This is a genomic window from Hydrobacter penzbergensis, from assembly GCF_900106985.1.
Classification (GTDB): domain Bacteria; phylum Bacteroidota; class Bacteroidia; order Chitinophagales; family Chitinophagaceae; genus Sediminibacterium; species Sediminibacterium magnilacihabitans.
The window spans coordinates 1-115,343 of sequence record NZ_FNNO01000012.1 but is presented as its reverse complement, the minus strand read 5'-3'; the positions used below and the strand labels follow the sequence as shown (position 1 = coordinate 115,343).

Sequence of the window (115,343 nt, the reverse complement as noted above, 5' to 3'; positions counted from 1 at the left end):
GCGCAATTAAATTAGCCAATTCGACAATTTGGCAATTCGACAATGATTATTTTATAAACGCCTGTGAATTAGTTAATTGTCGAATTGGCAAATTGTCTAATTGCCGAATTAATTAATCAGTATGGATACAGCAGTCAAAAAAGTAGTAGTCGTAGGCGGAGGCTTTGCAGGACTCAATTTTGCAAAGCAATTGATGAGTAACAAAGATTTTGCGGTAACACTGGTAGATACCAACAACTATCATTTCTTCCCCCCTTTATTGTACCAGGTTGCATCTGGTTTTATTGAACTTTCCAATATCAGTTATCCTTTCCGGCGCCTGTTCCAGGAGAAGGAGAACATGCGTTTTCATATGGGTTCACTGGTGCGGGTGAACAAAGACAACAATACCATTGACACCACTACAGGCACACTTGCTTATGATTACCTGGTACTGGCATTGGGCACAGAAACCAATTATTTCGGCATAGAAAATGTGAAGCAGCAGGCGTTGCCCATGAAGACCATTGAAGATGCCGTTAACCTGCGCAATCATTTACTGCTGGCCATGGAAAAAGCAGTAATGACCAACGACCCGGCAGAAAAAGAAAAACTGCTCACCATTGTGATTGCTGGCGGCGGACCTACCGGTGTAGAGATAGCCGGTATGCTGGCCGAAATGGGTCATCATATAGGAGCCAAAGAATACCCCGAGTTCACAGGTATACGCAGCCGCATTTACCTGATCGATGCCGGCCCGGTATTGCTCGGACCCATGAGTAAAGTAGCGCAAGCCGAAGCCACAAAAGTGTTGGGAAAACTGGGCGTTCAGATCATAACAGGTGTGGCGGTAAAAGATTATGCAGATGGTAAAGTTATACTGGATAACGGTACTGCTATTCCTACGAAATCATTGATCTGGACCTCTGGTGTTATTGCACGTGAAGTGCCGGGATTACCCGAAGGGAGTACAGGAAGAGGCAGGCGCATACTCGTAGATGCATTCAATAAAGTAAAAGGCACTGCAAACATTTTTGCCATCGGCGATATTTGTTACCAGGATACAGATCCTCAATATCCCAACGGGCATCCACAACTGGCACAGGTTGCCATACAACAGGGTAAATTGCTGGCCCACAACCTGCAACAGTTCATCGCCAAACAACCTATACGGCCCTTCATCTATGTGAACAAAGGCAGCATGGCCATCATCTCCAAATACAAAGCCGTTGCCGACCTTCCCAAATTTTCATTCAAAGGACTCCTGGCCTGGTTTGTATGGCTTTTCATACACATCATTCCATTGGTAGGTTTCCGCAACAAAGCCAAACTGGCTTTCAGTTGGTTCTACTCATTCATCACCAATAACCCTACGCTGCGATTGATCATCAGACCAAAAGAAAGAATTAGTTAATTTATCAATTCGGCAATTTGGCAATTTGACAATTCGACAATTAACTAATTCATAGGCGCTTATAAAACACATTATTGTCGAATTGCGTAATTGTCAAATTGACAAATTGAATTTCTACTTTTTTGTATAAATCACGTCGTATCTTTGCTGTATCACCTTGAAATTGTACGGATATGGATACGATGAATGACATCAACAGTGATATCCAGAAAGCGGTCATGGCCGATTACAAATACGGCTTTGTGACTGATATTGAAGCAGATGCGGCGCCAAAGGGGTTGAATGAAGAGATCATTCGTTTCATCTCTGTCAAGAAAAATGAGCCGGAATGGATGCTGGAATGGCGGTTGAAAGCTTACCGTCATTGGTTGAACATGGAAGAGCCTTCCTGGGCGAATCTCAAACATCCGCCCATCGATTACCAAGACATTATTTATTACTCGGCGCCCAAGCAAAAAGTTGAGCCGGGCAGCCTGGATGAAATTGATCCGGAACTGCGCAGGACTTTTGAAAAGCTGGGTATCTCCCTGGAAGAACAGAAAAGATTATCCGGTGTGGCAGTAGATGCGGTGGTTGACAGTGTATCGATTGGTACTACGTTCAAAGCGCAACTGGCGGAGCTGGGTATTATTTTTTGTTCGATGAGTGAAGCAATACAGGAGCACCCGGAGCTGGTAAGAAAATACCTCGGCTCTGTGGTACCTGCAACCGATAATTATTTTGCCGCACTCAATTCAGCGGTATTCACCGATGGATCGTTTTGCTATATTCCGGAAGGCGTTCGTTGTCCCATGGAGCTTTCCACTTATTTCCGCATCAACGCAGAAAATACAGGACAGTTTGAAAGAACACTGATCGTTGCCGAGCCCGGCAGTTATGTAAGCTATCTGGAAGGTTGCACAGCGCCTATGCGCGATGAAAACCAGTTGCACGCTGCCGTGGTAGAGCTGGTAGCGCAGGAGCGTGGCGAGATCAAATATTCTACGGTACAGAACTGGTACCCCGGCGATAAACAAGGCAATGGCGGTATTTACAATTTTGTTACCAAGAGAGGCATCTGTAAAGGCGACCATGCTAAAATATCCTGGACACAGGTGGAGACCGGTTCTGCTATCACCTGGAAATATCCCAGTGTAATACTCAAAGGAGATCATTCGGTGGGGGAATTTTATTCGGTAGCGCTCACCAATCACTACCAGCAAGCTGATACAGGTACCAAGATGATGCACATCGGGAAAAACACCCGGAGCCGCATTGTGTCGAAAGGTATTTCGGCAGGGTTCAGCAATAACAGTTATCGCGGCTTGGTACAAGTGGGTAAGAATGCGGCGAACGCGCGTAATTTTTCGCAGTGCGATTCATTGCTGCTGGGCGATAAATGCGGTGCACATACTTTTCCTTATATCGAAGTGAAAAACAATACCGGAGTGGTAGAGCACGAAGCTACTACTTCCAAGATAGGAGAAGACCAACTCTTTTATTGCAACCAGCGGGGTATCGATACCGAAACGGCGGTGGCATTGATCATCAACGGCTTTGCCCGTGAGGTGATGAACCAACTACCGATGGAGTTTGCCGTAGAAGCACAAAAATTATTGGCCATCAGCCTGGAAGGAAGTGTAGGCTGATCATCATATTTCAATCAAGCGAATCATGTTAACGATCAAGAATTTACATGCAGGGATAGAAGGGAAGAAGATATTGAAGGGCATCAACCTGGAGATCAAACCGGGCGAGGTACACGCCATCATGGGACCCAACGGTTCGGGCAAGAGTACACTGGCATCTGTATTGGCCGGAAGAAAAGAATACGAAGTGAGCACCGGATCAGTGCAGTTTTTAGGAAAAGACCTGCTGGATCTTTCGCCTGAGGAAAGGGCAGGAGAAGGATTGTTCCTGGGCTTTCAGTACCCGGTAGAGATACCCGGACTGAGCACAACCAATTTCATCAAAACAGCGCTTAATGAAGTGCGCAAATACCGCGGACAAGAACCGCTGGATGCCGTTGCTTTTCTGAAGCTGATGAAAGAAAAGATGGCGTTGATGAATGTAGACCAATCGCTCTTGAGCCGTTCATTGAATGAAGGGTTCTCCGGCGGAGAGAAAAAAAGAAATGAGATTTTCCAGATGGCCATGCTGCAACCCAAACTGGCCATCCTCGATGAAACCGATTCGGGGCTCGACATCGATGCCATCCGCATCGTGGCCAATGGTGTGAACCAGTTACGCAATAAAGATAATGCGGTGCTGGCCATCACACACTACCAGCGTCTGCTCGATTATATCATTCCCGATGTGATCCATGTATTGTACAACGGCAGGATCGTAAAATCAGGCCCCAAGGAACTGGCGTTGGAACTCGAAGAAAGAGGATACGATTTCATCAAAAGTGAAGTAAGTGTAGAAGATTAAAGCGCAGCAGTATGAACACACAGTATTACCAGGATCATTTTACCCGCTTGCAGGCAGCTACCCGGCCCGGGCATTTGCATGCACGCAGGGAGGAAGCATTCCGCGACTTCAGCCGGTTGGGCATACCTACCACCCGGAATGAAGAATGGAAGTATACGCGCATCAGTGGTTTGTTCAATAAAGAATGGCATTTGCCGCTTTTGCAGGAGAAAACAATAACTGAAAATGACCTGCATGCCGTTCGGCTACCCGGTTATGAAACAGCCAGTGAACTGGTGTTTGTGAACGGATTCTTTTCATTTGCACTTTCCAATATCCGTTCAGAGAGCCTGACGGTACTGCCTTTGGAAGAAGCGGCAGCTAACGGATACAATGAGATTGTATCAGCTCATTTCGGACACAGCAGTGGATACATCAAAGACGGTATACATGCGTTGAATACAGCCTTCACGGAAGGTGGCGTATTTATCCATCTTAGAAAAACGAAACATGAAAAGCAGCCGGTATATATTTATCACCTCACTACGGCAGAGCATGAACCGGGTTTCACACAGCCGCGCAGCCTGGTATACCTGGGGGAGCAGGCAGAAATGCAATTGGTGGAAACTTCCATGTGCTTAGGTCAACAAGACAGCCTCAACAGCCAGGTAATAGAGATCGTGTTGGAAGAAGCCGCTGTACTGGAATATTACAAGATACAGCACGACCACGACAATGCCAGCCAGGTAAATACCACGCATATACGCCAGGTGGGCAAGAGTTATTCGCATACGGTAACCCTTTCATTGAATGGCAATATGGTGCGCAATAATTTGAATGTGGTATTGGAAGCATCGCACAGTGAAGCGCATTTATATGGACTTTATTTTCCCAAAGGAAAGAGCCATATCGATAACCATACCATTGTAGACAACCGTGTTCCTCATTGCGAGAGTAATGAGTTGTACAAAGGCATACTGGACGAACAGGGAACCGGTGTTTTCAACGGAAAAATATTTGTAAGACAACCTGCGCAAAAGACCAACGCTTTTCAATCGAATAAAAATGTGTTGTTGTCCGATACGGCTGCCATCAACACAAAACCTCAACTCGAAATATTCGCCGATGATGTGAAATGTTCGCATGGTTGTACAGTTGGCCGCTTGAGTGAGGAAGGATTGTTTTACCTGCAATCGAGGGGCATCCCCGAGAAAACAGCACAGTCGATGTTGCTGCATGGCTTTGCAGAAGATGTGCTGGAGAAGATCAAACTGGAACCGATTCGTCGCTATGCAGACGCACTTGTAGCGGCCAGATTAGAATACGATATTGTATGATAACAATAGCTACCATACCCGTCTTTGATGTGTATGCACTTCGCAAACAGTTCCCCGTGCTGGAAAGAGAAGTGAAGGGGAAACCTTTAATCTACCTGGATAATGCTGCTACTTCCCAGAAACCGGCTGTAGTGATCGATGCGCTGGTACAATATTATACCGGGTACAATGCCAATATACACCGCGGTATTCATACGCTGGCCGAAGAAGCTACTGCCGCTTTTGAAGCCACCCGTGAAACGGCGAAACATTTTATCCATGCTGCCGGCAGGGAAGAGATCATTTTTACACGAGGCACCACAGAAGGCATCAACCTGGTAGCGTATACCTGGGGAAGAGCCAATGTTGGTAAAGGCGATGAGATCATCATCTCTGCTATGGAGCATCATTCCAATATTGTTCCCTGGCAGATCCTGTGCGAAGAAAAAGGCGCGCAACTGAAAGTGATACCGGTAGATGATGCCGGTGAACTGATCATGGAAGCCTATGAGAAATTATTGAGTGATAAAACCAGGCTGGTTGCGATAACACATGTTTCCAATGCACTGGGCACAGTGAACCCGGTAAAACAGATGATCCGTTCGGCGCACAAAGCGGGCGCACTGGTATTGGTAGATGGCGCGCAGTCTACCGTGCACCTCGATATCGATGTACAGGATATGGACTGTGATTTCTTTGTATGCTCTGCACATAAATTATACGGCCCCACCGGCGTAGGTGTTTTGTACGGCAAAAAGCATGTACTCGAAGCCATGCCTGTTTTCCAGGGAGGAGGGGAGATGATCAAAGAAGTAACTTTTGAGAAAACAACATACAATGAACTACCTTATAAATACGAAGCAGGTACACCCAATATAGCCGATACCATTGTATTCAAGACAGCATTGGATTTCATTGAACAAACAGGCAAGGAACAGATCAGGCAACACGAACATGAGTTGCTGCAGTATGCGACCGCCGCGCTGGAAACCGTTCCGGGACTGAAGATCATTGGCAGGGCGAAAGAAAAAACAAGCCTGGTTTCTTTTGTGATCGATAAAGTGCATCCGCAGGATATAGGGATCCTGCTCGATAACAAAGGGATCGCTGTTCGCACAGGCCATCACTGCGCGCAACCGCTGATGCAGCGTTATGGCATTCCCGGTACCATCAGGGCTTCATTCGCAGCATATAATACAAAAGAGGAGATCGACGAACTGTTATTAGGATTGGAGAAATCGATCAAACTACTGGTATAAGTAACATGAAGAACGTGAAGACCATACAGGAAACGGAAGCAGCCATCATCGATTCGTTCTCGCTTTTCGATAGTTGGGATGATAAATACGAATACATCATCGACCTGGGTAAGAAATTGCCGGCCCTTGATGAAAAACATAAAACAGAAGAAAACAAAGTACGGGGTTGTCAATCCACCGTTTGGCTCACGGCCGATTATAAAGACGGAAGGGTTTATTTCAGTGCAGACAGCGATGCAGTGATCGTGAAAGGGCTGATCAGCATGCTGATCAGTGTATTGTCTGGCCATACGCCACAGGAGATCATCGATGCGCCGCTCGATTTCATAAGGGAGATCGGCATGACCACCCACCTGGCGCAAACCCGTTCAAATGGTTTGAGGGCCATGGTAAAACAAATGAAACATTATGCGCTGGCTTTTCAGGCCATGCGTCAACACTCAATCAACGATCATGGAAACAGCCGAACTGAAACAAAAAGTCATTGATTGTTTGCATACGATCTATGACCCTGAAATACCGGTGGATATTTATGAAATGGGACTGATCTATGAGATCGATATCCTGCCGGTCAACAATGTACAGATCGTGATGACGCTGACGGCGCCGAGCTGTCCGGCTGCACAATCGTTGCCGGTGGAAGTGGATCAGAAAGTAAGAGAAATAGAAGGCGTGAATGATGTGCATGTATCAGTAACCTGGACACCACCTTGGAACAGGAGTATGATGTCTGAAGCGGCCCAATTGGAACTGGGCATGTTATAAATTGATAACGATTAATTTGTCATTACATGAAAATCACCGCACAGGAAGAATACGGTTTGAGGATATTGATACGCATTGCCTCTTGCAAAGACGATGAAGGCATGAGTATTCCCCAACTGAGTGAAGCAGAGGGACTGAGCAGCCACTACGTGGCCAAGCTTGCCCGTGTCTTACGCATAGGCGGCTTCATCAACAGCACGCCCGGTCATAAAGGTGGTTATGTATTGGCCCGGCCCTCACAAACAATCGTTGTTAAAGATGTATTGGCAGTACTCGGGGGTGTACTGTTCGATAAAAAATTCTGTGAACAACATTCAGGGACTTTAAAACTGTGCACCAATTCAGTCGATTGTTCTGCACGTTCGCTCTGGCAGATGATACAATTTGCGGTAGACCGGTTGCTCGATAAAATTACCTTGCATGACCTCGTGAATACGGAAAAAGAATCAAAACAAACACTCACCTCTATCCTGGAACAGAGCTACATCATGTAACAGAGCCCTTACTACATCATAAATGTCTTCAAAGCCTTGTATGCGTCATACAAGGTTTTTTTATGCCCAAAATCATTTGTTATCAAAACATGAACTAAAAATTACCAAATGGTTATCCCCGGCTATAATTACATTATTTGACATTCAGTTAACACTGTTCTGCTAATGTTGCCCAACATTTTGTAAAACACCTGAGTCTATGAAATTATCTACCAAAACTTTGTTGGTAACAGTAATGTTGCTGACTGCCTTCTCGCTTAAAAGCTTTTCACAGGAACGGATGGTATCCGGAAGAGTACATACCAAAAACGGTATCGGCATAGCCGGCGCCCTGGTGCAGGTAACGCCTTCCAAAAGATCAGCCATCACAGACAGTATCGGACATTATTCGATCGTTTTGAAAGATGGAGATAAAACGATCTCAATCAACTCTATTGGCTTTATATCACAGTCTTTCCCGTTGACTGCAGTACAGCATTTCGATTTCGCTTTATTGGATGACCCCAAATCACTTACCGAAGTGATTGTAACAGCTTACGGTATCAAAAAAGAAACCAAAAAGATCGGCTATGCCGTACAGGAACTGAAAGGATCAGACCTGATAAAAGCCAGGGATGATAATCCCATCAATTCTCTCGTAGGTAAGATTGCAGGATTATCAGTGGGCGCCAGCCCGGAAATGCTGGGACGTCCCGAACTGGTATTGCGGGGCAGTAAAGACCTGCTTTTTGTAATAGACGGTGTGCCGGTGAATACAGATACCTGGAATATCAGTCCGGATGATATAGAAAGCTATTCGATTTTAAAAGGTGCCAACGCCTCTGCGCTCTATGGTTTCAGGGGTATCAACGGCGCCATCATTATTACTACCAAGCGCGGCACCAAAAGCAAAAAAGGCTGGCAGGTAGATGTGAACAGCAGTACCATGTTAGAGAAAGGTTTTGTAGCCATACCACAAAGCCAGACCGAATACGGAAGGGGAACGGCTTTTGTTTACAGCTATGGAGATCGTTTGTATGATAACAAACAGCGTTTACCTGAATGGGGTCCTCGTTTTGAAGGCCAACTGGTAAAGCAATACGACAGCCCTTACGATCCGGTAACCAATACCAGGACCGCTACACCCTGGACAGCCCGCGGCGCGGACAACTTCAACAAGTTCATGGAGATGGGTGTCATCAATACCAATAACGTGGCCCTCTCTGCTGCTACCGACCGTTCAGATATACGGATATCGCTTTCGAATATGAACCAGAAAGGGATGAACCCCAATACGAAGCTGAATTCTTACACGATGGCCGTGAATGTGGGATACCGCATCACCGATAAGTTGTCTGTAGAAGCCAGCATCAACCTGAATAAACAGTATTCACCCAATATTCCCGATGTGAACTACGGACCCAATTCATATATCTACATGTTTAAAGTATATGGATCTTCCGATTACAATATTGACGACCTCAAGAATATTTATAAAGCGCCGATGGGAGTTCAGGACCTGATTCCTTATGCGCAGGAATATGGCCGCGAAAACAGCGCCTGGTTCATTGCCAAAAAATGGCTCCGTTCGCACGATAAAACAGATGTCAATGGTTATGTAAAAGCAACTTACCAGTTCAGTCCTTCTCTGAATCTCAGCCTGCGTTCCCAGATCACTACCTGGACGCAATTGAGAACAGAGCAAGTACCTGCCGGAACCAACCTGAATACATACACGCCCTGGTATTATTTTGGATGGTATGGCGATTACAGAGAAGACAGGAGGAATCTCTTTGAAAACAATACCGACCTGATCCTGCATTTCGATAAGCGGGTAGGTAAGTTCAATATCAGCGCTCTCGCCGGCGGAAGCGAGCGTTCGTTTACTTATAATTCTTTGTGGGGAACCACCAAGGCGATGGCAGTGCCCAATGTATATGCACTGTCCAATTCCAAAGAACAATATGCCTCTTTTACGTGGGGCTCTAAAATGCAGGTGTACAGCGGGTTTTATTCAGTCGATTTTAGCTACGATAAATACCTTACCCTGTCGCATACCGGCCGTGTAGATAATTTGAGTACGCTGGCCAAAGGATACAATACGTTCTATTATCCATCGGTGTCTTTGAGCACCGTGGTAAGCGATTATGTAAACCTTCCATCGGTCATCTCTTTCTTTAAACTCCGCGCTTCTTATGCTAATGTGAAAGGCGGACTCACTGCCCCCACCATCGCTTCAGCATATTATCAGAATACAGGTATGAGCACCAATTCATTTTTGGGATATGGTACAGACCTGTACAGTTCTTACGATGGACCTACTTACAAAAACCAGAATGCTTACAGCACAGTAACTTATTACAACAATGGTCAGTCTGTAGATTTTACCAGCACCATCGCCAACCAGGCGTTGAAGCCTTATACCGTTTCTTCTTATGAAGCCGGCCTGGATATGAAATTCCTGAAGAACAGGTTGGGCGTTGATGTTACTTATTTCACCAGCTTGAATGGTCCGCAGATCTTCGCATTGCAGGTTCCTTCATCAACCGGTTACACGTCTCAGAATGTGAATGCGATCACTTCCGAGAAGAAAGGATATGAGATCAGCGTATCGGGATCACCCATTAAAAGCGCCAGGGGACTGAGTTGGGATGTAGCGGTAAATTACGCTACCTATAAAGAAACATTGCAGGATATATACGGCGATGAGAGCGTGTTGAGTTTGAATGGCCACAATTACAGGAAAGGGGAAAGACTGGATGCCATTTATGGCGCAGGCTTTGTGCGGGATGGGAACAACAATATCATTTATAATGGCGGATTGCCTTTGAGGGCGCCTTCTGATATCAATAACAATAGTTTCCTGGGATATGCCAACCCTGATTTCACTTTCGGTATCAACAACAAGTTTACTTATCGCAATTTCAGTGTAGGCTTCCAGTTTGATGGAAGGATCGGCGGAAGTATCTATGATGAAGTGTATAAAGACGGTATGAACGGTGGTACTGCTTATGAAAGTGCATCGGGAGATTTTGGTGTTGCCCGTTTGGCAGAATGGCAATCGACCAATAACGGTAGTGTTGCACCTACTGCTAAATATATAGCGCCGGGTGTAAAGATCATTTCAGGTACTCCTGTTTATGCGGGCGGTAAGATCATCAACTTGAAAGACCTCACTTTCGCTCCGAACGACCAGGCCACCACAGTTCAGAAATTCATTTCTTCCGGTATTGGAAACGTAACTGAATACTGGATGACAGATCGCTCCTTTGTTAAGTTACGCGAAGTGAGTATCAGCTATACATTGCCTGCCGGTCTGTTGGCTAAGAGCAGGTTTATCAAGTCGGCCACTTTTTCACTGGTAGGAAGGAACCTGCTGTACTGGGCCAAGAGAAAAGACATTGACCTGGATCAGTTCGCATCGGGTTACAACGATACCGACCGTTCATTGAATAACGGGGGTGTTTTACAAAGTGTTACAGCCAGGAGATTCGGATTCAACATTAACCTTAGTTTCTAATTCCACCTGATCTTTTCACTAACATAAATCATAACAGATGAAAATAAATTTTTTAAATATCCTCATAAGTCTGACAACGATAACGCTGGTAGCAAGCAGCTGTCAGAAAGGCGACCTGCTCTCTAATCCAAACGTTGCAGCAGAAAGCGCTACGGTGCCGGCATCTTTGATTCTCAATCATATTACGGCCAATCTTATGAGAGAGGAAGAGCCCATTATTTCTTCAGTATATCGTTATAACCAAAACATCGTATCAAACTATTCCTACTACTTCGGCGGCAACTCGTATAACTGGTCAAATACCAATCACACGTACGATATGATCAGGTATTGCTCCAAACTGGAAGAGCAGGCGCAGAAACAGTATGGTAATACCACGAACGTGTATTTTGCGTTGAGCAAGTTTTTCAGGGCTTATGCTTTTATCTGGCTCACACAAAGGGTAGGAGATATTCCCATGACCCAGGCCGGTAATCCCGGTAACCTTACACCGGTATACGACAGCCAGCACGATGTATATAAAAACTGCCTGGCATTGTTGGATACGGCCAATACTTTATTGGGAAACCTGACCAATACTACAACTGCGTCGACCAAAGTAGATGCCGGTGGCGATATATTCGGACTGACTTATCTGCAATGGCGTAAGGTGATCAATACCTATAAATTGCGCGTATTGATCAGCCTCAGTCAAAGGGCCGATGACAATGCCGACCTGAACATCAAAAGTCAGTTCGCCAATATCATTGCCAACCCTACCAATTACCCCATCATGACCTCCAATAGCGATAATATGTCGTATCGTTATACTACGGTTACCCTGTATCCGCCAAACCGTTCGGGTTACGCGCCGTACAATAACTGTGAGAACATCAGTCAGACATTCTTTAATGTAACAGCTGCCTACAATGATCCCCGTGTTTTTGCATTGGCCATACCGGCTCCTGCTCAACTGGCGGCGGGCAAACAGGTAAGCGATTTTACCGCTTATGTGGGTGAAGACAATGGTAAGTCGCAAGGGTTGATGTCTAACTTCTCTACCGATGGCAAGTATTCTTCGTTGAGTTATAACCGGTACATGTCTTCTGCATCGGGGGCCAATGCAGAACCTTATATTTTGCTGGGCTATCCGGAGCTTTGTTTCAACATAGCGGAAGCGGCGTACAGGGGCTGGATACCGGGCATTATTGCGGCAGACTGGTACTACAAAGGAATCAATGCTTCCATGAATGTCTATGGTTTGTCGCAAGGGCAAACGGTGACCATTGGTAACGTAGATGGAACCAAGCCAAATATGGGAACAGCCACTATCGATATCAATGGGTTCCTGGCCAATCCAAATGTGGCTTATGATGTTACGAAAGGACTTACACAGATACTCACCCAGAAATATGTGGCCTTCTTCATGAATTCGGGTTATGAGTCGTATTACAACTGGCGCAGAACAGGTGTGCCTGCCTTCAGCCAGGGAGGAGCGGGTATTGGTACGCCCAGCAACCAGATACCGCTTCGCTGGCAGTATCCTCAGGATGAGATCAACTTCAACAATACCAACTATACTAGTTCCATCGGCACGCAATATGGTGGCAAAGACGATGTGACGGCAAAAATGTGGTTGATCAAATAATTTGTTTTTTGTGCAGTAAAAGAACAAGTATGCTAAAATGGATGTGCTCATTGGTGGTTTGCATGGCTGTGCTTGATAGCCATGCACAGGTGGCGGACAGCGCCAAACGTTTTGTTCGATTGGATGGCACAGTCAATTTTCGTGATATTGGAGGATATGCTACAAAAAACGGCATGCATGTAAAATGGGGAAAGATATACCGTTCAGATGCTTTGAACAGGCTGTTTGATAACGATCTGAAAAAACTGCAGGACCTGGACATCAGTTTTGTGGCTGATTTCCGCGGGCCTTTCGAAGCGAAGGCTGCGCCGGACAGGCTTCCGGCCGGAGCAGTACGTATTTCTTTACCTGCGGGTAGCGAGCATATAGGTGACAGCAGCAATAAAACCCTGGGGCTGCAATTGCCTCCGGACTCTTCATTGGTAAGTTTTTATCGTAATACTGCCCCTTTCCGTGAAAGGTACAAACCGGTTTTTGATGCATTGTTGGGTTTGCAGGCCGGCAATGCTTTGCTTTATCATTGTACAGCAGGTAAAGACAGAACAGGCATCGCCACTGCATTGATATTGTATGCACTGGGTGTTGATAAAACTGTTATTGTACAGGATTATATTGCCACTAATGTGTATCGTCGTTCCGCCAATGCAAAAGCCATTCCTGCTATGGTAAAAGGATATGGTATCAGTGAAAAAGTAGCCGGCAATATGATGGCCGCACGCGAAGAATACATAGAGGCTACATTCAGTTCATTAGAAGAACAATATGGCTCTATCGACAATTATCTTAAAAAGGAAATGGGACTGAACAAGGCTAAGCGTAAACAACTGCAAGCGCTTTATTTGACTGAATGATGCACCCTATTATCAGCTTTGAAAACTAAAATCATTGTGTATGCCTGTTCGAAAAGCTGTATCAGCCGATTGTGATGCCATAGAAGACCTACTCGATCAGTTGGATTATCCGCATACCGGCGGGTTTTTGAAAGAGAAAATGGAAATGATCTTTCAAAACCCGCTGGTATCTTTATTGGTATATGAAAAGGATGGGAAAGTAGTGGCATTCATGGTATTGGAATTCCTGGTTCAATTAGGATTGAAAGGAGATATTGCCAGGATCGGATATTTTTCAGTTGATAATAATTTCAGAAGCAAAGGCGTTGGCCGCGAGATGGAACAATACGCCGAAGAATTGGCCAGGGAAAGAAAATGTGATCGCATAGAAGTGCACTGCCATGAAAGGCGGAATGATGCACATCGCTTTTATTACCGACAGGGGTACACGGAATCGCCTAAATACCTGATAAAGCTCCTCGACTAGCTTCGTCCCCTTTTTCCCCTTACTGCTCCGTCCAACCCCTGATTTTTACCTCTCTTCACAAAAGAATGCTGCTTTCTGCGGTTTTTTGAATGTCTGGCCGTTTCTTCGTAAAGATTAAAAATAGCGAAGAAATAGGCCTGTTAGTATGTAATATAGACGCTGTATTGACTTAATATTGTATGTGCGCTTTGGAAGTCATTTTTTAGAATGCGGATTTTTGCACAAAAAAAATGACGGAGAATGCAATATTTTACCTGATTTTTATGTCTATAACAACCTGGCAATATTCAGGAATAACTACTACAATAATTTACCAAAAACCAAAAAGTATACTTATGAGAAAATGGAAGCTCTTTAGTTTGGTCATGCTTGTGCTGATGAGCATGATGACAAACAACCTCGCGGCCCAAGGCGTTCCCATCAGCGGAACCGTACTTGCAGACGATGGTACTCCGCTGGCGGGGGTAACTGTTACTGTGAGCGGCACCAACCGGTCGACTGTAACGGATGATAAGGGCAAATTCACCATCAATGCCAATAAAAACACAACACTGCAATTCAGCTATGTGGGCTACACCACACAAAAGGTAAAAGCTGTAGCGGGCATGCAGGTAAGCCTGGCAAAAGATACCGCCCAGCTGAATGATGTGGTTGTTACAGCGATGGGTATTAAAAAAGAACGGAAGGCATTGGGATATTCGGTCACTGACCTGAATGCGCAGGAACTGATGAAAAATAAAAACACCAATGTTGTTAACTCTTTAGCGGGTAAAGTGCCCGGTGTAAACATTACGCAATTCAGCGGTGCCGCAGGCGCCGGAGCATCTATCACCATCCGTGGTGGTAACTCTACATCTGAGGGCAGGCAGAACCAGCCTTTATTTGTGATCGATGGTGTTATATACGACAACTCAACTACCGTTACCGGTAATACAGGTACCGATGGTTTATCGCGCAGCAACACAACTTTCTCCAACCGTATCATGGATGTTAACCCGGAAGACGTGGAAAGCCTGTCGGTGCTAAAAGGCGCTGCTGCTGCGGCGTTGTACGGATCACGGGCGGCCGACGGTGTTGTCATTATTACTACAAAGAAAGGAGCCGAAGGTGTTGTGAAGGTGAATGCTACCAGTAAGGTAAGTACTTCCTGGGCAAATAAGCTACCCGAAGTTCAAACCCAATTTGGTAACGGTGTTTATTCCAGCAACGGTGTGCTTAACAATATTTCGTATAGCAACTGGGGACAAAAACTTACAGCAGCAGATACGCTATACAATAACATCGGCAACTTCTTTCAGAACGGTATTGTGTATGATAACAACGTAAACGTATCGGGTGGTTCAAAAAACGGTTCTTTCTTTTTATCGGGATCTAATTTTGATCAAACAGGTATTGTTCCCAACACAAAATATGGTAAAACTACTTTTCGTTTTAACGGCGAACAAAAGTATGGAGCTTTAACACTGAATGCGAATGTTGCCTATTCCATTGCCAATATCAACAGAACACTGACTACGGCAGGATTGTATGGAAGCGGCGTTGGAAGTATGCAGTCGTTGTACACTTTCCCGCAAACATTTAATATCAAGAATTACCTCAACCCGGATGGTTCGCAACACCGGATTTTTGCCGGAACGCTTCCTCTGGAAAACGATATCGATAACCCATACTGGATTATCAACAAAGACAACCTGACTTCACAAACCAAGCGCATCACCGGAGGTATCAACGGAACCTATAAGATTGCGAAATGGTGGGATGTGATAGCCCGTTTGGGATACGACCAGTACACAACCAATGATTACACCTATATCGCTCCCGGATCTGCGCTTGCGCCACTGTATCAGAACGGACGCTTGAGCAAAGACCTGTATGACTATCGATATATTACCACCACCGTAATGAGTAATCTCCATAAAACCTTCGGTGATTTTGATACGCACCTGATGTTGGGAACTACTTCTGAAAATACGCTGATAGCAAACCAGAACCATTGGGGATATAATTTTATTACAGCCGGCACCATCAGCTTTAATAATATGGCATCGACCAATAAATTCTTTACGGATGGTACAACGAGAAAGCGTTTGGTAGGTGCTTATGGAGAAGTTGGCGCTTCTTATAAAAACATCGCTTTCATCACTGTAACCAGCCGGAATGACTGGTCTTCTACATTGCCCCTGGAAAATAACTCGTATTTCTATCCTTCCGTTAGTGGATCTTTTGTGTTTACGGAATTGTTGCCCAAAAACAATATCCTTTCTTTCGGTAAGGTGAGGGCAAGTTGGGCGAGGGTTGGTAAAGATGCCAATGCCTATGCAACGAATACTTATGTAAACCCTCCGATCTCCATTGGTGGATATACCGGCATTGGTAACCAGTACTACTCTGGCAATCCTTACCTGATACCAGAGATCCAAAACTCATGGGAAGTAGGTGGCGAGTTCAGGTTCCTGAATGGACGGATAGGTTTGGATTATACTTATTATCACAGCGAAACAGAGAACCAGATCGGCCAGCCGCGCTTAGCGCAATCCGGCGGATTTATTTTCAGCACCCTCAATTCCGGGTCTGTACTTAATACAGGTATGGAGATAGCGCTTACCGGTAAACCCATCTTAACAAAGGATTTTACATGGGATGCGACACTGAATTTTTCTTATAACAAAGGCAGGCTGGGAGCTTTCATTCCGGGTGTAGCTTATTTCTATCCTACAGACGCTCAATTTGGAACCATCAAAGCGGCATCTATTCCCAACGGTGGTTACTTTTTGGGAATGACGGGACAACCATATTTGCGTGAACTGGATGCCAAAGGCGTTGAAATACCCAACGGACGCTACCAGGTAGATCCTTCTACGGGATTCTACAAACTGAACACGACCAACCCGGTGGTAGGTAATCGTGAGCCGAGTTGGATCGGCGGGTTTAACAATACATTCCGCTACAAAAAATTCGCTTTGTCATTTCTGCTCGACATCCGCAGGGGAGGAGATGTGTTCAATGGTACAGAGTATGCGATGGTTACAAACGGGTTAAGCAAATTAACAACACAGAACGATCGCCAATCGGTAACGGTGTCAGGCGTTAACAGCCTTACAGGAGCTGATTTTAATCAAACCTATACTGCGGGACAGTCGTACGTGATCAATGGAACAACCTATTCCGGCAACTACCTCATCCAGCAGTACTGGCAGAATTATGCGGCCAACTCGTACAACTTTATCACTTCTGTGAATTGGGTGAAACTGCGCTCCCTGTCGTTGTCTTATGATTTCTCTGATTATTTCAAGAATAAGAAGATCGTCAAGGGACTTAGCGCAACGGCTGTGGGAACCAATTTATTTACATGGACAAACTACAAAGGAATGGATCCTGAAGTAAGTGCTGCGGGAGGAACAGGAGGTTCAGGTTCTACAGGTATTGATTACCTGGGTGTGCCTGCAACAGCGAGTTTCACTTTCGGGGTAAATATTATGTTTTAACCAATGAAAAAATGAAGATTATGAAAAGCTCAAAATATATATTGGCGATTTCACTGCTTGCACTGGGAGCAACCTCATGTAAGAAGTTCCTGGATGTAAATACGGATCCGGATAACCCGAACAATAAAAACGTATTGGTTCAAAACAGGTTACCCTGGATTGAACATTTTTACCAGTACACATCAGGCGTTACCAATTATCGTACGGCATGCCAGGCAGGCGTTTATTATTCTAACAGCGGCAACCCTAATACATTCAGCACCACATGGCAATGTTCAAGCGGCAATTCAACAACGCCCTATCAAACATGGTTTGTGGAAGTGTCTTCCAATGTGGTTGATTTGTATAACTCCGCCCAGAAGCAAGGGGCCTATCATTATATGGCTGCTGCCGATGTATTCCATGCATTGGGTTATATGCAGATGCTGGACCTGTATGGAGAAATGCCCTATACACAGGCAGGAACGGGAAACCCGAGTCCCAAGCCAGATGATGGCAAAACCATTTATAACGGATGCATGGCAAAACTGAATGAAGCCATCAGCTTGTTCGGTAAAACACAAGATGCCGGGGCGCCCGCATTGGCTACCGGCGATCTGTGGAACGGTGGGGATGTAAGCAAGTGGATAAAAATGTGCTGGGGATTGAAAGCCCGTTATATGCTCAAGCTGTCGAAAAAAGCATCGTTCAATCCGGATTCTGTGCTGTATTGTTTATCGAAGGGGCCTCAGTCTATTGCCGACAATATAGTAGGCCCTGGCTTTAACAACAGCACAGTAACCGATTATTTGTATGGCGACCCGGTAGTAACCAATGGCAACTTTGACTATGCGGCTTACGGAAGTTCCAACCGCATTTCTCAATACTATTATAACCTGCTGACCAATATGCGTGGTTCAGGTGTAACGGATCCCCGCATGAGTAAAATTGTACCTGCTTATATGTCGGGCGTGCAACTGGATGGTAATGGTAAGGTAGCGTCTTATACCTGGACCCGTTCACAGGGTGTGGATTCTTATGGTCCTGCAGCCCGCTTGTTAAAAGGAGGTGCCACTTCTATTCAAACACCTACTTACGCCGCTGCAAATACGAAAATAACATACACTATTGCCGATGCAACGGACCGTGCAAATTTTACTGCCGCACAAATAGCAGCAGGGCGTTATGATGCCAGCAGCAGTGGCAATAACGTAGTGGTGATCTACAAAGCCGGTTCTATTTTTATAAACAGTACCAATTACCTGTATGCAGGCGATACCATTTATGTAAACCTGCGTAGCAGCTCAGTCGCCACATCAGGCATCACTGCACAGGGACAAACGGATGTGAGTTGGTATCCTTCTACTGCCGCATTTAACGCCGGCGTGGTGGCGTCTACCGGGTCGTTCCAGGTTCGGCCTGTTTCTGACCAGGAGATTGTGACTTACCATGAGATGTGTTTTATCAAGGCCGAAGTTTATATGCGTAAAGGTGATGCTGGAAATGCATATACAGCATATAAAGCCGGCATCCAGGCACACATGGATATGATGCAGACTAAGCTGAGCCAATGGAAAGCCGCCGGGTATACTGCCACCAATCCAGATATGGCGCCTATGGATCAAAATGCCATCACTGCTTACATGGCGAGTACTGCCGTTGCCCCCGGTGCGCTGACCATGTCAGATATCATGCTGCAAAAGTATGTGGCCATGGGTTGCAGCATTGAAAACTGGAATGATATGCGACGCTTCAATTTCAGCGCTGGCAACATAGCTGGCTTTGGTGTTGTTTATCCGGGTTATCAGCGAGGACCTTTGTTTACAGGCCAGTCACAGTTAACAGGCGGTTCTCCAACAGATCCCAGGTACTGGATGCGCCGTTGGCAGTTGCCACCCGTATATGAGATCAATTACAACTCTGTAAATACACTTGCCTTAAATGCGCATGCAGCTGATCCCAATATCTGGAGTATGCCGGTTTGGTGGGATTGTGCAACGGATGATGAGTATTATGGGTACCTTAAAAAATAGTGATCCAATATCTTGTGGATGATCTTTAATAAAAAGGGGCTGTCTCAAATCAATAGTCAAAGCGCTGGATGAACTTAAACATTATATCAAGCGAAAAACGACGGAAAAGCAGAACGCGTTAACCCTGCTCAGACATACCAACTTTAATGAACGCCAGATCATCCTTCTACAGGAACTGATGCAGGATACTACGCTGTTTTTTACGGTTCAGCAAGTACAGAATAAGTTTGGAGTCAGTAATCAAACGGCAAGAAATGATTTAAATGGTCTTGCAGAACAGGGGGTATTCGAAGAACGCAGGACCGGCCACAGAATACAATTTTTGCCGCGGCCTGACTTTATGAAAAAGATACAGGGCAAACAGATAATAATGCAAAGCGCGGGTGATTAAAACTGCCGGCAGAATATGCTGGTCGGCTCAATCAGCTACTCGGCTAATATTCTGTGTTGGCGATGGTTTAAGCGAAAATAAAAATGGACAAACCGAAAAAAATCGATTTGTCCATTCGCGTTGCCCTGACTGGACACTTTTCGAATCACTTGCTGGCAGATTTGAGGCTGATTTGTATTGACCTCTTAATTATTGCACCGCGATCTTACGCGAAATGCGCTTAGCCTCTTCCCTTTTAGGAAGCGTGAGCGATAATATTCCGTTTTCATAACGGGCATTCGCTTTTTCTACATCTACCGTACTGTCTACAGTAAAACTGCGGGAAAAGGATGTGGAGCGGTATTCCCGGCGTATCCATTTTCGCTGATCACTTTCCATTTTCTGTTCGTTGTGCTCGAAAGAGACTGTCAGGGTATCGACTGTAAATGCCAGTTGAAAATCCTCTTTCTTCAAGCCCGGCGCGACCACCTGAACCTCATAGGCCGTATCGGTCTCGACGATGTTCACCGGCACGCGGGTATCCGACTGTAAACCGTTGAAACCCCAAGGCCGATCGTCAAAAAAACGATTTAAATTACTTTGGAAGAGTTCATCCACAACACTTCCAAATGTGGTCGGACGATTGTCCGCTCTTTTGATGATGTTGTTCATGATTTTTCGTTTTTAAGGTTAATTTTCGCAGATCAATATGAATGCCAATTGACTTACTGTTGAAAAAATGACAGCTGTTCAGAAAAATACAGGCGAAAATTATCGACATCATATCTTAAAAAGCGATAAGGCGGTATGTCATTTTTGCATAAATGAGAAGATGGCATCGTGATTGCCCGATGGAAAAATTAGCGTGTTATCGACTAATTTTCTGTTTATAACAGCGGTATAAATCGATTGTTATGAGAACTATGTTTTATGTCATACTTCGGTTACGAACAATTGATGGATTCGAGTCCTATGGGTCGTTCAACCTGGGAGACGACCGAGAATTTGCATATAGCACGTTCAGTCAGTTGAAGGGGCGGGAATTGCCGCAAGAAACTGATATGCTGCATATGGATTTGATGGAAACAAAGGAGGGGCTGCCGGTCAACCTCAAGATAGTGAGCTGTACGGCAGAAGAAATTGCAGCAAATGTGAAATGCATTACGCGGGAAATGTTCAAACTGCTAAACATGGGATCAAAATAATACTAAATTTTAGATATATATATTGCAACCTGCCCATTTTCATTGTTCGTCGGGGTGGCCGCTACCAAAGAAAAACGCCCCTCACTATCGCGAGAGGCGCCTGTTGCCCGGAGTGGACGTTTCTCGAACCACTTCCTGGCGGATTTGGAAATGGTCGCCGAACTAAGCGCCTGATTTTCTATTATTTAAGGACGTTATTTTCAGCTGTGCAAGGCACAATTTGTTAAACAAAGATATTGGTGGGCCATTCTTTTAGTGGCGATCACTCTGTTTTGGCAACCGGTAGCTGCTATCCAGCCTCCATGTTTGAAACCGTCTTATGTGTCCTCCTGCTTCTATTTTAATTTAAAAAACTGTTCATATAAGTCAGGATCGTAGTCGTCTGCATCATCAAACTGACATGTCCTTGTGAAGGGACAATAGCCAATTGCGATTTTGGCATTGGCCGTAGATCAGACCCCCCACCTCCTAGCAATTGATATGTTTTTGCCAGCTCAACTTTATCCAGTCCGTCATTGTCACCGGAAATGATCAATACAGGCGAGGATATCTTAGAAACATTGGACTCACCGAGGTCAATTGGAGTCTGGGCGAAAGCAATCATCTGCTCTAAGTACTTTGTCCATTTTGTTTTATCAGGTGCAATCGCGTCGTATGCGGTTTCGAAAGGGCTATTCGAAAAAAATTCAGGCTTGAATGCTTTAAACGCATTGGTTACTTTGGGTAACCAGCCACTGCTTTTATAAGTAGAAGAAATGATCACTAATTTTCTTAACCGCCTGGGGCTTTGTATAGCAAACTGGTAAGCCACAGAGCCGCCCATGCTATATCCTGCTACATCGGCACTGTCAATTTTCAGGTAATCCATTACTTCCTCCACATCACTTGCTAAAGCAGGAAATGATAATTTTCTATCTGAATAGGGTGAATGTCCGTGTCCTTGCAATTCAATGGCAATTACTTTCCTGGTTTTTGACAACTCAGGGATCAATTGGCTCCAGTTCATTTCAATTGTATAAAAAGCGCCATGTAATAAAACTATGGGCCTGCCCTCGCCATATACTTCGTAATATACTTTGATACCATTAACGGGTGCATACCCGCTGTTGGAAGGTTTAATTTGTTGTCCGTTTAAAGTAGATGCTACAAACATAATTGCAACAAATAGGATTGGTTTAAGAAATTGAATTTTTCCCTTTTTCATTTCTCAATTTTTTATATGATGTAATAATTCTTCCAGTTCATTTAATGTCATAGTGAAACCTTCTTTGAAACCCATTTTGATGAGCATTTCAATGTTAGCAAGGGTTTTGTGCTTTATTGCAATGTTCACTTTTGTTATTCCATTTTGTTCGCTAAAATTCAATTCCCAATTTGAAGTTGGAAATTGTGTGTTTATGTTTCCGTCTTTGTCAGCAAACGATGATGCCCACTGCAAATTGGTTTTAGGGTTAATGGCTGTGTATTCCTGAACGCCATAATTCTCTTGCCCTTCGGTACTAACCATTGCGTAAAATCTTTTGCCACCCACTTTAAAGTCCATTGAATATGTTTTTGATGCCAAAGGTTTTGGGGCCCACCATTGGTCAAGTATTTCTTGTTTAGTAAATGCGTCCCAAACCGATGAAAGGTCGGCTGCAAATTCTCTGCTCATTAATACGGTGTTTGTTGTTTTATCAACCCTAAATTCAAATTGTAATTTGTTCATTTTTTATTTCTTTTAATTGATGTTAATAAGTTGTCTAATTGGTTAAATTGGGTTTCCCAAATTTTCCGATATTGATCTAACCATTTGTCGATTTCTTTCATTTTATCAATTTCAAGAGAGTAATAAATTTCTCTACCTTGATATTCTTGTTTTACAAGTTCACACTCTGTCAGAATACGCAAATGTTTTGAAACCGCTTGTCGGGTAGTGTTGAAATTTTCAGCAATGGCGTTTGGTGTCATTGCCTGAAATGCAATTAAAGCAATAATTGCCCTTCTGGTTGGGTCAGCAATTGCTTGAAAAATGTCTCTACGCATTTCGTCTATTTACTTTAATGAAACTGATCGGTTGCAAATATATATGCAACTGTTTGGTTTCGCAAATTTTTTTTCAATTTTTTTAAAACTTCATAAAAAGTCGCTGGAATTGTCGAATTGTTAGGCCGATGAGTAGCTTCGGCCTTTTATCATCGGCCTCCGCCGATCCCCCGCATTGTATTACCCAAGTGACCTCACCGGGCTGGCGCCCGGTGTTATTTTTTTCGTTCATCCGCTCCTGTGAGTAAACTCGCTTCGCTACTGTGCACGAACCATATCTGAAAATCAATGAGCCCACTGAGCCTACTATGAGCCAATTGCTTTTTGTTAAAAGATGCCAACTATCTTTAGCTTTGAACTACCGAGCTTTTTTCGGTAGTTCAAAACTACAAGGTGATTCGAAACTAATAATGTCGACCTTATTAGAATATCGAGCCCTTTTGAAACAAGAGAGTTAATGTATTTGAAAACAAAGAGGTAGTAAAAAAGAAAGTTTAAAACAGATTCAAATCTAAAAAAGCTGTGAAAAGGCTGGGTGGATATAGTTCTTAGAGGACATACATAGTATCAAGCATTTGAATAAAAACAAATAAAAAAGGAAAGGTAAGTGCCTTTCCTGAAATGTTGCCCGACCTGGATTCGAACCAAGACAAACTGAACCAAAATCAGTTGTACTGCCATTATACTATCGGGCAATCCATGCATTCCGTAGTGGAATGGGGTGCAAAAATAGGGGTAGGAGAGAATTGTTCCAAATTTTTTAACCGTTCTGTTCGTATATTGAACCCCTTATTGCAAGCCTTATGTCAAAACTCATCCTTTTTGCCGCGTTTATTGCCTGTATCCTGCTCATGTCATTCAATTATGACAAGAAGAAAAAAGTAATATTTTTTGGTGATTCTATTACCCAGATAGGGGCCCAGCCGGGTGGCTATATCCGCCTCATGGACTCGCTCCTGAAACAGGAAGGAGTAGAAAATAAATATGAACTGATAGGCGCTGGTATCAGCGGTAACAAAGTATATGATCTTTACCTGCGGATGGAAGAAGATGTGATCAGCAAGAGCCCGGACATCGTAGTCATTTACATTGGTGTGAACGATGTGTGGCATAAATCCAGCTTTGGCACCGGTACCGATTACGATAAGTTTGGAAAATTCTATGAAGCCATTGTTAAGAAACTGAGAGCTGCCGGATCTAAAGTGATCCTCTGCACACCCGCTGTAATAGGAGAGAAAAAAGATTTTTCCAACCAGCAGGATGGCGATATGAACCAGTACAGCAGTTGGATCAGACAGTATGCAGCCAAAGAATCTCTGCCACTCGTAGACCTGCGCACCCTTTTCCACGAATACGAACTCCAAAACAATCCCGACAACAAAGAATCAGGCATTTTAACGCGCGACAGGGTACACCTGAATGCAGCCGGTAACCTCCTCGTAGCGGAAGCTATGTGGAAAGCGATCAAATCCCTGTAAAAATTATTGCATACCCGGCTGCTTCAATTGCCAGCCGGTTTTTTGTTTTTCAGCATCTACCATGGCTTTTACATCGGCCAGTAATTGTTTGGCATTGTACACAATGCCATCTTTAATGGTATACAATACGCCACCGGTGCGCACCACTTTGTTTTCTTTGGTAAGGGTAATAGCTCCCGTGCCATACAATACCTGCAGGTTTTGCAAAGGATTGGCATCGATGATCACCATATCGGCCAGCTTGCCCGTTTCCACACTGCCGATCTCTTTATCGGCGCCAAGGGCCTGCGCTCCATATAAAGTGGCCGAACGGATCACTTCCAACGGATGGAAACCTGCTTCACGCAGCAACTCCAGCTCGCGGATATAACCGAATCCATAAGTTTCATAAATGAAGCCGTTATCTGACCCGGCAGTCACACGCCCACCGCGGTTTTTGTATTCGTTCACAAAAGTCATCCACAACCGGTAATTGTTTTTCCATTCCACTTCCTGCTCTGTACCCCAGTGATGCCAATAAGAGCCATGCGACTGCCGGCTGGGCTCGTAAAACTGCCAAAGCGATGGCAACGTATACCACTCATGCCATTCAGCCCTGCGCGCTCTTTGCAGGTCGCGGTTGGCATCGTAAATATTAAACGTAGGATCCAATGTAAAATCGAGCGATAACAATTCATTCATCACTTTGTTCCAATGTTCTGAATAAGGCACTGCTGCCTGCTTCCACAGTTTGCCCGCTTCTTCAAATCGATCCTGCTCATTGTTGTAATTGTAATCGGGTGGGTATTGTTGGATGGTTTTATCGGTAAACAATGCTTCGGGCAAACCATACCAATGCTCCATGCTGGTGAGGCCAGCGCGGGCAGAATTCAACACATTCCAGCGCGCTACGTCGAGCTGCGCATGATGACAACAAGATCGCAATCCCAGTTTTTTATTTTCACGAAGCGCAGCATCCATGACCTCCGGTCGCGCACCAAAGAATTTAATGCCATCGGCTCCTTTGCGCGCATTCTCCTGTACCCAGGCACGTGCCTGGTCGGCAGTATTGATGGGTGTTTTACTGCTTTGTCCGAATACTGTATAAGCAAATATCCTGGGCGCTGTAATGAGATTGGCGGCGCTTTTTTGTTTCTCATCCAGTGTCCATTCCAGTCCGTTGCCGGCCGATGGATCCCTGATGGTGGTGATACCATGTGCCATCCACAGTTTGAAAACGTATTCGGCAGGAGTGCCCTGTTCCTTGCCACCGATATGCCCATGCATGTCTATAAGCCCGGGCAACACATACATGCCCTCACAGTTGAGTTCTTTCCCGCCCTGTTTGAGCGCTGGTCTACGGCCAGGATCAATAGCCGCACCCGGGCTTCCCACCGTTTGTATCTGCACAATGCGGTTTTGCTCCACCACAATATCAACCGGACCAAAAGGCGGCGCACCGGTACCATTGATGAGTGTAACACCCCGGATGATCAGTTGGGTATAAGGGCCATCGCCTTCTTTTTTCTCAGGCGCTTTGAGAATCTGCGCATGAACGGCAGTGAATGCCAAACAGAACAGCAGGGAAAGGAAGTGTAGTTTTTGTCTCATATAACAGGTTGAGTTGATGAATATACGAATTCACGCCCAATACCCGTTGATGAGCTATACGGCTTTTACGAGGTAGTAATTTTTCTTCCCTTTTTGCACCAGCAAATATTTATCCTGCAAAAGGTCAGACTGCTTCAGCAAATTTTCATCGCTGCTGATCTTTCTTTTATTGATGCCTATGCCGCCCGATTGCCACATTTTACGCGCTTCACCTTTGCTGGGGAAGATTTGTGTATCGGCCAGGAAGCTTACAATATCATACCCCGCTTCGAGTTGCGATTTGCTCACTTCTACTGTGGGAACGCCTTCCATCACCTGCAACAATTGTTCTTCATTCAGGCTTTGCAAAGCTTCGGTAGTGGCATTGCCAAACAGTATCTCCGATGCCTTCACAGCAAAATCATAATCGTGCTCACTGTGCACGAATACAGTTAGTTCACGTGCCAGCTTTTTTTGCAGTGCACGTTGGTGCGGGGCTGCTTCGTGCTCAACCAATAATGCATCAATTTCAGTATGGGGCAGCAGGGTAAATATTTTGATCCACTGCTTGGCATCATCATCGCTGGCGTTGAGCCAGAACTGGTAAAATTGGTAGGGTGATGTTTTAGTAGCATCCAACCATACATTGCCTTTCTCCGTTTTGCCGAATTTACCGCCGTCGGCTTTGCGAATGAGCGGACAGGTAAATGCAAACGCTTCACCACCAGCCTTACGGCGGATCAGTTCCGTACCGGTAGTAATATTACCCCACTGGTCGCTGCCACCCATTTGCAGTTTGCAATGCTTGTGTTCGTAGAGCCAGTAAAAATCATAGCCCTGTATCAGTTGATAAGTGAATTCAGTAAAACTCATACCGGTTTCACCTTCCAGTCTTTTCTTCACACTGTCTTTCGCCATCATATAATTGACGGTGATGTGTTTACCGGCGTCGCGGATAAACTCGAGAAAGCCAACGCCTTTGAACCAATCGTAGTTGTTCACCATGACCGCCGCATTGGGTTTGGCGCTGTCGAAATCCAGGAATTTTGACAATTGTTTGCGAACGCCTTCCTGGTTGTGTTGCAGCACTTCTGCACTCAGCAGGTTTCTTTCTTCGCTCTTGCCGCTGGGGTCTCCAATCATGCCGGTGGCGCCCCCTACCAAAGCATAAGGCTTATGACCGGCTCGCTGCAGGTGCACCAGTAAGAGAATGGGAACCAGGCTGCCGATATGCAAACTGTCCGACGTAGGGTCAAAGCCAATATAGCCGGATACCATTTCTTTTTGCAACAATTCTTCCGTGCCAGGCATGATGTCCTGCACCATTCCTCTCCACCTGAGTTCTTCTATGAGCGTCATTTACTTCGAATTTGCGCAAAAATAGGAAATGGAGCGGATTCGCTACTTTCGCGTCATGAATAAAAACATGCGCAAAGTAGGAGATGGCACCCGGGCGCTTAATTTTTTTATCGATACGGCGATCATTTTCATACTCGCTTATGCCGGGTATAAGGTATGGAGCTGGTATGTGATTTACTGGCATTACCCCTATTACAAATTCGGATGGTTCTTCTTTGGCATACTGTTCATCTATTATTGTTTTTTTGAAGGATTGTTCAGCCGCACACCCGGCAAATGGTTCACTTTCTCAAAAGTGATCAATGCCCATCAGCGAAAACCATCTTTCCCGCAGATCATCGTGCGAAGCCTTATACGCATCACCATCATCGACATGTTTTTCATTCCCTTCCTGGGCAAACCTTTACACGATTACCTGAGTAAAACAGATGTAGTAGAAATCTAACATCTCACAACTAACAACGCACAACTCACATGGCTCGAATAGGCATCAACATAGCAACCGGCAGTTTACAACAGGCAGAAATGATCGTGGGCATCGACCTGGGCACCACGAACAGCCTGGTGGCCATCATTCACCCGGAAAGCAAGCAACCGGCCGCTTTAAAAGAACACAATACCAGCAGCCTCGTTCCCAGCATCGTTCATTTCGATGCCATGGGCAACCCCGAAGTGGGTGAAACAGCGAAAGGGTACCTGGAAACAGATCCCCAACACACGATTTTCAGTGTGAAGCGTTTGATGGGGAAGAGCTATAAAGACGTGAAAGACAATGCCGGTTTCTTCACTTATAAAGTGATCGATGATGATACCGATAGCCTGGTGAAAGTGCAGGTGGGCGATCGTTTTTATTCCCCCATTGAATTATCCTCCCTCATACTCAAAGAACTGAAACAACGCGCCGAGCATATTCTCAAAACACCCGTAACCAAAGCGGTGATCACCGTGCCGGCCTACTTCAACGACGCACAACGCCAGGCTACCCGCGACGCAGGTAAACTGGCAGGACTGGATGTGCTGCGCATTGTGAACGAACCAACGGCAGCCAGCCTGGCCTATGGCATGGGATTGAATAAGGAGGAAGAAAAAACAATCGCAGTGTACGACCTGGGCGGCGGCACTTTTGATATTTCGTTGTTGCGCATCAGCAACGGTATTTATGAAGTGCTGAGCACCAATGGCGATACCTATTTGGGAGGCGATGATTTCGACAGAACCATCATGCAATACTGGATGAAAGAAAGGGGCATTGATGCAACTGCATTGCACCAGGATAAACAACTGGCACAATCATTAAGACTGAAAGCCGAAGCTGCCAAGCGCGCATTGAGCACAGATGAATTGTTCAGCGATGAATGGAATGGCGGAAAACTGGAACTGAGCAGAACCGTGTTTGCCTCACTGGTACAACCATTGATCGATACTACCATCGGCTGTTGCAGGAATGCGTTGAAAGACGCGGAACTCACCACAGCCGATATCGATACCGTAGTGATGGTAGGAGGCAGTACCCGCGTACCGGCTGTAAAGCAGGCGGTCAGTGCCTTTTTTGGAAAGCCAGTGAACGATTCGGTGAACCCGGATGAAGTGGTGGCACTCGGCGCCGCAGTACAAGCCGATATCCTCGCCGGCAACAACAAAGATTTTTTACTGCTCGATATCACACCGTTAAGCCTGGGTATTGAAACCATGGGCGGATTGATGGACGTGCTCATCCCCCGTAATTCAAAAATTCCCACCAAAGTGGGGCGACAATATACCACGCAGAAAGACGGACAAAGCGGTATGCGCATTTCGGTATTCCAGGGCGAGCGCGATCTGGTAAAAGACAATCGCAAGCTGGCCGAATTCAACCTCACCGGCATCCCGGCCATGCCCGCGGGCTTACCCAAAGTAGAAGTAAGTTTTCTCATCAATGCCGATGGGATATTGGTAGTGAAAGCAAAAGAACTGCGGAGTGGAGTGGAACAAAGTATTGAAGTAAAACCGCAATACGGACTCACCGATACAGAAGTTGAAAAAATGCTGCTGGAAAGCATCACCCATGCCGGAGACGATATGCAGGCAAGGGCGTTGGTAGAAGCCAAAACCGAAGGAGAACAATTACTGGGCCTCACAGAAAAATTCATCTCCAAAAATCCCGGCCTGCTTTCAGCAGAAGAACTGCAAACCACCGCACATGCCATGCAGGCCCTGCAACTGGCGCTGACGATGGACGACAAGAACCTCATCCAGAAAAAAACAGAAGAACTCAACGATATAACGCGGCCTTTTGCCGAGCGGGCCATGGACCAGGCCGTGAGCCAAGCGATGAAAGGAAAGCAGATAGGTTAACGGCTCAGGCTCATCCAGCGCTGCACATATTTACCCAGTATATCGAATTCAAGGTTGACTGCCGTGCCTGCCTGCACGTGCTTAATACTGGTATGTTCGAATGTATAGGGAATGATGGCCACCGTGAAATGGTCGCGGTTCACATTGAAGCAGGTAAGACTAGTCCCGTTAACGGCAATAGATCCTTTCTCAATGACCAGGTGGGCAAACTCCGAAGGAAATTGAAAGATGAACTCCCAACTGCCGTCCAGTTCCTTTCTTTCCTGGCAGATAGCGGTACAATCGGCATGCCCCTGTACAATATGGCCATCGAGCCGGCCGTTCATCACCATACATCTTTCCAGGTTGATCTTCTCGCCGGTGGCCCAGCTACCCAGGTTGGTCTTTTTCAGGGTTTCCTCAATAGCCGTTACCCGGTGCATGCCGTCTTTCAGCTCATCCACCGTTAAGCAAACGCCATCGTGGCTCACGCTCTGGTCTATTTTCAGTTCGCCCGAGAGGGGAGAACTGACCCAGAAACTGGCGTTGGAGCCCTTTTTTTCAATAGAAACGATTTTTCCGGTCGATTCGATGATTCCTGTAAACATGATCGCAAAGTAATGAGGAATGTCTGATTTTTTGCCATTTTACTCGTCACCCTGAGCGAACGAAGTGAGTCGAGGAACCTGCTGAACACTTTACGAGGCCCCTCGGCTACGCTCGGGGTGACGATCATAAAGGAGACGGATAAATTTTTCTAATGAGCTTGTTTATATGACTGACGCGCTGTATCTTTGCAGTCCTAAAAAACGCCCGAGGAGGTATCAACATTATGCTCATCATTGATTCAAAAGATTGCGAAAACATCGACAAAGCGCTCAAAAAATACAAGAAGAAATTTGAGAAAAGCAAGGTTTTATTGCAATTGAGGTCGCGTCAGGCATTTACCAAGCCGTCTGTAAGGCGTCGCGGTGAGGTGCTGAAGGCCATCTACAAGCAGCAGATAGCAAGTGGAAAGATAGAAGGATAATCTCCTTTTATCCACCTGAATATAGTAAGTAGCTGAGGTTGTTTAACTTTAAGCTACTTTTTTTATGCCCATACCCGAATCCCCATCCTTGCAGTCCTTCCTGGACCACCTCAAATACGAGCGGCGCTATTCGCAGCATACTATTATTGGGTACCGGACCGACCTGGAGCAGTTCTTCGCCTACCTGGCCAGCCAGTTCGAATCGCCAGGCCTGTCCGCCATCAGTTCCATGATGATCAGGAGCTGGCTGGCAGAACTGAAAGAAGACGAGATAGCGGCGCGGTCCATCAACCGGAAAATATCTTCACTTAAATCTTTTTTCAAATACCAGTTGAAAATAGGGGCGTTGGAGCAGACGCCCATGACCACCATCGTATCGCCCAAACAAGGTAAAAGGCTGCCGGTTTTTGTGGAAGAAAAAAGCATGGAGCAGTTATTTAGCCCCGAACTCTACGAAGAGGGTTGGCAGGGCCGGACCGAGCGCCTGGTACTCATGCTGTTTTATCATACGGGTATGCGTTTGAGCGAGTTGGTCAATCTTAAATACAGTCAGCTCGATGGGGCACAGTCGCAACTGAAAGTGCTGGGAAAAGGAAATAAGGAGCGCATCATACCGGTTTCCAGGGAACTGGCGGCGGAACTGCAACAGTATCAAAGCGATAAAACCGGCGAACTGGCTATGGCCGACCGGTTATTTGTAACGGAAAAGGGCAAGCCGCTGCAGCCCCGCTCAGTGTATGCGTTTGTAAAAGCCAAACTGGGAGCCGTAACCACGGTTCAAAAGAAGAGTCCGCACGTGCTGCGCCATAGTTTTGCCACCCACCTGATGAACAACGGGGCCGACCTGAACGCGGTGAAAGAGCTGCTGGGCCACAGCAGCCTGGCGGCCACCCAGGTGTACACCCACAACACAATCGAGAAGCTGAAAGAAGTGTTCAAAAAAGCACATCCGAAGGCTTGAGAAATTCTCTTAAAATTGTCAAAAAATCCGCTCACATTTTTTCGTTTTTCTCCCCATTTGACGTACATTGTTAGTCCGTTGAAAACGGATCTAAAAGTTCTTTCAAATATTATTTTTTAACCGATAAAACGTGAGTTGCTATGAACGTTAACATTCAAACTGTGCATTTTAATGCTGATGACAAACTGGTAGATTATGTGTCACGTAAGCTCAGCAAGCTGAGCACTTTCCACGACAGGATATTGAAAGTAGATGTGTTCCTGAAGCTGGATAACGTGGTGCATACGATCAAGGACAAAGTAGCTGAGATCCGTATTCATGTACCAAGGCACGAGTTTTTTGTGAAGTCGTCGTCGAAGTCGTTCGAAGAATCATTTGATTGTGCAATGGAGTCGATTGTTACACAGATAAAAAGGAAAAAACAGAAACTACTGGCGGCATAAAAAGGAATTGAAAAAATTGGTTGTAAGGCTCCCTTTCGGGGGCCTTTTTTATTGGGCCCGGCCGGGGCTTCCGGACCGTTTTCTCCGGAGCCGGCGCAAACTGTTGAAAACTAGCCGAAAAAAATCATGGCAAAATTTTGCTGAATGAAGTTTTCCGTTACCTTTGCCATCCCAAAAAATAGGAGCGTTCTTTTACATTTTGCCGAAGTAGCTCAGTTGGTAGAGCAACTGATTTGTAATCAGTAGGTCGCGGGTTCGAGTCCCATCTTCGGCTCTAAATAAATCAAGGGCAGGTTCCAGAGCGGCCAAATGGGGCGGACTGTAAATCCGCTGTCTTTCGACTTCAGTGGTTCGAATCCACTCCTGCCCACGGAAAAAATGAGAGAATGAGACAATTCGGTAATTCGACAATGTTTCTTTCTCTTTTATGATGTTCTTATTAATAGTGAGAATTTGTGAATCACTGGCATTGTCGAATTGCCAAATTGACGAATTGTCAAATTGATATGCGGAAGTAGCTCAATTGGTAGAGCGATAGCCTTCCAAGCTATAGGTTGCGGGTTCGATCCTCGTCTTCCGCTCAACGCTAAAAAGCCGTTGTAGCTCAGTGGTAGAGCACTTCCTTGGTAGGGAAGAGGTCGTGAGTTCGATTCTCACTAACGGCTCGGATTTGTGAAAGAGGAAAAGTAGTTTGGTATAAATTTTTAAAATACAACTAAAATCGATAAAAATGTCTAAAGAGACCTTTAAGAGGGAAAAACCTCACGTAAACGTTGGTACAATTGGTCACGTTGACCATGGTAAGACCACTTTGACTGCTGCCATTACGGACATCTTATCTAAGAAAGGTCTGGCGCAGGCTAAGAAATATGATGAGATCGACGGCGCTCCTGAAGAAAAAGAGCGTGGTATCACCATCAACACTGCACACGTAGAATATCAAACTGCAAACCGTCACTATGCGCACGTTGACTGTCCTGGTCACGCTGACTATGTGAAGAATATGATCACCGGTGCTGCCCAGATGGACGGTGCTATCCTGGTAGTAGCTTCTACCGATGGTCCGATGCCCCAGACTAAGGAGCACATCCTGCTGGCCCGCCAGGTAGGTGTACCCCGTATCGTGGTATTCATGAACAAAGTTGACCTGGTAGACGATCCTGAACTGCTGGAACTGGTTGAAATGGAGATCCGCGAACTGCTGACTTCTTACGGTTTCGACGGTGACAATACCCCCATCATCAAAGGTTCTGCTACAGGCGCCCTGGCTGGTGAAGAAAAATGGGTTAAATGCATCGATGAACTGATGGAAGCTGTAGATACTTACATCCCGCTGCCTCCCCGTCCGGTTGATATGCCGTTCCTGATGTCAGTAGAAGACGTGTTCTCTATTACAGGTCGTGGTACAGTTGCTACCGGCCGTATCGAGCGCGGTATCATCAAAGTAGGTGAAGCTGTTGAGATCGTAGGTCTGCAGGAAGCTGCGCAGAGCTCTACTGTAACTGGTGTCGAAATGTTCAAAAAACTGTTGGATGAAGGTCAGGCTGGTGATAACGCAGGTCTGCTGCTCCGCGGTATTGAGAAAAAAGATATCCGTCGCGGTATGGTAATCTGTAAGCCCGGTTCTATCACTCCTCACACAGATTTCAAAGGAGAAGTATACGTACTGAGCAAGGAAGAAGGTGGACGTCACACTCCGTTCTTCAACAAATACCGTCCCCAGTTCTATTTCCGTACTACAGACGTAACTGGTGAAGTTACCCTGCCTGAAGGAACAGAAATGGTAATGCCTGGCGATAACATCAACCTCTCTGTAAAACTGATCCAGCCCATCGCGATGGAGAAAGGTCTGAAATTCGCTATCCGCGAAGGTGGACGTACAGTAGGTGCCGGTCAGGTTACTGAAATCGTTAAATAAGCTAAGCCCACCGGCTTTTAGCTTCATGGCAAATGGAAATTTTTGGTACATTTGCTGACATAATAAACTAAAAGCTGTTTCGGAACCCCCGGAATAGCTTTTAGCTTTCTACGGGCATAGTACAACGGTTAGTATAGAGGTCTCCAAAACCTTTGATCTGGGTTCGAATCCTAGTGCCCGTGCGGAGAAAATTTGACAATTCGACAATTCAATAATTCGACAATGGGAGACGGAAACAATTTGGCTACCCAATTATGATCGAAAAATGATGACCAGTTATTGAATTGTCAAATTGTCGAATTGCCAAATTGCCAAATTAATCTGATGAATAAAATCACGACATATTTCAAAGAGAGCTACCAGGAACTGATGGAAAAAGTAACCTGGCCAACCTGGACGCAGTTGCAGCAGAGCACAGTGATTGTGCTGGTAGCTACCATCATCATTACCGCCATGGTATGGGCGATGGATTTTGCCAGCAACCAGGTGCTGAAACTGATTTATTCATTGTTTAAGTAAGAAAAGATGGAAGCATCTGTAAATACCACCCCCACTACAGCTACACCGCAGCAGGAAACCAAATGGTATGTATTGCGCGTGGTAAGCGGTAAGGAGCGGAAAGTAAAAGAATACCTGGATAAGGACATCATTCGCAGCGGATGGCAGGAGATCATCAAGCAGGTATTCCTTCCTATGGAAAAAGTATATAAAGTGCAGAACGGTAAAAAAGTAATGCGCGAGAAAAACTATTTCCCGGGATATGTGATGATGGAAGTGCTGGATGGTAAGCTGAACGATGATATGGTACAACATATCAGCAACATCAGCAACGTGATGCATTTTCTCACCGACGGAAAAGGATCCAAAGGCAATATCATCTCCCTGCGCAAGAGCGAAGTGAACAAGATGCTGGGTAAGGTAGATGAAATGAACGACCAGGGCGTAATGCTCAGCGAGCCGTTCATCGTAGGAGAGACCATCAAGATCATCGAAGGGCCTTTCAACGACTTCAACGGCGTGATCGAAGAAGTGAACGACGAGAAGAAGAAACTGAAAGTGACCGTGAAGATCTTCGGTCGTTCTACCCCTGTAGAACTCAACTACATGCAGGTAGAGAAACTGAGTTAAGCAGCGGTTGGCTTATCATATTCGAAAGGTTGTCCTCCAGGACAGCCTTTTTTATTACTGGAAACGACCGGAAGTCCTGACCAGCTCTTGCAGATCGTCCCAGTCAGGAGTAGGATTCCTGATCCCCCAACTACCTTCCGCCAACTCCGCTTCCAGGTTGCCACCATCCCATCCTGCATAGCCGATGAATAAAAGCAGATCGTTGGGGACCACAATCCCGGCCGATAAATACCGGAGGGCCTGCTCAAAATCACCACCGAAGCAAATGCCCTGGGCCACCGCTTGACCGCCGGGGATCATATCGGGACGGCGGTGCAGGAAGAACAGGTGTTCCTGGTCAACCGGTCCGCCCTGGTATAAGGTCAGAGCGGGCATGTGCCGGTAAGCTTCCAGCTCATTAAACCACCTGGGGAATACCCGGTTGATCACAAAACCCATGGCGCCTTTGTTATTGTGTTCGGCAATGAAAACCAGGGTATTGCTGAAATGAGGGTCGGTCAAAGCCGTGCTGCTGGCCAGGAGGGAACCGCAAAATGTTGTCATACGGCCAAATATATCATGAAAAATGCTTTGTTTTCTGATATTTTACCTACCTTTGCCGCCCCAAAAGTTCTTTTTGAAAGAATGATTGACTTTGGGAGTTCCGGTAAAAGCCGGGACGCTATAACCAATTAAATCAAAGAAAATGGCAAAAGAAATCTCAGGCTTTGTGAAGCTGCAGGTGAAAGGTGGCCAAGCCAATCCCGCGCCTCCCGTAGGCCCCGCCCTCGGTTCGAAGGGTGTTAACATTATGGAGTTCTGCAAGCAGTTTAATGCCAGGACCCAGGACAAAATGGGAAAAGTAGTTCCTGTTTTGATCACCGTTTATTCTGACAAGTCTTTCGACTTCATCATCAAAACAGCCCCCGCTGCTGTACAGTTGATGGAAGCCGCAAAAATCCAGAAAGGTTCTAAAGAAAGCAACCGCGAAAAAGTAGGTAAAGTAACCTGGGCACAGGTAGAAGCCATTGCCAAGGATAAAATGTCCGACCTGAACGCATTTACTTTAAACAGCGCCATGAGCATGGTAGCCGGTACTGCACGCAGTATGGGTATCACCGTTGATGGTAAAGCCCCCTGGGAAAACTAATTTATTCACCTTTAAACTTTTAGAAAATGGCACTTAGCAAAAAAAGAAAAGTAGCAGTTACTAAGGTGGATAAAAACAAAGCTTATTCCCTGAAGGAAGCTTCTACCCTGGTAAAAGAAATCAATTGTACAAAATTCGATAGTTCTGTTGACCTGCATATCCGTTTGGGCGTTGACCCCAAGAAAGCAGACCAGCAGGTACGTGGTACCGTATCATTACCTCATGGTACCGGTAAAACCAAAAAAGTACTGGTGCTTTGCACGCCCGATAAAGAAGCGGCTGCTAAAGAAGCCGGCGCTGACTTTGTAGGACTGGATGAATTCATCAGCAAGATCGAAGGCGGATGGGTAGATGTGGACGTGATCATCGCTACACCTTCTGTAATGCCCAAGATCGGTAAGCTGGGTAAAGTACTCGGTCCACGTAACCTGATGCCCAACCCCAAAACAGGTACTGTTACCAATGACGTGGCAGCAGCTGTGAACGAGGTAAAAGGCGGTAAGATCGCGTTCAAGGTAGACAAAGCGGGTATCGTACACGCTTCTATCGGCCGTGTATCTTTCACGTCTGACAAGATCGCCGAGAACAGCGCTGAGCTGATCAACGCCATCATCAAACTGAAACCTTCTTCTGCCAAAGGTATCTACCTCAAAGGCGTAAGCATGGCCAGTTCGATGAGTCCGGGTATCGCATTGGACACTAAATCATTAATGAACTAATTCCTGGTGATCTTATTCCGCGCAGGCGGGATGGGAAATGACCCGGGTTTATAAAACAGATCAGTTATGACTAAAGATCAAAAAAACGAGGTGATAGAACTGCTGAAAGGCAAGTTCTCCCAATATAATAACTTCTACATCACCGATACAGAATCGTTGAGCGTAGAACAGGTATCTGCACTGCGTCGCACTTGCTTCGACAAGCAGGTGGAGATGAAAGTGGCCAAGAATACCCTTATCCGCAAAGCGCTGGAATCATTGGATGCTGAGAAATACGCAAGCGTTTATCCCGCATTGAACAATGTAACCGCCCTGATGTTCTCTGAGAACCCCAAGGAACCCGCTTTGATCATCAGCTCATTTCGCAAGGCGAGCAACGGTGAAAAACCGGTATTGAAAGCTGCATTCATCAATGGTGATGTATACACCGGCGACAACAACCTGAAAACACTGACCCAGATCAAGACGAAGAACGAACTGATCGGCGAAGTGATCGGATTGCTGCAATCTCCTGCCAAGCGTGTACTGGCTGCGTTGTTGCACCACCACGAGAAGCAGGCGGGAACTGCGACTGCAGAATAATTTTGGATGTATTAGCATTAAATAAAACAAATTTTTTTAAACCCTCCGCCGGAGTTCAAAAGACCTTGAAGGCGGAAAAAATTTAAACACATGGCAGACGTTAAATCATTAGCCGAAACATTAGTAGGCTTGACAGTAAAAGAAGTTCAGGAACTGGCAGATGTACTGAAAGCTGATTACGGTATCGAACCCGCTGCAGCTGCAGTAGTAGTAGCTGGTGGCGACGGTGGCGGAGCTGCTGCTGTTGAAGAGAAAACATCTTTCGATGTGATCCTCGTTAGCGGCGGCGCAAGCAAACTGGGCGTAGTGAAGATCGTTAAAGAACTGACCGGCCTTGGACTGAAAGAAGCAAAAGACCTGGTTGACGGCGCTCCCAAGCCTATCAAAGAAGGCGTTTCTAAAGCTGAAGCCGATGAACTGGCTGCTAAGCTGAAAGACGCAGGAGCTGAAGTAGAAATCAAGTAAGCTTACTGTCTCAGACATAATCTAAAGGCCGTCCCGGTGTAATACTGGGACGGCCTTTTTTGCGCCATTTCGGCAGGATTTTAATTTTTCTTTGCCTCTATACCTGTTTTGGTCTAAAATTTGTTTTTTCGAATCCCGAATTATCATTACTTTTGCCATCCTTATTTTGGGAAAATTAGCGGGTGGACATCTTTATCATTGACGTTTGAATGGTGGATGCGCCGATTGTACGCTAAGGGCATTTCGGTTCTTACAGATTTTTTTCGCATAAAACCGGTTTTACACATATATGTCTACTACAACATTGAACAACAGGGTCGGCTTCGGAAAAACTAAACATTTGGCTGAGGCTCCTGACCTGCTCGACATTCAGTTAGAATCATTCAGAGAATTTTTCCAGTTAGAAACAACGCCCGACAAACGTAATGTGGAAGGGCTGTTCCGTGTGTTCAAGGAAAACTTTCCTATCACCGATACACGCAACATTTTCGTGCTGGAATTCCTGGATTACTTCATCGATCCGCCGCGTTACACCATTGATGAGTGTATGGAGCGCGGACTCACTTACGCAGTTCCCCTGAAAGCGAAACTGCGCCTGAGTTGTAATGATGAAGAGCACGTAGATTTCCAGACCATCGTTCAGGATGTGTTCCTGGGTAATATCCCCTACATGACTCCCCGTGGCACTTTCGTAATTAACGGAGCAGAGCGTGTAGTGGTATCACAATTGCACCGCTCACCCGGTGTATTCTTCGGCCAGTCCGTTCACCCCAACGGAACCAAGATATATTCTGCCCGCGTGATCCCCTTCAAAGGCGCGTGGATGGAATTCGCTACAGACATCAACAACGTGATGTACGCGTATATCGACCGTAAGAAAAAATTCCCCGTAACCACTTTGCTGCGTTCTATCGGTTTCGAAACCGATAAAGACATCCTGGAACTCTTCGGCATGGCCGATGAAGTGAAGGCTGACAAGAAAACGCTGTCACACCACATAGGTAAGAAACTGGCTGCCCGCGTTTTGAGAACATGGGTGGAAGATTTCGTGGATGAAGATACCGGTGAAGTTGTGAGTATCGAGCGTAACGAGATCGTAATGGAGCGCGACACTGTTCTGGACGAAGAAGGTATCAATACCATCATCGAAATGGAAGTGAAGAGCGTATTCATCCAGAAAGAAGATGTGGGTGGTGATTATGCGATCATCTATAACACACTAAATAAAGATACTTCGAACAGTGAACTCGAAGCGGTTCAGCACATCTACCGCCAACTGCGTGGTGCTGATGCGCCGGATAATGAAACTGCCCGTGGTATCATCGATAAATTATTCTTCTCCGATAAGCGTTATGACCTGGGTGAAGTTGGCCGTTACAAGATCAACCGCAAACTGAACCTCGATTATCCGCTGGAGAAAAAAGTACTCACCAAGCAGGACATCATCGAGATCATCAAATACCTCGTACGCCTCACCAATGGTAAAGCCGAGATCGATGACATCGATCACCTGAGCAACCGTCGTGTACGTACCGTAGGAGAGCAGCTCTATGCACAATTCGGCGTAGGTCTGGCCCGTATGGCCCGTACCATCCGTGAAAGGATGAACGTTCGCGATAATGAAGTGTTCACACCGGTTGACCTCATCAACGCGAGAACACTGTCATCCGTGATCAACTCATTCTTCGGAACCTCACAGTTGTCACAGTTCCTCGACCAAACCAACCCGCTGTCGGAGATCACGCACAAGCGTCGTATTTCTGCACTCGGACCAGGAGGTTTGAGTCGTGAGCGTGCCGGCTTCGAGGTGCGTGACGTACACTATTCACACTATGGTCGTTTGTGTACCATTGAAACACCGGAAGGACCGAACATCGGTCTGATCTCTACACTGTGTGTGCACGCTGCCATCAACGATATGGGCTTCATTGAAACGCCGTATCGCAAGGTAGACAACGGTAAAGTGAACATGAAAGAACTCACTTTCCTGAGCGCTGAAGAAGAAGATACCGCCAAGATCGCCCAGAGTAACTCTCCTTTGAATGAAAAAGGACAGTTCGTGGAAGACAAAGTGGTTTCCCGCCAGACTGGTGATTTTCCCATATTGGACAAAGAAGAAGTAGAATATATGGACGTAGCGCCCAACCAGATCGTTGGTTTGAGTGCTTCGCTGATCCCCTTCCTCGAGCACGATGACGCCAACCGTGCGCTGATGGGATCGAACATGCAACGCCAGGCTGTACCGCTGATCCGCCCCGAGGCGCCGATCGTAGGTACCGGACTGGAAGGCAAAGCTGCCCGCGATGCACGTATCCAGATACACGCAGAAGGTAATGGTGTGGTTGAATTTGTAGACGCCAACGAGATCCATGTTCGTTACGACAGGAACGATATGGACCGCCTGATCAGCTTCAATGATGACCTGCAGGTGTACAAGCTCACCAAGTTCATCAAAACCAACCAGGCCACTTGTATCAACCTGCGCCCGGCTGTGAGGAAAGGACAGAAAGTGAAGAAAGGTGATTTCCTTACCGAAGGTTATGCAACCAAAGACGGAGAACTCGCACTGGGTCGTAACCTGCAAGTGGCTTTCATGCCCTGGAAAGGTTACAACTTCGAGGATGCCATCGTGATCAGTGAGAAAGTAGTGCGTGAAGACCTGTTTACTTCTGTACACATTGAAGAATATGAACTGGAAGTACGCGATACCAAACTGGGTGAAGAAGAACTCACGCCCGATATCCCGAACGTTTCAGAAGAAGCTACCAAGGACCTCGACGAAAATGGTATCATCCGTATCGGTGCTACTATCAAAGAAGGCGATATCCTCATTGGTAAGATCACTCCAAAAGGTGAATCAGATCCTACACCGGAAGAAAAACTGCTTCGCGCCATCTTTGGTGATAAAGCAGGTGATGCCAAAGATGCTTCACTGAAAGCGCCGAACGGTACCGAAGGTGTGGTGATCGATAAAAAGCTGTTCCAGCGTGCGAAGAAAGACAAGAATGGCAAGATCCGTGAGAAAGCACAACTGGAGAAAGTAGAAAAAGTACACCAGCAGAACGAAGAAAGCATCAAAGAATTGCTGCTCGATAAATTACAGACCCTGTTGAAAGACAAAGCTTCTACAGGTGTGAGCAACAATTTCGGCGAAATGCTCATTGGTAAAGGCGCTAAGTTCAACCAAAAGAACCTGGCAGCCATCGACTACCAGAACGTGAATCCGCTGGGCTGGACTGGTGACGCTAAAACAGATGACCAGATCAATACATTGTTGCACAACTACAGCATCCGTTTCAACGAAGAACTCGGACGTTACAAGCGTGAGAAATTCAACATCTCTATTGGTGATGAATTACCCGCAGGTGTATTGAAACTGGCTAAAGTTTACCTGGCTGTGAAGCGTAAGCTGAAAGTGGGAGATAAGATGGCGGGCCGTCACGGTAACAAAGGTATCGTTGCCAAGATCGTTCGTGCAGAAGATATGCCGTTCATGGAAGACGGTACACCGGTGGATATTGTACTGAACCCGCTGGGGGTACCTTCCCGTATGAACCTCGGACAGATTTATGAAACCATTCTGGGCTGGACAGGCAAGCGCCTGGGCGTGAAATTCGCTACGCCGATCTTCGATGGCGCTTCTACAGATGAAATCGAAGAATACTGCAAGCAAGCAAGTATACCCAGGAACGGACATACTTACCTGTACGATGGTGAGACCGGAGAGCGTTTCCACCAGAAAGCCACTGTGGGTGTGATCTACATGATCAAACTGCACCACATGGTAGATGATAAGATGCACGCCCGTTCAATCGGACCATACAGCTTGATCACACAACAGCCGTTGGGTGGTAAGGCGCAGTTCGGCGGACAGCGTTTCGGTGAGATGGAGGTATGGGCACTGGAAGCTTATGGTGCATCCAACATCCTGCAGGAATTGCTGACACTGAAATCAGATGATATCATCGGAAGGGCCAAGACCTACGAAGCCATCGTGAAAGGTGAAAACATTCCACGTGCCGGTGTTCCAGAATCATTCAACGTATTGGTTCATGAACTGAGAGGTTTGGGTCTGGATCTGAAATTTGAATAATCTTTTTGATATACGATGTGTGTTGAACGCACATCGTATATCACTTGAATCAAATCAGCAGATCAATCAACTAACAAAAAATTTCAACAAGCTTAGATATGGCCATCAAAAAAGACAATCGCCCCAGATCAACTTTTTCACAGATCACGATCAGTCTGGCATCGCCCGACAGCATCCTGGAAAGAAGTTTTGGCGAAGTGCTGAAGCCTGAAACCATTAACTATCGTACCTATAAACCGGAGCGCGACGGTTTGTTCTGCGAAAGGATATTCGGACCCGTAAAGGATTACGAATGTGCCTGCGGAAAATATAAGCGTATTCGTTACAAAGGCATCGTGTGCGACCGCTGCGGTGTGGAAGTAACAGAAAAGAAAGTACGCCGTGAGCGCATGGGCCACATCAAACTGGTGGTGCCCGTAGTGCACATCTGGTACTTCAAGAGTCTGCCCAACAAGATCGGTTACCTGCTGGGTATGAGCTCCAAGAAATTAGAGACCATCATTTATTATGAGCGTTACGTAGTGATCCAGGGTGGTGTGAAAGAAAGCCTGAACTCCGGCGACCTGCTCACGGAAGAAGAATACCTGGATATCCTGGACAATTTGCCCAAGGACAACCAGTACCTGCCCGATGAAGATCCGCAGAAATTCATTGCCAAAATGGGCGCTGAAGCAGTGCACGCACTGTTGGAAAGGATCGACCTCGACGGCCTGAGCTTCTCGCTCCGTAATGCCGCTGCTACCGAAACTTCACAGCAGCGTAAAGCAGATGCACTGAAGCGCCTGAGCGTAGTGGAATCTTTCCGCGACGCAGGCACACGCATTACCAACCGCCCCGAGTGGATGGTGATGCAATACATCCCCGTAATTCCTCCGGAACTGCGTCCGCTGGTTCCATTGGACGGCGGCCGTTTCGCTTCATCAGACCTGAACGACCTTTACCGTCGTGTGATCATCCGTAACAACCGTTTGAAGCGTTTGTTGGAGATCAAAGCGCCTGAAGTGATCCTGCGTAACGAAAAACGTATGCTACAGGAAGCGATCGATTCACTGTTCGACAACAGCCGTAAATCCAATGCGGTGAAAGCCGAAGGTGGCCGTGCACTGAAATCACTTTCCGATGTACTGAAAGGTAAGCAGGGACGTTTCCGTCAGAACCTGTTGGGTAAACGTGTGGACTACTCAGGTCGTTCTGTGATCGTGGTAGGTCCTGAAATGAAAATACACGAGTGCGGTCTGCCTAAAGACATGGCAGCCGAGCTGTTCAAGCCATTCGTGATCCGTAAACTGATTGAAAGAGGTATCGTGAAAACGGTGAAGTCGGCCAAGAAACTGGTAGACCGCAAAGAAGCCGTGATCTGGGATATCCTCGAAAATATATTGAAAGGGCACCCTGTAATGCTGAACCGTGCCCCGACACTGCACCGTTTGTCAATCCAGGCTTTCCAGCCCAAACTGGTAGAAGGTAAAGCTATCCAGCTGCACCCGCTGGTTACTTCTTCCTTCAACGCCGACTTCGACGGTGACCAGATGGCGGTACACGTGCCTTTGAGCAATGCAGCCATCCTGGAAGCGCAATTGCTGATGCTGTCTTCACACAACATCCTCAACCCGCAGAACGGTACGCCCATCACCCTGCCCTCACAGGACATGGTACTGGGACTGTACTACATCACCAAAGGTAAGAAGACCATGGGCGATGAAGTGATCAGGGGAGAAGGCAAGGCTTTCTACAGCATGGATGAAGTGCTCATTGCTTACAACGAAGGTGCGGTTGACCTGCATGCCCATATCAAAGTGAAAACGAATGTGCGTGTGAACGGACAACTGGTGAAAAAACTGATCGATACTACTGTAGGTCGCGTACTGTTCAACCAGCACGTACCGCATGAAGTAGGATTCGTGAATGCACTGCTCACCAAGAAAAGTCTTCGTGAGATCATCGGCGACATCATCAAGATCACCGATGTTCCTAAGACAGCGAAATTCCTCGACGATATCAAGACCCTCGGTTTCCGTATGGCCTTCCGTGGTGGATTGTCGTTCAACGTGAACGACCTGATCGTGCCCGACCAGCGTAATGAACTGCTGGAGAATGCCAAGACAGAAGTGGAAGAAGTGTGGGAGAACTATAACATGGGTCTGATCACCAATAACGAGCGATACAACCAGGTAATCGATATCTGGAGCCGTGTGGATACCCGTATCACTGAAACGCTGATCCGTGAAATGCAGAACGATAAGCAGGGCTTCAACTCTGTTTACATGATGCTGGATTCCGGAGCGCGTGGTAGTAAAACGCAGGTAAAACAGCTGGTGGGCATCCGCGGTCTGATGGCCAAGCCCCGTAAGAGCGGCAGCACAGGCAGCGAGGTAATTGAAAACCCCATCTTGTCGAACTTCAAGAACGGACTGAACGTATTGGATTACTTCATCTCTACACACGGTGCCCGTAAAGGTCTTGCCGATACGGCCCTGAAAACAGCCGATGCCGGCTACCTGACCCGTCGTCTCGTAGACGTGGCCCAGGATGTGGTGATCGGCGAAGAGGATTGCGGTACCCTGCGCGGAAACGCTACCACAGCGCTGAAAGACAATGAAGACATCATTGAACCGCTGGCAGACAGGATCGAAGGCCGTACCTCATTACACAATATCTATCATCCCGTTACCGATGAACTGATCATCGCTGCGGGTGAAGAAATATCTTCAGACATCGCGAAAGCAATTGAAGAAGCAGGCATTGAAACCGTAGAAATACGTTCTGTGCTCACCTGCGAAAGCAAGCGCGGTGTGTGCGTAAAATGTTACGGACGTAATCTGGCAACAGGCTACCTGACACAGCAAGGAGATGCCGTAGGCATCATCGCTGCACAGTCAATCGGTGAGCCTGGTACACAGCTGACACTGCGTACGTTCCACGTGGGTGGTGTTGCGGGATCTGCTTCGGTTGAATCGAGCCTGAACGCGAAATTCGACGGTACCATCCAGTTCGATGGTCTGAGAACAGTAGATGCACTGAACAATGAAGGTGATAAAGTGAAGATCGTTATCGGCCGTACCGGTGAGGTAAGGATCATGGATGTGAAGAACGACAGGCTGATGATTACCAACAACGTTCCTTATGGTGCTACCTTGGCTGTGAAAGACGGGCAGCAGGTGAAGAAAGGAGATGTGATCTGTACCTGGGATCCGTTCAACAACGTAATCGTAGCAGAGCAGAACGGTAAGATCAAATTTGAAAATGTACTCGATGGTATCACATACCGCGATGAGGCCGATGAACAAACCGGTCACCGCGAGAAAGTGGTTATCGAAACAAAAGATAAGACCAAGATACCTACCGTTATTGTAGAAGGAAAAGAAAACAAACAATACAACCTGCCCGTTGGATCGCATATTGTGATCGAAGAAGGAGATGATGTGAAAGCCGGACAGGTACTGGTTAAGATACCGCGTGTACTGGGTAAACTCAGGGATATCACCGGAGGTCTGCCCCGTGTAACAGAATTGTTCGAAGCACGTAACCCGGGCAACCCTGCGATCGTTTGTGAGATCGATGGCGTGGTAGCATTCGGTAATGTAAAACGTGGTAACCGCGAGATCATTGTTGAATCGAAAGACGGTATGGTGAAGAAATACCTGGTTCCGTTGACACGCCAGATCCTGGTACAGGACGGCGACTTCGTGAAAGCCGGTACACCGCTGTCAGACGGACAGATCGCGCCCGCCGATATACTTGCTATCAAAGGACCTTTCGCCGTACAGGAATACGTAGTGAACGAGATCCAGGAAGTATACCGTTTACAGGGTGTGAAGATCAACGACAAGCACATTGAAGTGATCGTTCGCCAGATGATGAAGAAAGTAGAGATCGTAGACGCAGGAGATACCAAGTTCCTCGAAGAAGATCTCGAAGACAGGTTCGACTTTATCGAAGAGAACGACAGGATCTTCGATAAGAAAGTAGTAACCGAAGCAGGTGAAAGCGCTAAGATGAAAGCCGGACAGATCATTACCCTCCGTGAACTGCGTGAAGAGAATTCCATCCTCCGCAGGAGCGACAAGAAATTGGTAGAAGTAAGGGATGCCAAGCCCGCCACTGCAACACCGGTGCTGCTGGGTATCACCAAAGCTTCACTGGGTGTACAGAGCTGGATCTCTGCCGCATCATTCCAGGAAACTACCAAAGTATTGAGCCAGGCGGCTATCCAGGGTAAGACCGATGCGATGCTCGGACTGAAAGAGAACGTGATCACTGGTCACCTGATACCTGCCGGTACCGGACAGAAAGAGTTCGAGAACATGATCGTAGGTAGCAAGGAAGAGTACGAAGTACTGGCCACTACACGTGAAGCGATGAGCTTTGATGATGATGAATAATGCCTTGTCTGTCAATGCAGACAGGTTAAATGATAAAAAGTAGGAAGTCAATACACTTCCTACTTTTTTACATAGGTCGCTACCTGCAAAGGTCTTGTTAATCTTGCTCTGCAAAAGGCCAGAGCCATTGAATGATTCTAATTTTACAGCACAAAAAGAGTTCGAATGAAAAATGTTTCACTGGGTTTGAATGTAGTACTGGTACTGGCGGTAGCTGTTTTGTTTTACCTGCATTTCTCCGGCAAGAAAGCCACTGTACAGGCAGTCGACACCAAATCAATTCCTGCCGGTAGCTTCAAGATTGCCTATTTCGAAATAGATTCCATACAAACACAATTCGAATATTACAAAGAGATACAGAAAGGGCTGGAAGCCAAAGACCAGGAAGTGACGCGCCAGCTGAATGCCCTGAAAAATGCTTTTGCTGCCAAATACCAGGAATTGCAGCGCAGCGCCCAAAGCCTTACGCAGGCTGAATTAGCCAGCAGGCAACAGGAACTGCAGCAGATGGATAAAACCTACCAGGGCAAAGAGCAAATGCTCACCAGCGAATTGCAGGAAGAGAGTATTCGCAAAAGACAGGACGTGCAAAAGAAGATCAAGGAATTCCTGGAAGCGTACAACAAAGACAAAGGCTATTCTTATATCTTCTCTAATCTCTCCGACCTTTTATACTTCAAGGATACGGCTTACGACATCACCAAAGACGTGGTCAATGGCCTGAACCAGAAATACAAGAAGAAATAGGAACTTCCACCATATTTATTATCTTCAAATCCCGTTTATAAACAACGGGATTTTTTATGAGTACACAGCAAACAGGCTTCAGGCCTTCACTCAGTCTTTTCGACGCTACCATGATCGTAGCTGGCGGCATGATCGGTTCAGGTATCTTCATCGTAAGCTCGGATATTACCAGGAACGTGGGCAGCGCCGGCTGGCTGGTGCTGGTATGGCTGATCACCGGCTTCATGACCATTACGGCGGCAGTAAGCTATGGCGAACTGAGCGCCATGTATCCGAAAGCGGGCGGTCAGTATATATATCTCAAAGAGGCATATAATTCTCTCGTGGCTTTTCTTTTTGGATGGAGCTTTTTCTCCGTGATACAAACCGCTACCATTGCAGCGGTGGCGGTGGCGTTCAGTCGCTTTACCGCTTACCTGATCCCGGCAGTAGGAGAAGACAATATCATAGCCAACCTGGGCTTTATGAAGATATCGGCGGCGCAGGTGCTCGCCATCGTCATGATCTGTTTCCTCACCTACACCAATACAAAGGGTGTGAGGGGAGGCAAGATCATACAAAGCACATTTACTGTTACCAAACTGCTTTCTTTATTCGGACTCATTGTATTCGGGTTCCTGTTGGTAAAGCAAAGCCACTGGGCCGATAACTGGCATACAGGCTTTAATGCCATGCAGGATCTGGGTGTGAAAGACGATAAAGGCATGCTGCAACCCACTGCCTGGAAGCCCATCTCGGGCGCGGTATTGGTAGGCGCTATTGCTGCTGCGATGGTAGGCTCTATCTTCAGCAGTGACTCCTGGAACAACGTCACTTTTATAGCAGGCGAGATCAAGAACCCGCAAAGGAATATAGGCCTCAGTCTTTTCCTGGGTACCCTCATTGTTACGATCATCTACATTACGGCTAATCTCATGTACCTGCATGTGCTGCCTTTGCAGTCCATCGCCTATGCCAAGAACGACCGGGTGGCCGTTACCGCTGCCAATGCCATTTTTGGCAATGCAGGCACTATTGTGATCGCTGTTATGATCATGATTTCTACGTTTGGTTGCAATAACGGACTCATCCTGGCAGGGGCCAGGGTTTATTATACGATGGCCAACGATGGATTGTTTTTCAAAAAAACGGGAGAACTGAATAAGAATGCCGTGCCCGAATATGCTTTGTGGATACAGTGCGTTGTGGCTTCTTTATTGTGTTTGAGCGGACATTATGGCGATCTGCTCACCATGGTGTCGTTCATTGTGGTGATATTTTATGTGCTTACGATCATCGGAATTTTTATCCTGCGCAGGAAGCGTCCCGATATGCCAAGACCTTACAAGGCATTCGGATACCCGGTAATGCCCATGATATACATTGTGCTGGCGGCACTGTTTTGTGTGGCGCTGGTATGGGCTTCTCCTACTTATTCGTTGTGGGGACTCGGCATTACATTGATCGGACTTCCTTTGTATTATCTTGCAGGGCGAAACCAGCAATGAGCGGTTCGCAGAACTGAACAGATGAAAAAAAGAAGAGATGGACTTTGAACAGCTTTTTAAAAATTTGAGCAACAGCAAAGTATTGGTGGTAGGGGATATTATGCTGGATACTTACTGGTGGGGTAATGTAGACAGGATATCGCCCGAAGCGCCGGTGCCGGTGGTTGCATTGAAGAAAAAAGAACTGAGGGTGGGAGGGGCAGCCAATGTAGCGCTGAATACCGCGTCGCTGGGAGCAGCCACTTCAGTGATTGCGGTACTGGGAAATGATGAGAATGGCGCTTTGCTGAAACAACTGTTACAGCAAAGCGGTATCAATACCGATTACCTGGTTACAGATTCTAGCAGGGTTACTACCAACAAAACCCGTGTTATGAGCCGCAACCAGCAGATGATGCGCTTGGATGCGGAAGAAACGGAAGATATCGGCAAAGCAACAGAAGATATGTTGCTGCAACACGTGGCAGATTTTTTCATCAAACACAAACCGGATGTGCTCATCCTGGAAGATTACAATAAAGGGGTACTCACACCCAGGGTCATCAAAGAACTGATAGCGCTTTGTCAGTCGGCAGGCGTGACCACTGCTGTAGACCCCAAGCGGAAAAACTTTTTATCGTTCCAGGGAGTTGATATTTTCAAACCCAACCTCAAGGAAGTAAGAGAGGGATTGAACCTGGTAACCGATGCAGTTGATGAAGAAGCACTCAAGCACATACACCAGGCTTTGCAAAAAAAATTACAGCACAGGATATCACTCATCACTTTATCGGAAAAAGGAGTGTTTTACCAGGTCGATGGCGAAGCCAGGATCATCCCTACCCATGTACGGAATATAGCCGATGTGAGTGGCGCCGGCGATACGGTGATAGCAGTAGCGGCATTGGTGTATGCTGCGACCAAAAACATGCACCTGGCAGCGGATATGGCCAATATTGCGGGCGGACTGGTATGCGAAGAAGTAGGTACTGCGGCCATCGATAAAGAAAAGTTGTACAACGAATGTTGTCTGTTGCTGGATTGAATATGAAGAAATATGCAGTGATAGTAGCCGGAGGCAATGGCCAGCGAATGGGCACTGAAGTGCCCAAGCAGTTCCTGCTGCTAAAAAACAAACCGGTATTGTGGCATACGATCCATACCTTTTTGGAGTCTTATCCCGATATGCAAATTATCCTGGTGGTGCCGGAAGAACATCAACAGGCAGGGGAAAAGATTATTGCCGATTTGCAGGCAAGTGCAAGAACAACCATTGTACACGGCGGCTCCACCCGTTTTCATTCAGTACAAAATGGATTGAAAAAAATACAGGAACCTGCTGTTGTGTTTGTGCACGATGGTGTGCGGTGTTTGGTGAGCAAAGCATTGATCCATCGCTGCTACGAAGCGGCGCTGGCGCATGGTTCAGCTATACCAGCTGTAGCCGCAACAGATAGTATCCGGATAGCAGAGGGTACCTCGAGCAAAGTAGCGGACCGTAATAAGGTACGCATTGTACAAACCCCGCAGACATTCTTAAGTGAAGTATTACTTCCCGCATTCAACACCCCATACAACGAAGTGTTTACCGATGAAGCCACTGTAGTGGAAGCCAGTGGTAAAACTGTTCATCTCGTGCAGGGTGAACACAGTAATATTAAAATTACAAGGCCGGTTGACCTGCTCATAGCAGAGAGCATTATGGTGGATCGTTGACTTGTTTTCAAACGTCATCCCGAGCGCAGCCGAGGGATCTCATGAAGTCTTCAGCAGCTCCCTCGACTCGCTTCGCTCGCTCGGGATGACGGTAGCAGTTAAACTAATATGCTGGTACTGCTGATCTTCTCGAGTATCTGATGCGCCACTTCCATAGCCAGGAACCCATCGATCTCACTAACCACTACGGGCTTGTTGTTTACAATGGAATCCACGAAAGATTCGAGTTCCAGTTTGATGGAATTCACGGTATCAATTGACGGGTTGGCAATAGCCAGGGTTTTCTTGCCATGCTGTGTTTCAATATCGAAAGAAAAAACGTTCTTGTCCTCGGGTTGCTTGAGTTTGATGATCTCTGTTTTCTTCTCCAGGAAATCGATACCGATATAAGCATCTTTCTGAAAGAGGCGCATTTTGCGCATTTTCTTCATGCTGATGCGACTGCTGGTTAAATTGGCAACGCAGCCGTTGTTGAACTCGATGCGCACGTTGGCAATATCGGGTGTCTCGGTCATCACCGCCACACCACTTGCCGAAAGATGTTTGACATCACTCTTCACCAGGTTGAGGATAATGTCGATATCATGTATCATCAGGTCCAGGATCACGCTTACTTCGGTTCCCCTGGGATTGAACTGTGCCAGGCGATGCACTTCAATGAACATGGGGTTCAGGTTCATGTCCTTGATGGCGAGAAAAGCAGGGTTGAAACGCTCCACATGTCCCACCTGCATTTTTACATTGGCTTCACGGACCATATTTACGAGATCGCGCCCTTCCGGTATGGTATGGGCAAGGGGTTTCTCCACAAACACGTGTTTGCCCTTGCGGATGGCCTGCATGCAGACACTGAAATGGTGATCGGTAGGGGTGATCACATCAATGATATCGCAGGAGTCGATGAGTTTTTCCTCATCCATGAAACGTTTCAGGCCGTACTGCTCTGCCACGGCTTTGGCGTTTTCATTGTTCGGGTCGAAAAAGCCTACCAGCTTGATGCCTTCAATTTCTTTCCAGTTATTCAGGTGAAATTTTCCCAGGTGGCCTACACCGAAAACACCAACTTTAAGCATAACAATGAACAGATTAATTCGCGGTAAAGATAACCATTCGTTAATGTGAAACGAGCATAGCGGAGGACGATGTGGATATTCTTGCTTCTTTGCTGCTCCTGTATTGCACCGTTACGTTCAATCCCAGGCTGTTCAGCCGCATGCTACCCACGCCCAGCCCTGCAAGTGGCAGTTTTATGTAAGGTTCCAACTGCATGGACACCTTCTTGCTAATGGGCTTTTCAAACCCCGCAGAAAGATGTACAACGGAGAACCAGTAGGAGCTTCCCGTATTGTAATAACCCGATTTTTTTACGATCGCTCCTGTAGTGGGCGAGGGGTAATAGTAATCGTAATTTTCGTCTTTCATGAAATAGGAAGAAAGGCCCGTGCTGAAAGAAAAACGGCTGGTCGATTTTTTACCCGGGTGGAAGCGCACCAGGAGGGGGATATCCCACATGGAGCAATCTCCTTCTACATTCGTGAGGTTCCAGTAACTGGCGGGACTACCCTTGGGGGCCGTAAAGTCTGCTCCATCCATTTTATAATTCTTCTTCGTGTAAATAGCCCCGGTATGCAATGACCAGTGCTTGTTCAAATGATAACCCGCCATCAATCCTATATTATAGCCGGGAGTCTCGGTATACCTGAATTTCACGTTGCTGAGATCTGTACCCGCTATTACTCCCATGCTGAATTTGCTATACAAAGAAGAAGTGTTTGGTTCCTGGTGAGCAATCAATGATGTATCTACCGGATGATGATTTTGCTGTTGCAAAATGGTTGTATCCTTATGATGTGTATCATTGCCAACACCTGCTGCCAGCGGATGATCCAGCCCGTTATGCATAGGAGTGTTGTTACCGGCAACTTCTTTTGTAGCAGGCTGCTGGCTTCTGATTTCATCGTAAGCAGGAGGAGGTAAAACAGAAGCGCCTAACTGTTGTGACAAAGAAGATGCGGGTGAATCATTAGAACGGAGTGTATTTTTTGAATCAATAGAAGTATGGTTGAGTTGAGCTAATAGCGGAGATGCTTCTTCTGTTACAGGTGCAGGCGGATGCGTTTTGAGAATGGTATTTTCAGGTAAACTGGTAACAGGAGGTTCACTGTCTTGATGCACAGGCAAAGCAACAGGCGATTTTAATTTTGCCTGCGGACGCTCATGGTATTGATTCCAGAAATAAAACGATAAGCCGGTTGCCAATAAACAGGGCAGGAGCCACCATAATAATACAAGCCTTCTTTTCTTCTCCTGGGGCATGACTTTGTCCAGCTCCTGTGCCATTCGTGACCAGGAGGCGTTGCCAGGCGATGCTGCGTGTTCGGCAGCATCCCTGCTCAGGCGGTCCAGCTCATTATCGTCATCAGGATGGTACATATATTGTATAATCGGTTTGCTGCATAATGATTTTTCGGAGGTTATGCCTAGCTTTTGAGAGATTGGATTTGGAAGCGCCCACGCTGATGCCCAGCTGTTCGGCTATTTCTTCATGGGTCAACCCTTCAATTACAAAAAGATTAAAGACGGTGCGGTATACTGGCGTCAGTTTGCGAATGGCTTCAATGATTTCGCGGTAAGAAAGCCTGTCCAGGCCATTTTCCTGTATATCGGAAAATGATTCAACCTCGGGTACTGTTTCCCGGCTTACCAGTTTCAGGTGCGATTTGCGCAAGTAATCAATACAGGTGTTCACAACGATTTTCTTGAACCATCCTTTCAGCAAGGCTTCGGTATCTGCCTGGCGTCCGTCGTCGAACTGCCCGATATTCCTGAAAAGCTTGATGAAGGATTCATTGACGAGCTCTTCCGCCTCTTCCAGTTTATTAACATACCGATAGCAAATTTTCATGGCATACCCATGCATGGCATGATACAAGTCACGCTGACAATGGCGGTCGTTTTTACAGCAACCGCTGATGAGAGCCGTTATTGTGGTATTATTCCGCTCCAATTGCTAATGACGAACGCTTTAATGCGATATCCTCTCTTAAATTTACGACTTTAAATCCAGGTACGTATTTAGGTGGAGGAAGGTTGCCTAGCCCGTACGACCGTCGCGGACCTTTATTTTCTTACCGGCATTTTTCTTTTCAAATTCCAATACTTCCTTGGGTTTGGGTTTGGTTTTTCCGGCAGCGTTGTTTTTGAGGGAATCGGTTGCCGGTTTGGTTGTAGAAGTATTTGTGCTATCTTCTTTTATCCGATCCATTTCCGGACTATAAGGCTGATCCAGCATATATCTTTCGGTTCGTAATATTTGCCCGCTTGGTGGAAAATAATACCTCCAAATCCCATGCCGGAGGGAGTGTCCCTCTATTTTTACTACCACCTTCTTATATACGTCTGGATTTTGAAGGTCCTGTACATCAACGGTATCATAAGCTTTGGCAGGATTTACGGCCAGCCAGCTTTCTTCGTGTTCCAATCCTGCCATGGTAAAATACCTGCATACACCGTTCTTGTAACCCCAGCGATAGTTTTCAATAGCCAGCAGATCGCCCATAAGATTGAAGCGGCGCCACACACCTTCGCGCTGGCTGTTCACAAAACCACCTTCATCTTCATAACCGGGTTCTCCACGCAAGGGGTCTGCATGTATTTTCCACTTACCCTGCTTGAGTCCTTTGAGATCGGTGCAATTGATGGTATCTCCCCTGGAAGTCAGCTTATAAGTCTTGCACTGACCGGCTGCCGGCTGGTACACCAGCGGTAAGAGCAACAAAATGAAATAAAAACGCATATCAGAGCTGATGGTGTACCCCTAAATTACCAATAATTGATGACATCAGCCATTGACCATCTCACTCAAATATTGCTTCTCTGCTTTGAATGCTTCGCGGGGTTTGAGTCCGAGTAAAGAGAACATCGCATTGTCTTCTTCAAAAGAAGGATTGGGTGTTGTGAGCAGTTTATCGCCTGCAAAGATAGAATTGGCCCCTGCCATGAAACACAGCGCCTGCTCTGCTGTACTCATATCCGTTCTGCCTGCACTCAGGCGCACCATGGTGGCGGGCATCAGTACGCGGGCAGTAGCGATCATCCGCACCATATCCCATACATCTACTTTGTGATTGTGTTCCAGCGGGGTGCCGGCAATAGGAACGAGTGCGTTGATGGGAACACTCTCGGGATGTTCGGGCAGTGTTGCTAATGTATGCAGCATATTGATCCGGTCTTCATGTGTTTCTCCCAGTCCAATGATACCGCCGCAACAAACCGTTACACCCGCCTTGCGCACATGATCGAGTGTTTCCAAACGATCTTCATAAGTACGTGTGGTAATGATCTCTCCGTAATGCTCTTTGCTGGTATCGAGGTTGTGATTGTATGCATACAATCCTGCGTCGGCCAGTTTTTTTGCTTGCTCTTCGGTGAGCATACCCAGGGTGCAACATACTTCCATACCCATTTCATTCACGTCCTTCACCATTTCCAGCACACGGTCGAAATCGCGGTTGTCTCTCACTTCACGCCAGGCCGCTCCCATACAGAAACGCGTAGAGCCTGCGTCTTTGGCTTTTTGTGCGTAAGACAACACTTCCTCTTTTTTCATCAAGGCCTGCACGTTTACACCGGTATTGTAGCGGGCGGCTTGCGGACAATAAGCGCAGTCTTCACTGCAGCCACCGGTTTTGATACTGAGCAGGGTGCAAACCTGCACTTCTGCTGTATCGTTGTATTTCCTGTGCAGCGTGGCAGCGTTGAAGACCAGCTCCAGCAGCGGGGTATCGTATATCGACTTAACTTCTTCTAAGGTCCAGTTGGTACGTATTTCGGTTTGCATAAGTTTCAATAGTGTCTGATTTGACAAAGATAATTACAATCATTTATCATGCTCTATCCATTCTCTTTCCGGTGCAGCATATAGTTTCGCCATTTTTCAATAACCTGTGCCATGTCATCGGGGAGTGGTGATTCGAAGAACATTTCTTTTTGCGTAACGGGATGGATAAAGCCCAGCGTTCGTGCGTGCAGGGCGCAACGCGGACAAAGCGCGAAACAGTTGTCTACAAACTGTTTGTACTTGGTATAGATGGTACCTTTTAAAATTTTATCGCCGCCATATTCCCAGTCATTGAATAATGTGTGGCCGATATGTTTCATGTGCACACGTATCTGGTGGGTCCTTCCTGTTTCGAGCACGCATTCCACCAGTGTTACATAGTTGAAGCGTTCCAGCACTTTATAATGTGTGATGGCATGTTTACCCGTTTCACCATCGGGATAGGCATCGAACATTTTACGGTATTGCCTGTGGCGCGCAATATGCGCTTCGATGGTTCCTGCTTCTTCCTGTACATCGCCCCATACCAGGGCAACATATTTGCGTTGAACGGTGTGATTGAAAAATTGTTTGGCCAAATGTGCTGCCGCATCTGCGGTCTTGGCCAGCACAATGAGGCCGGTGGTATTTTTATCGATGCGATGTACTAATCCGAATCGCGGCAAAGCCTCTTCATCGATCTGGGGGTTCTGTTGTTGGAGGTGATAAGCTACTCCATTGAGCAAAGTACCACTGAAATTGCCCACACCGGGATGCACTACCATGTTGGCCGGTTTGTTGAGCACCATCACGGCATCATCTTCATATACGATGTTCAGGGGAATGTTCTCGGCTTTGAGTTCAGTATGATCGGGATTGATGAGGCTCATCATCACGATCTCATCGCCCGGCTTCACTTTGTAATTACTCTTGACCACTTTCCCGTTCACGGTAAGGAAGCCTGCTTCAATGCCGCGCTGTACTTTATTACGGGTGGCTCCTTCGATATGCATCTGCACCCATTTGTCTATCCGGAAAGGTTCCTGGCCCTTGTCTACCGAAAAGGTCTTGCGTTCATAAAGCTCTTCGGAGGCCTCTTCGGGTAAATGATCGTTTGCTTCGTGCATCCGGCAAAAATAGTTGTAATTGCGCAATGGCATACCTTTGTTGTATGCAAACAGTTCAGTTTCAGGACCTGGGTCTGAGAAATTACAAGGAAGTGTGGGATTACCAGGAAATGCTATTGCAGGAAAATACAACGGTCAAGGCACAATACCGTAACCAGGAATTATTGCCCGTTACAGAATGGCCCACACTGCACCATCTTTTGTTTGTAGAACATCCGCCCGTATATACCCTGGGCAAAAACGGAAAAGAAGCGCATGTGCTCATCGATGAAGCGGAACGCTTGGCCAGGGGCATCGATTATTTTCATATCAACAGGGGAGGGGACATCACTTTCCATGGCCCCGGCCAGTTGGTGGGTTACCCGATATTGGACCTGGAAAAATTCCGTACCGACCTGGGATGGTATTTACGCAGCCTCGAAGAAGTGATCATTCTTACCATGGCAACTTATGGGTTGAAAGGAGAACGGAGTCCGGGTGAAACCGGCGTGTGGATAGAGCCCGATGTAAAAGGACGCGAACGGAAAATATGCGCCATGGGCATCAAGTGCAGCCGGTGGATCACCATGCACGGCTTTGCTTTCAATGTCAATGCCAACCTGGATTATTTTCAATACATTGTTCCCTGCGGGATAGAGAACAAGCAGGTGACCTCCCTGCAAAAAGAACTGGGCCGTGAAATACCGATGGATGAAATAAAAACGGAAGTGCGAAAGAATTTTGAAAAAGTATTCAACGCCTCGCTTGTCTAGTTTTTGTCCAGGAAGAATTTATTCTTCTCTTTCAGTTTTTCATCTTCATACAATTCAAACTGGAACCAGCCAGAATGTATGAAGCTGGCTTTGTCCAGCACTACTTCGTTTTCTTTCACTGCTTTGATCTGGAAAATTTCCTGTCCGTTTTCTTCGAAGAAAACAATTCGGTAACGGTGTTGCTTATAATCGGGCAGGCGCACGGTGAGGTAACCTTTGTCGTTCGTGAATACATAAGGAGAAGGGATCCAGGATAATGCCTTGGCAACAAAGGGCCGCCAGTCGATGGAATCTGCATCAACGGTGTACAGGGAATCGCTGGTTCTGTTGATGATGGAATCACGAAAATGCAGGAAGTCTTTGTAGGGTAATTTGAGCGCCAGTTCACCCCGTTTGTAAATGCGTATGATGGCATCGGCTACCATGGCAGCAGCATTGGGTAATGGTTGCACGCGGGTATCCGGACTGTTATCGCCTACTCTTTTCACATTGCTAAAGAAATACTGGCCGCCCCTCAGCACATAAAAAATGCGGTAATATACTTTATAACCCGACATTGCCTGTGCGTCTACAAAACCATTGGAGAGCAATTCGGGCGATTGGGAGGAGAAGATGGTCCTGAAATTGGTGATGCTGTCGTAAGATCGCTGCACTGCCAATTGGATGCAGGAAGGGTAAGGGTTGATCCAACTGATCTGGGTCTTTCCTTTGGTAAGTTCTTTAACGGTAAAACCGGGCAGGGCGGTTTGGGCCTGTGCACTGTTCCATACAACAAACATAGCCAGCCAGGCCGGAAAAATTAAGCGTAGTGATTTCATCTCGTACAAAGATAAAAGCTGTTGGGTTATCAAAAAGGTAATGTATGCGGTGGTAGTGAATTGTTCCCCTGCAGGCCGCCACTGTGGATTACCAGGAGGCGGCTGTTTTTATGGAAATATTTTTTCTCAATACAATCTTTCACGGCGAATAATAACTTCGATGTGTACACGATATCGGTGGGCAATTGTTCATTTTCCCATAAGCCCTGCATGAACCGTACCAGATTTGAAGGGTGCTTGCCATATCCTCCGAAATGATAATCGTGTAAGATGCGGTGTTGTTTCTGTTGATCACCGGCATCCAGTAAATCGTCAACGGCTTTTTGCAGCGCTTCATTGCCTTTCATAACGCTGATGCCAATAACTTCCTGGTTGGCAGATGCTGTCCGTACCAATCCCGCCATCATGGTGCCTGTACCTACTGCGCAGAGTATATGCGAATACCCCGAAACATCAACCAGTTTGAGTATTTCCGAAGCGCCCCTGGCGCCTTCCGGTCCGTACCCGCCTTCAGGTATCCAATACCAACCAGGGTCGGCATGGGTTTGGATGATAGCATCTTTAAAACGGTAATCGGAGCGGTTGATAAATACCAGTTCCATGCCGCAGGCTTGCGCAGCCGTCAGTGTATGTGAGAGTGGAGAATGGGCTTCACCACGAATAAAACCGATGGTTTTCAATTCATGCTCCCTGCCTGCATAGGCCAGCGCCGCAATATGGTTAGAATAGGCTCCGCCGAAACTGGCAATTGTGTTTTTGCCGGTGCGTTCGGCAGCTTCGAGGTAGTACTTTAGTTTGAACCATTTATTACCGCTTATAACCGGGTGTATGCGGTCGAGCCGCAGCACATCGACCGTTGTATAGTCGCCGTTGATCCAACTGCTGAGCGATTGAATATTGATATTTTGTGAATTATAGCGCATTTGTGCTGTTTGTTACTCAAATCGAATGATTTAGCTTCGCCACTCGAAAGTATCAAAACAAACCAATCAATGAAACCCACCCTTGTGATCCTTGCAGCGGGCATGGCCAGCCGCTATGGAAGTATGAAACAAATAGAATCATTCGGTCCATCCGGTGAAACCATCATGGACTATTCCATTTATGATGCCATCCAGGCCGGATTTGGAAAGATCGTTTTCATTATCCGCGAAGATTTTGCCGACCAGTTCAAAGCCATTTTTGAACCCAAGCTCAAGGGACGGATCGAGATTGATTATGTGTACCAGGACCTCAAATCTTTTACCGGCAACAGGGTAATACCTGCCGACAGAACCAAACCCTGGGGTACGGCGCACGCGGTATTGTGCTGTAAAGGCAAGATACACGAACCTTTTGCAGTGATCAATGCCGATGATTATTATGGACGCGATGCCTTCATCAAGGCTTATGATTTTCTCGTTACCAAATGCAATGAAAAAACATATTGCATTATCGGATATGAGCTGAATAAAACGTTGAGCGATAACGGCAGTGTGAGCAGGGGTGTTTGTGAAGTGGATGCTGATAATAACCTGATCGATATCAACGAACGCACAAAAATTTCACGCCAGGCCAATGGTCATATTGTTTTTGAAGACGAGGCCGGCACCTATCATGTATTACCCGAAAATGCGATGGTGAGTATGAACTATCTCTGTTTTGCTCCGGGCTTTATTGATGTTTGCGAAAGCTTTTTCGGCGAGTTCCTGGATAAGAATATCAACAACCTCAAGTCGGAGTTTTTCATTCCTGTTGTAGCGGGACAATTCGTTTCTTCCGGGAAAGGTGTAGTAAAAGTGATACCCACTTCTTCAAAATGGTTTGGCGTTACTTATAAGGAAGATGCTCCGGTGGTACAGGCCAGCATCGATAAACTGGTAGCTGCCGGAGAATACCCCAATAATCTCTGGGCCTGATTGAACTTTGCCTTTTGCCCCAGACTTAAGTCCGCCGGGGCAAAAGGCAAAGTTTTTTGATGATGATCTGATTGGATATTTTTATTTGCTGTATGCTTTTACATAGAATACGCAGGGTTCCAGTTCGGCAATTTGTTGTTTGCGTTGCACGCCTTTGAGGCTGCTGCGTGCCGGCAGTTTGATTTTTACCATGGAACTGTCGCTTTTCTTGAGTTCTTCCACCATGCTGAAAATGTTCCTGGATTTAACTGCAAATGCTACCCCTTCTGCCTGTGCCTGGCGGGTGCTCAATACACCTACCACTTCTCCGTTGGTATTGAATACGGGGCCGCCTGAGTTGCCGGGATTGGCGCTGATCTGCACCTGGTAGGAGAGTGAATCTCCGTTGTAGCCCGTTTTGGCGCTCAGGTATCCCATTCCGTACACGATGTCGTTCCGGGGATATCCCAGGGTGAAGATCTCTTCGCCGAGATCGGTATTGTTTTTACGGATACTATAGGGAAGGGAGTGCAATGGCTCGTAATCTTTGTCGCTGATCTTAAGAATGGCCAGGTCTTTGTCCTGGTCGATATGCACGATCGTGGCGCTGAATTCCTGCCCCTGGTTATTCACGACAATAGCGCCCGACCCTTTGAGTACATGGGCATTGGTCATGATATAACCTTTGGTATCGATGAGAAACCCTGTGCCGCCGCTGATGAGCCGGGCATTCTCGGGTATCTTGCTTTTTACTTCGTTGATCAATGAACCCTGGTATTGCTGGTTCCTTTTGATCACTTCAATGTCTTTACTCAGTTGTTGCAACTGGTTGCCGTTTACAGCGGGGGAGAGGTAAACGGTGAGGCCACTGATGACCAATGCTATGATACCACCCACCGAAGCGGCGATGGCAGTCACTTTTTTGTATTTGTTCCAGAGCTGGATAACGCGCCCTTTAGCGGAAGGTGCGGTGCCTTCATTGATGTCGCCCCGGGCCAGTAACCGGGCATGGGATTCATGTATGCTGTGTTTCAGGGTACGGTGGGCTGCATAAAAATCCATCTGGTGCAGGAACATACCGTGCTCTACCACCATCTGGTCAATTTCAGGCGTATTTTTCCGGAGCTCTTCAAAATAAGCCCGTTCGGCGGCGTCCATATCGCCGCTGAGGTACCTTTCAATAGCTTCCAGTAATAAGATATCGTCCATCATAGTGCTTACTCTCCGATATTATATTGCGCAAAGAAGAGTTTCTTTAAACGCATTAAACATTTGTATTTCTGGTTCTTGGCGTTATCGGCATTGGTATAACCGAATTCCTGCGCCAATTCCTGCATGTCCATTTTCTTCAGGTAAAATCCTTCCAACAATCCCTTGCAGGGCTCCCCCAGGCTGTTCAGGGCCCGGTCCATTATCGCAAACTCGGCATTCCGCTTCTCATGGATCTCCAGGTCTTCTTCCACCGCCACTGTTTCATCAAGCGGGTCAACTTGCCGTGTAAAACGACCCAGTTGTTGTAGCCGTTTGAGCCAAAGTCTCCTACATATTGAATAAACATAAGTTTTAATTTGACAGGTTAAGACAAATGATTCACTCTGTGCTTTTTCATAGAGGGCAATCATCGCTTCCTGAAAAACATCCCTTGCATCATCGTAAGAGCCATTGTTGTTCAGAATGAAAGACTGAATGGATGCGAAATTTTCCTTATAAATGGCATCAATGGCCTTCGAGTCATTGTTGGCCAACCCTTTCAATAACACCTGTTCGTTGCTGTCAGCTTTCACTATGCACCATTTAATACTGTGAGGAGGGTAAAAGTAACCCAAAATAGTCCTAAAATGTTTTTTTGAAAAATATTCCGGTCGCGAGGTTACCTTTTATCTTTTGCCGGTATTAACAGGAAATTCACTCACACAAAAAACACAACAAATGAAAAAGCTGTTATTCGTTTTAGCTATCGGCGCTCTTGCTGCCTGCGGTTCTGGTGCCAACAAAGATGCTGCTAAAGATTCTACTGCAACTGTAGCCCCTGCTGCTGATTCAGCTGCTAAAGCTGCTGCTGACACCACTAAGAAAGCAGATACAGCTGCTAAAGCTGCTGTTGACACTTCAGCTAAGAAGAAGTAATTTATTTTAGGCTGCCGAATATAAAACGAACGGAGGCGTGCTTGCCTGCCCCTGGTAGCTTATCAAAGATTTTTTCATATGGCAAGCAATCGTTAGAGGCCGCTCCGTTTCCACGGAGGGGCTTTTTTCATATCCATCCAGCCGCGTACAATCCGCATCCGATTCAGGAAAAATATAAGGTCAACGATCGAATTCCGCCAACTGGCAGATGCCGCCAGTCTCTAAACGGAAGTGATCGGACAGCAGGCGGATGCCGCCAGTCTCCAGGCGGAAGTGATCGGACAGCAGGCGGATGCCGCCCGCCTTCAGACGGAAATGGCCAGACAGCAGGCCGATACCACTAGATAGTTGAAAATTTGTCCTGGTAACACTACTTCACCGAAAAGGTACAAATTCTTGTTGCTTTTCCCGTTTTTTATTTCGCTGCAACCATTGTCCAACTTGTGTATCAGCCGAACAGCTTCATTCACTGATTAGCGACCACTCTGAGACGCCGCAAAAATTTAAAGACACACATTTCGTATGGCCGCAGCGTTCAAAAGAACTCGAAATAAACATAGAAAAAATAAAAAACAGAAATCAAACACATCGACGATAAGCGCATGCCACTAACATCAGCTTTGCAAAAAAGTTGGGCTGACAAATATCGCCCATCAGCTGTTGGAATTCTAACCTAGCGATAGTGACTTGGCTTCAGCTAATCGAGTCAATAGTGGCCAAGCGGACAGACGGATCACAAAATCCCAACATTTGCAAAGCGCTATATGTTAGGCGCAACAGACACAATCAACTACTTAATTATGGGACTATTAGTCGAATCTCTTAATGAGCTACCGACAGCAGCTCAACGAGGCTATTATCTTTATTTATTGGACTATGGATGGCATGAGCCCATAAGTGATGCACTTCGAGAAAACTTCGCAAGAATGGCTCAGCGAGCCTCAGGAAATAATGCTGTTATTATACGAGGAACGCTGGTTGGATTTCATTTTGAAAATGAAGTAATGTCATGGCGTCATATTAATAATGAAAAGACTGACGAATTACTTCCAGCACTTTTAATCACAAATGCACACCCGGCATATTTTAGGGATAGATTCTTACCTGAAAGACAAAATGAGTTTAATGACCGAGATTTCAAAATGATTCTTATTCCGTTTAAGAAATGTTGCAAAAACACAACGGAAGTGATTGACACAATTGAAAAATATTTATTGACATTGAAAATCAGAAGGACTTGGGAGATTTTAAAATCTCACGAACTATGAAGAGAGGTATCGGCAATGCTATTGTTGACGCCGTAATTTTGGGACCAAACATCGGTGGAGTCGGATTTGACTTTAAGAAATTGATAGATTATTTTCGAAAAAAGTAAGCCTTCAATGCGACTAACATGGGGTTTGCTGCTATGCTGGCTGACATAATAACAATGAGCTGCATATCGATATCAGCTATTATCTGGCTGACGAATTACTAATTAGCTTTGTTGTTAACTTCAACTTCAATAATTCTATTGGGCAGCAGTTCCGGGCTGGACATTCAATGAATGCCAGCATAGCAGAAAGCCCAGCCCATTATGTGCAATGCGTCATTCATCAAAACGACTAAATGATATTAGGTAATATTGACAACTTTAAAGGAACAGGATTAGTAGCCTTTATAGATATTTTGGGATTCGCCAAAGAAATTGAAGAAAAATGGGATAATTCTGAAGACAATCCATTACAAAAGCTTTTGACTCTAAAGGAAAAACTACCTAGGATTACTAACGATGTATTTAAAGAGTATGATAGAAACAGTAAAAGTAAATTATTTCCATGCAGAGTTCAAACAATTTCAGATAGTATCGTTGTCTCATTCGGATTTGACGAACCTTTAATTCATGGGGATGTGATTTTAGCAACAATGGTATTCCTTTATACTATTTTAGACAGGCAGTATTCGCTCCCGCCGTAAGGTGCTGCATAGCATTGCTGAGCAGCGGCAGGAAATGCAATTCATAGTGAGGTTTATGCAGCATTGTTTTAAGCAACTGGTAGAGTACCACCAATACTACCAGCAAACTGGCACCTAGTTGCCATCCGGGTAAATCCATTTGAGTACTGATTGTAACCGTGGCTATTAGCAGTAGGGCAACAACGCACTTGAAATGAGTCCAGACGAGCGTGTTCCGGTAACCGCCTTCTAGTCTTTTTTGTGTGGACTGCAAAGACCAGTGATCGAATTTGGATGACCAGGTTTTGTGATGGGTTTCCAGAAGTCTGGTACAGACTCAAGACTGGTATAAATTGAAAAAGGCAGAAAGGAAATAATGGGGCTGTTTTTCATAATAGGTACAAAGTTAGTAAGCACCTTTAAAAATAGCGGTCCGCAAAGTATAAGTTTATTTTTAGTTTACCCTGGTATATCATGGGGGGTAATTTGAGTGGTTTTTCCATTCAAACCTATTTGTAATGTATGTATATATTGAAAGTGATATCTATCTTTTAATAACTGAGGTTAGGTTTTGATAAAAACGTTCCATCAAGCGCATATCTTTTGTGATAATTAAGGCCTCAGCTTTTAAGCCATCCCGGTACTGTAGTTTCTTATGTTGATTTGTTGCAAGGCCATTTTCTATTTGTATATGAGCCAGAAAGCCACTGTCAGTTGCAAATTCGGTAATAAAATTGAGTCTCCCTTTTACATATCCAAATTCCTCATAAGGATACGCATCAAAGCGAAGCTGAACTTGCTGTCCTGTGTCGAGTTTCCCAAAGTCATATTGATGCAGGTTAACTTCTGCATAGTAACGAGTGTTGGGCGGATTAATAAATCCCAATATTTTCCCAGCCTTAAGAAACTGATTTTCTTGAGTAGATGTCAGATATGTGATTTTTCCGCTTATTGAAGCTTGCAGAACATACTTGTTATACCAGTCCATTACCTGGTTCAGGAATGTTTGAGCGGCTTGTTGAAAAATACTTTTTTGCATTGAAATGCTATGTTCAAGTTCGTTAATCTCTTTTTGCTTTTCTCTCTGTTGGATTTCGTTGTTTAATAGTATCGAATTTACCTGAGGGATACTCATTTGTTTATTCAATAATTTGCTTTGTTCATTTCGATCATCTTGTTTTGAAATCACCCTATCCTTTAACAATGATTCATTCGCTTTGTAACTTTCTTCAGAAAGATTTAGATCCTTTAACATTAGTTCTTTTTGCTGTTGTTGGATGCCATGGTTCTTTTGAAGATAGGTTAGGTCTTCGCCTAGAATTTTCTTTTTTCTTAGGTAAAAACCATTATTCAGATAGTCAGTGAATTGCTGATAGCTTATCATAAATTGTTGGTATCCTTGTTGGAGTTCACCCAAAGCATCAAAAGTAGTAGCAAACATGCTTTCAATATTTTGTGTATTATTTTTTTGCAGGTCCGCTATGGCTGTATCAAGGTAATTTCGAAGCAACAATACTTCTTCATGTTTGGCATTACTTTCAATAAATCCAATAATGGTACCGGCGGATACAATGTCGTTGTTCGTTGCAAATAATTTTATGAGCCGTCCATCTTGTCGAATAATAATCTCCTTTGGTGCATTGGTCGCAATTAAGGTAGCCCGCGTTTTAAATACATCAGGGTAATGAACAAACCAAGTTGCCGCAATTAAGCTTAAGAGTACAAAAAGAAAAAAAAATAACGCCCACCTCTCTAAAAAGCCTGGCTTACGTGAAATAATTTCGTTCATTGCTTCACTGCGCAGGCTGCTATATATTGCCGGCCCAATTAATTCGCCTTTTTCGTTGACTTCAATAGGCATGATATATAAATTTAATTGCCCAACTCAAGTTGGTTTTTTACTAGCTCATAGTACCGACCCCGAATATTGGAAAGTTCATTGTGTGTGCCCTCTTCAGCTATTTTTCCCTCATGCAAAACAATGATTTTGTCTGCTGTTTTTACCGTGCTTAACCGATGCGCAACCACAACAACAGTTCGCCCTTTGAAGAACTCTTGCAGATTTTCAACTATGGCTTTTTCATTGTTGGCGTCAAGTGAATTGGTAGCTTCATCAAAAAATAGGTATTCTGGATCTTTATAAACTGCCCTTGCAATCAATAGACGCTGTTTCTGTCCCTGGCTGATTCCTTTTCCGTCAGTGCCAAGCTTTGTATTAAAGCCGTTGGGAAGTGATTCAATAAATGAAAGAATATTGGCTGTTTTACAGGCAGAAACCAACCGGGAAAAATCGGGTTGATCATAACCTACCGCTATATTACGCGCAATTGAATCATTAAAAATGTATCCATCCTGCAAAACCGCGCCACATTGCTTGCGCCAATAAGACGGGCTTATGTATTTGAATTTTAATTCCGGCCCGTCAGTGTTCTCAGTATTTTTGGTGCCTATGATAATGTCACCTTCATATTGCTCATAAAATTTCAATAATAATTTTAGCAACGTAGTTTTACCACTACCACTTACACCAACAATTGCTGTTGTTTTTCCTTCCGGAATTGAAATATTTACATTTTTCAAAACAGGATCATTGCCAACCCCTGGATATGTAAAGGAAAAATTCGAAAAAAAAATGGATTTGTGCTCTGGTAGATGTTGTAGATACGCGGCTTCATTGGAGTGTGAATTTTCCTCCTCCTTCATTTGGTGAATTTCGTTTAGCCGTTCCAAGCTAATTTTTGCGTCTTGAGCGTGTTGTATGAACCCAACAAACTGTTCTATAGGGCTATTAAGCTGTCCGATTATATATTGAACTGCAAGCATAGCACCTAGGGTTAGTTGCCCTTGAACTACCATTTGTGCTACCATAAAGGTGATCACTAAATTCTTACCTTCGTTGATAAATAAAGCCCCTGCCTCTTGCAGCTGACTAAATGATAAATTTTTCAAATTTAATTTGAATAAGGATGCCTGTACATTTTCCCATTCCCATCTTTTCAAATGTTCCGCGCTGTTGAGTTTCAATTCTTGCATGCCCTGAACCAATTGTAATGAAACGGTGTTTTCTTTTGCAGCTAAATGAAAGGTCTGGTAATTTATTTTGCGACGTATTCTTAGAAATAGGCGAATCCAAAGAAAATATGAAATACTGCCCAGCGTGAATATCAAAAAAAGCTGAAAATTATAAAGAATTAAAACAGCTGAGAATGCGACGAAATTGAATGAAAGAAATAGGGTATTTACCGCACTACCGGTTAAAAAACTTTCTACGCTTTTGGTATCGCCTAATCTTTGCAATGTATCCCCGGTATGATAGTTGTCAAAATAACTGATTGGCAGCCTTGTTAATTTAATCCAGAAGTCTGACAGAAGAGAAAAATTAACATTAATTGATATGCCCAACAATAATCTACTACGGATAAAATTAATAACGGTCCTGCTGAAAACAAGCATTAGTTGTGCGATAAGAACAATTGAGATAAATTGCAAATTTCGGGTATTAATACCCGTATCGACAATACTCTGAGTAAGGAAAGGAAAAATAAGTTGAAAAAGTGAGGTTGCGAATAAAGCCAGGAATACCTGGGTTAATCCCCATTTACTATTTTTCAAATATTGAAAAACCAAACCCCAACTTAGTTTGGTCTCTTTTCCATCTGGGTGCTCATAAAATTTGGCAGTGGGTTCGAGTAGTAAGGCAGTGCCAATGCTTTCTCCGTTTGCATTTTTGTTGCTTATCCATTGCGCTAAGAACTCTTCTTCTGTGAGGGTAAATAAGCCGCGTGCCGGATCAGCAATCGTAATTTTACTTCTTTTCCGCCATCTGGAAGGAAGGTATGGCAGCACAACAAAATGATTTTGGTTCCAATGTAATATGCATGGCAGTAAGGCATCCTCTCGTAATTGTTTAAAACTAATTTGGACGCCTCTTGTCCTAAATCCGATATTTTCTCCGGCTTCACTAATACCTAACAAGCTCACACCTTCTTTGCCAAATCCGGCAGTCAGTCTTATGCCTTCTGCACTATAGCTTCTGCCATAATATTTGGCAATCATCCGCAAACTCGCCGGCCCGCAATCCATAACATTTGCCTGCCTATGTACAGTAAAACGGTTAAACACGTGCATCAGTTTGTTTGTGATAAATTTGTGATTGACCGATTGTAAAAACATCGGGCATTATTTTTCCTATTATCCTGGGAGTACACTTTTTTTTAAAAAGTATCAAATGATACAACAGAATTTCAAATCTATTTTTGTATATTAACGTGCCTTTGTCCCATTTCATTTTACCAGGAACACCGTCAATTATATGTAAATCACTGTAGTATTTAATTTGATTTGTTTCGACTTGCTTTTGAACTACGTGCATCATACTCTCAATCTCCGTATTTATTTCATAATACTTTTTGCCTTCGCTAAAGGCATCGTGCGCAAAAGCTGTTTCGTCAAAACAGTAAAGTTTATTCGTGGTAAATACTTTTTGATAATCCCTGCTTTCTTTAAACAGTGCATTCATTTTTGAATTGTTACGATACAGTAAAAAAAAGCCCGTAATCCAATCTGGGCGAACACTGATTAAGTCATAAACTTCCAAAATCTCATCAGTAATAAAAGTTCTTATGTTGCCAAAGATCACATCAATATCCCCATGACCCCAGAAATCGTATCCCTTAATCAACTCCGCAAACAGGAATCCGTATGCTGGTTTAAAATCACATAGCTTATAAGGATAATCCACTGTTATTTGGAAGCCTAGTTTCTTCGAGGCGGCTAATATCACATCTTCCAATTTCTTTTCGATGATAGAGACATTAGCAGGTTTGTTTACAATTGGCTCCAGATTGTCTGTAATTATAAAAAAAACTACAGTAGGGTTATATGCGCACGAGTGAATAAAATAAGGAAAATACCAGGGAAATGGTCCGTACCAGCATGTAATAATTGCAATTGAGATTTTTGGGCTCATAATTAATATATCAGTTATAGATATTCAATTTTCGGCGCTGAAAAGAGAGTAAAAAACGTTTTCAAAATCTGCCACATTGCCGTCAAACCTTCTAATAAGTTTTTTTTCTTTGTCAAAAAGGTATGCTTTAGGAATCAATTTGATATTGAATAGCATGTCTACCTGTTTGAGAGAACTGTCTGTTGCAATTAGTTGCTTCCAGGGCATGTCTTCCTGCGCTAATGCGGTTTTCCAGTTTGCCACGTCATGGTCTAGTGAAATGCTTGAAATTGACAGCCCTTTTTTATTATAGTGGTCATAGATTTTTTTTAATGTTGGAATCTCTTTGCGACATGGGCCACACCAACTTGCCCAGAATACTAAGAGGTTAAAAGAGGCTTTTTCGTCACCTATTAGAGAAAGATGTCCATGGGGGTCCTGTAATTGCAAATGGTGCGGATATACTTTATCGAAAGTCTCTGCAATTTGAAAATAATTTTCAAAGCTTTTGTACTTGGCTGTTCTTTTTACATCTTTGTCGAAATGATCGAGTAATGTCTTCAGATCTTCAATTGAGAATTTTTCTTTATAATAAAGTAGTTGTTTCAAAAGGCAAAAGGAGTAGGGGTATTGGGCGATAAGGGCGACATCCCGTTGAATTATTAGTGAATCATTTGCGCCATCCGTAGCATAGGATAGCGAAATATTCTTGAGTAAAGGCAGATTTTGTCTACTACCTTTATATGTCGAATTAAAGGCTGTCTCATTATAATAAGTGCCAATGGTCGTAATCCCTCGGTCAATGTAAAAAGAAGAATTGATCATCTTAGATACGTAAGGATTTTTAAAACCTAGTCGTCGCTTATACGGAACCCGATTAATTGAATCTGTAAAAATTATTGCGACTTCATGAGGGAAAAAAGTAGAATCGACAATCAAATTAAAAATGCTTGTATCTCCATTAGCTATTACTGAATCCAGAATAGTTTTACTTTCCGAGTTGACTAAATATAGATAGCGCCCTTTCATTTCTTCAGCCTGAACGTTAGGCATGATTACCTTTATTTTGACAGTATTATCACTGTCTTTGTCTGAGCAGGCAATTAAAAGAAACAGACCTGATATCAAGATAGATTTTATTGCATTCATTTAGTTCACATTTATGACATAAGAACATAAGAGGCATTGGAAATGCCAAGCCTCTTATGCAAAGGTAACATGTAACAGTTGGCCTACTGTACGCAATGACTGGTTCCGCTCGTCGGAGTGTATACACCGTATTGAGTGGAGCAGCCGCATTCCATATAACCTCCTGAACCACCACCAAACCCGGCATCGCAGTTCCCGCTGTAGGTTATGCCATTGGCATAAAGGGTGCAAGGTAGATTGACTCTACAGTAGGCAGTCGTTCCTGCCATTATGTTTTTCATTTCGGCTCTGCTCATTTTCCCTTTTAAACTGTCAAGACCCATTTTAGGTTTTTTCATGTTTTTTTATTTAGAATGAACAATGTTTCTATCTAAGCTTTTGGCGTCATAGATATTGGCCGCCGGGCAACTAATGTGTACAGCACTAGTTTAGTTCCGCCCAGCTTTTCAATTGGGGAACTATTCCAAAAGAAAATATTGTAAGTCCTCAATACTGTAAGTATCGGGGAGTTGATAGCCGTTTATAAAAATAGTTGGGGTGTGCCTAATTTCCATGGCGTTACACCACTTGTCCATTGCTTCTAGCTTTTCATTCTGTTCTGGAAACTTTCCGTTAATAGGATGCTTTAATGAGAATTTTTCATAATCTTTTGAACCTGAATGATACCAGTCGTTTAATATTTCTTTTTTTGCTTCAGAAATACCGCCCTCTGTTGCACATAATAGATGCCTTACCACTTTTAAGGACGGGCTTTGCGCTTCATTTGCAATTTTAAATATGATTTTTACAGCTAAATCCGGAAATTGATCGAGTAGCTTTTCGATTTTCGTATGAGCCTTGCTGCATGGGCCGCAATAGGGGTTACATACTTTTATTAGCGTATTTTTAGGATGAGGGCTACCAATATCTATCCCTACCCCCTCAACTGGCAGGGTTATTTGCTTTTGCTTTCTTAAAAGAATATCATATATGTCAGTGTTGAATTTTACACGCAAATACTCACGTCGCAAGATTTTCCCTTCCAAAAGTTCAGCTATATAAGGTTTTGATATATACCAGATTAGGGCGGGCAAGAGATACAACAGAACCTCTCGGAAAATAAAATAGAAAGAATAACTATCATCTGTAAGAAGCAGACCGCAGACCAGGCTGTTGATTGTGCCTAAGATCAGCAAACCCTGAACAGCAAGACAGAGAACACACCAGTGTTTTTCAATCTTCCATTGATAATATATTGAAAATGCAGTGTAAGGAAGCGCCAAGATATTTAGCCATGCTATTCCTGCTATTGCATGAACTACAGGAGTTTCAGCAAGGAATAACGTTATCAATCCACCAGTGAAATAAAAAAATCCCAACTCACTCCAGCTTAGCCAAGTGAATAGTTTGGATTGTTTTCCTGTAAGTATAGCATTACAATTACCTTTTATTATGCCGGTACAGATTTTTTGCAACAATGGATTATTTTGATCCATTTCATACCATAACAAAAGTGAGGTTACAACTATCCCGCCAATCAATATAAGTCCCTGAAAATAAACACCGATTGAAATGGGTATGAACTGGCTATTGAGCACTTCAACAATTCTACGCAGAAAAAAAAAGGAAAGAATCGAAAATGAAAAAAATGCGAAAAAGTATTTTATTTTACTTATTATTTCTTTTCTGTGCCGGTTTAAATAATCCGTCTCTGCTGCAAGTTCTGTTGACTGTACACACATGTATACTCCCTGCCATCTCCTATAAAATTTTTCCCTAGATTCTGTCAGTTTCTCTTGGATTGAGTAGCAGACAGGAATTTATGCAGTATGCAATTCAATATGGAATCGCAAAAGTCGCCAGATACAACGGGTTTTAACGGAAACTAATTTGTACATAAAGTTTACAGCTTTGTATAGAGGGACTTTTATTCTTTTCATGGCATTGTTTTGTACAAAAGACCCTGGCCAATAAAGTGATTTTAAGACCTGAGTTGCAGAAAAATAACCCGGCTTTACTATCAGTACCTTGATATTGGGCGTATCGTCGCTTAAAAAATTACCGAACCATTGTGTTTTATACATTCTAAAATGGCCTCTTGTAGTCCGACTGGCCTTTGAGCATGGGAGCAATTTAGACTCTGACACTTTTTAGCAGAGATTGTTAAAGCCTTACCGAAATAACTTCTTCATTTAATATGTAAACATTGCACTTACAACCTGACTCAATTAATGCAATTTTGCCTATCTTTAAGCTATAAGAGCCTGTTTAAAAATGGGAAAATAAAAGAAATTAAAGGGCAAAAGTTAAAGGTCGAAAAGTCGTTTTATAAGTGACCAAACTCAAAAAGCGATGTATTCGACGAATTTAACTGATGCCCTCTTTTAAGGGTACATTATAGGGATGGACTGATGTATTTACTGAAAACAGGTTGTCAATGGCGGATGTTACCAAAAGAGTTCCCAAGATGGCAGCTGGTATACTATTATTATCGTAAGTGGGTTTATTTGGGGAGGTATTTGACATGATTTGAGATAAGCTGCGCGCTAAAACGCGGGTAAATCGTGGTCAGAAAGCTAAGCCAACGCTGGGTATCATGGACAGCCAAAGCATCCGGTGGGGCAATAACAGGTCATTGAAGAGCTATGATGGTAATAAAAAAGTGAAAGGGATCAAGCGACATGTGGTTGTAGACAAGAATGGGTTTTTGCTGGCTGTGATGGTTACGGTAGCTCATATTCACGATAGTCAGGCCGTAATGTGGTTAATGCGGGTGTTACAGGATAGCTATGTAAATATTAAAACAGTACTTGCAGATGGAGGGTATCGTGGTGAAATTATTGGAATGGTTAGAAAAAGCTTTGGATATGTTTTACAGGTGGTGATGCGTAGAGACCCGTCACAAATCTTCAAACCTGTCCATAAGCGATGGATCGTAGAAAGAACTTTTTCCTGGTTTGATAATGACAGAAGATTATGCCGTAATTATGAACTTCTCATGGAGTCTGCCGAAGAAATGGTCAAACTATCCGCTATAAAACATCTATTGAATAAATTTTAAACAGGCTCTAAGTTTTTTCCCACTTTCAAAAAGTGACCAAAAAGGTAAGCAGCCATTTGACACTCACGCAAAACATTGATTTTCATACAGTAATTGAAGTACATTCGACTCTTGTAGGGACGACTACAATCTTTTGAAGAAGTGATGCTGAACTGGCTGGTTACCCTAACTATTATTTGTTAGCTTATTTTTTTTCATAAAATGAAGGTTCGTATTATTTCTATGCCTACTTTTGACATACAATGAAAACAACAAATACTTTCTTTTTCTTTTATTACTTTTTCTTCTTTACACAAAGGAGCCGGGTAGTATTTGCGAAAGCTTAAAAGATAAAATGAATCAAAATACGATCCCGGCTCAAAGGCCGGGATTTTTTATACCCCCCAACCACCCACTATGAACAAAAGAATCGCAATTCAAGGATATGAAGGCAGCTTCCACCAGGTGGCCGCCATGCACATATTCGGTAAGAACATTGACGTAATTCCCTGTGATACTTTTAGAGAACTCATCAAAATAACGGAAGACAAAAAACAGTCCGACGGCGCCGTGATGGCCATCGAAAACTCCATCGCCGGCAGCATCCTGCCCAATTACAATCTCCTGCAAAAAAGCAAATTGAAAGTAACGGGCGAAGTATACCTCTCCGTCAGCCAGAACCTGATGGTCAATGCCGGTGTACGGTTCGAAGACATCCGCGAAGTGCACAGTCACCCGATGGCCATCCTGCAATGTCTCGACTACCTCGAAAAACACAACTGGAAACTGGTAGAAACAGAAGATACCGCGTTAAGCGCCAAACTGCTGCACCAGCATCGCCGCCAACACTCTGCCGCCATTGCCAGCAGACTCGCAGCCGAATTATTCGGACTGGAGATCCTGGCTCCCAATATCCATACACTTAAAAACAATGTGACCCGGTTCCTGGTGCTGCAAAAAGAAAATGATGCGGAGCCGGTACCTGATGCCGACAAAGCATCGGTTTATTTCCAGACCGATCATTCCAAAGGATCATTGGCCCGCGTGCTCACACATATTGCCAGCGCCGGCATCAACCTGAGCAAATTGCAAAGCATGCCCATACCGGGCAGCGATTTCAAATATGGTTTCTATGCCGATATGGAATTCGACGGCATGACACAGTTGAACGAAGTGCTGAAAGCCATGCAGCCACTGACCAATATGGTTAAGACATTCGGTATTTATAAACAGGGAAAACTGGTGAAAGGATGATACAGGTAAACACTGCTAAAAGGCTGGAAGGCATCGGTGAATATTATTTTTCGCAAAAACTGCGCGAAATAGAGGAGCTGAACAAACAGGGCAGGCAGATCATCAACCTGGGTATCGGCAGTCCCGATCTGCCCCCGCATCCCGATGTGATCAAAGTATTGCAGGACGAAGCGGCCAAACCCAACGTACATGCTTACCAGAATTACAAAGGATCGCCGGTGTTGCGAAAAGCGATCGCCGACTGGTATGCGAAATGGTATGGCGTAACGCTGAACCCCGACACTGAGATACTTCCGCTGATCGGCAGTAAGGAAGGCATCATGCACATCTGCATGACTTATCTCAACGAAGGTGACCAGGCATTGATCCCCGATCCCGGTTATCCTACCTATAGCAGTGCTGTTCGTTTATCGGGCGGTACTCCCGTAGTATATGAATTATCGGAAGCCAGCAACTGGGAACCCGATTTTGCGCAACTGGAAAAAACAGATCTCAGCAAGGTGAAACTCATGTGGGTGAATTACCCGCACATGCCAACAGGCCGCTTGCCGCAGAAAGACCTGTTCAACAAACTGATCGCATTCGGAAAGAAACACCATATACTGATCTGTCACGATAACCCTTACAGTTTCATTTTGAATGATGCGCCACTGAGTTTGCTGAGTGTGGAAGGAGCGAAAGAAACAGCCGTTGAGCTGAACTCGCTGAGCAAAAGTTCCAATATGGCCGGATGGCGCGTGGGGATGTTGTCGGGCGCGAAAGAGCGGATCGATGAAATATTACGGTTCAAAAGCAATATGGACAGTGGCATGTTCCTGCCCGTGCAACTGGCGGCAGCCAAAGCGCTGAGCCTCGGCAAAGACTGGTACGATGAAGTGAACGCGATCTATAAAGAAAGAAGAGAAAAAGTATTTGAATTATTGACCCTGCTCCGTTGTGCATTCGATACAAAACAGGCGGGCATGTTTGTGTGGGCAAAGATCCCCGCTTCGCATGCAAACGGTTTTGCCCTGAGCGATGCAGTATTATACAATGCAAATGTATTCATCACACCGGGAGGCATATTCGGTAAAGCCGGAGAACCTTATATCAGGGTCAGCTTGTGCGGATCGGTAGAACGGTTCACAGAAGCCATTAACAGGATCAGCAACGCAGGTATATGAGAGTAACGATCATTGGTACGGGATTGATAGGTGGCTCCATGGCCATTGCCCTGAAAGAGAAAGGCTTTGCGAAGCATATCATTGGGGTGGATAAGCATGCCGTACATGCAGAAAAGGCATTGGCATTGGGGTTGGTAGATGCAGTATTGCCATTGCAGGAGGCCGTAGCACAATCAGATCTGGTAGTGCTGGCCACGCCCATCAATGCGGCAGAAACTTTATTACCTCAAGTGCTGGATATGGCAGACCGCCAGGTAGTGATGGACGTAGGCTCCACTAAAAAAATGATCTGTGCTTCGGTAGCAAGTCATGCGAAAAGAGGACGCTTTGTGGCCACACACCCGATGTGGGGTACAGAATACAGCGGTCCGGAAGCTGCGGTAAAAGGCGCGTTCACCGATAAAGCCACTGTGATCTGCGATAAAGCCAACAGCGATGCCGATGCAGTAGCCTGTGTTGAAGAAGTATATCGGTTATTGGGCATGCACCTAGTGTACATGAACGCCGATGACCACGATGTGCATGTGGCTTATGTGAGCCATATATCACACATCACTTCTTTTGCGCTGGCCAACACGGTGCTGGAAAAAGAAAAAGAAGAAGACGCCATTTTTGAACTGGCCAGTGGTGGTTTTGAAAGCACGGTGCGATTGGCCAAGAGTAACCCCGCTATGTGGGTACCCATCTTTATGCAGAATAAAGAAAATGTGTTGGATGTACTGAATGAACATATTGCCCAATTGCGCAAATTCAAAGCATGCCTGGAGAAGGAAAATTACGATTACCTGCAGGAACTGATTGAAAACGCCAATGGGATCAGGCGCATATTGAAGTAAACAAAAAATAGCAAAGCCCTGTAGAAACGGTAACTTTGCGGCAAATTTTAATACATGACGACATTTGAAGGGTTGGGAATTGACGCCAGATTGATTCAGGCAACCGATGAGTTGGGGTATGTAAACCCAACCCCCATACAGGAACAGGCGATACCGGTTTTGCTCAGCGGAACCAAGGATTTTATTGGGCTGGCACAAACAGGTACTGGCAAAACAGCGGCATTCGGATTGCCTCTGCTGCACATCATCGATGCGGCGGCCAAACATCCGCAGGCGTTGGTGGTTTGTCCCACGAGGGAACTCTGCTTACAAATCGTAAAAGAAATAGAGCTCTTTAAAAAATACATCAAAGGTGTTTCAGTAGTAGCTGTTTACGGAGGTACTTCCATCGGACTGCAGATCCGCGACCTGAAAAAAGGCGTGCAGATCGTGGTGGCCACACCGGGCAGGTTGATAGACCTGATCGAAAGAAAAGCCATCAACCTGGAACAGATTGAATATGTGGTGCTGGATGAAGCGGATGAAATGCTGAACATGGGCTTCCAGGATGATATTGAATTCATCCTGAAGAATACCCCGCAACGCGAAAGCACCTGGTTATTCAGCGCTACCATGCCACCCGAAATACGCAAGGTGAGCAAACGTTACATGAAAGACCCGGTGGAAGTAACTGTTGGTAAAGTAAATACCGCCAACAAAAGCATCGACCACCAGTATTATGTAACATCGGCGCAGCATCGTTATCAAACATTGAAGCGCATCATCGATTTCAACCCCGGTATCTATGGTATCATTTTTACCCGCACGAAGGTAGACGCGCAGGAAATATCTGAACGCCTCACCAGGGAAGGATACGATATCGATGCATTGCACGGCGACCTTACACAGGTGCAGCGCGATAAAGTAATGGGTCAGTTTCGTGATAAAAGCCTGCAATTACTGATCGCCACCGATGTGGCCGCGCGTGGTATCGATGTACAGGGCATTACCCATGTGATCAACTACGAACTGCCCGATGATGTGGAAGTGTACACGCACCGCAGCGGAAGAACGGGCAGGGCGGGTAACCAGGGTATCAGCATTGCCATTGTGCATTCGAAAGAAATGTACAAGCTGAAGCAGATTGAACGAATCAATAATTCCAAGTTTCATAAACTGGATATTCCAAGCGGCAAAGACGTGTGCCGTAAACAGTTCTTTCATTTCATGGATAAATTGTTGTCGGCCGATATCAGTCACGGCGACTATGAGACTTATGTTCCCATGCTGGCCGAAAAATTCGCCGATGTGAGCAAGGAAGAAGTATTGAAAAGGGTAGCGGCGATGGAGTTCGACCGTTTCCTCAAATATTATGAAAACGCCGAAGACCTGAATGTGCGCGAGCGTGGAAAGAATGAGCAACGTGATAGTCGCGGCAACGGCAAGAGGGACGGAGGTGTTTACGAAAGCCGCAGGGACAGGGGTGGTAGTAACGGATACAGTCGCCTTTTTGTGAACCTCGGTACCAAAGACGGATTTTACAAAGCGAGCTTCCTGCAATTCATCCTGGACATGAGCGACCTGAAGAAAGAAGTGCTGGGCAGGATAGATATGAAAGACATGAACAGTTGGGTGGAGATAGAAAAAGGAGCAGCCAACCAGATGATCCGTGCGCTGGATGGAAAGAATTACAAAGGAAGAAGGATACGTATGAACGATGCCGATAGTGGCGGACGCCGGCTCAACAAACGTGGCGAAGCATAACAAGCAACAGACAATTCAATTTATATGGAGCAAGCAATTGACCAAAAATCAGCAGTGGAAGCGCTTTTGACCAAGCGCCCACTCATCATCTCAGGACCCTGCAGTGCAGAGACCGAAGAACAAGTGGTAGAAACCGCTAAACGTTTGGCGGCTACCGGTAAAGTAGACATCCTCCGCGCAGGTATATGGAAGCCGCGTACCCGTCCCGGCAGTTTTGAAGGGATCGGCACCAAAGGCCTTCCCTGGTTACAGCGTGCCAGGAAAGAATCCGGCCTGCCTGTGGCAATAGAAGTGGCTACCGCCAAGCAGGTAGAAGATGCCCTGCATTTCGATGTAGATGTATTATGGATCGGCGCACGTACTACCGTGAACCCGTTCAGCGTACAGGAAGTTGCCGATGCACTGAGAGGTGTAGATGTTCCCGTATTGATCAAGAACCCGATCAACCCCGACCTCGAATTGTGGATCGGTGCAGTAGAGCGTGTAGCAAAAGCCGGCATCAAAAATATCGGACTCATCCACCGCGGCTTCAGCTCTTATGGCAATACCGAATACCGCAACGCACCTATGTGGCACCTGGCCATTGAGATGAAACGCCGTAACCCCGGTCTGTTGCTCATTAACGACCCTTCGCATATCTGCGGAAGAAGAGATATATTACTGGATGTGGCACAGAAAGCGATCGACCTAGATTTCGACGGACTGATCATTGAAAGCCATATCGATCCCGATCATGCCTGGAGTGATGCCAAACAACAAATCACGCCGGAGCGCCTGGGTGAAATGATCAACTCGATTGTATGGCGTAAAGAAGATATCGATTCGGAAGCGCTGCATGCTGCCATGGAAAAAATGCGCCAGCAGATCAACCAGCTCGATGATGAATTGCTGCTGCTCCTCGGACAACGTATGAAAGTGGCTGAAAAGATCGGCCAGTATAAAAAAGACAACAACATCACCATCCTGCAAACCAATCGTTGGAACGCTATTCTTGAAAGGGCTTTCGCGAAAGGGGAGCAACTGGGACTGAGCAAAGAATTCGTGACCAAATATTTTGATGCTGTACACATGGAGAGTATCAATCACCAGAATAAGATCATGAATTCCTAAGCGGCAGCATGAAGAAGAAAAAAGTTTCGTTCGGCAATAGTGCAGTGGATTATTATTTCCATGCCGATTTTGCTCGCCTGGAAAAACTGGTAGCCAAAGAAAGAACCGTGATCGTCACGGATGAACATGTGTTCAAAACCCACCAGAAAAAATTCAAAGGCTGGAATACCATCGTGCTCAAGCCGGGTGAAGAATTCAAGGTGCAGCAGACGGTGGATGTGGTAATAGATCAGCTGATTGAATTGGGTGCCGACCGTAAGACGACCCTGGTAGGTGTGGGCGGTGGCGTGATCACCGATATCACCGGTTATGTAGCCGGTATCTATATGCGGGGCATTGCATGCGGGTTCGTGCCTACTTCATTGTTGGCCATGGTAGACGCTTCGATCGGCGGGAAGAATGGGATTGATGTAGGCGTATATAAGAATATGGTGGGACTGATCCGTCAGCCATCTTTTCTGCTCTTCGATCACAGTTTCCTGAAATCTCTTCCCAAAGTTGAATGGCAGAATGGTTTTGCAGAGATCATCAAACACGCCGCTATCAAAGACGCAGCCCTGTTCAAATTGCTGCAGTCGCACCGCCTCACCGATTTTCAGCGCGATGCACAATTACTGGCGAAGCTCATTGAAAGGAATGTACTCATCAAAACCAAAGTAGTGGTGAACGATGAGTTTGAAAAAGGAGAACGCAAGCTGCTGAATTACGGGCATACCCTGGGTCATGCCATTGAAAATATGTATGAACTGAGTCATGGGCAGGCCATCAGCATCGGCATGACGTATGCAGCATTGATGTCGAAACAGTTGAAAGGTTTCAAGCAGGCCGATGAACTGATAGCAGTGCTGGACAAGTACGGATTGCCCACGTTTGCCGAATTCGATACCAAAGAAGCGTTCAGGATATTACAGAAAGACAAAAAGAAAGACAACCAGCAGATCAGTTATATCCTCCTGGAAAAGATCGGTAAAGGCGTAGTACAGCCTTTGTTGTTTGTGCAATTAAAAGAAATTTTCAACCAGTTTACATGATCGTTACCGTTTCTCCATCTGTTATAAAAGGTGCTATCAGAGCGGCAGCCAGTAAGAGCAGTATGCAAAGAGCCTGCGCCGCCGCCCTGCTTGCCGGAACAACTACTACCATCGTTAATCCCGGCAATAGCAACGACGATCAGGCTGCACTGGATGTGATTCAGAAACTGGGCGCTGTTGTTACGAAAGAAGCCGATGGTAACATCGTTATCCATTCTAAAGGTGTTGCACCCTTGCACCCCGAGATCAATTGCGGTGAAAGTGGTTTGGGTATACGCATGTTTACACCCATTGCTGCGTTGAGTGCTCAGCCGCTCACCATCAATGGTACCGGCAGCTTGCTGACCAGGCCCATGGATTTTTTTGATGAGATATTACCTCAACTGAGTGTAAACATTCAATCGAATAAAGGACGTTTGCCGCTGAAGATACAGGGACCGCTGCAACCTGCAGACATCACTGTGGATGGTTCGCTCAGCTCACAATTCCTCACTGGCTTGCTCATGGCTTATGGCGCTGCAGGCGCTAACGGAGCTGTCATAACAGTGAACAACCTGAAAAGCAAACCTTATATCGATCTCACATTGCAGGTGATGCAGCATTTCGGGTGGGAGGTATCACACACCGATTATGAACAGTTCAGGTTTCAAAAAGTGAAACCTGCACCTGCCGCATTTACTTACACTGTTGAAGGTGATTGGAGCGGCGCGGCATTTCTGTTGGTAGCGGGAGCCGTAGCAGGTGATATTACCGTGAAGGGATTGGATGTGTATTCCACCCAGGCCGATAAAGCTATTTTACAGGCTTTGTCAGACTGCGGATGCAAATTATCCATTCGTCCTGATGAAATTGAAATAGGACCCTTGTCGCTAAAGGCATTCCATTTCAATGCCACAGATTGTCCCGATCTGTTCCCGCCGCTGGTGGCTTTAGCCGCCTGCTGTGAAGGAATTACGGTGATTGAAGGTGTGGAAAGGCTGGCCCACAAAGAAAGCAACCGCGGCCTCACTTTACAGGAAGAGTTTGCTAAATTGGGTATTGAAATCACATTGCAGGGTAACCTGATGTTGGTGAAAGGTAATACAGGTATGAAGGGTGCTGTTACCCATTCGCACCACGATCACCGCATTGCCATGGCCTGTGCTGTTGCAGCGTTAAAGGCAAACGGAGACGTGATCATTGAAGAAGCCGATGCCATCAATAAATCTTATCCCGATTTCTATGAACATATTCAGCAATTGGGAGCAGTGATAAAAATTCAAAAGTAAAGCCAAGCAGCCTTTTTAATTAAACACGCGTACTATGAACTCTTTCGGTCGCCTTTTCCGCATACATATTTTTGGTGAGTCGCACGGTGAAAGTGCGGGGCTTGTGATAGATGGCTGCCCGGCCGGACTGCCCCTGTCTGTGGAAGATTTTCTTACCGATATCGAGCGCCGCAAAGGCGGCAACCATAAAGGAACCACTCCCCGCAAGGAAGACGACCTGCCCATTTTTAAAAGCGGCATTTTCAACGGGCATACAACGGGCGCTCCCATTACTATTTTATTCGAGAACAAGAATACGCGCAGCGGCGATTATGAAAAGCAACGCGCTGTGCCGCGGCCGGGACATGCAGATTTTACCGCTCACGCCAAGTATGGCGGCTTTGAAGATTTCAGGGGAGGCGGACATTTCAGCGGCAGGCTGACGGTTTGCATGGTGGCTGCCGGTGTGATCGCGAAAAAACTGCTGGGGCATATACAGGTTGTATCCACCATACTTGAAATTGGAGGCGAGGCAGACCTGGAAAAAGGGCTGCAAAAAGCCATCGATGCCAAAGACTCTATAGGCGGTATTGTTGAGTGCCGGGTGAACGGACTGCCGGTGGGCTTGGGAGAGCATTTCTTCGATTCGGCAGAATCGTTGATCAGTCATGCTGTTTTTGCCATCCCCGCCGTAAAAGGCATTGAATTCGGAGCAGGCTTTGCCGCTGCCCGGATGTTCGGTACCGAGCACAATGATGCCATCGAAGATGCCAGCGGGAAAACGCGTACCAACCATGCTGGTGGCATAGTGGGGGGTATTACCAACGGCAATGAGTTGGTCTTCCGCATCGCCATCAAACCCACTTCTTCCACCCCTAAAGAACAGCAGACCTGGAACTGGGAAACCAATGCCATTGAGTCCTTCTCTGTCAAGGGCAGGCACGACCTCTGCATAGCCCTCCGGGTACCCGTGGTACTGGAAGCCGTAACGGCATTTACCCTGGTTGACCTGATGCTATTGGAGCAGCGGATCGGGCGTATAGGACCTTCATTTATGTTATGAATGGTCAGTTAATTGTAAAATAATATCCGCTAATATATTGATAACCAGCGCTGTTGGTGAATTGGCTTGCTTTTTGGCACGGTGTTTGGCCAGGGAGGGCAACTGTATTTATACACATCCTAATGAAAGCCCTCCTAAGCAACAGATAATTACCTAATTTGATTATGTGAATCGGAGGGTCGGTGTGCGATATACGATTAAACCGATTTTATGAAAAAGATCATCTACGTGCTCTTTCCCCTGTGCAGCCTTTTTTGGCTGGGATTCCGTATGGATACCCCGGTACAAAAGGTCAACGGCCTCATACAGCGGGATACAACAGTGGTACCCCGGACGGATACGCTGCCTTTACCGGCAGACTCCGTGAGAACCGACTCTCTGCTTAAAGCCGGCACCGATTCGGTGGCATTGGCCAAGCCTGCAACTGACTCGCTTTCGGGTGTGGAAGCCATCAGCTTTACAGGTATTGCCAGCTTTTACAGCTCCAACCTGGATGGTACCAAAACCGCCACTGGTGAAATATTTCGCAACAGCAAATACACAGCCGCGAGTAACCACCTCAAACTGAATACCTGGGTGAGGGTTACCAACCTCAAGAATAATAAAACAGTGATCGTTCGCATCAATGACCGGATGCATCCCCGCATGAAAAAGAGAGGACGTGTAGTAGACCTGAGCAGGGTAGCGGCCAGGCAATTGGATTTTATGAAGAGCGGACTGACAAAAGTTAAAGTGGAAGTAGTGTCCAAAGGCACAGTGGAATAATTTAAAACTGCTATATACAAAAACGGGAATCTGCCTGTACATTTGTTTTAACTAACAATTACTGTCTATGAAGAAAATCCTTCTAACCGCCATTGGAATTGGTTTATCAATAGCTTCCATGGCGCAGGAATTCAGTTACAAGAAAAGGCCCAGCCTGGGCATCAGTTTCTTTTTGCAGGATATGAAAACTGCGAAATTGCTCGAAACAAAATCGCTCCCCAGTGTTTTGTCGAATGGTTACTGGACCAAGATCAAAGACATGGATCCTGGATTGTCTATCCAGTATTTCGAAGGACTTACCGAACACCTGGATTTCATGGGTACATTGAATGGCTCATTTGTTACTTACCCTTTTTATTATAAAAGCGGAATCGCTACACCCACTAACAGCAAATTCTTGCTGGAAACAGATGCCAACCTGAACCTGAAACTGCTTACTGACAAGTACTTTTTAGTTCCTTATCTCAGAGCGGGTGTAGGCGCTTCTATGTATGGAGGCAGCTATTTTGCCGCGTATGCACCAATTGGTGTTGGGTTACAATTCAAGCTGGGAGAGGGTACTTTCGTTCATGTATTGGGAACCTATAAAGCAGCCGTAACCTCGCTGGCTGTGAACTATATGAGTTATTCCATCGGCATTGCTTCCCCGATTGTGGAAAGAAAGCAGACTGCCCTGGTAACGCCTCCACCGCCTCCGGCCGATAAAGATTCGGACGGAGATGGTATTCCCGATAGTAAAGACAAATGTCCCACTGTTCCGGGTATTGCCAAATACGATGGATGCCCCGTACCCGATACAGATGGCGACGGCATCAATGATGAAAACGATAAATGCCCTACCGTTAAAGGTGTTGCCAAATACGATGGATGCCCGGTGCCCGATACAGACGGTGATGGCATCAATGATGAAGAAGATAAATGTCCTACCGTTCCGGGTGTGGCCCGTTACCAGGGTTGCCCCGTACCCGACAGGGATCACGATGGCGTGAATGATGAAGAAGACAGGTGTCCGGATGTAGCGGGTACCAAAGCCAATTTTGGTTGCCCCGAAGTGAAGAAAGAACTGGTAGAAAAAGTGCAGAAAAATGCCAAAAACATTCTCTTCCTCACCGGCAGCGATAAGATAGCCACCAAATCTACCAAGGAGCTCAATGAGGTAGTGGCTGTGATGAAAGAAGATGCAGCATTGAAACTCGATATAGAAGGCCATACCGATAATGTAGGTAAAGAAGCCGCCAACCAGGTGCTGAGCGAGAAACGTGCTAAAGCCATTTACAAATACTTTGTGCGCAAGGGTGTAGATGCTTCCAGGCTGAGTGCCGCAGGATATGGCCCAGGCAGACCGGTAGCTGATAACAAAACTGCCGCCGGACGTACCCAGAACAGGAGGGTAGAGCTGAAGCTGAGATACTAACCTATCAATGATATAAGTCAGCGTTCAAAGGACAAAATGTAATATTTTTGACTTTTGAACGCTGACTTTTTAATTTTCTTTCTATGCAAACAATCACCGTAGAGGCCCTGAAAGCCAAACTGGATGCCGGTGAAACCATTAACCTGGTGGATGTACGTGAACCCCACGAAAATGCCGAATTCAATATCGGTGGCCTCTTATTGCCTCTTGGTAAAATACAGACCATGCAGGTAGAAGAGATCGACGACCTCAAAGACCAGGAAGTATTCATCTATTGCCGCAGTGGTAACAGGAGCGGACAAGCCTGCCTCATCCTGGAAACCATGGGTTATAAGAATGTTGTAAACGTAACCGGCGGTATGCTGGCATGGCAGGAAAAGATCGGCCGCTAATGGCCGACCTATTTGTCATTTAAAATTGCAGGTTCAATCCGATCATGTAATTGGTTCCGGCCATCGGGTAATACCCATTGCTGGTAGTCAGTGCACTGTTGCTGATATAACTGTAGGTATATCCGTTGGGCTCATACTTTCTATTGAAGAGGTTATTCACCTGCGCCACTAAACGCCATTCTTTCAAACCTTTGTTGCGAATGGTATAACCAATGCGGAGGTCTTCTGTAAAATAAGCATTCAATTTACGTTGCTCATCCTGGCTGTTGTCCATATACTGTTTGCCAACATATTTACTCAGCAGACTGCATTCGAGATGTTGAACCGGTAAAAAGTCAAGGGTCAATCCGCCTACCATGTGGGGCGAAAAAGAGATGTCGGTATTTTGATGTGCTACCGATTTTTGTCCGCCAGTATCGTAATTATCGATGTATTCAGTAAATGCGTTGATCTTGTTGCGGCTGATGCTGAAGTTGCCGCTGATATGCAACCAGGGTGCCGGTCTGGCACCTGCCTGCAGTTCTACTCCCATCCGGTAACTGTTGGGTGTGTTGATGCGTGTGTAAGCACCTACATCGTTGATCTGTCCGGTTAGCACCAACTGATTGCGGTAATACATGTAATAGAAGTTGACGCCGTAATAATAAGCAGCTGTTCTTTTTTCCATTCCCAATTCAAAGTCGTGCAGGGTTTCTGCTTTGGGTTGGTTAACAGGACTGGCCTGGAAATCATCCCTGTTGGGTTCTTTATGTCCCAGTGCATAACTCAAATATCCCTGCCATCCGTTGTTGGTATAAGTGATACCGGCTTTAGGATTGATGAAATCGAAGTCCCTTTTCACATTCAACCCTGCATTGCCTTCAAACCCTTTCATGGTGTGGCCCACATGGCGGTATTGCAGGTCGGCAAAGCTCAGCCAGTGCGCGTTGATGCGATGTTGCCATTTCAGGTATGCATGTTGATCTGTTTTTACCGCAGGATAACTATAATAACGGAAGTCTTTGAGCGCATTGCTCAACTGTATCCATGGCAGGGTACCGAAATGCGAACCATCGTATTTGGTCCATCCGCCACCCAGCGTAATTTCATCCTGGTTTTTCCGGTATTGCAGAGAAGCGATCTGTCCGTAAAAATAATTATCGAGCCAGCGCTGGCGCACCAGGTCGGACTGGGTAACCGTTGTTCCACCCACAGTGAGGTTGGGCAGACCGTAATCGGTAAATACTGCATTGGCTTTGTACTCTTCATAATAACCATATCCTCTGGTAAGGAATACCGCGGTGTTGAACAGCCAGTTGTTGTTGAAAGAGTGGTTAAAGAACAACTGGTAATGTGTTTGGGTATAGTTGTCCGTTTGGTTGTTATAAGGATATCCCGGTTTTTCGGTACCGGCAGGGTTGTAAGTCCGGTGCGTTGCAAGTGAATCCTGCGGAACACCATACCATGCCTGGTATGTTTTTTCTTTACCGGAGAACAGGTTGAAACGGAGTGAAGATTTTTTATTGAGATAAGCGGCGCTCAGGTAAAAAGATTGGAGGTCGCTGCTGGCGCGATCGATATAGCCGTCGCTGGAAACGCGGCTGAGCCTTGCGTCGATGGTGAAATGATCGTTGATCAAACCGGTTCCGGCCTTGATGGTATTTTTCCAGGTATTGAAAGAACCGAAGCTGTTGTTCAGTTCACCATAAGCCTGGTCATGGTATTCATTGGTAGAAAGGTTGATGGTGGCGCCGAATGCACTGGGGCCGTTGGAAGAAGTGCCCACTCCACGTTGAACCTGTATACTGTTGACGGAGGAAGCAAAGTCGGGCAGGTCTACAAAATAAGTGATCATGCTTTCTGCATCGTTGTAAGGAATGCCGTTGAGTGTTACGTTGATCCTGGTGGCATCGGTGCCGCGGATATGAATGGCTGTATAGCCTACACCATTACCGGCATCGGAATTCACAACGGTTGATGGTGTTTGGTTGAGGAGGAAGGGAATGTCTTGTCCCAGGTTGCTCTTAGCGATCTCTTCTTTGGAAAGATTGGTTTTGGCAAAAGGCGCCAGCTCGGCGGCTCTTACAGATTTTACTTCCAGGGGTTCGAGGAAGAATACCGAAGGGATCAATTGTATGGCGATATCGGTAACCGAGTCGTTGGCAGGGATGGTGGTTGTGTAAGACTGGTAGCCCAGGCTGTTAATGGTGCAGGGGTAGCTGCCTTTGTGTTGTTTGCCAAAAGTAAAATGACCAGCTTCATCGGTCAGGCTGTTCTTTGATCCCAATGATACCACCACACCTGCGAGGGGCGAACCGGTACTGCGATCGGTAACAGTACCACGGATAAAAGTTCTATTGCTTTGCGAAAAGACAGAAACGGATAATAAGGCCAATAGGATAACGCCCGGTAATTTTTTCATGTTAGTTCCTTTATGAGTACAATAATGGAACAGGGGAATGGGCGGAGAGGATAACAGGAACTGTACACCTTCCCTGCGCAGGCATTACCCTGTTCAGGTTCAACGGGTATTATCTCAGCCAAAGGAATAGTGCTTGGCACTTTTTCCTTCAGCACCCCGAGGAATGTAAAGTGCAAAATTAAAAAATGATGGAATGAAGGCCAAGTGTAACTTTAACACGGAGCTTTCGTTATACGAAAAAACAGGGGATATGAAAAAATGGCTGCTGGTGGTATTGATGGGAGTGTGCCTGTTGCAGGCAGGTGCGCAGGATAAAAATATTGTCAGGGATGACAATGTACAAGTGCGTCCCATCAGTGGGTTTACCGGTATTGAAGTATCGGGTGCCATCAGCCTCTATCTTTCCCAAGGCAATGAAGAAGCGGTGGCGGTGAGCGCCGGCTCTGATGAAGATGCCGGACGTATCCGCACGGAACTGAAAAATGGTGTATTGCATATCACACCTCAAAAAAGCGGCTGGAGCTGGAGCAATAAACGCATGAAAGCCTATGTAACTTTTAAAACCCTGAAAAGGATAGAAGCTTCCGGGGCCTGCAATATCCGGCTCACAGATGCGGTGAAACTCGAAAAACTCGAGATTGAATTATCCGGTGCCAGTGATTTTTCCGGTAAAGTGCAAACAGCGTTATTGCGATTGGTAGCCACCGGCGCTTCCAGGATTACCATATCGGGCGAAGCGAATAAGACCCAGGTAGAAGCATCGGGTGCCAGTGGCATCAAAGGATACGAACTGTATACCGATTACTGCAAGGTAAATGCTTCCGGCGCTTCATCAATCCATCTCACCGTCAATAAAGAAATAGACGCCAGCGCCAGTGGCGGAAGCGGTATTTATTATAAGGGACAGGGGCTGGTGCGTGACAGCAATATCAGCGGCGGTGCCACCTTCAAAAGAAAAGCCGAAGACTAAACCGGCTGATTTTCAATATTTATTTGGAAGCTAATTCGTATACCCCTACCTTTGCAACCCAATTACATCGCGAGGTAGAGCAGCGGTAGCTCGTCGGGCTCATAACCCGAAGGTCGGAGGTTCGATCCCTTCCCTCGCAACGCAACAGAAAGGCCCCATCAGGGGCTTTTTTAGTTTTAGGCCTAACTTTGTGCGGGTTCAAAAAACAGGAACATTGAAAGCAGGATTTGTAAACATATTCGGAAAACCCAATGCCGGCAAAAGCACTTTGCTGAATGCGCTCGTGGGCGAAAAAATGGCTATTGTATCGTCCAAAGTGCAAACTACACGCCATCGCATCAAGGCTTTCCTGAATAAGCCGGGCGAATACCAGGTGGTCTTTTCAGACACGCCGGGTATCATCGATCCGAAATACAAACTGCATGAACGTATGATGGATGCCGTGAAAGGCGCCCTGGAAGATGCCGACCTGGCGCTGCTGATCGTAGACGTCAAAGACGATTGGGAATCATGCCATGCTATTTTCAGTGCATTGAAGCTGACGGTACCTGCTGTTGTAGTACTGAACAAAACAGATGGTGTAAACGGCAACAAGATAACCGAAGCGGAAACTTATTTTTCCAAGCAACCCTATTGCCGGAAGCTGGTAAAAATATCAGCCCTCCGGCATGAACACCTGGATAAACTGTTGGATGTCATTTTGACCTTTTTACCTGAAGGCATGCCCTTTTACAGTGAAGAGGACCTGAGCGATATGCCGACCAAGTTTTTCGTGGCTGAAATGATCAGGGAGAAGATCTACGAATTGTTTGGCGATGAGATACCTTATCATACCGCTGTTATGATCAATGAGTTCAAAGAGAAGGAATCCCTCGTGAAGATCCAGGCCGATATCATTGTGCAGCGGGAGACCCAAAAAGCCATCATCATTGGCGATAAGGGTAAAATGATCAAACAGATCGGTATGAAGGCAAGAGCAGATATCGAAGGGTTCATTGGTCAGAAGGTCTTTCTTGAACTTTTTGTGAAAGTGAGGCCCAAGTGGAGGGATAATGAAATGCAGTTGAAAGAATACGGGTACAATTGAATAATTTGGTAATTCGACAATTTGGCAATGGCGCCATTTTTTATAAAGTGTTTATTTTAAATGAGTTGCGTTGACTTATTTATAGATAAATCAGACATCAGAAATCAACAAATCAGAAATTATTATGAGCGGATATACAGTTGCAATAGTAGGTCGCCCGAATGTGGGGAAAAGTACGTTCTTCAACAGGATGTTGGAGCACCGCAAAGCTATTGTGGATGATGTGAGTGGGGTTACACGCGACCGCCAGTATGGGATGACCGATTGGAATGGGAAACAGTTCAACGTAATCGATACGGGCGGATTTGTTTCTGGGAGCGAAGATGTATTTGAACGGGAGATCGCAAAGCAAGTAAAAATTGCAATAGATGAAGCTAATGCAGTGGTTTTCATGGTAGATGTGACTACAGGCATTACTCATCTCGATGAAGCGATGGCTGAATTATTAAGGAGGGCTACCAAGCCTGTTTACCTGGTGGTGAACAAAGTTGATAATGGGCAGCGGGAACTGGAAGCCGCTGAATTTTATAGCATGGGTTTTGATCATAACTTCTTCATTAGCAGTATCTCAGGAAGCGGAACGGGAGAATTATTGGATATGATCACGTCGGCCATTGCGCCTGAAGAGACAGAAGAAGTGCGTCGGGAAGATGGTCTGCCCAAGTTTGCGATCATTGGCCAGCCCAATGTGGGCAAGTCGTCTTTGCTGAATGCCCTTATTGGCCAGGAAAGGACCATTGTAAGCGATATTGCCGGTACTACCAGGGATACCATCCATACCCATTATAAGCTATTTCAGAAAGACTTCATTTTGATTGATACGGCGGGTATCCGTAAGAAGAATAAAGAGAAAGACGACCTTGAATTTTATTCTGTTATCCGGGCCATAAGGGCTATGGATGAGGCAGATGTTTGCCTCTTGTTGCTGGATGCAGCCAAAGGTATCACCGGGCAGGACGTGAGTATTTTTAGTTTGGCTGCACGTAAAGGAAAAGGCGTGGTTGTGTTGGTAAATAAATGGGATCTCATTGAAAAAGAGACGAATACAGCGCGTGATTACGAAAAAAACCTGAAGATGAAATTGGCGCCTTTTACCGATGTGCCGGTTCTTTTTGTTTCAGTGAAAGATAAAACGCGGATTTTCAAGGCAATAGAAACGGCACTGGAAGTATTTGATAACAAACAACGCAAGATACCTACCTCACAACTGAACGAAGTAATGCTGAAGGCGGTACAGGCATATCATGCCCCGGTGGTGAGAGGAAATACTGTAAAAATTAAATATGTTACCCAGCTGCCTACCCATGTGCCTTCCTTTGCTTTTTTCACCAATTACCCGGATGATATCAAGCAACCATATAAAAATTACCTTGAAAACCAGCTAAGAACACAGTTTAATTTTAAGGGGGTGCCGGTGCGGATATTCTTCAGGAAGAAATAAAATTTATGCGTTAAAATTTGCATAATTCAACCTGGCAACTATCTTTGCGCCGTAATAAAACTCTTTAAAAAACAAGTACAATGAAAAAAGTATTCGCTATCCTGGCCGTTGCTGGCGTAATGGCTGCTTGTAACAGCGGTGAAAACAAAGAAGCTGCTAAAGATTCAACTGCAACTGTAGCTCCTGCTGTTGATTCAGCTGCCAAAGCTGCTGCTGACACCACTAAGAAAGCAGATACAGCTGCTAAAGCTGCTGTTGACACTACTAAGAAGAAATAGTATTTGTTTAGTCAATATTACTTCTTGCAAGAAGGTCTCCCGCGATTTGCGCGGGAGATTTTTTTTGTGCCAGTTTGTACCAATTTTTCCGATTTAGGGGGCATGGCACCAATATTGACCTAATTTTGTCCCCCCGTTTTTATGTGCGTACCACGGGGTGTGTGACAATTTGACCCAAGAATGAAAATTATGACCAAAGAGCCTTTGTTTTTCCGATCTGAAGACGAGAATGATTTCATGCCCATTATCCCTATCAATGAAACTGAAGGGGATGCAGATAAAGACCTGGTAGTTCCCGATACCTTACCCATATTGCCATTGCGGAATACGGTATTATTCCCCGGGGTAGTACTGCCCATTACCGTGGGAAGGGATAAGAGCATCAAAGCGGTGAACGATGCCTATAAGCACGACAAGCTGGTAGGGGTGCTGGCACAGAAAGATGTGAATGTGGAAGATCCCGAACCCCAAGACCTTTGCAGTATCGGTACGGTGGCCCGGATCGTGAAGCTGATCAAAATGCCCGACGGAGGCACCACCATCATCATACAGGGGAAGCGCCGTTTCGAGATCGGCTCCATTGTAAGCGAGGACCCTTATTTCAGGGCTTCCGTTCGTTTGCTGGTTGATGAAGAAGCCGAAGCAGGAGATGATTTCAATGCCTATATCAGCAGCATCAAAGACCTGGCCACCCAGATCATCCAGTTATCGCCCAACCTGCCCACCGAGGCATCGATCATCCTGAAAAATATTGAGAGCCCTTCTTTCCTTATCAATTTCGTGAGCAGTAACCTCAACAGCGACCTGAAAGAAAAACAGGGACTATTGGAAATCCAGGATGTACCAAAGAGGGCTGAGAAGCTCATGCACATCCTGCAAAGAGAATTACAGTTTGCCGAGCTGAAAGACAAAGTGACGAATAAAACGCGCACGGAGATCGACAAGCAGCAGCGCGATTACTTCCTGCAGCAGCAGTTGAAAAGTATCAAAGAAGAACTGGGCGGCGATACCAATGAGCGTGAGATCGCAGAAATGAAGAAAAAGGCGGAGACGAAGAAATGGCCGGAAGCCGCCAAAAATATGTTCAAGAACGGGGTGGAGAAACTGGAAAGGATGCACCCGAGCACGCCCGATTATTCTGTTGTGTACAACCACCTCGACCTGATGCTGGACCTTCCCTGGGAAGATTATACAGCAGATAACTACGATCTGAAGAACGCTAAAAAAGTGCTCGATACGGATCATTATGGTATGGAGAAGATCAAGAGCCGTATCATCGAATACCTGGCCGTATTGAAACTGAAGGGCGATATGAAAAGTCCGATCCTTTGTTTTATTGGTCCCCCCGGTATCGGTAAAACTTCTCTCGGTCGCTCCATTGCGCATGCCATCGGCAGAAAATATGTAAGGCTCAGCCTGGGTGGACTGCACGATGAAAGTGAGATCCGCGGCCACCGCAAAACCTATATCGGCGCTATGCCGGGACGCATTTTGCAAAACATCCGCAAATGCAAATCATCGAACCCGGTGATGATCCTGGACGAGATAGACAAGATAGGCAATGATTTTCGCGGCGATCCTTCATCGGCCCTGCTGGAAGTGCTGGACCCTGAACAGAACAATAGTTTTTACGATAATTACCTGGAACTGGAATACGATCTCAGCAAAGTGCTGTTCATCGCTACCGCCAATAACCTCCAGAATATACAACCGGCGCTGCGCGACAGGCTGGAGATCATTGACCTGAGCGGTTATGCAGTAGAAGAAAAAGTAGAGATCGCCAAACGCCATCTGGTGCCCAAGCAGAAAGAAGCGCATGGACTGGGTAAGGTAAACATCAAGATCAGCGACAAAGTGCTGGAGAAACTCATCGAACAACATACCCGCGAAAGCGGTGTGCGGGAGCTCGACCGGCAGTTGGCATCTGTGATGCGTTACCAGGCCAAGGAACTGGCCATGAAGAATAAAGTGAAGCCGGTTATTACAGCCGCAGATGTTGATAAGATACTGGGTCAGGCACGCTATAACAACGAGATATACAAAACGGCCAATATGCCGGGTGTAGCGGTTGGACTTGCCTGGACTTATGTTGGCGGAGATATTCTTTTCATCGAAACCATCCTGGGCGATGGCAAGGGTGACCTGAAACTAACCGGTAACCTGGGCAATGTGATGAAGGAAAGCGCCAGCACAGCATTGAGTTATTTACAGGCCAATGCACGTAAATATGGCATCGATCCAGAATTATTCGCTAAGAAAAGCATTCATATACACGTACCTGAAGGGGCTGTTCCCAAAGACGGTCCGAGTGCAGGTATTACCATGCTGAGTTCCCTCACTTCTGCCTTTACCGGAAGAAAGCTGAAACCTTACCTGGCTATGACGGGAGAGATCACGTTACGCGGACAGGTATTGCCTGTTGGTGGTATCAAAGAAAAAGTGCTGGCTGCAAAAAGGGCCGGACTCAAAGAGATCATACTCTGTTGGCAGAACGAAAAAGACGTGTCGGAGATCGACAGTAATTTCATCAAAGGCATGCAGTTTCATTATGTGAAAACCATGCAACAAGTTATTGATCTGGCGCTGGTATAAGCGCCGGATCATCAACTGCCTCTTGAACCGCCGGTTTTGATGGGCTTCTTGGCAATGCCTACGGCTTTGGTGCCCGGCTTGGAAATGAATTTAGATGCCTGATTGTTGTTGGGCTGGCTTTTATTGCCTCCTTTACCCCCCTTATTATTGTTGACTGGTAATCCCATACGGTGTGTTTTTGTATGCCAAATGTAGGGAATTCAATATATTCATTGTTATGAAAATCCCTGCAACTCCCACTGGAACCACATTGAACTGCAAAGGCTGGATACAGGAAGCCGCTTTGCGTATGTTGCTCAACAACCTCGATCCTGCAGTAGCAGAACGTCCTGAAGAGTTGATCGTGTATGGCGGAAGAGGAAAGGCTGCACGTAATATGGAATGCCTTGAATTGATCATCAAGGCACTGAAAGACCTCGATAATGATGAAACACTACTCATACAAAGCGGTAAGCCGGTAGGCATTTTAAAAACACATCCCGATGCGCCGAGGGTATTACTCTCCAATTCGCAACTGGTGCCCAAATGGGCTACCTGGGAACATTTCACAGCGTTGGAAAAGAAAGGGTTGATGATGTACGGGCAGATGACGGCAGGCTCCTGGATATACATAGGCTCACAAGGCATTGTGCAGGGCACATATGAAACTTTTGCTGCAGTGGCCGACAAACATTTTCATGGATCATTGAAAGGAACACTGAGTGTAACGGCCGGATTGGGAGGTATGGGCGGCGCGCAACCACTGGCTATTACCATGTGTGATGGAGTGGCGCTTTGTGCCGAAGTGGAAGAATGGCGTATCGACAAACGCCTCGAAACAAAATACCTCGACCTGAAATATACAGACATTGATGTTGCTATTGATCGTGCGTTGAAAGCTGCGGCAGATGGAGAAGCGCTGAGCGTCGGTGTGCTTTGCAATGCGGTACACTTGCTGCGACGGTTGATAGAAAGAAAAATAAAAGTGGATGTGCTTACCGACCAGACTTCTGCACATGACCCGCTGATCGGTTATATACCGCATACACTTACCAATGAAGCAGCACGCGCACTGCGCGAAAAAGATGCCAAACAATATATAGCGCTGGCTTATGACAGTATGAAACTGCATGTAGAACTCATGCTGGCATTGCAAAAAAGCGGAGCCATCACTTTCGATTACGGCAACAACATCCGCGCAAGGGCGCAGGAACATGGGCTTGTACAGGCATTCGATTTCCCGGGTTTTGTACCCGCTTATATACGTCCGCTTTTCTGCGAAGGCAAAGGTCCTTTCCGTTGGGCAGCGCTCAGTGGCGATCCGGCAGATATTGCTGTAACCGATGAATGCATCCTGCATTTATTCCCCGAAAATAAAAGCCTGCAACGCTGGATGAAGATGGCCAGGGAGCGGATCGCTTTCCAGGGATTGCCCGCGCGCATTTGCTGGTTGGGGCAAGGTGAGCGCGAGAAAGCCGGACTGGCATTCAATGAACTGGTGCGCACGGGGAAAGTGAAAGCGCCTATTGTTATCGGAAGAGACCATCTCGATACCGGATCGGTGGCATCGCCTAACCGCGAAACAGAAGCCATGCTCGATGGCAGTGATGCAGTGGCCGATTGGCCCATACTGAATGCATTGATCAATACGGCAGGCGGCGCCAGTTGGGTGAGTTTGCACCATGGTGGCGGCGTAGGCATGGGATATAGTATTCATGCCGGTATGGTGATCGTTGCCGATGGAACCGATGCGGCTGCTGCGCGTTTGTCGCACGTGCTGCGTAACGACCCGGCCATGGGTGTGATACGTCATGCAGATGCAGGATATGATGTTGCATTGGATACCTTGCGAAGGAATGGATTGAATTTTACCAGCCGCTTCCATTAATACTTTTTTTGTCATATATTTATAGTATACCTCTCCTCTGAATCCAATTTCCGTTGTTATTGTTCAATTGCGTTCAACCGTTAAAAATTGCACATGGCAAGGTTATACTCATTTGTGGTGGTGGGGTTATTGGTTCCCTGTTTGCAACTGTCTGCACAAGGCAGGGAAGTGCCTGTGGAAGTAATGGTAGACAAAGTGGGCTACAGTCATATCAGAGGGTTTCTTGAACGTACTACAGAAGCCGTTTACAAGTTTTACAGGAATGAGATTGCTCCGCAGAATTATATTGCTGATCGCGGTTGCCTGTTCGTTTCATCCAAAGATGCCGATAAAACCTTGTTGCTGGCAGATGATCCGCAACTCTCCCTTAACCGTTTTATGCGCCCTTACCCGTTGAGTATCGAAGATGGTACCATCAGCATCCGCATGGAAGCATTCAGGCACGAAAGAGGCGACCCCTGTACTTATGACAAAGGCGATCGCCATTATAGTACGGCGGGTGTGGATGTGAAGATGGCAGAGCTTGATCCCGGTGTATTTTCATCGCCCTATAGATTGGCAGGTAAAGACGGGAAGTTGTGGGCCGAGATCAGGATGCGTTACGGGTTGCCAATGCCGGCGCCCATCAGCCATAAAGACCATCTCGCGATCAATGACGTGAGTAAAGTGGTGGAATTCTCTTCTTTTGTGCAACTGCCCAATAAGAAAAATCTCGAATACCTGTGGGAGTTTCAATTGGAAGGCAGTAACGAGTGGAAATTGTTGGGTAAAACCATTTCAGAGTCGGTGGTGTTTTTTCCGCTGCGCGATGTGCTGAAAGCACCCATCAAAAACACCCAATTGATCAGGTTCAGAATGAAAGCGATCAGCAAAGAAGCAGCAGGGGAATATGTGTATTATGAAACGAAGTTCACGCCCGAAGCGCCTGAATTCACCAATGCCAGTGCTGCGCTCACGCCATCCTGTTCGGGTACGCCAACAGGGATCATCAATATGGGGGAAGTAAAAGGAGTGGCCGATCAATTTGCTTACTATGTAATAAAAGGGAAGACCATCCCTGAAGAGGAAAAGCCCGACCTGGTTGGACAGGAACAAAAAATAAAATGGGGCACGATTCACAATGGAGCCGCATTGAAAATTGAAGGATTGGCAACCGGCGATTATACCCTGGTGGTGCACAATGCCGGGATGAAAGTGGGCAATACTTTTATCACACAGACTTTCAGCATTACGCAATACCCGGCGCTCACCATCAAGTCGAGCGAAGTAAAAGAAGCCACTTGCAGCAATACACCCGATGGACAGATATTGATGGAAACAGAAGGGGGCAATCCTTCCCGCTTCACTTACCTGATCAGTCCGGCTACCGGTAAACAACAATCATCCGGCCGCACCATTATTTTTTCCGACCTGCTGCCGGGCATTTATGCCGTGGTGATCAAAGATGCCTGCAACCAGTTGGCCAGCCGCGATATCGAAGTGACCAGGAAAACCGCGCAGTTACAGGGACAGGTAGCCGTTAAAACAGAAGCCATCAACGAGTTTGCAAATGGTGCATTGAATGTATCGCTGGAAAACGGCTCGGGTAAATACAGGTATTCGGTGTGGAGCAACAATGTAATGATGGCTGAAAAAGAAACCAGTTCACCGAAATTTATCATTGACAGGCTTGCCAAAGGCACTTACCAATTGAAGGTGCAGGATCTCAATACCGGTAAATGTCCGGGATGGGATACCGTGTTTACCATGACCGCCAAAGTGATAGCTTCAGATACCGCTTCATCAATAAAAGATACCACCAATAAAAATGAACAGCAACAGTGGTCTTCGATGGTTACTACTGCCAAAGTCTCTGTTCCCGATGTAAGGCGCTCTGTGTTTGCAGGTGATGCGCAGGCAAAGCAGATCAACTCTTTTGCTGCTTATGTTAAGAATACGCCTGGCCAGAAAAGATATTATATCGTGATTGAAAAAAGCAAATACGAGATGCGCGTGTACAATGCTTTTGATAATTCACTGATCGTTACTTACCCGGTGGTGTTCGGCAGTAATGAATTAACGGAAGATAAGATGACCGAGGGCGACCGGCATACACCCGAAGGGGAGTTTCGCATCATTGATAAAAAAACGCACGATAAATGGCGTAAGTTCCTGACCCTCGATTTTCCCAACGAAGCATCTCTCGAAAAATTCAATCAACGCAAAAGCAATGGAGAGATTCCTAAAGATGCTAAGATAGGAGGGGAAATAGGCATACATGGCACGCAGGCTACGGAAGGTACGGCTATCGACAGGATGGAGAACTGGACTTATGGATGTGTGAGTACGAAGAATGAATACGTGGATGAACTCTACCAGTATATACCGGTTGGAACGAAAGTGCTGATCAAAAAATAAAAGATATTATTCCAGCCTGCGATTCAATTCGTCATTGATCTTCTTGAACAGGTGATAAGGCTTATACGTTCTCCATTCGGGTAACTCCATCAGCTCAACATAGTAGTTGAGTTTTTTCTTTTTGAAATCATGCTGAGCCGCTGCACTCATGTTAATGGCAACGATCCAGCCGTTCTCTTCACTCACTTCATCATACCACTCCTGGTAATATTCTTTGTCGCTGCTGTGGAAATTGAGTACGTTCTCGGCAATGAGTATGTATTTCGTAATGCCTTGTTTGAAGAGCGGGTCCAATACTTCTCTTTTGAGTTCCATGATATCGTTCTCAATGGCATCATTCCATTCGCCAATCAGTTCCAGTACCACGAAATGTAGATCGTAATCTGCATAGATCATCTTGAGGTACAGCGTGCGGCTGCCAAAATCGTCCCACTGCGGATGGATATAATAGTTGTATACCGTTTGAGAAAATTCAAACTCGCTATAGGTACGCCCGTAGAAAGGAGAGCGGGGGTCTTCCTCCGATGTATAAATATGTCGCCAGTTATAAAATGGCTCTAAATTGTGCATGGTCTTCCATTAATGAACCGCAGCATCCACCGCCTTCTTCACACTGCCGTATTTGAGCAGCAGATCCTTGGCTGTTTCATAGTCTTTGATCTGTAGCCTGTCCATCACCATTTTCACACCGCGGTCCACCAGCTTTACATTGCTTAGTTGCATGTTCACCATTTTATTGTCTTCCACGCGACCCAACTGGATCATAATGGAAGTGGAGATCATGTTCAGGACCAGCTTTTGTGCGGTACCGCTTTTCATGCGCGTACTGCCGGTAATGAATTCGGGTCCTACCACCACTTCCACCGGAAAATCGGCTTCTTCGGAAACAGGCGAGTTGGGATTACAGCTGATACTGCCCGTAATAATACCTCTTTTCCTGCATTCCTGCAAAGCCCCTATGACATATGGCGTGGTGCCACTGGCCGCGAGACCAACTACCACATCTTTGTCATTGATAAAATGTTTTTCGAGATCGGCCCAGCCGTCTTCCAGGCTGTCTTCTGCAAACTCCACGGCCTGGGTAATGGCTTTGTCGCCACCGGCAATGAGCCCGATAACCAATCCATAAGGAACCCCGAAAGTAGGCGGACATTCACTGGCATCTACAATACCCAGCCTGCCGCTGGTACCGGCGCCGATATAAAAAAGTCTTCCACCCGCCAGCATTTTATCGCTGATGGCCGCTACCAGTTTTTCAATTTGCGGAATGGCTTTTTCTACCGCCAGCGGAACGGTCTGGTCTTCACGGTTGATATTCACCAGCAGATCGGCGATGGACATTTTTTCGAGATGCCTGTAGGTAGATGCTTGCTCCGTTACCTTTATAAATTCTTTCATCCGTTTAAGTTTAATGGGGTTCATGCAGGTTATCAGCGATGGTAGGCGATGAGACCGGCCATGGGGGCTTTCAATATGGTACCCAGTTCCAGTTCATATGTATCGCAGAGTTCCTTCAATACATCCCTGAAGCCGTGGGCAATACTTCCAACAAAATGAATGGGAAGGGTCCAGCTTTCGCGGTATTTATACAAATGCGTGAAAAAGAAATCGTTGAGTCCGTCTTCAATAATGTTTTCTACCATATAATGCCCGCGGTTCTCCGCCAGGAAAATGGCATAAGAAGCCAGGTAGCGGTTGGCCAACGGTTTTTTGTAAACGTTTTCTAATATTTCATTGTTGCTCACTGCAAAGCGTTTTTCGAAGCGCGCTTTCAGTTCTTCATCGAATGTCTGGTAGAGATAATATTGTATCACTTTTTTACCCAGGTAAGCGCCACTTCCTTCATCTCCCAATATGTAACCCAGTCCGGGGCTGTTTTTCACGATCTTCTTGCCGTTATAATAACAAGAATTGGCGCCCGTGCCCAGTATGCAGGCAATCCCTTTTTCTTTGCCGCAAAGCGCCCGGGAAGCGGCCAGCAAGTCGTTCTGCACTTCAATAGCGGCCTTCGGAAAAGCCTTTTTGAGTACCGATTGCAAAATTTTTACATTGTTCATATTGGCCAGCCCGGTACCGTAAAAAAACACCTCATCTACAACCACTTGCTTTAGTTTGGGCAATAGTTCCGCTGTCAAAAGCTCGGTGATCTGGCTGGCGGAAAGGAAATAAGGACTGATCCCTTGCGTGGTTATGCTTTTTTTCTTTCCCTGCTGCAGTAAACACCATTCGCATTTGGTAGCTCCACTGTCGGCAATCAGTTTAATTGACATGGCGGGATATCATTTTCAACGCGAAGTAAGCACAAAAACGCACGATTATCAAACTTCTTGCATGCTTTATCGTTTTTCACGCTTAATCCGGATATTTGCGCAGCTTTAAGCTATTATAATGAGGTAAGATTTATGGGAAATAAAAAATTACAGGTCTGGCTGCCATTGTTGTTTGCCATGATAATGGTGGTGGGTATGGTGATAGGATATCAATTGAAGGGTAAGACCCTGGGCAACCGTTTCCTGAGTCTCAATAAGAGAAATTCTTTGCAGGAACTGGTAGAGTTGATCAAGAGCCGGTATGTGGACAAGCTTTCCCCCGACAGTATCAACCAATTGGCGGCCGGACAGTTGTTGTCATTGCTCGACCCGCATTCTGTTTATATACCTGCGATGGACCTCAAAGAAGTGAATGAAGAGTTGATGGGTAATTTCCAGGGCATAGGAGTGGAGTTCCAGTTGTTCAACGATACCTTGAATGTGATGAATGTAATGGAAGGCGGCCCTGCTGCCCGCGCGAACGTACAGGTAGGTGATAAATTCATCAAGGTGAACGACAGCATTACAATAGCAGGTAAAAAATTAAGAGCAGATGATGTTCGCAAACTGCTCCGCGGCGCTATGAATACCAATGTAAAGGTTCAGGTATTAAGAGGAAATGAAACCGTGAACATCACCATCACAAGAGGTACCATCATGGTGCCAACCGTAGATGCCGCCTATATGATAGAAGCCGGAACGGGTTATATCCGCATCAATAAATTTGGTGAACGCACTTACGAAGAATTCATGCAATCACTGGAAAAATTACAGAAACAGGGAATGAAACAATTGGTGCTCGATTTGCGCGGCAATGGTGGCGGCCTGTTGAAAGAAGCGACTGATATTGCCGATGAGTTCCTCAGCGGAGATAAAATGATCGTGTACACAGAAGGAAGTCACGTGCCCCGTTTCGAATATCATTGCAAGCGCGATGGCTTGTTTGAAACAGGTAAACTGGTAGTATTGATAGATGAAACTTCGGCTTCTGCCAGTGAAGTGTTGAGTGGCGCCTTGCAGGACTGGGACCGCGCAACGATCGTGGGAAGAAGGTCTTTTGGTAAAGGGTTGGTGCAACAACAGTTTCAGCTCAGCGATGGCAGCGCGGTACGGCTTACTGTTGCCCGCTATTTTACGCCGTTGGGCCGTAACATACAAAAGCCTTATAACAAGGGTAAAAAAGAATATGAAGCTGAACTGATAGCACGTTTCCACGACGGTGAAGTGATCAAAGGCGATACGGCCAAACACGAAACCAAGCCCTATAAAACACCAGGCGGCAGAATTGTTTATGGAGGCGGCGGTATTACGCCCGATGTATTCGTTCCTTATGATACTACCCAGTCCGACCCTACACTCAGCAAACTTTATTTCAGGAACACACTCAGCAATTTTGTGTACCATTATTATATGGAGCACAGGAGCGCATTTCAATCGTTCCAATCTGCGGAAGTAATTCCAGGAAAATTTATGAACACGGAAAGCGACTGGCAATCGTTCCTGTCATTCGCACATCGTGACAGTGTGGTATTAACTGGTATCAAGAGCAAAGACAGGACCGAGATCACCAATCGTTTGCAGGCCCTCATGGCGAGGCAAATATGGAGAACACCGGGTTATTATGAAGTGCTGAACCAGGCAGATGCAACGGTGCAGAAAGCGCTTCAGTTATTGAAATAATCTCTTCAAAACAAAACCATCATCGATGTACAGGTCTTCCTTCTTACTGGCTGCACTGATCTGTGTATGCTTTTCCTTGCAAGCCCAATCGTATCAACCGGCTCCCGCTAACCTGAATGCCAGGCAGCAGTTCCAGGATAATAAATATGGTATGTTCATCCATTGGGGACTTTCCAGCATGCTGGGCTACGGCGAATGGGTGATGAACAACCGCAACATCAAAGTAGAGGATTACAAAAGGTTGCTGAGGGCTTTCAACCCGGTGGACTTCGATGCGGCACAATGGGTACGTACTGCGAAGAGTGCAGGAATGAAATACATTGTATTCATTACACGGCACCACGATGGATTTTCGAATTGGGATACAAAATATTCCGACTGGAAGATCACCAATACGCCTTATGGTAAAGATGTGTTGAAACAACTGGCAGCAGAATGCAAGAAGCAAGGCATTAAGCTGGGATTGTATTATTCTTTGCTCGACTGGTATCGCAACGATTATCCTTATGAAACAGGAAGAACAGGTAAAGGAACAGGCCGTACTGCCAAGAGCGATTACGCTTCCTACCTGCAGTTCATGAAAAATCAACTCACCGAATTGCTCACCAATTATGGAGAGATCATGTCGATCTGGTTCGATGGGCATTGGGACCAGACTGCGCCTGAAGGATCGAATGACAGGAGTTCGCGGATAGACTGGAAGTATAACGAGATATATGGACTCATTCATAAGTTGCAACCGCAATGCATGATTGGGAACAACCACCATCTTTCGCCGTTGGACGGAGAAGATTTCCAGATGTTTGAAAGAGACCTGCCCGGAGAGAACAAATCGGGCCTGAGTTTTCAGAAAGCTTCTGCGCAACTGCCGTTGGAGACCTGTGAAACCCTCAATGGCGCCTGGGGTTATAATATCACCGACAGGAACTACAAAACAGCAGGGCAGGTGATTCAACTATTGGTAGGCGCTGCGGGACGCAATGCTAATTTGTTATTGAATATAGGGCCCATGCCCAACGGACTCATCCAGTCTGAATTCACCGACACGCTGGCCCTTGCCGGTCAATGGTTGAAGCAATACGGCGAAAGCGTTTATGGTACCAGGAATGGACCGGTTGCTCCGCAGGCCTGGGGTGTGAGCACACAGAAAGGCAAATTCGTTTACCTGCACCTTTTCAAAAAACCCGAGAACAATAAAATAACGATCGACGGATGGCAGCAGCGAATCAAAAACGCGTCTTTGTTTACAGGTAAAGGTGTTGTGAAAGTTGAGCAGCAATCGGGCCAGTTGATCATACCAACAGATGCGATTGATGTAACAGGCCCCGATACCATTATCAGCCTTGAACTGGAATAGCATATTCTTGTTCACCCTTTACCATTTTGTACACCCGGAATACCAGGAAGGCACAAATTACAATCACCAGTGATACCACATAGCCCAGTGTATTGTAATGCTGCAAGGGACTGTGTTTGGTAGGTTGTGTAACGATCAGCCCCGCACAGATGGCGGCAAATCCGCCAGCCATTTGTTGAAGGGATGAATTGATACTCATGAATGCGCCACGGTCTTTCATTTGCGGAACGCTGGTAGTAAGTGTGGTGGCCGGGATCATACGGCTCATGATACCCATGAACATGATCATGTTGATGAGGATGACCTGCCATAAAGGGATCGGCGTAATATTCGTATAGATCAGCACCATGATAATGGCCACGGTAGAACCGAAAACAAAAAGATTGTATTTGTCGATCTTATCGCTCAGCTTACCTATCAGCGGCATGATAACGATGGATGCGATACCGGTAGCCATGAATACGATGGGCAATTGTTCCTGCGTGATGTTCACATTGTTGATGAGGAATGCGCTTCCGAAAGGCATGAGCATGAATCCGCCGATCGACAGGAATGCAGTAGCTGTAAAGCCCGTCTGGTAGCGTTTATTCGAAAGGGTATGCCATAGGTGAAGAAAAGGATGTTTGTCTGACTGTATGGCCAGGTGTTTGTCAACCGGCTTCATACGGAAGAATGCCAGCAGGAAGATGCATACACCCGCTATCACGATCATCGTAAAAGCGGCGTGCCATCCCCAGGCATTGGCAATGTACAAGCCGATGGGAATACCCAGCACCTGGCTGGCGGCGAATGACATCTGTATAAATCCCATCACGCGGCCGCGTTGGTGAACTTCAAACAAATCGGTCATGATGGCCATACTTACTGAGCCGATCACACCACCAAATAGACCCGTTACAATTCTGGCGATGAGCAGCATCGTATAACTGTTGGCAGTGGCGCAGCACAAGGTTCCGATGATGAATCCGGCATAGAAGAACAACAACAGTTTTTTCCGGTCGAACTTATCGGCAAAGCCTGCCGCCAGTATACCGGAAATGCCGGCGCTGAAAGCATAACTGGATACGACCAGTCCGAAACGGGCAGGGATGATATCGAGTGATTTCATCAATATATCGCCCAAAGGAGATAGTACCATGAAGTCCAGTATAACGGTAAACTGCAGCAGCGCCAGCATGGCGATGATGAATTTCTGGTAGCCAGAAAAAGGGCTTAGTACGGGTTGCTTGGGTTCCATAGGCGGAAATTAAGCTGAATGCCCGTCATGGCAACAAAGAATCTGGTAAAATTATTTGTGTGGTAAAGCGGCTCTTTTAAAGGAGCATCCTTTTGATATGCCAGTCCATCGAATGCGGACCAGGCCCTTTTACCAGGTAAAAGATCATCAGTACAAGCACTAGTATAGATAATACCGGCTGGGTATCAATGCCCATGATGCCATGCGCAGCATGTACAAAGAAAACGGCACCGATGAGTACGGGTAATTGTACAATGATGGCGAAGCTGGTAAAGAGTCCCAGTAAGATCATCATGCCTCCAAAGAAGTGCGACCAGGTAACATATCCTGCGATCCAGTGCGACTGATCGGCAAACCGGCTGGTGCCTATCAGGGCTTCCAGGTCAGGTGTATGGCTGATGAAACTGAGTCCTTTGAACCAAAGCAAGATACCCAATGCGCATCTTAAGAGGAGGAGCGCGAAAACCATCCGGCTGTCGCGCGGGGTGTCGAGGCGGTGTAGGAGGTTCATGTTACAACTTTTTAGCGTTGGCAAAAACCACTTACTAAGTTACTGCGGAATAGCTGTATATGCAAGGATAGATTGTTAAATTGTATTTTTGAACACGTGCGACTGAAATTCATTTGGATAGGGATCATATTTGCCATTTTATGGTCGTCGGCTTCGGCTGCCACCAAATTTGGACTGCAATCGGCCCAGCCTTTTGTGATTGCCGTTTCGCGTTTTTTTTTGGCCAGCTTCCTGATGCTGGGGGTATCGCATGGCATTTTCCGTAAAAGATTGCCGGTTGGAAAAGAATGGAAGCAATTGATCATCTATGGTTTGCTGAACATCAGCATTTACCTGGGTTTATATGTGTTGGCCATGCAAAAAATTGCGGCCGGTATCGGCAGCCTGGGAACAGCTACCAACCCGGTGATGATCAGTTTTATCTCGACGCTTTTTTTAGGGCAAAAAATGACCGTGAAAAATATTGCCAGCCTGCTGCTTTGCATGGCCGGTGTTTTTGTAGCGGCTTATCCTTTGCTGGAAAACAGTTATGCAAGCACCGACGGCATATTGATATTGCTGGCCAGCATGCTGAGTTATTCTGTAGGCGCTATCTATTATGCACGGCAAAAATGGAACGACCTGAATACGCTCACCATCAATGGATGGCAAACGCTATTGGGTGGTATCTTTTTATTACCGGTATTGTTGTTCACTTATCGCCATGAACAAAACAGCTGGGATTACCGGTTGATCGGCTCTGTTGTGTGGCTGGCATTGCCGGTATCTATCGGCGCGGTACAATGCTGGTTGTGGTTGCTCACGGTGAACCCGCTGAAAGCATCGTACTGGTTATTCCTTTGTCCTGTGTTCGGGTTCATCATTGCTAGTATTACCCTGCATGAGCCGCTGGGTATTTACACGTTGATGGGTGTGATGATGGTGGTAGCCGGCCTGTACATCATACAACAGCAACGTGCGGTGAAAAAATGATAATGCATTTTACCTGAATAACATTAATTTAATCGACTGTTTACGCCTGCTTTACATTCGGGAAGGTACTTTGTAAAACCTTTCGCAATGAAAGCACTCTTCAGCGCCTGCTGCATCTTCTTAGCCCTGGGACTGGCAGCGCAAAACACGCCACCTGCACACAATGTATTCATCATTACTACTGATGGATTCAGGTGGCAGGAGGTCTTCAACGGCGCTGACGCCACGCTGATCTCCGATCCCGAACTGGTAAAAGATACCAGCTTACTGAAAACAGAATTCTGGGATGCCGATATGGAAATACGCGGCACGACATGCTTACTTATGAGAGTGCAAAATCTTACATAGAAGAAAAACATCCCAGGGCGCTTTTTCTCGGATTCGGGGAAACGGATGAGTTCGCGCACAAGGGACAATACGATACTTACTTGCAGAAAGCCCACCAGGTAGATATGTTGATTGCCGATCTATGGTATTATGTGCAAACAGATCCTTTTTACCGGAACAATACCACGTTCATCATCACCACCGATCATGGCAGGGGGAGAGGCGCTTCCTGGAAGGGACATGGGTTCTGGGTAAAAGGGTCGGGCGAAACCTGGATAGCCATGCTGGGAGCAGGCATTGCACCTTTAGGCGAAATGAAAGAAAAGCAGCAACGCTACCAAAAGCAGGTTGCTGCCACTGTATCTCATTTGCTGGGTGAAGCATTTATTGCCACACATAATGTAGCAAGTCCGATTGCATTACCTAAAAACCAACCGCAGCAAACAACAGGCAATGAGGTGGCGGTCAGCAATCATACCACTGCTATTGCAACTGCGGATGCCAACAAATAATATCCTCACTCACCTGCATAAGCTTTCTCCAGCAGGGCGATATCGATCTTGGTCATTTTAAGCATGGCCTGCATAACACGGTTGGCTTTTTTGGCGTCTATACCTCGCATGAATTCACTCAATATGGGCGGTACAATTTGCCAGGAAAGTCCGAACTTATCCTGCAACCATCCACAGGCTTGGTGCTTGCCTCCATCGGCAGCCAATTTTTCCCAGTAATAGTCTATCTCTCCCTGTGTATCGCAATTCACCACAAAAGAAACAGCAGGTGTGAAAGAAAATTCCGGTCCGCCATTCAGTGCAAGGAATTGCTGGCCATTGATATGAAAACCAGCTACCATTACGGATCCTTTAGGACCAGGCCCTGCTTCTCCGTAATAGGAAACATCTCCCACTTGCGCATCTTTGAAAATAGAAACATAAAAGTGCATGGCTTCCTCAGCCCGGCCATTGAACCATAAAAAGGGCGTGATCTTTTGCATAGGTGTATTTTAATTGAATGATTGATATGCAGGACAAACCTACTCAACCAGCCAGATAATTTAAGGGTGCAAAAGCGACATTCTAAAGGGCTGTATACGACCATGCACTCCGTTGAAATAATTAATGCCACTGACCCGGCTGGTATGTTCCTACTTTCGGACGGAAAGCGATGTTGAGGCGATTATAACTATTGATGGCAAATATGGCCATGCTTAAATCGATCAACTCATCTTCAGAGAACTGCACCCTTGCTTCCTCATAAATTTCATCGGGTACCTGTCCGCCGGGTATGCGGGTGATCGCTTCCGCCCAGGAAAGTGCCGCACGTTCCCGATCGCTGTAAAAAGGCGCTTCTCTCCAGGCATCCAATATATATAAACGTTGCTCGCTTTCACCTTTCACACGTAAATCTTTCGAGTGCATATCCAGGCAAAAGGCGCAGCCGTTGATCTGAGATACCCTGAAATAGATCAGATTCAAGAGATGCTGCTCGATCAGCGATTGGTTCAGGTAGGTAGCAAAACCATACAGGGTTTTAAGGGCTGCTTGACCTTTTTCTTTCTCAAAAACATTGATTCTCGTTTTCATCTTAGGTTGTTTTAAGTTGTCTATGAATGTGTTACACCCTAATGACGAACCATGTATCCGGATTTGGATTGTCCAACCTTAAAAAATCCTTTAAAACAAAACTTTTTAAAAATTTTATGAAGTTTTACCTACTTTTAAAACTCCAAACATTAATAATAAAATAATTTACAATGTTTGGCTGCTTGTATGACTACGAAAAAAAGCCGCTACCGGAGACAAATTATCAAGGAGCTTTTCTTTTCGCGCCTGCTTTCGGGAACCGAGCTGAGCGCCAAAATTGACAAAAGCATCCCCCTTACCAATAAGCTGCTGGGCGAATTGGTGAGCGAAGGCGTAGTAGTGGAAGATCATTTGGGTGTTTCCTCCGGAGGAAGAAGGCCCATTGTCTATTCCATTACTTCCGACGCATTATATGTAGTATCTGTGGCGATGGACCAGTTGTTTACCAAGATCGCCATCATGGATATGTCGCACCGGTTTGTAACACAGGTAGACAAAATCTCCCTTCCGCTGGCCAATAATGAGCAGGCGCTTTCCAGACTTTCCGAAGAAATACAAAAAGTTATTCAGGCATCGGGCATTGCGCCATCCAAGATTGCGGGTATTGGCATTGCCATGCCTGGTTTTGTTGATGCCCAAAAAGGGATCAACCATACTTTTTTAAAGGGACAGGAAAAAAGTGTCACAGAAACAATTGCAGAAGTAACCGGTTGCCAGGTATTCATCGACAACGATTCCAGTCTGATTGCATTAGCCGAACAGCGCTTTGGAGCCCATAAGTACCACGATAATACACTGGTCATTAACCTGGGTTGGGGAGTAGGATTGGGTATGATATTGAATGGACGATTGTTCAGGGGTGATAATGGGTTCGCGGGTGAATTCAGCCATATTCCGCTTTTCACCAATAACAAGCTTTGTGAATGTGGTAAGACGGGATGTCTTGAAACCGAGACCTCGTTGTTGGTCATACTCGAGAAAGCCATCAAAGGTTTGGAAGAAGGAAGGGTATCGATGCTGGAAAACCTTTCTGTGGATAATCCCGAAACAGGTTTTGAAGCGATCATCAAAGCGGCGAATAAAGGCGATGCTTTTGCTACGGAGTTGCTTTCAGAGGTGGGTTACTCTATAGGAAGGGGTGTGGCGGTACTGATCCATATACTCAACCCGAAGATGGTCATCATCAGCGGAAGAGGGGCTAACGCCGGTAAAGTATGGGAAGCGCCGATCCAACAGGCGCTGAATGTGCATTGTATTCCCCGATTAGCGCAAAATGTAAAATTATCAATATCTGCCATGGGCGCCAATGCAGAGCTGATGGGCGCCGCATCGCTGGTGATGGACAATTACGAGGTCTATAATTAACAATCTTTCATTTCCCAGGCCAATATGTATCATCTAAAATTAAAAAACAACCAAAACATGAAAACGCGAATGCAAGTGCTGTTCGCTTTACTTTGTTTGCTTTGTTGCAACACGGTATTGCTGGCACAAGAGAAACGTACAGTTGCCGGTGTGGTAAAAGACCCCCGGGGCGCAGCTTTGGCAAGTGCCACTATACGTGAAACGGGCACCAGTAACAAGACTACTTCGGATGCCAACGGCGCTTTTTCACTAAAAGTGAAACCAGGCGCTACCATCGTCATCAGCTATGTGGGCTATGACGATTTCACACTCAAAACCGGTAGCGGTAGCAGTTACACGGTGACCTTACAGGATAAGATCGGTTCGGTACAAGATGTGGTGGTAACTTCTTTGGGTGTTTCCAAAGGCAAGAAAGCTTTGGGATATGCCCAAACAACCATCAAGGCAGAGCAATTGACTGAAACCGGTACTCCGAATTTTGCAACAGCTTTGTATGGTAAAGCTCCTGGCGTTCGCATTGGTGCCACACCCGGCGGTGCTACCAGTTCAGTGAACATCACCATCCGCGGCATCAACTCTATTACAGGTAAAACACAACCACTCATCGTACTTGATGGTGTGCCTATTCGAAATGGAGAAGCCAACAACAGCAACTACTGGGGCGATCAGCGTCTCAGGGGAAATGGCTTGCTGGACATCAACCCGGAAGACATTGACAACATCTCTATCCTCAAAGGAGCTTCTGCAGCTGCACTGTATGGTTCTGAGGCTGTGAACGGAGTAGTATTGGTTACTACCAAAAGTGCCAGCAAGGGCAAAAAAGGATTGGGTGTAGATGTGAACATGAACTACAGCGCTGACGATATAGCTTATCTCCCCCGTTACCAGAATGTAAGAGGACCTGGGATCTCAAAGAATGTTGTAGACCTGGGACAGAGTGATGACGGCTTTCTTTACCAGGACTACAATGGAAGTGGTGTAAAAGATACCAGGGGTGTGTTGGGCAGCAGTATCAACTTCGGACCTAAATTCGATGGCAAGCCAACACTGGCATGGGATGGCAAGATCAGACCCTATGTAGCACAGATCAACAACTATGCAGGATTGTTCAGAACCGCTAACAGTTCCAGTGTTAACGTGGCTATTTCTAAAGCTTCTGAAAACGCCAGCATGCGCTTTTCACTGACCCGCCAGGACAACCAGGGCATCAGCCTGGGCGCAGATAATACCAAGAATATTGCCGTTTTCAACGGAAGCTTCCGTCTGCACCCCAAATTCAGCACCGATCTGATGGTGAACTATATCAATCAGCATACACACAACCGTCCATATTCTATAGACAGGCTGACCAACAATTTTGGTGGTATGATGGGCAGGTTTGATAATGCCGACTGGTACCTGGCCAAATACAAAACCAGCAAGGGCTATCGCTATGTGACAGGAAGAAACACTCAAAGCCTGACACCCGCCGAGAACATCATATGGCCTGGCCTGCGTGGTGATATCATGGATTATGTTTGGCGCGTGAAGGAATACAATGAAGATGAGTACAGCAATCGTGTGATCGCCAGCATGACCAACAACTGGCAGATCATCGATGATCTGAGATTGCGCACCAGGGTTTCTAATGATTTCACCTCGATGCGTACGGAAACAAAACAATCTACAGAGATTCCATTGGCTTTTGGAAACTCTGGTTATTTTGGATTGAATGATTACCAAAACAGCCTTGTATACGGCGAAGCGTTGCTGACCTATACCAAAAAACTGACCAGCGATCTGGATCTGACTGCTATGGGAGGTTACAATGCCAGTAAGGAAATTACCACTACAATCAGCAGGGGTACGAATGGTGGTTTAAGCACAGAAAATTTCTTTGACATCAGTGCTTCAGTGAACCTGCCATCCAGTGGCTCTTCTCGTTTCTCTATAGTAAAAGACGCGTTTTTAGGAACCCTCAATGCGAACTATAAAGGCTATCTCTTTGTGGAAGGAACCGTGCGCAGGGACAGAACTTCTACCATGCACCCGAATAAAAACAGTTTCGTTTATCCTTCTGCGAATGCCAGCTTCATTTTCACAGAAGCCTTCAAAATGCCTGATTTCATCAACTATGGTAAACTGCGTGCTTCATGGGGTATCGTAGGTAACTATCCTGATGCTTACCTGGCCAATATCGCTTACAACCAGAATACATTGGGTGTTCAGGCAGTGGGTGGTCAGCCGGTATTGTATACTACCATCCCATCCAGCTTTGGTAATGATGGTATCAAGCCTGAGCAAAAGCGCGAATTTGAAATCGGTATCGAAGCCAGTTTCCTCAAAAAGCGCATTGAATTGGAAGCTTCTTATTACAATGCCCAGATCGTAGACCAGATACTGCCGCTGACACTGCCCGCTACTACGGGTGCTACATCTATCTTAACCAATATCGGTACTTTAAGAAATACTGGTATCGAAGTGGCTGTTAGAGGTATACCGGTTCAAACCAAACAATTCAAGTGGGAAGTGGGTGTAAACTTAGCTAAGAATAATGGCAAGGTAGAAAAATTGGCACCCGGTCTGACCAGGATGTTGCATGCAGATTATGATGGTAATGCCGCACAATTGATATCGGATGTAGGTCGCCCGATGGGAGATTTCTATGCACATCCCGTTGCAACAGACGATAAAGGAAACATGATCGTTGATCCGAATGGAATGTACAAAGTGGATCCGAACAAGATGGTGCGTATTGGAAATGCCATGCCTAAATTAACAGGCGGTATAACTAATACTCTTTCTTTCAAAGGCTTTATAGTAGATGCAACAGTAGATTTCAGGGTGGGCGGTTATGTAATGCCTACTGCACTTAACTGGATGACCAGCCGTGGTTTGACAGAAGAAAGTCTGAACTATATGGATAAAGAACATGGTGGTCTCAGTTACTACCAGAAAGCCAGTGGCGAAAGGGTATTGACGAGTGCTGCACAGGGACCCAATGGTGAGAAAGTGTACAATGATGGTATCGTACTTGCAGGTATAAAAGCAGATGGTTCTAAAAACGATTATATCGCATCTGCCTCTGATTACTATTGGACAGTATATAACTGGGGTGGTCCGCAATACAGTCCGAATACCCGTTACGAATTGTACATCAAAGAGAACAGCTATGTGAAGTTCAGGGAGATTACCATCGGATACAGAATACCTGATCACCTGGCACGGAAGATAGGCGCTCAGAGATTGCAATTCTCTGTATTCGGACGTAACCTGTTCTATCTGTACAGGACACTTAAAGATATGGATGCAGAACAGACCACTGCTGGTTCAAGATGGTTCCAGACACTTAACAATATTGGTACCAATCCATCTACAAAGACCTTCGGTGTGATGTTAAGAGCCACATTCTAAAACCAGATTAAGAAGTACATTAAAAAATATTGTATGAAAAAAACATTGTTCGTCCTGGCAGCGGCCTCATCGATTACGATGACCGCCTGTAAAAAGCAGGATTTTGCAGATAGTTATGCCGATCCTTCCAAAATTTCCAAGACTACGGTAGAAAAAGAGTTTGCCGGATTCCTGAACTCTAATCAAACTTATGTATTACCCAGTTACTGGAATTACTTTGTGGTATTGAGAACCACGGTTAATCGCTATACACAATCGGTGGGCTGGACCAATAGCACTGCTCAATACGTTCCGGGTGGTGCGGGCATTACTGATCGCTGGAATAATTTTTATTCCTCTTTCGTTGCCCAATACAGGGAGTTGCAGAATGTATACGCCATGCTGAGCGCAGATGATCAGGCCGACAGGCGCATTTTCGTCATCGCAGCTACTATTTATTTCTATGATCACACACAGAAAGTGGTAGACCTGCACGGAGACATTCCCTGGACAGACGCTGGTAAACTCAGTGCCAACGGGGGTGATTACATTAAGTCATTGCCCAAGTACGATAAAGCCGATGCTATCTATACCAAGATGCTTGATGACCTGAAAGGTTTTTCGGATGAACTGAATACAATCAATGTGAAAGCAGGTATCCAGGCAGGCTTCAAAACCCAGGATTTTATCAATAAGGGTAACCTGGTACTCTGGAAAAAATACTGTAATTCACTTCGTTTGCGTATTCTTACCAGGGTAGCCAAAACACCTGCATTCCAGTCAAGGGCAGCAGCAGAGATCAACGGCATCCTGTCAAACGCTGCGCAGTATCCGGTGATTACCGATAATGCCGACAATATACAGGTTAAGGTATTTGATCTGAATACCGACATCAACGCCAAAGGATTCAGGAGCGGTTTGGAAGATTGGGATGGCAATGTGGCTGGCAAAGCGATGATCGATCATATGAATACCAACGGTGACCCCAGGCTGAGGGCTATTTTCGAACCCGGTGCCAATGCCAATGGTATATACAACGGACTCGATCCAATGCTTGATGCCTCTTCGCAAACTACATTGGTATCTGGTGGAACATTGGCTTTATACAATCGTTCTACACTGAGCCGTAACCAGTTTTTCCCGGGTATATTGATGAATGCTGCTGAAGTCAGCTTCCTGGTAGCCGAAGCCAAACTCCGGGCAGGGGATGATGCTGGGGCAAAAGCTGCCTACAATGATGGTATTGCCAAATCGGTTAATTTCTATTATTGGTTGAGAACCCTCAGCAATGACAACACTTCAGGAGCGCTGACACCTACCAGTGCCGCTGAAATCGCACTCTATACTGCCAGTGCAGGTGTTAACTGGGATTTAGCGCTCTCCTCAGACGACAAACTCAAGCTGATCGCTACACAAAAATGGATTCATTTCAATGTAGTACAGCCACTTGAGAACTGGTCGGAAATCAGGAGGTTGCATGCTCCTGTATTTAATTTCTGGGTAGACAATTCAAACGCGCAAAAGCAGCCGCCATATAGGTGGATATACCCCAGTAGTGAGAATACTTATAATACTGCCAACTATGCAACAGTTCAGGCAAATGATAATCTGACCACCCGGATTTTCTGGGACATCAGGTAAACATTATACTTATTTTTATTTCATACTGTAGCAGTGCATGCCCTTACCCCTGGGCAATGGCTGCTACAGTTTTTTTTATACTCCTCATGCATCCATTAAGGTGTTGATAAAACATTTTAAGTCTATATGAACCGGATTCTGAAATAATAAGGGATTATTTTTTAACTCGATTTATAATGGCATAATAAAACCATTGTAGAAGAGATAAATTAGTAATACTAATTTCAGCATTGGCCATTAATCCATTTTGAAATTGAATTTGCTTATTATAGGGGGTGAGTATTGTGTCCTACTTTTTCACATATCCACATCCTAAATTCTTACCGGACTATTGTAAATGTTATAATTTGTTTATATTTATGAAAACTCATTTTTATGAAAAAACATCTGTCACTCCGCTATTTGGCAATGAACATGTGCCTGATCTCATTAGTATTAATGTCTTATGCTCCAAAACTAAAGTTCGGGGAAAAAGTTAAAAATGATCTTAATAAAGAAGACCTGGAGAAGTTAGTCGATAAGGTCTCTAAAGATTCTGTTTTTACATTAATATACAAAAAAGATATAAATAATCTTTTGTCCAAGGCTCATAATACTTCAACCTTGAATAGAGATCTATAATGTACCCTATATGTAGGACAGATAATGTGTTCAACTAAGATATAAAAGACCTACTAATACTACTATTACCTTTCTTTTCTTTTTTTGCTT

Annotated in this window: 102 protein-coding genes, 7 tRNA genes and 1 riboswitch; of the genes, 75 read left to right on the top strand and 34 right to left on the bottom strand. The window is 45.7% G+C overall.

The features are described 5' to 3' along the window. The first annotated feature begins 121 nt into the window (after positions 1 to 121). From BLU98_RS13110 to BLU98_RS18125, 15 genes are all read left to right on the top strand, one after another. The gene (locus BLU98_RS13110) at positions 122 to 1,393 is read left to right on the top strand and encodes an NAD(P)/FAD-dependent oxidoreductase (protein WP_092725289.1); all 1,272 of its coding nucleotides are present in this window, start codon (positions 122 to 124) and stop codon (positions 1,391 to 1,393) included. Between the two features lie 173 nt (positions 1,394 to 1,566). Further along, on the top strand, positions 1,567 to 3,021 hold the full coding sequence (sufB, locus tag BLU98_RS13105; protein WP_257574972.1) for a Fe-S cluster assembly protein SufB: 1,455 nt from the start codon (positions 1,567 to 1,569) through the stop codon (positions 3,019 to 3,021). A gap of 25 nt (positions 3,022 to 3,046) precedes the next feature. Further along, entirely contained in the window at positions 3,047 to 3,805 is a 759-nt protein-coding gene (gene sufC / locus BLU98_RS13100; protein ID WP_092725282.1) for a Fe-S cluster assembly ATPase SufC, read from the top strand. An 11-nt stretch (positions 3,806 to 3,816) separates the two neighbouring features. Continuing rightward, a complete protein-coding gene (gene sufD, locus BLU98_RS13095) occupies positions 3,817 to 5,121 on the top strand; it encodes a Fe-S cluster assembly protein SufD (protein WP_092725279.1) in 1,305 nt (434 codons plus the stop codon). Beyond that, positions 5,118 to 6,359, top strand: a complete 1,242-nt coding sequence (locus BLU98_RS13090; RefSeq protein ID WP_092725278.1) for a cysteine desulfurase — start codon at positions 5,118 to 5,120, stop codon at positions 6,357 to 6,359. The genes sufD and BLU98_RS13090 overlap by 4 nt, the downstream gene beginning before the upstream one ends. Before the next feature lie 5 nt (positions 6,360 to 6,364). Continuing rightward, entirely contained in the window at positions 6,365 to 6,847 is a 483-nt protein-coding gene (locus BLU98_RS13085; protein WP_092725275.1) for a SufE family protein, read from the top strand. Beyond that, positions 6,813 to 7,124, top strand: a complete 312-nt coding sequence (locus tag BLU98_RS13080; protein ID WP_092725268.1) for an iron-sulfur cluster assembly protein — start codon at positions 6,813 to 6,815, stop codon at positions 7,122 to 7,124. Before BLU98_RS13085 ends, BLU98_RS13080 begins: the two co-directional genes overlap by 35 nt. 26 nt (positions 7,125 to 7,150) lie before the next feature. Next, complete coding sequence (locus tag BLU98_RS13075) at positions 7,151 to 7,618, top strand: RrF2 family transcriptional regulator (RefSeq protein ID WP_092725261.1); 468 nt, start codon at positions 7,151 to 7,153, stop codon at positions 7,616 to 7,618. Positions 7,619 to 7,817: 199 nt separating this feature from the next. After that, a complete protein-coding gene (locus BLU98_RS13070; protein ID WP_092725258.1) occupies positions 7,818 to 11,117 on the top strand; it encodes a SusC/RagA family TonB-linked outer membrane protein in 3,300 nt (1,099 codons plus the stop codon). 37 nt (positions 11,118 to 11,154) lie between these two features. Further along, complete coding sequence (locus tag BLU98_RS13065; RefSeq protein ID WP_092725256.1) at positions 11,155 to 12,744, top strand: SusD/RagB family nutrient-binding outer membrane lipoprotein; 1,590 nt, start codon at positions 11,155 to 11,157, stop codon at positions 12,742 to 12,744. 29 nt (positions 12,745 to 12,773) lie between these two features. After that, on the top strand, positions 12,774 to 13,595 hold the full coding sequence (locus BLU98_RS13060) for a tyrosine-protein phosphatase (protein WP_092725254.1): 822 nt from the start codon (positions 12,774 to 12,776) through the stop codon (positions 13,593 to 13,595). Positions 13,596 to 13,635: 40 nt separating this feature from the next. Next, positions 13,636 to 14,061, top strand: a complete 426-nt coding sequence (locus BLU98_RS13055) for a GNAT family N-acetyltransferase (RefSeq protein ID WP_092725252.1) — start codon at positions 13,636 to 13,638, stop codon at positions 14,059 to 14,061. A 335-nt stretch (positions 14,062 to 14,396) separates the two neighbouring features. Then, entirely contained in the window at positions 14,397 to 17,546 is a 3,150-nt protein-coding gene (locus tag BLU98_RS13050; RefSeq protein WP_092725250.1) for a SusC/RagA family TonB-linked outer membrane protein, read from the top strand. 20 nt (positions 17,547 to 17,566) lie between these two features. Then, on the top strand, positions 17,567 to 19,558 hold the full coding sequence (locus BLU98_RS13045) for a SusD/RagB family nutrient-binding outer membrane lipoprotein (protein WP_092725248.1): 1,992 nt from the start codon (positions 17,567 to 17,569) through the stop codon (positions 19,556 to 19,558). Between the two features lie 28 nt (positions 19,559 to 19,586). Continuing rightward, positions 19,587 to 19,949, top strand: coding sequence for a DeoR family transcriptional regulator (locus BLU98_RS18125; protein WP_371937927.1), 363 nt, complete (start codon positions 19,587 to 19,589; stop codon positions 19,947 to 19,949). Positions 19,950 to 20,138: 189 nt separating this feature from the next. Here the strand turns inward: BLU98_RS18125 and BLU98_RS13035 are convergent, their stop codons facing one another. Further along, positions 20,139 to 20,600 carry an Hsp20/alpha crystallin family protein gene (locus BLU98_RS13035; RefSeq protein ID WP_092725244.1) on the bottom strand — a complete coding sequence of 154 codons (462 nt, stop codon included), beginning with the start codon at positions 20,598 to 20,600 and terminating at the stop codon, positions 20,139 to 20,141. A 242-nt stretch (positions 20,601 to 20,842) separates the two neighbouring features. On the opposite strand from BLU98_RS13035, the gene BLU98_RS13030 reads away from it, so the two are divergent. Then, the gene (locus tag BLU98_RS13030) at positions 20,843 to 21,133 is read left to right on the top strand and encodes a hypothetical protein (protein WP_092725236.1); all 291 of its coding nucleotides are present in this window, start codon (positions 20,843 to 20,845) and stop codon (positions 21,131 to 21,133) included. Positions 21,134 to 21,473: 340 nt separating this feature from the next. Here the strand turns inward: BLU98_RS13030 and BLU98_RS13025 are convergent, their stop codons facing one another. From BLU98_RS13025 to BLU98_RS13005, 4 genes are all read right to left on the bottom strand, one after another. Beyond that, positions 21,474 to 22,337 carry an alpha/beta fold hydrolase gene (locus BLU98_RS13025; protein ID WP_092725234.1) on the bottom strand — a complete coding sequence of 288 codons (864 nt, stop codon included), beginning with the start codon at positions 22,335 to 22,337 and terminating at the stop codon, positions 21,474 to 21,476. Positions 22,338 to 22,340: 3 nt separating this feature from the next. Beyond that, entirely contained in the window at positions 22,341 to 22,841 is a 501-nt protein-coding gene (locus BLU98_RS13020; RefSeq protein WP_092725233.1) for an SRPBCC family protein, read from the bottom strand. Next, positions 22,838 to 23,158: an ArsR/SmtB family transcription factor gene (locus BLU98_RS13015; RefSeq protein WP_092725232.1), complete on the bottom strand. Its 321-nt coding sequence runs from the start codon at positions 23,156 to 23,158 to the stop codon at positions 22,838 to 22,840. The genes BLU98_RS13020 and BLU98_RS13015 overlap by 4 nt, the downstream gene beginning before the upstream one ends. Positions 23,159 to 23,782: 624 nt before the next feature. Next, a tRNA-Gln gene (locus BLU98_RS13005) sits at positions 23,783 to 23,853 on the bottom strand. A gap of 108 nt (positions 23,854 to 23,961) precedes the next feature. Between BLU98_RS13005 and BLU98_RS13000 the strand changes: the two genes are divergently transcribed. Further along, entirely contained in the window at positions 23,962 to 24,636 is a 675-nt protein-coding gene (locus BLU98_RS13000; RefSeq protein WP_092725216.1) for an SGNH/GDSL hydrolase family protein, read from the top strand. 3 nt (positions 24,637 to 24,639) lie between these two features. On the opposite strand, the gene BLU98_RS12995 is transcribed toward BLU98_RS13000, so the two are convergent. Continuing rightward, entirely contained in the window at positions 24,640 to 26,226 is a 1,587-nt protein-coding gene (locus tag BLU98_RS12995) for an amidohydrolase family protein (protein ID WP_092725215.1), read from the bottom strand. A 54-nt stretch (positions 26,227 to 26,280) separates the two neighbouring features. Beyond that, the gene (gene tyrS / locus BLU98_RS12990) at positions 26,281 to 27,564 is read right to left on the bottom strand and encodes a tyrosine--tRNA ligase (protein WP_092725214.1); all 1,284 of its coding nucleotides are present in this window, start codon (positions 27,562 to 27,564) and stop codon (positions 26,281 to 26,283) included. Positions 27,565 to 27,619: 55 nt separating this feature from the next. Here tyrS and BLU98_RS12985 point away from each other — a divergent pair, with 55 nt between their 5' ends. Both BLU98_RS12985 and hscA read left to right on the top strand, forming a co-directional pair. Continuing rightward, entirely contained in the window at positions 27,620 to 28,009 is a 390-nt protein-coding gene (locus BLU98_RS12985) for an RDD family protein (protein WP_257574971.1), read from the top strand. Between the two features lie 29 nt (positions 28,010 to 28,038). Beyond that, positions 28,039 to 29,898, top strand: coding sequence for a Fe-S protein assembly chaperone HscA (gene hscA / locus BLU98_RS12980; RefSeq protein ID WP_092725211.1), 1,860 nt, complete (start codon positions 28,039 to 28,041; stop codon positions 29,896 to 29,898). On the opposite strand, the gene BLU98_RS12975 is transcribed toward hscA, so the two are convergent. After that, positions 29,895 to 30,485 (bottom strand): riboflavin synthase, encoded by a 591-nt coding sequence (locus tag BLU98_RS12975; RefSeq protein WP_092725209.1) that lies wholly within the window; start codon positions 30,483 to 30,485, stop codon positions 29,895 to 29,897. The genes hscA and BLU98_RS12975 overlap by 4 nt on opposite strands. Before the next feature lie 224 nt (positions 30,486 to 30,709). Here BLU98_RS12975 and rpsU point away from each other — a divergent pair, with 224 nt between their 5' ends. The 11 genes from rpsU to nusG all read left to right on the top strand — a co-directional run bounded on the left by rpsU (position 30,710) and on the right by nusG (position 35,357). Further along, positions 30,710 to 30,907, top strand: coding sequence for a 30S ribosomal protein S21 (rpsU, locus tag BLU98_RS12970; RefSeq protein WP_026773665.1), 198 nt, complete (start codon positions 30,710 to 30,712; stop codon positions 30,905 to 30,907). A gap of 64 nt (positions 30,908 to 30,971) precedes the next feature. Next, positions 30,972 to 31,868, top strand: coding sequence for a tyrosine-type recombinase/integrase (locus BLU98_RS12965; RefSeq protein WP_092725207.1), 897 nt, complete (start codon positions 30,972 to 30,974; stop codon positions 31,866 to 31,868). A gap of 140 nt (positions 31,869 to 32,008) precedes the next feature. Beyond that, positions 32,009 to 32,311, top strand: coding sequence for an HPF/RaiA family ribosome-associated protein (locus tag BLU98_RS12960; RefSeq protein ID WP_092725205.1), 303 nt, complete (start codon positions 32,009 to 32,011; stop codon positions 32,309 to 32,311). 201 nt (positions 32,312 to 32,512) lie between these two features. Further along, positions 32,513 to 32,585: transfer RNA gene (locus tag BLU98_RS12955), tRNA-Thr, on the top strand. A 13-nt stretch (positions 32,586 to 32,598) separates the two neighbouring features. Then, positions 32,599 to 32,681 (top strand) — tRNA-Tyr (locus tag BLU98_RS12950). A gap of 138 nt (positions 32,682 to 32,819) precedes the next feature. After that, positions 32,820 to 32,892: transfer RNA gene (locus BLU98_RS12945), tRNA-Gly, on the top strand. A 12-nt stretch (positions 32,893 to 32,904) separates the two neighbouring features. Beyond that, a tRNA-Thr gene (locus BLU98_RS12940) sits at positions 32,905 to 32,976 on the top strand. 65 nt (positions 32,977 to 33,041) lie between these two features. Further along, the gene (gene tuf / locus BLU98_RS12935) at positions 33,042 to 34,229 is read left to right on the top strand and encodes an elongation factor Tu (protein ID WP_026770526.1); all 1,188 of its coding nucleotides are present in this window, start codon (positions 33,042 to 33,044) and stop codon (positions 34,227 to 34,229) included. Positions 34,230 to 34,339: 110 nt separating this feature from the next. Then, a tRNA-Trp gene (locus BLU98_RS12930) sits at positions 34,340 to 34,411 on the top strand. A gap of 142 nt (positions 34,412 to 34,553) precedes the next feature. Then, entirely contained in the window at positions 34,554 to 34,748 is a 195-nt protein-coding gene (gene secE, locus BLU98_RS12925) for a preprotein translocase subunit SecE (protein WP_092725203.1), read from the top strand. Positions 34,749 to 34,754: 6 nt separating this feature from the next. Then, positions 34,755 to 35,357 carry a transcription termination/antitermination protein NusG gene (nusG, locus tag BLU98_RS12920; protein ID WP_026773667.1) on the top strand — a complete coding sequence of 201 codons (603 nt, stop codon included), beginning with the start codon at positions 34,755 to 34,757 and terminating at the stop codon, positions 35,355 to 35,357. Positions 35,358 to 35,411: 54 nt separating this feature from the next. Here nusG and BLU98_RS12915 read toward each other — a convergent pair whose 3' ends face one another. Continuing rightward, entirely contained in the window at positions 35,412 to 35,900 is a 489-nt protein-coding gene (locus BLU98_RS12915; protein ID WP_092725201.1) for a YqgE/AlgH family protein, read from the bottom strand. A gap of 142 nt (positions 35,901 to 36,042) precedes the next feature. On the opposite strand from BLU98_RS12915, the gene rplK reads away from it, so the two are divergent. The 10 genes from rplK (at position 36,043) to BLU98_RS12865 (ending at position 50,656) form a co-directional block, all read left to right on the top strand. Next, positions 36,043 to 36,486, top strand: a complete 444-nt coding sequence (gene rplK / locus BLU98_RS12910) for a 50S ribosomal protein L11 (RefSeq protein WP_026770523.1) — start codon at positions 36,043 to 36,045, stop codon at positions 36,484 to 36,486. 26 nt (positions 36,487 to 36,512) lie between these two features. Then, complete coding sequence (gene rplA, locus BLU98_RS12905) at positions 36,513 to 37,205, top strand: 50S ribosomal protein L1 (protein WP_026770522.1); 693 nt, start codon at positions 36,513 to 36,515, stop codon at positions 37,203 to 37,205. Positions 37,206 to 37,271: 66 nt separating this feature from the next. Beyond that, complete coding sequence (gene rplJ, locus BLU98_RS12900; protein ID WP_092725188.1) at positions 37,272 to 37,787, top strand: 50S ribosomal protein L10; 516 nt, start codon at positions 37,272 to 37,274, stop codon at positions 37,785 to 37,787. 90 nt (positions 37,788 to 37,877) lie between these two features. Further along, positions 37,878 to 38,252, top strand: coding sequence for a 50S ribosomal protein L7/L12 (gene rplL, locus BLU98_RS12895; protein ID WP_092725187.1), 375 nt, complete (start codon positions 37,878 to 37,880; stop codon positions 38,250 to 38,252). 289 nt (positions 38,253 to 38,541) lie between these two features. Beyond that, on the top strand, positions 38,542 to 42,345 hold the full coding sequence (gene rpoB / locus BLU98_RS12890; protein ID WP_092725185.1) for a DNA-directed RNA polymerase subunit beta: 3,804 nt from the start codon (positions 38,542 to 38,544) through the stop codon (positions 42,343 to 42,345). Positions 42,346 to 42,443: 98 nt separating this feature from the next. Continuing rightward, positions 42,444 to 46,727, top strand: coding sequence for a DNA-directed RNA polymerase subunit beta' (gene rpoC / locus BLU98_RS12885; RefSeq protein ID WP_092725183.1), 4,284 nt, complete (start codon positions 42,444 to 42,446; stop codon positions 46,725 to 46,727). A 165-nt stretch (positions 46,728 to 46,892) separates the two neighbouring features. Beyond that, on the top strand, positions 46,893 to 47,474 hold the full coding sequence (locus BLU98_RS12880) for an OmpH/Skp family outer membrane protein (RefSeq protein WP_092725181.1): 582 nt from the start codon (positions 46,893 to 46,895) through the stop codon (positions 47,472 to 47,474). A 56-nt stretch (positions 47,475 to 47,530) separates the two neighbouring features. Further along, positions 47,531 to 48,961, top strand: a complete 1,431-nt coding sequence (locus tag BLU98_RS12875) for an APC family permease (protein ID WP_092725169.1) — start codon at positions 47,531 to 47,533, stop codon at positions 48,959 to 48,961. Positions 48,962 to 48,998: 37 nt separating this feature from the next. Further along, the gene (locus BLU98_RS12870; RefSeq protein ID WP_092725167.1) at positions 48,999 to 49,985 is read left to right on the top strand and encodes a bifunctional heptose 7-phosphate kinase/heptose 1-phosphate adenyltransferase; all 987 of its coding nucleotides are present in this window, start codon (positions 48,999 to 49,001) and stop codon (positions 49,983 to 49,985) included. Continuing rightward, positions 49,964 to 50,656: a 2-C-methyl-D-erythritol 4-phosphate cytidylyltransferase gene (locus BLU98_RS12865; protein WP_257574970.1), complete on the top strand. Its 693-nt coding sequence runs from the start codon at positions 49,964 to 49,966 to the stop codon at positions 50,654 to 50,656. Before BLU98_RS12870 ends, BLU98_RS12865 begins: the two co-directional genes overlap by 22 nt. 98 nt (positions 50,657 to 50,754) lie before the next feature. Here BLU98_RS12865 and BLU98_RS12860 read toward each other — a convergent pair whose 3' ends face one another. The 6 genes from BLU98_RS12860 to BLU98_RS12835 all read right to left on the bottom strand — a co-directional run bounded on the left by BLU98_RS12860 (position 50,755) and on the right by BLU98_RS12835 (position 56,602). Next, positions 50,755 to 51,729, bottom strand: coding sequence for a Gfo/Idh/MocA family protein (locus BLU98_RS12860; RefSeq protein ID WP_092725166.1), 975 nt, complete (start codon positions 51,727 to 51,729; stop codon positions 50,755 to 50,757). 40 nt (positions 51,730 to 51,769) lie between these two features. Further along, on the bottom strand, positions 51,770 to 53,089 hold the full coding sequence (locus BLU98_RS12855; protein ID WP_092725165.1) for an outer membrane beta-barrel protein: 1,320 nt from the start codon (positions 53,087 to 53,089) through the stop codon (positions 51,770 to 51,772). After that, positions 53,076 to 53,588: an RNA polymerase sigma factor gene (locus BLU98_RS12850; RefSeq protein WP_257574975.1), complete on the bottom strand. Its 513-nt coding sequence runs from the start codon at positions 53,586 to 53,588 to the stop codon at positions 53,076 to 53,078. The genes BLU98_RS12855 and BLU98_RS12850 overlap by 14 nt, the downstream gene beginning before the upstream one ends. A gap of 162 nt (positions 53,589 to 53,750) precedes the next feature. Next, complete coding sequence (locus tag BLU98_RS12845; RefSeq protein ID WP_092725163.1) at positions 53,751 to 54,452, bottom strand: toxin-antitoxin system YwqK family antitoxin; 702 nt, start codon at positions 54,450 to 54,452, stop codon at positions 53,751 to 53,753. A gap of 45 nt (positions 54,453 to 54,497) precedes the next feature. Beyond that, complete coding sequence (gene bioB, locus BLU98_RS12840; RefSeq protein ID WP_092725162.1) at positions 54,498 to 55,496, bottom strand: biotin synthase BioB; 999 nt, start codon at positions 55,494 to 55,496, stop codon at positions 54,498 to 54,500. A 53-nt stretch (positions 55,497 to 55,549) separates the two neighbouring features. Then, a complete protein-coding gene (locus BLU98_RS12835; RefSeq protein ID WP_092725308.1) occupies positions 55,550 to 56,602 on the bottom strand; it encodes an RluA family pseudouridine synthase in 1,053 nt (350 codons plus the stop codon). A gap of 44 nt (positions 56,603 to 56,646) precedes the next feature. Between BLU98_RS12835 and lipB the strand changes: the two genes are divergently transcribed. After that, complete coding sequence (lipB, locus tag BLU98_RS12830) at positions 56,647 to 57,354, top strand: lipoyl(octanoyl) transferase LipB (protein WP_092725161.1); 708 nt, start codon at positions 56,647 to 56,649, stop codon at positions 57,352 to 57,354. Here the strand turns inward: lipB and BLU98_RS12825 are convergent. Both BLU98_RS12825 and BLU98_RS12820 read right to left on the bottom strand, forming a co-directional pair. Beyond that, positions 57,351 to 58,172: a hypothetical protein gene (locus BLU98_RS12825; protein ID WP_139173914.1), complete on the bottom strand. Its 822-nt coding sequence runs from the start codon at positions 58,170 to 58,172 to the stop codon at positions 57,351 to 57,353. The genes lipB and BLU98_RS12825 overlap by 4 nt on opposite strands. Before the next feature lie 29 nt (positions 58,173 to 58,201). After that, entirely contained in the window at positions 58,202 to 59,095 is an 894-nt protein-coding gene (locus tag BLU98_RS12820) for a 1-aminocyclopropane-1-carboxylate deaminase/D-cysteine desulfhydrase (protein ID WP_092725157.1), read from the bottom strand. 69 nt (positions 59,096 to 59,164) lie between these two features. On the opposite strand from BLU98_RS12820, the gene BLU98_RS12815 reads away from it, so the two are divergent. Further along, positions 59,165 to 60,070 (top strand): sugar phosphate nucleotidyltransferase, encoded by a 906-nt coding sequence (locus BLU98_RS12815; RefSeq protein WP_092725155.1) that lies wholly within the window; start codon positions 59,165 to 59,167, stop codon positions 60,068 to 60,070. An 81-nt stretch (positions 60,071 to 60,151) separates the two neighbouring features. Here the strand turns inward: BLU98_RS12815 and BLU98_RS12810 are convergent, their stop codons facing one another. Both BLU98_RS12810 and BLU98_RS12805 read right to left on the bottom strand, forming a co-directional pair. Beyond that, a complete protein-coding gene (locus BLU98_RS12810; RefSeq protein WP_092725153.1) occupies positions 60,152 to 61,261 on the bottom strand; it encodes a S1C family serine protease in 1,110 nt (369 codons plus the stop codon). 5 nt (positions 61,262 to 61,266) lie between these two features. Then, positions 61,267 to 61,833, bottom strand: coding sequence for an RNA polymerase sigma factor (locus BLU98_RS12805; RefSeq protein WP_026773685.1), 567 nt, complete (start codon positions 61,831 to 61,833; stop codon positions 61,267 to 61,269). Positions 61,834 to 61,978: 145 nt separating this feature from the next. On the opposite strand from BLU98_RS12805, the gene BLU98_RS12800 reads away from it, so the two are divergent. From BLU98_RS12800 to BLU98_RS12790, 3 genes are all read left to right on the top strand, one after another. Continuing rightward, positions 61,979 to 62,176 (top strand): hypothetical protein, encoded by a 198-nt coding sequence (locus BLU98_RS12800; protein ID WP_092725146.1) that lies wholly within the window; start codon positions 61,979 to 61,981, stop codon positions 62,174 to 62,176. Between the two features lie 764 nt (positions 62,177 to 62,940). Then, the gene (locus BLU98_RS12795) at positions 62,941 to 63,444 is read left to right on the top strand and encodes a hypothetical protein (protein WP_257574969.1); all 504 of its coding nucleotides are present in this window, start codon (positions 62,941 to 62,943) and stop codon (positions 63,442 to 63,444) included. Between the two features lie 340 nt (positions 63,445 to 63,784). Further along, positions 63,785 to 64,132 (top strand): hypothetical protein, encoded by a 348-nt coding sequence (locus BLU98_RS12790; protein ID WP_092725143.1) that lies wholly within the window; start codon positions 63,785 to 63,787, stop codon positions 64,130 to 64,132. Here the strand turns inward: BLU98_RS12790 and BLU98_RS17885 are convergent. The 6 genes from BLU98_RS17885 to BLU98_RS12760 form a co-directional block, all read right to left on the bottom strand. Continuing rightward, positions 64,098 to 64,271, bottom strand: a complete 174-nt coding sequence (locus BLU98_RS17885; RefSeq protein WP_257574968.1) for a hypothetical protein — start codon at positions 64,269 to 64,271, stop codon at positions 64,098 to 64,100. The genes BLU98_RS12790 and BLU98_RS17885 overlap by 35 nt on opposite strands. Positions 64,272 to 64,655: 384 nt before the next feature. Next, a complete protein-coding gene (locus BLU98_RS12785; RefSeq protein ID WP_092725134.1) occupies positions 64,656 to 65,972 on the bottom strand; it encodes an HlyD family secretion protein in 1,317 nt (438 codons plus the stop codon). Positions 65,973 to 65,983: 11 nt separating this feature from the next. Continuing rightward, entirely contained in the window at positions 65,984 to 68,233 is a 2,250-nt protein-coding gene (locus BLU98_RS12780) for a peptidase domain-containing ABC transporter (RefSeq protein WP_257574967.1), read from the bottom strand. After that, on the bottom strand, positions 68,226 to 69,080 hold the full coding sequence (locus BLU98_RS12775; protein WP_092725130.1) for a DUF6625 family protein: 855 nt from the start codon (positions 69,078 to 69,080) through the stop codon (positions 68,226 to 68,228). The genes BLU98_RS12780 and BLU98_RS12775 overlap by 8 nt, the downstream gene beginning before the upstream one ends. Before the next feature lie 24 nt (positions 69,081 to 69,104). Further along, positions 69,105 to 70,208, bottom strand: coding sequence for a TlpA family protein disulfide reductase (locus BLU98_RS12770; protein ID WP_092725129.1), 1,104 nt, complete (start codon positions 70,206 to 70,208; stop codon positions 69,105 to 69,107). Positions 70,209 to 70,666: 458 nt separating this feature from the next. After that, positions 70,667 to 71,929, bottom strand: a complete 1,263-nt coding sequence (locus BLU98_RS12760) for a vitamin K epoxide reductase family protein (protein ID WP_092725127.1) — start codon at positions 71,927 to 71,929, stop codon at positions 70,667 to 70,669. 669 nt (positions 71,930 to 72,598) lie between these two features. On the opposite strand from BLU98_RS12760, the gene BLU98_RS18120 reads away from it, so the two are divergent. The 13 genes from BLU98_RS18120 (at position 72,599) to BLU98_RS12690 (ending at position 85,245) form a co-directional block, all read left to right on the top strand. Further along, positions 72,599 to 72,715 (top strand): transposase, encoded by a 117-nt coding sequence (locus tag BLU98_RS18120; RefSeq protein ID WP_092725125.1) that lies wholly within the window; start codon positions 72,599 to 72,601, stop codon positions 72,713 to 72,715. Between the two features lie 11 nt (positions 72,716 to 72,726). Next, positions 72,727 to 73,248, top strand: a complete 522-nt coding sequence (locus BLU98_RS12745) for a transposase (protein ID WP_307777218.1) — start codon at positions 72,727 to 72,729, stop codon at positions 73,246 to 73,248. 396 nt (positions 73,249 to 73,644) lie between these two features. Then, positions 73,645 to 74,481, top strand: coding sequence for a prephenate dehydratase (locus BLU98_RS12740; RefSeq protein ID WP_092725123.1), 837 nt, complete (start codon positions 73,645 to 73,647; stop codon positions 74,479 to 74,481). After that, positions 74,478 to 75,644: a pyridoxal phosphate-dependent aminotransferase gene (locus BLU98_RS12735; RefSeq protein ID WP_092725122.1), complete on the top strand. Its 1,167-nt coding sequence runs from the start codon at positions 74,478 to 74,480 to the stop codon at positions 75,642 to 75,644. Before BLU98_RS12740 ends, BLU98_RS12735 begins: the two co-directional genes overlap by 4 nt. Beyond that, the gene (locus BLU98_RS12730) at positions 75,641 to 76,480 is read left to right on the top strand and encodes a prephenate dehydrogenase (protein WP_092724654.1); all 840 of its coding nucleotides are present in this window, start codon (positions 75,641 to 75,643) and stop codon (positions 76,478 to 76,480) included. The genes BLU98_RS12735 and BLU98_RS12730 overlap by 4 nt, the downstream gene beginning before the upstream one ends. A 54-nt stretch (positions 76,481 to 76,534) precedes the next feature. Further along, a complete protein-coding gene (locus BLU98_RS12725; RefSeq protein WP_092724652.1) occupies positions 76,535 to 78,223 on the top strand; it encodes a DEAD/DEAH box helicase in 1,689 nt (562 codons plus the stop codon). Positions 78,224 to 78,247: 24 nt separating this feature from the next. Continuing rightward, entirely contained in the window at positions 78,248 to 79,333 is a 1,086-nt protein-coding gene (locus BLU98_RS12720) for a chorismate mutase (protein ID WP_026773690.1), read from the top strand. 8 nt (positions 79,334 to 79,341) lie between these two features. Then, positions 79,342 to 80,364 (top strand): 3-dehydroquinate synthase, encoded by a 1,023-nt coding sequence (gene aroB / locus BLU98_RS12715; RefSeq protein WP_092724650.1) that lies wholly within the window; start codon positions 79,342 to 79,344, stop codon positions 80,362 to 80,364. Then, positions 80,361 to 81,632, top strand: a complete 1,272-nt coding sequence (gene aroA / locus BLU98_RS12710; protein ID WP_092724648.1) for a 3-phosphoshikimate 1-carboxyvinyltransferase — start codon at positions 80,361 to 80,363, stop codon at positions 81,630 to 81,632. Before aroB ends, aroA begins: the two co-directional genes overlap by 4 nt. Positions 81,633 to 81,666: 34 nt before the next feature. Continuing rightward, positions 81,667 to 82,674: a chorismate synthase gene (locus BLU98_RS12705; protein ID WP_092724646.1), complete on the top strand. Its 1,008-nt coding sequence runs from the start codon at positions 81,667 to 81,669 to the stop codon at positions 82,672 to 82,674. Between the two features lie 210 nt (positions 82,675 to 82,884). Next, positions 82,885 to 83,439, top strand: a complete 555-nt coding sequence (locus BLU98_RS12700) for a septal ring lytic transglycosylase RlpA family protein (protein WP_092724644.1) — start codon at positions 82,885 to 82,887, stop codon at positions 83,437 to 83,439. 67 nt (positions 83,440 to 83,506) lie between these two features. Beyond that, positions 83,507 to 84,853: an OmpA family protein gene (locus BLU98_RS12695; protein ID WP_092724642.1), complete on the top strand. Its 1,347-nt coding sequence runs from the start codon at positions 83,507 to 83,509 to the stop codon at positions 84,851 to 84,853. A gap of 83 nt (positions 84,854 to 84,936) precedes the next feature. Next, entirely contained in the window at positions 84,937 to 85,245 is a 309-nt protein-coding gene (locus BLU98_RS12690) for a rhodanese-like domain-containing protein (RefSeq protein ID WP_092724640.1), read from the top strand. A gap of 19 nt (positions 85,246 to 85,264) precedes the next feature. Here the strand turns inward: BLU98_RS12690 and BLU98_RS12685 are convergent, their stop codons facing one another. Beyond that, complete coding sequence (locus tag BLU98_RS12685) at positions 85,265 to 87,646, bottom strand: TonB-dependent receptor (RefSeq protein ID WP_092724638.1); 2,382 nt, start codon at positions 87,644 to 87,646, stop codon at positions 85,265 to 85,267. A gap of 53 nt (positions 87,647 to 87,699) precedes the next feature. Next, a riboswitch (TPP riboswitch) is annotated at positions 87,700 to 87,815 on the bottom strand. 81 nt (positions 87,816 to 87,896) lie between these two features. Here BLU98_RS12685 and BLU98_RS12680 point away from each other — a divergent pair. The 6 genes from BLU98_RS12680 to lon all read left to right on the top strand — a co-directional run bounded on the left by BLU98_RS12680 (position 87,897) and on the right by lon (position 94,014). Then, positions 87,897 to 88,616 carry a head GIN domain-containing protein gene (locus tag BLU98_RS12680; RefSeq protein WP_257574966.1) on the top strand — a complete coding sequence of 240 codons (720 nt, stop codon included), beginning with the start codon at positions 87,897 to 87,899 and terminating at the stop codon, positions 88,614 to 88,616. Positions 88,617 to 88,684: 68 nt separating this feature from the next. Then, positions 88,685 to 88,756: transfer RNA gene (locus BLU98_RS12675), tRNA-Met, on the top strand. A gap of 74 nt (positions 88,757 to 88,830) precedes the next feature. After that, positions 88,831 to 89,703: a GTPase Era gene (era, locus tag BLU98_RS12670; protein WP_092724634.1), complete on the top strand. Its 873-nt coding sequence runs from the start codon at positions 88,831 to 88,833 to the stop codon at positions 89,701 to 89,703. 124 nt (positions 89,704 to 89,827) lie between these two features. Beyond that, complete coding sequence (der, locus tag BLU98_RS12665; protein WP_092724632.1) at positions 89,828 to 91,144, top strand: ribosome biogenesis GTPase Der; 1,317 nt, start codon at positions 89,828 to 89,830, stop codon at positions 91,142 to 91,144. A gap of 80 nt (positions 91,145 to 91,224) precedes the next feature. Further along, complete coding sequence (locus BLU98_RS12660) at positions 91,225 to 91,422, top strand: hypothetical protein (RefSeq protein ID WP_092724630.1); 198 nt, start codon at positions 91,225 to 91,227, stop codon at positions 91,420 to 91,422. Positions 91,423 to 91,602: 180 nt separating this feature from the next. Beyond that, positions 91,603 to 94,014, top strand: a complete 2,412-nt coding sequence (gene lon / locus BLU98_RS12655; protein ID WP_257574965.1) for an endopeptidase La — start codon at positions 91,603 to 91,605, stop codon at positions 94,012 to 94,014. 11 nt (positions 94,015 to 94,025) lie between these two features. On the opposite strand, the gene BLU98_RS17880 is transcribed toward lon, so the two are convergent. After that, entirely contained in the window at positions 94,026 to 94,181 is a 156-nt protein-coding gene (locus BLU98_RS17880; protein ID WP_157576851.1) for a hypothetical protein, read from the bottom strand. 50 nt (positions 94,182 to 94,231) lie between these two features. Here BLU98_RS17880 and hutU point away from each other — a divergent pair, with 50 nt between their 5' ends. Next, positions 94,232 to 95,881, top strand: coding sequence for a urocanate hydratase (gene hutU, locus BLU98_RS12650; protein ID WP_092724626.1), 1,650 nt, complete (start codon positions 94,232 to 94,234; stop codon positions 95,879 to 95,881). A gap of 93 nt (positions 95,882 to 95,974) precedes the next feature. Continuing rightward, a complete protein-coding gene (locus BLU98_RS12645) occupies positions 95,975 to 98,278 on the top strand; it encodes a L,D-transpeptidase family protein (RefSeq protein ID WP_092724624.1) in 2,304 nt (767 codons plus the stop codon). Positions 98,279 to 98,284: 6 nt separating this feature from the next. Here BLU98_RS12645 and BLU98_RS12640 read toward each other — a convergent pair whose 3' ends face one another. From BLU98_RS12640 to BLU98_RS12630, 3 genes are read right to left on the bottom strand one after another with little or no spacing between them, the layout of a single operon-like run. Beyond that, complete coding sequence (locus tag BLU98_RS12640; RefSeq protein WP_092724622.1) at positions 98,285 to 98,848, bottom strand: hypothetical protein; 564 nt, start codon at positions 98,846 to 98,848, stop codon at positions 98,285 to 98,287. 9 nt (positions 98,849 to 98,857) lie between these two features. Further along, positions 98,858 to 99,676, bottom strand: coding sequence for an N-acetylmuramic acid 6-phosphate etherase (gene murQ / locus BLU98_RS12635; RefSeq protein ID WP_092724620.1), 819 nt, complete (start codon positions 99,674 to 99,676; stop codon positions 98,858 to 98,860). Positions 99,677 to 99,708: 32 nt separating this feature from the next. Continuing rightward, positions 99,709 to 100,548, bottom strand: coding sequence for an N-acetylglucosamine kinase (locus BLU98_RS12630; RefSeq protein ID WP_092724618.1), 840 nt, complete (start codon positions 100,546 to 100,548; stop codon positions 99,709 to 99,711). 132 nt (positions 100,549 to 100,680) lie between these two features. Here BLU98_RS12630 and BLU98_RS12625 point away from each other — a divergent pair, with 132 nt between their 5' ends. Together BLU98_RS12625 and BLU98_RS12620 are read left to right on the top strand one after the other, a co-directional pair. Further along, positions 100,681 to 102,267 (top strand): S41 family peptidase, encoded by a 1,587-nt coding sequence (locus tag BLU98_RS12625; protein WP_092725305.1) that lies wholly within the window; start codon positions 100,681 to 100,683, stop codon positions 102,265 to 102,267. Positions 102,268 to 102,292: 25 nt separating this feature from the next. Beyond that, positions 102,293 to 103,624 (top strand): alpha-L-fucosidase, encoded by a 1,332-nt coding sequence (locus BLU98_RS12620; protein WP_092724616.1) that lies wholly within the window; start codon positions 102,293 to 102,295, stop codon positions 103,622 to 103,624. Here the strand turns inward: BLU98_RS12620 and BLU98_RS12615 are convergent. Both BLU98_RS12615 and BLU98_RS12610 read right to left on the bottom strand, forming a co-directional pair. Then, entirely contained in the window at positions 103,605 to 104,861 is a 1,257-nt protein-coding gene (locus BLU98_RS12615) for an MFS transporter (RefSeq protein WP_092724614.1), read from the bottom strand. The genes BLU98_RS12620 and BLU98_RS12615 overlap by 20 nt on opposite strands. A 76-nt stretch (positions 104,862 to 104,937) precedes the next feature. After that, positions 104,938 to 105,372 (bottom strand): DoxX family protein, encoded by a 435-nt coding sequence (locus tag BLU98_RS12610; RefSeq protein WP_092724612.1) that lies wholly within the window; start codon positions 105,370 to 105,372, stop codon positions 104,938 to 104,940. 96 nt (positions 105,373 to 105,468) lie between these two features. Here BLU98_RS12610 and BLU98_RS12605 point away from each other — a divergent pair, with 96 nt between their 5' ends. The 3 genes from BLU98_RS12605 to BLU98_RS12595 all read left to right on the top strand — a co-directional run bounded on the left by BLU98_RS12605 (position 105,469) and on the right by BLU98_RS12595 (position 107,183). Then, the gene (locus tag BLU98_RS12605) at positions 105,469 to 106,344 is read left to right on the top strand and encodes a DMT family transporter (protein WP_092724610.1); all 876 of its coding nucleotides are present in this window, start codon (positions 105,469 to 105,471) and stop codon (positions 106,342 to 106,344) included. Positions 106,345 to 106,431: 87 nt separating this feature from the next. Then, positions 106,432 to 106,692, top strand: a complete 261-nt coding sequence (locus BLU98_RS12600; RefSeq protein ID WP_092724608.1) for a hypothetical protein — start codon at positions 106,432 to 106,434, stop codon at positions 106,690 to 106,692. Further along, entirely contained in the window at positions 106,659 to 107,183 is a 525-nt protein-coding gene (locus BLU98_RS12595) for an alkaline phosphatase family protein (protein WP_092724606.1), read from the top strand. Before BLU98_RS12600 ends, BLU98_RS12595 begins: the two co-directional genes overlap by 34 nt. 5 nt (positions 107,184 to 107,188) lie before the next feature. Here the strand turns inward: BLU98_RS12595 and BLU98_RS12590 are convergent, their stop codons facing one another. Further along, positions 107,189 to 107,665 carry a VOC family protein gene (locus tag BLU98_RS12590; protein ID WP_092724604.1) on the bottom strand — a complete coding sequence of 159 codons (477 nt, stop codon included), beginning with the start codon at positions 107,663 to 107,665 and terminating at the stop codon, positions 107,189 to 107,191. A 121-nt stretch (positions 107,666 to 107,786) separates the two neighbouring features. Beyond that, positions 107,787 to 108,254 (bottom strand): carboxymuconolactone decarboxylase family protein, encoded by a 468-nt coding sequence (locus BLU98_RS12585; protein WP_092724602.1) that lies wholly within the window; start codon positions 108,252 to 108,254, stop codon positions 107,787 to 107,789. A 186-nt stretch (positions 108,255 to 108,440) separates the two neighbouring features. Between BLU98_RS12585 and BLU98_RS12580 the strand changes: the two genes are divergently transcribed. The 4 genes from BLU98_RS12580 (at position 108,441) to BLU98_RS12565 (ending at position 115,253) form a co-directional block, all read left to right on the top strand. Then, positions 108,441 to 109,619: an ROK family protein gene (locus BLU98_RS12580; RefSeq protein WP_092724600.1), complete on the top strand. Its 1,179-nt coding sequence runs from the start codon at positions 108,441 to 108,443 to the stop codon at positions 109,617 to 109,619. Between the two features lie 57 nt (positions 109,620 to 109,676). Continuing rightward, on the top strand, positions 109,677 to 113,012 hold the full coding sequence (locus BLU98_RS12575; protein WP_092724598.1) for a SusC/RagA family TonB-linked outer membrane protein: 3,336 nt from the start codon (positions 109,677 to 109,679) through the stop codon (positions 113,010 to 113,012). Between the two features lie 33 nt (positions 113,013 to 113,045). Beyond that, complete coding sequence (locus BLU98_RS12570) at positions 113,046 to 114,632, top strand: SusD/RagB family nutrient-binding outer membrane lipoprotein (protein ID WP_092724596.1); 1,587 nt, start codon at positions 113,046 to 113,048, stop codon at positions 114,630 to 114,632. Between the two features lie 375 nt (positions 114,633 to 115,007). Further along, positions 115,008 to 115,253 (top strand): hypothetical protein, encoded by a 246-nt coding sequence (locus BLU98_RS12565; protein ID WP_092724594.1) that lies wholly within the window; start codon positions 115,008 to 115,010, stop codon positions 115,251 to 115,253. Positions 115,254 to 115,343 lie beyond the last annotated feature (90 nt).

Excerpts from the sequence above, each read along its gene's own strand:
- BLU98_RS13090 (WP_092725278.1), top strand. The coding sequence starts at position 5,118 with ATGATAACAATAGCTACCATACCCGTCTTTGATGTGTATGCACTTCGC.
- BLU98_RS12730 (WP_092724654.1), top strand. The coding sequence starts at position 75,641 with ATGAGAGTAACGATCATTGGTACGGGATTGATAGGTGGCTCCATGGCC.
- BLU98_RS13085 (WP_092725275.1), top strand. The coding sequence starts at position 6,365 with ATGAAGAACGTGAAGACCATACAGGAAACGGAAGCAGCCATCATCGAT.
- BLU98_RS12570 (WP_092724596.1), top strand. The coding sequence starts at position 113,046 with ATGAAAAAAACATTGTTCGTCCTGGCAGCGGCCTCATCGATTACGATG.
- BLU98_RS12810 (WP_092725153.1), bottom strand. The coding sequence starts at position 61,261 with ATGATGGACGATATCTTATTACTGGAAGCTATTGAAAGGTACCTCAGC.
- rpoC (WP_092725183.1), top strand. The coding sequence starts at position 42,444 with ATGGCCATCAAAAAAGACAATCGCCCCAGATCAACTTTTTCACAGATC.
- tuf (WP_026770526.1), top strand. The coding sequence starts at position 33,042 with ATGTCTAAAGAGACCTTTAAGAGGGAAAAACCTCACGTAAACGTTGGT.
- BLU98_RS12565 (WP_092724594.1), top strand. The coding sequence starts at position 115,008 with ATGAAAAAACATCTGTCACTCCGCTATTTGGCAATGAACATGTGCCTG.
- BLU98_RS12645 (WP_092724624.1), top strand. The coding sequence starts at position 95,975 with ATGGCAAGGTTATACTCATTTGTGGTGGTGGGGTTATTGGTTCCCTGT.
- lipB (WP_092725161.1), top strand. The coding sequence starts at position 56,647 with ATGCAAACAGTTCAGTTTCAGGACCTGGGTCTGAGAAATTACAAGGAA.
- rplA (WP_026770522.1), top strand. The coding sequence starts at position 36,513 with ATGGCACTTAGCAAAAAAAGAAAAGTAGCAGTTACTAAGGTGGATAAA.
- BLU98_RS12770 (WP_092725129.1), bottom strand. The coding sequence starts at position 70,208 with ATGAATGCAATAAAATCTATCTTGATATCAGGTCTGTTTCTTTTAATT.
- aroB (WP_092724650.1), top strand. The coding sequence starts at position 79,342 with ATGAAGAAGAAAAAAGTTTCGTTCGGCAATAGTGCAGTGGATTATTAT.
- BLU98_RS12630 (WP_092724618.1), bottom strand. The coding sequence starts at position 100,548 with ATGTCAATTAAACTGATTGCCGACAGTGGAGCTACCAAATGCGAATGG.
- BLU98_RS18120 (WP_092725125.1), top strand. The coding sequence starts at position 72,599 with ATGTATTTACTGAAAACAGGTTGTCAATGGCGGATGTTACCAAAAGAG.
- BLU98_RS12700 (WP_092724644.1), top strand. The coding sequence starts at position 82,885 with ATGAAAAAGATCATCTACGTGCTCTTTCCCCTGTGCAGCCTTTTTTGG.
- BLU98_RS13025 (WP_092725234.1), bottom strand. The coding sequence starts at position 22,337 with ATGAAAAAGGGAAAAATTCAATTTCTTAAACCAATCCTATTTGTTGCA.
- BLU98_RS12760 (WP_092725127.1), bottom strand. The coding sequence starts at position 71,929 with ATGTGTGTACAGTCAACAGAACTTGCAGCAGAGACGGATTATTTAAAC.
- BLU98_RS12820 (WP_092725157.1), bottom strand. The coding sequence starts at position 59,095 with ATGCGCTATAATTCACAAAATATCAATATTCAATCGCTCAGCAGTTGG.
- hscA (WP_092725211.1), top strand. The coding sequence starts at position 28,039 with ATGGCTCGAATAGGCATCAACATAGCAACCGGCAGTTTACAACAGGCA.
- BLU98_RS12695 (WP_092724642.1), top strand. The coding sequence starts at position 83,507 with ATGAAGAAAATCCTTCTAACCGCCATTGGAATTGGTTTATCAATAGCT.
- BLU98_RS13060 (WP_092725254.1), top strand. The coding sequence starts at position 12,774 with ATGCTAAAATGGATGTGCTCATTGGTGGTTTGCATGGCTGTGCTTGAT.
- BLU98_RS13020 (WP_092725233.1), bottom strand. The coding sequence starts at position 22,841 with ATGAACAAATTACAATTTGAATTTAGGGTTGATAAAACAACAAACACC.
- BLU98_RS17885 (WP_257574968.1), bottom strand. The coding sequence starts at position 64,271 with ATGGATTTACCCGGATGGCAACTAGGTGCCAGTTTGCTGGTAGTATTG.
- BLU98_RS12855 (WP_092725165.1), bottom strand. The coding sequence starts at position 53,089 with ATGTACCATCCTGATGACGATAATGAGCTGGACCGCCTGAGCAGGGAT.
- BLU98_RS12875 (WP_092725169.1), top strand. The coding sequence starts at position 47,531 with ATGAGTACACAGCAAACAGGCTTCAGGCCTTCACTCAGTCTTTTCGAC.
- BLU98_RS13015 (WP_092725232.1), bottom strand. The coding sequence starts at position 23,158 with ATGCGTAGAGACATTTTTCAAGCAATTGCTGACCCAACCAGAAGGGCA.
- BLU98_RS12795 (WP_257574969.1), top strand. The coding sequence starts at position 62,941 with ATGTTAGGCGCAACAGACACAATCAACTACTTAATTATGGGACTATTA.
- BLU98_RS12725 (WP_092724652.1), top strand. The coding sequence starts at position 76,535 with ATGACGACATTTGAAGGGTTGGGAATTGACGCCAGATTGATTCAGGCA.
- murQ (WP_092724620.1), bottom strand. The coding sequence starts at position 99,676 with ATGAAAGAATTTATAAAGGTAACGGAGCAAGCATCTACCTACAGGCAT.
- BLU98_RS12585 (WP_092724602.1), bottom strand. The coding sequence starts at position 108,254 with ATGAAAACGAGAATCAATGTTTTTGAGAAAGAAAAAGGTCAAGCAGCC.
- BLU98_RS17880 (WP_157576851.1), bottom strand. The coding sequence starts at position 94,181 with ATGGGATTACCAGTCAACAATAATAAGGGGGGTAAAGGAGGCAATAAA.
- der (WP_092724632.1), top strand. The coding sequence starts at position 89,828 with ATGAGCGGATATACAGTTGCAATAGTAGGTCGCCCGAATGTGGGGAAA.
- rplK (WP_026770523.1), top strand. The coding sequence starts at position 36,043 with ATGGCAAAAGAAATCTCAGGCTTTGTGAAGCTGCAGGTGAAAGGTGGC.
- BLU98_RS12825 (WP_139173914.1), bottom strand. The coding sequence starts at position 58,172 with ATGAAATCACTACGCTTAATTTTTCCGGCCTGGCTGGCTATGTTTGTT.
- sufC (WP_092725282.1), top strand. The coding sequence starts at position 3,047 with ATGTTAACGATCAAGAATTTACATGCAGGGATAGAAGGGAAGAAGATA.
- BLU98_RS12865 (WP_257574970.1), top strand. The coding sequence starts at position 49,964 with ATGTTGTCTGTTGCTGGATTGAATATGAAGAAATATGCAGTGATAGTA.
- BLU98_RS12620 (WP_092724616.1), top strand. The coding sequence starts at position 102,293 with ATGTACAGGTCTTCCTTCTTACTGGCTGCACTGATCTGTGTATGCTTT.
- BLU98_RS12975 (WP_092725209.1), bottom strand. The coding sequence starts at position 30,485 with ATGTTTACAGGAATCATCGAATCGACCGGAAAAATCGTTTCTATTGAA.
- BLU98_RS12790 (WP_092725143.1), top strand. The coding sequence starts at position 63,785 with ATGATATTAGGTAATATTGACAACTTTAAAGGAACAGGATTAGTAGCC.
- sufB (WP_257574972.1), top strand. The coding sequence starts at position 1,567 with ATGGATACGATGAATGACATCAACAGTGATATCCAGAAAGCGGTCATG.
- BLU98_RS12575 (WP_092724598.1), top strand. The coding sequence starts at position 109,677 with ATGAAAACGCGAATGCAAGTGCTGTTCGCTTTACTTTGTTTGCTTTGT.
- BLU98_RS13110 (WP_092725289.1), top strand. The coding sequence starts at position 122 with ATGGATACAGCAGTCAAAAAAGTAGTAGTCGTAGGCGGAGGCTTTGCA.
- BLU98_RS12720 (WP_026773690.1), top strand. The coding sequence starts at position 78,248 with ATGGAGCAAGCAATTGACCAAAAATCAGCAGTGGAAGCGCTTTTGACC.
- BLU98_RS12590 (WP_092724604.1), bottom strand. The coding sequence starts at position 107,665 with ATGCAAAAGATCACGCCCTTTTTATGGTTCAATGGCCGGGCTGAGGAA.
- sufD (WP_092725279.1), top strand. The coding sequence starts at position 3,817 with ATGAACACACAGTATTACCAGGATCATTTTACCCGCTTGCAGGCAGCT.
- BLU98_RS12595 (WP_092724606.1), top strand. The coding sequence starts at position 106,659 with ATGCTTACTTATGAGAGTGCAAAATCTTACATAGAAGAAAAACATCCC.
- BLU98_RS12800 (WP_092725146.1), top strand. The coding sequence starts at position 61,979 with ATGAAAAAGCTGTTATTCGTTTTAGCTATCGGCGCTCTTGCTGCCTGC.
- aroA (WP_092724648.1), top strand. The coding sequence starts at position 80,361 with ATGATCGTTACCGTTTCTCCATCTGTTATAAAAGGTGCTATCAGAGCG.
- BLU98_RS13070 (WP_092725258.1), top strand. The coding sequence starts at position 7,818 with ATGAAATTATCTACCAAAACTTTGTTGGTAACAGTAATGTTGCTGACT.
- nusG (WP_026773667.1), top strand. The coding sequence starts at position 34,755 with ATGGAAGCATCTGTAAATACCACCCCCACTACAGCTACACCGCAGCAG.
- BLU98_RS13075 (WP_092725261.1), top strand. The coding sequence starts at position 7,151 with ATGAAAATCACCGCACAGGAAGAATACGGTTTGAGGATATTGATACGC.
- tyrS (WP_092725214.1), bottom strand. The coding sequence starts at position 27,564 with ATGACGCTCATAGAAGAACTCAGGTGGAGAGGAATGGTGCAGGACATC.
- BLU98_RS12640 (WP_092724622.1), bottom strand. The coding sequence starts at position 98,848 with ATGCACAATTTAGAGCCATTTTATAACTGGCGACATATTTATACATCG.
- BLU98_RS12580 (WP_092724600.1), top strand. The coding sequence starts at position 108,441 with ATGACTACGAAAAAAAGCCGCTACCGGAGACAAATTATCAAGGAGCTT.
- BLU98_RS12835 (WP_092725308.1), bottom strand. The coding sequence starts at position 56,602 with ATGCACGAAGCAAACGATCATTTACCCGAAGAGGCCTCCGAAGAGCTT.
- BLU98_RS13080 (WP_092725268.1), top strand. The coding sequence starts at position 6,813 with ATGGAAACAGCCGAACTGAAACAAAAAGTCATTGATTGTTTGCATACG.
- BLU98_RS12815 (WP_092725155.1), top strand. The coding sequence starts at position 59,165 with ATGAAACCCACCCTTGTGATCCTTGCAGCGGGCATGGCCAGCCGCTAT.
- secE (WP_092725203.1), top strand. The coding sequence starts at position 34,554 with ATGAATAAAATCACGACATATTTCAAAGAGAGCTACCAGGAACTGATG.
- BLU98_RS12685 (WP_092724638.1), bottom strand. The coding sequence starts at position 87,646 with ATGAAAAAATTACCGGGCGTTATCCTATTGGCCTTATTATCCGTTTCT.
- BLU98_RS12740 (WP_092725123.1), top strand. The coding sequence starts at position 73,645 with ATGAACAAAAGAATCGCAATTCAAGGATATGAAGGCAGCTTCCACCAG.
- BLU98_RS12660 (WP_092724630.1), top strand. The coding sequence starts at position 91,225 with ATGAAAAAAGTATTCGCTATCCTGGCCGTTGCTGGCGTAATGGCTGCT.
- BLU98_RS12880 (WP_092725181.1), top strand. The coding sequence starts at position 46,893 with ATGAAAAATGTTTCACTGGGTTTGAATGTAGTACTGGTACTGGCGGTA.
- BLU98_RS12965 (WP_092725207.1), top strand. The coding sequence starts at position 30,972 with ATGCCCATACCCGAATCCCCATCCTTGCAGTCCTTCCTGGACCACCTC.
- BLU98_RS12985 (WP_257574971.1), top strand. The coding sequence starts at position 27,620 with ATGAATAAAAACATGCGCAAAGTAGGAGATGGCACCCGGGCGCTTAAT.
- BLU98_RS12915 (WP_092725201.1), bottom strand. The coding sequence starts at position 35,900 with ATGACAACATTTTGCGGTTCCCTCCTGGCCAGCAGCACGGCTTTGACC.
- BLU98_RS12870 (WP_092725167.1), top strand. The coding sequence starts at position 48,999 with ATGGACTTTGAACAGCTTTTTAAAAATTTGAGCAACAGCAAAGTATTG.
- BLU98_RS12960 (WP_092725205.1), top strand. The coding sequence starts at position 32,009 with ATGAACGTTAACATTCAAACTGTGCATTTTAATGCTGATGACAAACTG.
- hutU (WP_092724626.1), top strand. The coding sequence starts at position 94,232 with ATGAAAATCCCTGCAACTCCCACTGGAACCACATTGAACTGCAAAGGC.
- BLU98_RS12625 (WP_092725305.1), top strand. The coding sequence starts at position 100,681 with ATGGGAAATAAAAAATTACAGGTCTGGCTGCCATTGTTGTTTGCCATG.
- BLU98_RS12735 (WP_092725122.1), top strand. The coding sequence starts at position 74,478 with ATGATACAGGTAAACACTGCTAAAAGGCTGGAAGGCATCGGTGAATAT.
- BLU98_RS12860 (WP_092725166.1), bottom strand. The coding sequence starts at position 51,729 with ATGCTTAAAGTTGGTGTTTTCGGTGTAGGCCACCTGGGAAAATTTCAC.
- rpsU (WP_026773665.1), top strand. The coding sequence starts at position 30,710 with ATGCTCATCATTGATTCAAAAGATTGCGAAAACATCGACAAAGCGCTC.
- rplL (WP_092725187.1), top strand. The coding sequence starts at position 37,878 with ATGGCAGACGTTAAATCATTAGCCGAAACATTAGTAGGCTTGACAGTA.
- BLU98_RS13000 (WP_092725216.1), top strand. The coding sequence starts at position 23,962 with ATGTCAAAACTCATCCTTTTTGCCGCGTTTATTGCCTGTATCCTGCTC.
- BLU98_RS13065 (WP_092725256.1), top strand. The coding sequence starts at position 11,155 with ATGAAAATAAATTTTTTAAATATCCTCATAAGTCTGACAACGATAACG.
- BLU98_RS12785 (WP_092725134.1), bottom strand. The coding sequence starts at position 65,972 with ATGCCTATTGAAGTCAACGAAAAAGGCGAATTAATTGGGCCGGCAATA.
- bioB (WP_092725162.1), bottom strand. The coding sequence starts at position 55,496 with ATGCAAACCGAAATACGTACCAACTGGACCTTAGAAGAAGTTAAGTCG.
- BLU98_RS13055 (WP_092725252.1), top strand. The coding sequence starts at position 13,636 with ATGCCTGTTCGAAAAGCTGTATCAGCCGATTGTGATGCCATAGAAGAC.
- BLU98_RS12690 (WP_092724640.1), top strand. The coding sequence starts at position 84,937 with ATGCAAACAATCACCGTAGAGGCCCTGAAAGCCAAACTGGATGCCGGT.
- BLU98_RS13045 (WP_092725248.1), top strand. The coding sequence starts at position 17,567 with ATGAAAAGCTCAAAATATATATTGGCGATTTCACTGCTTGCACTGGGA.
- BLU98_RS12600 (WP_092724608.1), top strand. The coding sequence starts at position 106,432 with ATGAAAGCACTCTTCAGCGCCTGCTGCATCTTCTTAGCCCTGGGACTG.
- BLU98_RS12775 (WP_092725130.1), bottom strand. The coding sequence starts at position 69,080 with ATGAGCCCAAAAATCTCAATTGCAATTATTACATGCTGGTACGGACCA.
- rplJ (WP_092725188.1), top strand. The coding sequence starts at position 37,272 with ATGACTAAAGATCAAAAAAACGAGGTGATAGAACTGCTGAAAGGCAAG.
- BLU98_RS12610 (WP_092724612.1), bottom strand. The coding sequence starts at position 105,372 with ATGAACCTCCTACACCGCCTCGACACCCCGCGCGACAGCCGGATGGTT.
- BLU98_RS12845 (WP_092725163.1), bottom strand. The coding sequence starts at position 54,452 with ATGCGTTTTTATTTCATTTTGTTGCTCTTACCGCTGGTGTACCAGCCG.
- BLU98_RS12680 (WP_257574966.1), top strand. The coding sequence starts at position 87,897 with ATGAAAAAATGGCTGCTGGTGGTATTGATGGGAGTGTGCCTGTTGCAG.
- BLU98_RS13050 (WP_092725250.1), top strand. The coding sequence starts at position 14,397 with ATGAGAAAATGGAAGCTCTTTAGTTTGGTCATGCTTGTGCTGATGAGC.
- BLU98_RS12995 (WP_092725215.1), bottom strand. The coding sequence starts at position 26,226 with ATGAGACAAAAACTACACTTCCTTTCCCTGCTGTTCTGTTTGGCATTC.
- BLU98_RS13030 (WP_092725236.1), top strand. The coding sequence starts at position 20,843 with ATGAGAACTATGTTTTATGTCATACTTCGGTTACGAACAATTGATGGA.
- BLU98_RS12705 (WP_092724646.1), top strand. The coding sequence starts at position 81,667 with ATGAACTCTTTCGGTCGCCTTTTCCGCATACATATTTTTGGTGAGTCG.
- BLU98_RS13035 (WP_092725244.1), bottom strand. The coding sequence starts at position 20,600 with ATGAACAACATCATCAAAAGAGCGGACAATCGTCCGACCACATTTGGA.
- lon (WP_257574965.1), top strand. The coding sequence starts at position 91,603 with ATGAAAATTATGACCAAAGAGCCTTTGTTTTTCCGATCTGAAGACGAG.
- BLU98_RS12615 (WP_092724614.1), bottom strand. The coding sequence starts at position 104,861 with ATGGAACCCAAGCAACCCGTACTAAGCCCTTTTTCTGGCTACCAGAAA.
- rpoB (WP_092725185.1), top strand. The coding sequence starts at position 38,542 with ATGTCTACTACAACATTGAACAACAGGGTCGGCTTCGGAAAAACTAAA.